Consider the following 82,453-nt stretch of genomic DNA (forward strand, 5'->3'; position numbering starts at 1 on the left):
AGCCTGCACGTTCTTTCCTGACCTGCTCGACCCAGCGGCGCAACGCAGTAGGGCCGATATCGAAGTTGGCGCAGACCTCAAGAATGGGCTGGTCTTCATCAAGCACCATGCTTGCAGCATTGAGCTTGAACTCGCTGGAATAGGACTTTCGCATCATCATGCACACCTTAGATTTGGGCGCCATCATAGCGCCCTATTGATGTGTCCAATTTCATTAGGCCAGATCAAGCTTGCTCGCGATAGCGGTATAGCATTCAACCTATGTGTTGGCTCACAGTCCGCCATCGCGAGCAAGCTCCGCTCCTACAGGGGAATGGGGGGTGTAGTTACATCTCGGATATAACGATAGTCCGCATCGATATAAGTGGTTATAAGAAAAATCGCTATGCTGCGGGCCAGATTTCTCCTGCGGTCTTTGTGGACGTATCAATGGAATTAGTGAACATCGGGTTGGTCATTGCCGGGTTGGTCGTTGGCTTTATTGTCGGCATGACTGGCGTTGGTGGCGGGTCGTTGATGACCCCGATTCTGCTGTGGTTCGGCATCAACCCCGCGACGGCGGTCGGTACCGATCTGCTGTACGCGGCGATCACCAAATCCAGTGGCGTGCTGGTTCACAGGAAAAACAACAACATCGATTGGGCGATTACGGGCTGGCTGACTCTTGGCAGCGTGCCGGCCGTGGCGTTGACGCTGTGGTTCCTGAGCAGTTTGCACACCGCGCCAGAAACAATGAATGCCATCATCAAACAAGCGCTGGGCTTCGTCCTGTTCGCCACGGCGTTGGCGATTCTCTTCAAGAAGCGCCTGCTTGAGTTTGCGCACAATCGTGCCGGTGGTAACTACAACCCCAGTGGTAAACGCCTCAACGTGATGACGGTCATCACCGGCCTGGTGCTGGGCACCATGGTTGCGCTGACGTCCATCGGTGCTGGCGCCCTTGGCACCGTGGCATTGTTCATCCTGTATCCGCTGCTGCCAACCCGTCGCCTTGTCGGCACGGAAATCGCCCACGCCGTACCGCTGACCCTGGTCGCCGGGCTTGGCCATGCGAGCATGGGCAACATGGACTGGCACGTGTTGGGTTACTTGCTGATCGGTTCGCTACCCGGTATCTGGTTGGGCAGTCATTTGACCGGCAAGATTTCCGATGAAGTACTGCGTCCTTGCCTGGCGACGATGTTGGTGATGATCGGTTACAAACTGGCGTTCTGATTCCCACTGATTCGCCAGTGTCACTCGCGGGTGAAAATCTCCAGCAGATGACCGTCCGGGTCATCGAAATACACCCGCCGTCCCCCGGCGTATTCATTGATTTCCTTCGGCTTCTGCTTGCCCGGGTCCGCCCACCACGGCTGGCCGCGTGCTTGCAGGCGCGCGAAGGCCCTGTCGAAGTCGTCTTCACCAATCAAGAACGCATAGTGCTGGGACGCAATCGGCGGCTCGTTGTTGTAGAAATCCAGCGACACGCCGTTGTCGAATTTGACGATCAACATGGGGCCGAAAGGCTCGGGGGCGGGCAGGCCGAGGAGTTCGGCGAGGAAATTCGCCGATATCTGCTTGTTGCGACACCAGACGATGGTGTGGTTCAGCTGAGCGCTCATGGAGAAGTCCTCACGGCGATTCAGGTGGATCGACAGGAGCTTTGAGATTAGCCCAGCCTGTTGCGCAATGACCGCCCTGACCTAAGCTTGGGTCAAGGCGAAACACATTCGCGGTGCGTCACCCGGAACGAACGTCGCGATGCGCAATCATTAGAGCGTGGTTATCAAAAGGAGATGCGCATGCTCATCAGGTTTTTGACCCTGACAACCTTGCTGGCTTTCGCCGGTCCCTTGCTCGCAGCCGAAAGTGATTCACCGTTGGACATGGATAAAGGCAGGTTCCGGCCACTGATTGTCATTGCGCCCAGCACCGCCGACCCGGTCTGGACGGGCCTGAAAAAGTCGCTGAACGATCCGGCTAACAAGGAGGGTATCGCCCAGCGCAATATCAGGGTGTACAGCGTGCTGAACATGTTCGGGCAACTCGACGGCAAGGATCTCGGTCAGCAGGACACCATGGCACTGATACGCGCCCTGAAACTCGGTGCGGGGGCGTTGCCCAAAGTGATCCTGATCGGCAAGGACGGCGAGAAGAAGCTTGAGAGCTCGGGGGATGAATCAAAGTCGGTCGATTTGAAGAAGATTTTCGACACCATTGACGCCCTGCCAGCGGCAGAGAAAGAAGCCCCCGCGCCCACGGTAGCGCTCCCCGTTGTAGCCGATCCGGTCAAAGATGCCCAAGGCACCAAGGCTGCCAAGCATGGAAAATCGGGCAAACCCGCCAAGGTTCCGGAAATGCCGGATGACTGACACTCCACCGAACCCCTGTGGTTATCAGTTATAGCGATACCCGACTGTCACGATCACCCATTTTTTTTTGCCGGTGAAGTATCCGCCTTCATTGGCTTCGGAAATTTCCTTCAAGTCGTGTAGCACTTGATGAACTGGTGCCCTACAGCGCGCACCGCTAGCCTTTATGGAAGTCCGCGATATTGAGGGACCCAAGGACGAAAACACCCGTGGAAAAAAGGAGCCTCGCCTGTGAAAAAGTTAAGCAAGCCTCAACAACCGCAAACCCCAACCGATGCCGATCATCCCGCTCCCGCGAAGGTGTGCGAAACCGCAAAAGTGGCGGTCACGCAGCGCCCCAGGCGTGTTTCTTCGCCCCAGCAGATATTCGCCATTGCCCCCGGCGTCGACACACTGACCCTGCTAAAACAAGCCTGCGAAACCCTCGCGTCACTGAATGCCCTGCTCGAGAATTTTGCCGCAAAACTGGAAGGGCCGAACCGCGGTGAAGTGTTTTCGATTCAGCAGTTGGCGATGGTCGCCGAGTTGTTGGTGACTCAGGTGCGGGACAATCTTGCTTCGCGTGACGATGCGTCTGCCGGCCAGCCAGTGACTCGGCATTAAGCAGGCATCCAACGAAAATGGACGACCTCAAAGGGTCACCCATTTTTAGCCGCCTGCAGCTGCTACAGGGGCCGGGGTTGCTTGAGGAGTTTTTGAAACTCTTCCACCGGCAACGGCCGGCTGTGTAAATACCCCTGATAAAAATCGCAACCCAGCCCCTGCAAAAACTCCAGTTGCTCCGGCGTTTCCACCCCTTCGGCAATCACTTTCAGCTCCAGGCTGCGAGCCATGGCGACAATGGCGCGGATGATCTCGGCGTCGTTCGGATCGGTAGTAGCGTCGCGAATGAACGACTGATCGATTTTCAGGGTGTCGACCGGCAAGCGCTTGAGGTAGGTCAGTGAGGAGTAGCCGGTGCCGAAGTCGTCCATCGCGAAACTCACGCCGAGTTTTTTCAGGCGGCGCATTTTGTTGATGGTGTCTTCCAGGTTCTGGATGACGATGCCTTCAGTGATTTCAAGTTTCAGCAGCGAGCAGGGCAGGCCGTGGCTGGTGAGGCAGTGTTCGATACGCTCGACGAAATCGGTTTGACGAAATTGCCTCGGGCTGATGTTCACGCACAGGCTGAAGCTGAGCGGGTTGACCAGGCCTTTGGCGACCAGCTGTTTGAAGGCCCCGCAGGCTTCGTCGATTATCCAGGTGCCAACTTCAAGAATCAGGCCGCTGTCTTCCAGCACCTTGATGAACTCGGTCGGGGATTGCGCGCCAAGTTCCGGGTGATCCCAGCGCACCAGCGCTTCGGCGCCGACAATGCGATTGCCCCGGGCGTCGACCTGAGGTTGGTAATGCACATGAAATTCTCCCCGGGAAAGGGCCAGGCGCAGGTCGGTTTCCATGCGCAGGCGTTCGCTGGCGGCCTTCTGCATGGCGTTGTGATACATCTGCGAGGTGTTGCGACCCGAGTCCTTGGCGCGGTAAAGCGCGATGTCGGCGCGTTTGAGCAGGTCGGTCGGGGTCGAGCCATGGTCCGGAATCAGTGCGATGCCTATGCTTGGTGTCACTTGCAGGCGCTGGCCATCGAGGAACATCGGCTCCGACAACAGTTCTCGTAACGTGTCGGCCTGTTCTTGAACCTCAGCGCTGACTTCATTGCGCGAACCTTCCAGACCGCTGAGCAACACCACAAATTCGTCACCGCCCAGCCGCGCCACGGTGTCTTCCATGCGCACGCTGGCTTCCAGTCGCGCGGTGATGATTTTCAGCACCGTATCGCCGACCGGGTGACCGAGGGAGTCGTTGATGTGCTTGAAGTGATCGAGGTCCAGGAACAGCAACGCACCCCGCAGATTATGGCGCTTGAGTAAGGCGATTTGCTGGCTCAGGCGGTCCATCAGCAAGGCGCGGTTGGGCAGGTTGGTCAGGGGGTCGTGGTAGGCCAGGTGACGGATTTGCGCTTCGGCGTTTTTCAGCAGGCTGACGTCGCGAGCCGTCAGCAACAGGCAGGCGGTTTCGTTGAGGGTGATCGGCTCGACCGAGACTTCGACGGTCAGCAACTCCCCACCTTTATTGCGCCCGAGCATTTCCCGGTGATGCACACGGCCCTTGATCTGCAGCTCGGCCAGCAACGCCGAACGTTGTTTCTCTTCGGCCCAAATGCCCACTTCATACACCGTATGACCGATCACTTCTTGCGCGCGGTAGCCGGTCAGGCGGCAGAAACCGTCGTTGACCTCCAGATAACGCCCGGTATCGCGCTCGGTAATGGTGATGGCATCGGGGCTTGAGTGGAACGCCTTGGCGAACTTCTCTTCACTGGCTTTGAGCGCAGCTTCGGAGCGTTGCTGGTGGGAGATATCGCGCAAGGTGGTGACGATGCAGGGTTGGTTGCCAACACTGATCTGGTGGCTGGAAATCACGCAGGTCAGGGATTGCCCGTCCTTGTGCTGGGCGACGATGGCGACATTGTCCAGCCCTTGTTCACGGATGATCTGTTCGATCCGTTGAGGGCTATTCGCCGCCGCGTCCCACAGGCCAATCTCGTCGGCGCTGTGGCCAATCACTTCGGCGGCGCTCCAGCCAAAGGTCTGGGTGAAACTGGAGTTGATCTCGATGAATTGGCCGGTGTCCTGGTCTGTCACGCAAATCGGGTCCGGACTGACCTGGAACAGCGTGGCGAATTTCTCTTCGGAGGCCACCAGTCGCTGTTCGCGCTCTACCTGATCGGTGATGTCCAGCAGGGTGCCGGCCATGCGCAGCGGCAAGCCGTTTTCATCGCGGTAGAGGCGGGCGCGGCTTTCCAGGTAGCGCGAACTGCCGTCCGGCAGTTGTACACGGTAGGTCAGTTGATAATTGCCGGCCGGGCCTTCGCGCAGGCTGCGATAGGCGTTGCGCATGGTGTCGCGATCTTCGCCAGGCACGCCTTCGAAAAAATCGTCGAAGGATTCATGGAAGGGTTTGGCCTCCAGCCCGTGCAACTGCGCGGCCCGCGCCGAGCCGTAGAGCATGCCGCTGGGAATGTGCCAGTCCCAAGTGCCGAGTTGCGCCGAATCCAGGGCGAGGTCGAGACGCTCCTGGCTGTCCTTGAGGGCTTGTTCGGCGATTTTTCGTTCGGTGGTGTCGAGGAAGGTGCTCAGCAGATACGGCTGGCCCTCGAGTTCGACTTTTTGCGCACTGAGGATGCCGTTGTGGATCTGCCCGTTGCTGGCACGAAGCTGTACTTCCATGCTGATCAGCTCGCCTTTGGCCATGCTGGCCGAAGCCAGTTCGGCGCGTTGCTCCGGGTGAACCCAAAGGCCCAGTTCCAGCGTGGTGCGGCCGATCGCGTTTTGCACCGGCCAGCCGAACAGACTTTCAAAGTACTGGTTGGCTTCGGTGATCAGGCCGTCTTCCTGGCGGGTCAGCAACACCATGTTCGGGCACAGGTGAAACAGCGTGGCGAAGCGTTTTTCCGAGCTGCTCAGGGCTTGTTCGCGCAGACGCTGATGAGTGATTTCGCGGATGACACCTATCATGCGTGGCCGACCGTTTATGTCCGGCAGCAGGCTGCCGCTGATTTCCAGCCAGTGCAGGCTGCCATCGGGCCAGCGAATGCGGTGGCGCATTGCTTGTGCAAGGGGGGCGCCGGCAATCACGGCATCGAACGCCCGGACGGTTTTCGCGCGATCTTCCGGCGGCACCAAATCGAGGTATTGCAGGTCTGCGGGCAATGGCACATGCGGATCGAAACCAAACAGCGCCTGAGTCCCCCGTGACCAGCTGATCTGCCCGCGCTCGATGTCCCAACACCAGGCACCCAGCCGCGCGCCGTTCAAGGCGGCGAGCAATTGTGGCGCGCTTTGCCAGCTCAGCTCGGACCGTTTAGGGTCAAGCGCCTGAATGCGCGGCATCGAGGGGATACGGTCAACAGATTTCGGCATTGGCAACAGGCCTTCGGCGGAAATGGGCGTTAAGCGTAGAGTTTTTCGGCTCTATAGGCGTAGCACACATTAGCCATGAGTCCCTGGCAGATCGATTTGTGCATCCAGCAAAGCCATAAACGCCTTTGCCGCATTCGATAGCGTCCTTTCGGTGTGTAGGATATAGCCTAGCTTGCGAGTCAGTTGTATGCCGGGTAAGGGTATTCGCGCAACCTGTTCATCCAGCATCGTGCGCGGCAATACGCTCCAGGCCAAGCCGATTGAGACCATCATCTTGATCGTTTCCAGATAATTGGTGCTCATGGCGATGTTCGGTGTCAGGCCTTGCGCCTCAAACAGCCGCTGAACGATGTGATGAGTAAAGGTGTTGCCGCCGGGGAAGACCGCCGGGTGCAGGGCGATATCTGCCAGACTCACCGGGCCGTTGCTGATCAGCGAATGCTCCGGGGCGACCACGAAATCCAGCGGGTCGTCCCACACCGGCGTCGCCTTGACCAGCGTGTGCGGCTCCGGCGCCAACGTAATCACTGCCAGTTCCGCGCGGCCATGGAGGATTTCTTCGTAGGCCACTTCCGAATCGAGGAACTGAATATCCAGCGCCACTTGAGGGTAACGCCGGGTGAACTCCCTTAATAAGGGTGGCAAACGGTGCAGGCCGATATGGTGACTGGTGGCCAGGGTCAGACGGCCGGACACTTCGCCGGTCAGATTGGTCAGGGCGCGCCGGGTGTCGTCCAGCACATTCAGTATCTGATAAGCCCTTGGCAGCAGGGCGCGGCCGGCCTCGGTCAGGCCGACTTCACGGCCCAGGCGATCAAACAGCCGAACCTTCAATTGCTGCTCCAGACCGGCGATACGCTTGCTGATCGCCGGTTGGGTCAGGTGCAGCCGTTCACCTGCACCGGAGAAGCTCCCGGTCTCGGCAATCGCGATAAAGGCATTGAGGTTGGCCAGATCCATTGTTGTATTCCAGTTGGTTATCCAAAGCATAAAAAATATGAATTTGAGTTATTTAATCTAACCCCCTAGGATCGACCTCACAAGCCAAGGGGTTATTGAATTGCTCATAACCCAGGGCATAGAAACAAGCTGATGAGGAAACCGTCTGATGGCCGGCAAAACGCTCTACGACAAGCTCTGGGATTCGCATTTGGTCAAACAGCGCGACGATGGCTCGGCGCTGATTTATATCGATCGTCACATCATCCATGAAGTGACCTCGCCGCAAGCCTTTGAAGGCCTGCGTCTGGCCGGGCGCAAGCCTTGGCGCATCGATGCCAACATCGCGACCCCGGACCACAACGTACCGACCACACCAGAGCGCAAGGGCGGCATCGAAGCCATTGTCGACGAGGTCTCGCGTTTGCAGGTTCAGACCCTCGACGACAACTGTGATGAATACGGCATCGTCGAATTCAAGATGAACGACATTCGCCAAGGCATCGTCCACGTTATCGGCCCGGAGCAGGGCGCGACTTTGCCGGGCATGACCGTAGTTTGCGGCGACTCCCATACCTCGACCCACGGTGCGTTCGGTGCCCTGGCTCACGGTATCGGCACCTCCGAGGTCGAGCACGTGCTCGCCACTCAGTGCCTGGTCGCCAAGAAAATGAAGAATATGCTGGTGTCGGTCGAAGGCCAATTGCCGTTCGGCGTGACGGCCAAGGACATCGTCCTCGCTGTGATCGGCAAAATCGGCACCGCTGGCGGTAACGGCCATGCCATCGAATTCGCCGGTAGCGCGATTCGTGACTTGTCCGTTGAAGGCCGCATGACTATTTGCAACATGTCCATCGAGGCCGGCGCACGCGTTGGTCTGGTAGCAGCGGACGAAAAAACCGTGGCCTACGTGAAGGGCCGTCCATTCGCCCCGAAAGGCGCGGAATGGGACTTGGCCGTCGAAGCGTGGAAAGACCTGGTGTCGGATAAAGACGCCACCTTCGACACCATCGTTGAACTCGACGCCACCCGGATCAAGCCGCAAGTCAGCTGGGGCACCTCGCCTGAGATGGTGTTGGCTGTCGATCAGAACGTACCGGATCCTGCGAAGGAAATGGACCTGGTCAAACGCGATTCGATCGTTCGCGCTTTGAAGTACATGGGTTTGACCGCCAATCAGGCGATCACTGACATTCAGCTGGATCGCGTGTTCATCGGCTCCTGCACCAACTCGCGGATCGAAGACTTGCGCGCAGCCGCCGTGATCGCCAAGGGCCGCAAAGTCGCGTCGACCATCAAGCAGGCCATCGTCGTGCCGGGCTCGGGCCTGGTAAAGGCGCAGGCCGAAGCGGAAGGTCTGGACAAGATTTTCCTCGAAGCCGGTTTTGAATGGCGTGAGCCGGGGTGCTCGATGTGCCTGGCGATGAACCCGGACCGTTTGGAGTCGGGCGAGCATTGCGCTTCGACCTCCAACCGCAACTTCGAAGGCCGTCAGGGCGCTGGTGGTCGTACTCACCTCGTCAGCCCGGCGATGGCCGCCGCCGCTGCTGTAAACGGTCGTTTCATCGACGTCCGTGAATTGATCTAAAGGAGCGCAGCATGAAAGCTTTTACCCAGCACACTGGTCTTGTCGCGCCTTTGGATCGTGCCAACGTCGATACCGATCAGATCATTCCGAAGCAGTTCTTGAAGTCGATCAAGCGCACGGGTTTTGGCCCGAACCTGTTCGATGAATGGCGTTACCTGGATGTGGGGCAACCGTATCAGGACAACTCCAAGCGTCCGCTGAACAAGGACTTCGTCCTCAACGCCGAACGTTATCAAGGCGCCAGCGTTTTGCTGGCACGTGAAAACTTCGGTTGCGGCTCCAGTCGTGAACACGCGCCGTGGGCGCTGGAAGAATACGGTTTCCGCAGCATCATCGCGCCGAGCTACGCCGACATCTTCTTCAACAACAGCTTCAAGAACGGCTTGCTGCCGATCATTTTGAGCGACGCTGAGGTTGATGAGTTGTTCCAGCAGGTCGAAGCGAATCCTGGCTACCAGTTGCAGGTTGATCTGCAAGCCCAGACCGTGACACGCCCGGACGGCAAGGTGCTGAACTTTGAGATTGATGCGTTCCGCAAGCATTGCCTGTTGAACGGTCTGGACGATATCGGCCTGACGTTGCAGGACCATGAGGCGATTGCGACGTTTGAGGCCAAGCATCGTGCGAGCCAGCCGTGGTTGTTTCGCGACGCTTGATTTTGCGTAAGGCGTGATGCCGCTTTCGCTGGCAAGCCAGCTCCTACCAGGACAGCGCAATTCCTGTAGGAGCTGGCTTGCCAGCGAAGAGGCCCGCCCAAACAACACAAGACTAAACCCTGAAAAAGGAAGTCCCCATGACCAGCACCGCCCCGCACAGCCAGGTAGTCCAAAAGCAATTCGGTGAACAGGCCTCGGCCTATCTGAGCAGCGCCGTTCACGCTCAAGGCACCGAATTTGCACTGCTACAGGCCGAACTGGCCGGGCAGGGCGATGCTCGGGTATTGGACCTGGGCTGCGGCGCCGGCCATGTGAGTTTTCATGTGGCCTCGCTGGTCAAGGACGTGGTGGCCTACGACCTGTCCCAGCAAATGCTCGATGTGGTTGCCGGTGCTGCCGTTGATCGTGGCTTGAGCAACGTATCGACGGTCCTCGGTGCCGCCGAGCGCCTGCCGTTCGCCGATGGCGAGTTCGACTTCGTGTTCAGCCGATATTCGGCGCACCATTGGAGCGATCTCGGCCTGGCTCTGCGGGAAGTTCGTCGGGTGCTGAAACCGGGTGGCGTGGCGGCGTTCATCGACGTGTTGTCACCGGGTAGTCCGTTGTTCGACACTTACCTGCAAAGCGTCGAAGTGCTGCGCGACACTAGTCACGTGCGCGATTATTCCGCCGGCGAGTGGTTGCGTCAGGTCAGTGAAGCGGGGTTGCATACCCGCAGCACCACGCGTCAACGGCTGCGTCTGGAGTACACCTCGTGGGTTGAGCGCATGCGCACACCTGAAGTGATGCGCGCTGCCATCCGCGAGTTGCAGCAGTCGATGGGTAATGAAGTACGCGAATATTTCGAGATTGAGGCCGATGGTTCGTTCAGTACAGATGTGCTGGTACTGATTGCAGAACGATAAGCTCCGGACGATAGAATTTTTCCGGGTGCGCCCCTGGGCGCACCGACTGATGACATGAGGAAAGCATGAGCAAGCAGATTCTGATTCTCCCAGGTGACGGTATTGGCCCGGAAATCATGGCCGAAGCGGTCAAGGTGCTGGAATTGGCCAGCGACAAGTACAGCTTGGGCTTCGAGCTGAGCCACGACGTGATCGGCGGCGCGGCCATCGACAAGCACGGCGTGCCATTGGCCGACGAAACCCTGGAGCGTGCGCGCGCAGCCGACGCTGTGTTGCTGGGTGCCGTGGGCGGCCCGAAATGGGACACCATTGAGCGTGACATCCGCCCTGAGCGCGGTCTGCTGAAAATTCGTGCGCAACTGGGCCTGTTCGGCAACCTGCGTCCGGCGATCCTGTACCCGCAACTGGCCGAGGCTTCGAGCCTGAAGCCGGAAATCGTGGCCGGCCTGGACATCCTGATCGTTCGCGAACTGACCGGCGGTATCTACTTCGGCGCGCCACGCGGCACCCGTACCCTGGAAAACGGCGAGCGTCAGTCCTACGACACCCTGCCGTACAGCGAAAGCGAAATCCGCCGCATCGCCCGCGTCGGTTTCGACATGGCCATGGTCCGCGGCAAGAAACTGTGCTCGGTGGACAAGGCCAACGTGCTGGCGTCCAGCCAGCTGTGGCGTGAAATCGTCGAGGAAGTGGCCAAGGATTACCCGCAAGTCGAACTGAGCCACATGTATGTCGACAACGCCGCCATGCAACTGGTGCGTGCGCCGAAGCAGTTCGACGTGATCGTCACTGACAACATGTTCGGCGACATCCTGTCCGACCAGGCCTCGATGCTCACCGGTTCCATCGGCATGCTGCCGTCGGCGTCCCTCGACACCAACAACAAGGGCATGTACGAGCCGTGCCACGGTTCGGCGCCGGACATCGCCGGCAAGGGCATCGCCAACCCGTTGGCGACCATTTTGTCGGTGTCGATGATGCTGCGTTACAGCTTCAACCAGCAGGCTGCGGCCGATGCCATCGAGAAAGCCGTGAGCCTGGTGCTGGACCAAGGCCTGCGCACGGGCGACATTTGGTCGGCAGGTTGCACTAAAGTCGGTACGCAAGAAATGGGCGACGCAGTAGTCGCCGCGCTGCGGAATCTGTAATCTCTCGGGCCCGCTGCCACTTTCAACTTCGAAAGCAGCGGCCCACTTTTTAAGAAGGTGTAGTTGCGATGAAACGTGTAGGTCTGATCGGTTGGCGCGGTATGGTCGGTTCCGTGCTCATGCAGCGGATGCTGGAAGAGCAGGATTTCGATCTTATTGAGCCGGTGTTTTTCACCACTTCCAATGTCGGTGGCCAAGGCCCGTCCGTGGGCAAGGACATTGCTCCGCTCAAGGACGCTTACAGCATTGAAGAGCTGAAAACCCTCGACGTGATTCTGACCTGCCAGGGTGGCGACTACACCAGCGAAGTATTCCCCAAGCTGCGCGAAGCCGGCTGGCAGGGTTACTGGATCGACGCCGCTTCCAGCCTGCGCATGCAGGATGACGCGGTCATCGTCCTGGACCCGGTCAACCGCAAGGTCATCGACCAGCAACTGGATGCGGGCACCAAGAACTACATCGGTGGCAACTGCACCGTCAGCCTGATGCTGATGGGCCTGGGCGGTCTGTTTGAAGCCGGTCTGGTCGAGTGGATGAGCGCCATGACTTATCAGGCGGCCTCCGGTGCCGGCGCGCAGAACATGCGTGAACTGATCAAGCAAATGGGCGCGACCCACGCTGCTGTCGCGGATCAACTGGCTGACCCGGCCAGCGCCATCCTCGACATCGACCGTCGTGTGGCCGAAGCCATGCGCAGCGAAGCGTACCCGACCGAAAACTTCGGCGTACCGCTGGCCGGCAGCCTGATCCCGTGGATCGACAAGGAACTGCCGAACGGTCAAAGCCGCGAAGAGTGGAAGGCCCAGGCCGAGACCAACAAGATCCTCGGTCGCTTCAAGAGCCCGATCCCGGTTGACGGCATCTGCGTGCGCATCGGCGCCATGCGCTGCCACAGCCAGGCGCTGACCATCAAACTGAACAAAGACGTGCCGATCGCCGACATCGAAGGGCTGATCAGCCAGCACAACCCTTGGGTCAAGCTGGTGCCGAACAACCGCGACATCAGCATGCAGGAGCTGAGCCCGACCAAGGTCACCGGCACCCTGAACGTGCCAGTTGGCCGTCTGCGCAAGCTGAACATGGGTTCGCAATTCGTCGGTGCCTTCACCGTCGGCGACCAACTGCTGTGGGGCGCGGCCGAGCCGCTGCGTCGCATGCTGCGGATCCTGCTTGAGCGTTGATCGATTGAAGCAATAAAAGAACCCGTGCCTTGAAAGAGGTGCGGGTTTTTTGGTTGTTGGGGGTCTGTTAAGCCGCCATCGCGAGCAAGCTCGGCTCCTACAAGTGCGACACCGATCCTGTACGAGTCGAGCTTGTTCGCGATGAGGCCGGCACAGACACCACAAATCCCCGTCAGAAATTGCCTGTACGCCACCCACCCGGTAAAGTGCCGCTCCCCCCGTTTCGCCAGAGGTAGAACCATGAGCCAGTCCTTTGATATCGCCGTGATCGGCGCCACCGGTACTGTCGGCGAAACGCTGGTGCAGATTCTTGAAGAGCGCGACTTTCCGGTAGGCAACCTGCATTTGTTGGCGAGCAGCGAATCGGCCGGGCATTCGGTGCCGTTTCGCGGCAAGAATGTGCGGGTGCGGGAAGTTGATGAATTCGATTTCAGCAAAGTCCAGTTGGTGTTTTTCGCGGCTGGCCCTGCGGTGACTCTCAGTTTCGCGTCGCGCGCTAGTGCCGCCGGTTGCTCGTTGATCGACCTGTCTGGCGCTTTGCCGGCCGATCAGGCGCCTCAAGTGGTGCCGGAAGCCAATGCCGAGGTGTTGACTGGATTGAAAAAACCATTCCAGGTCAGCAGTCCCAGCCCGTCGGCCACCACCCTGGCCGTGGTGCTGGCGCCGTTGCTTGGGGTGATCGATCTGCAGCGGGTCAACGTGACCGCCAGCCTGGCGGTCTCCGCCCAAGGGCGCGAAGCGGTGACGGAGCTGGCCCGGCAAACCGCCGAGCTGCTGAATGTGCGTCCGCTGGAGCCGACGTTCTTTGATCGGCAAATGGCGTTCAACCTGCTGGCTCAGGTCGGCAAGCCGGATGAACAAGGCCATACGCTGCTGGAAAAACGCCTGGTGCGTGAGTTGCGGCAGGTGTTGGCGCTGCCGTCATTAAAGATTTCCGTCACTTGCATTCAAGCCCCGGTGTTTTTTGGCGATAGCTTTAGTGTGACCTTGCAGTCAGCGAGTGCTGTCGACCTGGCGAAAGTCAACGCGGCGCTGGAAGATGCGCCCGGTATCGAGCTGGTCGAGGCCGGCGATTACCCGACCGCAGTGGGCGATGCGGTGGGGCAAGACGTGGTGTACGTCGGTCGGGTTCGCAGCGGTATCGACGACCTGTCGGAACTTAATGTGTGGCTGACGTCAGATAACGTACGCAAAGGCGCCGCGCTGAATGCTGTGCAGGTGGCTGAATTGTTGATAAAAGACCTGCTGTAAAAGATACTTGGCAACAATTTGCAGAATGATTCTAACCGGGCGCTATGCTTGGCCGCGGTGCTAAAGGAAAGCCACCTTGCGGGGCTTTGCGGAGCATGCAAGAAATGATCGCGCGCGATGACACGTCGACGCCGCGCGCAATGCCTGACGGCAGCGACTATCAAGACCTTCTCGCTGGCCGAGGAATGTTTAAACAAAGGATGAGGCTATGGTTCAAGTTCGCAAACTGGTGTTAGCAATTGCGGCCGCCTCGGCGCTGTCCTCCGGCATGGCACATGCCCTCGGGCTCGGGGAATTGACCCTGAAGTCGACGCTGAACCAACCCTTGGTGGCGGAAATCGAGCTGCTTGACGTCAAGGACCTTACGGTTGCCGAAGTGGTGCCGAGCCTGGCCTCGCCCGAAGACTTCGCCAAGGCCGGTGTTGACCGCCAGGCATTTCTCAATGACCTGACCTTCACACCGGTGCTCAACGCCAGTGGTAGAAGCATCCTGCGTGTGACTTCCAGCAAACCCCTGTCCGAACCGATGGTGAAATTCCTCGTTCAAGTGATGTGGCCAAACGGTCGCCTGCTGCGCGATTACAGTGTGCTGCTCGATCCGTCCAAATTCTCGCCGCAGACTGTTGATGCGGCTACGCAGCCAGCGCCGACTCAAACCGTCACCGCCCCGGTGACCGGTGCGACTAAACCGACTCAACACACCACCTCGCCGCGCGACACCCTGTGGGAAATCGCCGCGAAGGCGCGCAACGGTGGCTCGATTCAGCAAACCATGCTGGCCATCCAGGCGTTGAACCCGGATGCCTTTATCGACGGCAACATCAACCGCCTGAAAACCGGTCAGGTGCTGCGCCTGCCGGATCAGGCGCAAGCCACCAGCCTGCCACACGCCAAGGCAATCGCTGAAGTGGCCGCGCAGAACACCGCGTGGCGCCAGGGCCGTCGTTATGTGGCGAAACCCGGCACCGGCCAGCAACAACTCGATGCCACCAAGCGTGGTAGCGCTGACGCCGGTACTGCACAAGACTCCAAGGACAAGCTGAGCCTGGTCTCGGCCGAATCCGGCAAGGCGGGTGGCAAAGGCGCTGCGGGCGATGCCAAGAATCTGAGCAACAAGCTGGCCGTGACCCAGGAAAGCCTCGACACGACGCGTCGTGACAACGCTGAACTGAAAAGCCGCATGACTGATCTGCAAAGTCAGGTGGACAAGCTGCAACGCCTGCTCGAGCTGAAGAACAATCAATTGGCCAAGTTGCAGGCCGAGGGTGCGGCGGGTGCACCTGCTGCAACGGCTGCTCCGGCCATATCGGCTGAGTTGGCGGCCGACCCTGCGACGGCTCCGGCTGACGTAGCACCGACTCCGGCAGCACCTGCGCCAGAAGCAGCTGCCGCTCCTGCCGAACCAACAACCGAGCCGGCACCTGCTCTCTCCGACAACCAAAAATTCAACGAGCTGCTGTCCAACCCGGTGCTGTTGGGACTGATCGGTGGCGGTGCGGTGGTTCTCGCGCTCTTGCTGCTGTTGCTGGCACGTCGCCGCAAAGCTCAGCAAGAAGCCGATAAACACCTGCGCATGGCCCGTGCCTTGTCAGAAGGGCAGGATTTGTCCTTTGACAGCGACCTGTCGGATAGCAGTTTCGACGGTCTGGAAGTTCCGCCACCGAGCGCAAAATTCGCCACTGCGCCGACCCCGGCACCTGCGCCAGCACCAGTGATTGCGCCGGTTGTAGTAACTGCGCCAATAGCTGCACCGCTGGTGTCGCCTGCAGCCGAGCCTGATGACGATGTGCTGAGCAAGGCGCAGTCGCACATCACTGCCGGTCGCCTGAACCAGGCTGCCGCGTTGCTGGAAGACGGCATCAAGCAAGAACCGCAACGCAGTGAGCTGCGTTTGAAACTGATGGAGGTTTACGGTCAGCAGGGCGATCGTGATGCGTTCGTTGGTCAGGAGCGCCAGCTGGTCGCCAACGGCGACAACTTTGCCCAGGTCGAAAAACTTAAATCGCGCTTCCCGGCTATGGCCGTGGTCGCCGCAAGTGGTCTGGCCGCAGCGGCTATCGCCGCAGAGCTGGACGCTCAGTACGTCAAAGACTTGCTGCTGGACGAGCCGCAAGCCCCGGCACCCGTCGATGACGACTTCGACAGCGCTTTCGACTTGAGCCTGGACGACCTGGAAGTCGCTTCACCGGCTGTGGTTGCGCCAGAAGCAGACGCATCGACTGAGCTGGACGAGTTTCCGCTGGATGACGATTTGAGCTTTGAATCGGTATTGCAGCAGCAAACCGACATCAAGGAAAACCTCGACGACCTGTCGGACTTCGATCTGGACATGGATCTGGGCGCAGATCCGTCGCCGGCCATTCTCGCCGAAGACGACTTCCTGCTGGATCTGGACGAAGGCGTGAAGGATTTGCCTGTCGTGCCTGAAGTGCCGCAGGACGATCTGGAGCTGCCTGCCGATTTTGACCTGTCGCTGGCTGATGAAATGGACGTGACCCCGGCCGAGCCTCGCGCCGCTGAGATTCCGGACGCTTTTGAAGCTGAACTGGATGACGTCAACGACGAGCTGGATCGTCTGTCCCAGAGCATTGGCGAGCCGAGCTTTACCGCAGAAGACGCCATGGCCTCGGCGGCTGACGAGCCGGACTTCGACTTCCTCTCTGGTACGGATGAAGTCGCTACCAAGCTCGATCTGGCCCAGGCCTACATCGACATGGGCGACAACGACGGCGCACGGGACATCCTCAATGAGGTGGTGACCGAGGGTGATGCCGGGCAGAAGAGCGAAGCCAGGGAAATGCTTTCGCGTCTGGCTTGAGTGATCAGGCAGCAGTAAAGAAAACGGCAGCCCATTGAGGCTGCCGTTTTTGTTTTCGCGATGAGCCAGCGGTGTTGGGTCTATTGCTTTCGCGAGCAGGCTCGCTCCCACAGGGTATGCATTTCAATGTGGGAGCGAGCCTGCTCGCGAAGAGTCCATCACATTCAACATGGATGTTGAGGCCAATTAACAAAAGACATACGCCTCTGGCGTCCCGCTTCAGCGGCCTTATAATGCCCGCCTTTGCGCACATCAGCAGGCTGTCACCCCTTGGCAAATATAGATAATCCGGCTGCCGAAATGGCGGCCGACGGCTTTTTCCGGATCGCATTGGGCGTTGAATACAAAGGCTCGCGCTATCGTGGCTGGCAACGCCAGGCCAGCGGCGTGCTCACGGTGCAGGAAACCCTTGAGAAAGCCTTGTCCAAAGTCGCCGACTCACCGGTGTCGCTGCTGTGCGCCGGACGAACGGACGCTGGTGTGCATGCGTGCGGTCAGGTGGTGCATTTCGATACTCAGGTCGAGCGTTCGATGAAGGCCTGGGTCATGGGTGCCAATATCAATTTGCCGCACGACGTCAGTGTCAGCTGGGCCAAGGTCATGCCGGCGCATTTTCATGCGCGTTTCAAGGCTATTGCCCGGCGCTACCGCTACGTGATCTACAACGATCAGATCCGGCCGGCGCACCTCAACGAAGAAATCACCTGGAATCACCGCCCGCTGGACGTTGAACGCATGGCTGAAGCGGCGCAGTACCTGGTGGGTACGCATGATTTCAGTGCGTTCCGCGCCGGGCAGTGTCAGGCCAAGTCGCCGATCAAGGAATTGCATCACCTGCGAGTCACGCGTCACGGCAAGATGATCGTGCTGGACATCCGCGCCAGTGCGTTCCTGCACCACATGGTGCGCAACATTGCGGGCGTGCTGATGACCATCGGTACCGGCGAGCGCCCGGTGGAGTGGATGAAGGAGGTGTTGGAAAGCCGCATTCGCCGTTCCGGCGGGGTGACGGCGCATCCGTTCGGCCTGTATCTGGTGCAGGTCGAGTACCGTGATGAGTTCCAATTGCCCGAACGTTACATTGGCCCACACTTCCTGACCGGTTTCACGGAACTTGACGGCTGACGCCCTCGAATGCATTTGTTACCATCCGGGACTTTCCCGGATTTACCCTGAGGATTTATCGACATGTCTGCCGTTCGCAGCAAGATTTGCGGGATCACCCGCATAGAAGATGCGTTGGCGGCGGTCGAGGCCGGGGCCGATGCCATCGGGTTTGTGTTTTACGCCAAAAGCCCCCGGGCTGTGACGTTTCAGCAGGCGCGCGACATCATCAAGGCGCTGCCGCCTTTCGTCACCACCGTGGGTTTGTTCGTCAATGCCAGTCGTTGCGAGCTGGGCGAGCTGCTCGATGCCGTGCCGCTGGACCTGTTGCAGTTCCATGGCGACGAAACGGCCGCCGAGTGTGAAGGCTGGCACCGGCCGTACATCAAGGCGCTACGGGTCAAGGCGGGTGACGACATCGCGGCAGCCTGCGATGCGTTCCCCAGCGCCAGCGGTATCCTGCTCGACGCCTACGTTGAAGGTGTACCGGGTGGAACTGGTGAGGCATTCGACTGGTCCCTGATACCGCAAGGCTTGAGCAAGCCGATCATTCTGGCGGGCGGTTTGACCCCCGAAAACGTCGCTGGGGCGATTACCCGGGTCCGGCCTTACGCCGTGGACGTCAGCGGTGGGGTAGAAGCAAGCAAGGGCATCAAGGATCATGCAAAGATTCAGGCATTCATCAAAGCGGTACGTACCTTGATGTGACGGCTGGCAGACTGCCGCCGTCCACAGGCATGGCTGAGGATTTATGGGTTGTACGCAGGTCGCTTTCGCTGACCCGGCCACCCGATCAATCATCGCCACACATATGAATTTAGCTCAAGGGCATACGCGGGGCTGCGAACCAGAGCGTTCGGGCCGCCGGTACTGGAGAAAGAAAGCATGAGCAACTGGTTAGTAGACAAACTGATCCCTTCGATCATGCGTTCCGAGGTCAAGAAGAGCTCGGTGCCTGAAGGTCTGTGGCACAAATGCCCATCTTGCGAGGCTGTGCTGTACCGTCCGGAGCTGGAAAAGACCCTGGATGTTTGCCCGAAGTGCAACCACCACATGCGCATCGGCGCCCGCGCCCGCATTGACATCTTCCTCGACGCTGAAGGCCGTGCCGAACTGGGCGCGGACCTGGAGCCGGTTGACCGTCTGAAATTCCGTGACGGCAAAAAGTACAAGGATCGCCTGACCGCTGCCCAGAAGCAGACCGGCGAAAAAGATGCACTGATTTCCATGAGCGGCACCTTGCTGGGTATGCCGGTGGTGGTGTCTGCGTTCGAATTCTCCTTCATGGGTGGTTCGATGGGCGCCATCGTTGGTGAGCGTTTTGTTCGCGCCGCCAACTACGCGCTGGAAAACAAATGCCCGATGATCTGCTTTGCCGCTTCCGGTGGCGCGCGGATGCAGGAAGCCCTGATCTCCCTGATGCAAATGGCCAAGACCTCGGCGGTACTGGCGCGTCTGCGTGAAGAAGGTATTCCGTTTATTTCGGTGCTGACCGACCCGGTCTACGGCGGCGTTTCCGCCAGCCTGGCGATGCTCGGTGATGTCATCGTCGGTGAGCCAAAAGCCCTGATCGGCTTCGCTGGCCCACGTGTGATCGAGCAAACCGTGCGTGAAAAACTGCCGGAAGGCTTCCAGCGCAGTGAATTCCTGCTGGAGCACGGTGCCATCGACATGATCATTCACCGTCAGGAACTGCGTCCGCGTCTGGGCAACCTGCTGGCGCAAATGATGGGTCTGCCGACGCCGAAATTCGTCGCTGCGCCAATCGAACCAATCGTGGTTCCGCCGGTACCTGCGAACGTATGACTGAGCGCACCCTTGGCGAGTGGCTCGCCTACCTTGAGCAGTTGCACCCTTCGGCCATCGACATGGGCCTGGAGCGTTCGCAGCAGGTAGCGTCTCGCATGGGGCTGGGTAAGCCGGCGCCTAGGGTGATTACGGTCACAGGCACCAACGGCAAGGGTTCGACCTGCGCATTCGTGGCCTCGTTGCTGCGGGCGCAGGGCCTGAGCGTTGGTGTCTACAACTCTCCGCACCTGCTGCGTTACAACGAACGGGTGCAGGTCAACGGCGTCGAAGCCGCGGATGCCGAGCTGTGCAAAGCGTTCGCCGCAGTCGAGGCCGGTCGTGGCGACACGTCCCTGACGTATTTCGAAATGGGCACCCTGGCGGCGTTCTGGCTGTTTCAACAGGCCGGTCTCGATGCCGTGGTGCTGGAAGTCGGCCTTGGCGGGCGTCTGGATACGGTCAATGTGGTGGATGCCGACATGGCGCTGGTCACCAGCATCGGCGTCGACCATGCGGATTATCTGGGTGATACCCGTGAGTCTGTAGCCTTCGAGAAGGCCGGCATCTTCCGTCAGGGAGCGCCTGCGCTCTGTGGTGATTTGAATCCTCCACAACCTCTGCTGGACAAGGCGCGAGAGCTGGCTTGCCCGTTTTTCCTGCGTGGTCGCGATTTCGACCTCGGCGTGACTGATCACAACTGGCAATGGCGCGGGCTCGACGCTCAAGGGCGAGCGGTCGAGTTGTACGATTTGCCGTTGCTCGATCTGCCTATGGAAAACGCCGCATTGGCCCTGCAGGCCTATCTGCTGCTCGGTTTGCCTTGGGTGGACGCACAGATTATTGAAGCGCTGAAATCGACGCGGGTGGTGGGTCGTCTCGACCGCCGTCAGTTCGACTGGCAGGGCAAGCGCCTGAACCTGTTACTGGATGTGGGGCATAACCCTCATGCCGCCGAGTACCTGGCTCGCCGCTTGGCCAGTCGACCGCCGACCGGCAAGCGTCTGGCAGTGTTCGGTTTGCTGGCTGACAAGGATCTGGATGGTGTTGTCGGTGAATTGAGTGCTAGTGTCCAGCATTGGGCTGTCGCGCCGCTGGACTCGCCGCGTGCGCGCCCGGTTGCCGATTTGCAGGCTGCGTTGCAGAACCTTGGCGCGTCGGTAACGTCCTATGACAGCGTGGCGGCAGCCCTGGAAGGGCAGAGCGTGCTGGCGACGAGCGACGACGAGATACTGTTGTTCGGATCATTTTATTGTGTCGCCGAGGCCCTTGAATGGTTGGCCCGGCGCTCCACGGAGGAAGCGGCAAATGGCATTGCTGGATAAGGCCTACAAACAACGCATGGTCGGCGCGCTGGTGCTGGTGGCGCTGGCGGTGATTTTCCTGCCGATGCTGTTTTCCCGTCAGGATGAGCAGCGTCAGGTGACAGTCGATGCGCCGGCGATGCCGCATGCACCGGAGCTGCCGCAAGTGCAGGTCGAGCCAGTAGCGGTGCCTGAGCCGCAGGCACTGCCTCAAGAGCCTGTGCCTAGCGATGATGAAATCGCTCAGCAGGAAGCGCCGTCGACGCCCGCTGCAACGACGGCCCCTGTGGCTCCGGTACCTGTCGCCAAACCGACCGTCCCGGCACCTGTGCCAGCCGCCAAGGCTTCGACGCCGCCCGCTCAGCCTATCGCAGCTGCACCGACCAGGCCGGATACCACTCAAAGTCGCATCGATGCCAATGGCCTGTCGGTCAGCTGGTCGATTCAAGTGGCCAGCCTGTCGAATCGCGAAAGCGCGGAAAAATTGCAAAAAACCCTGCGCATCCAAGGCTATAACGCCTATATCCGCTCGGCCGATGGCAAGAATCGGGTGTTCGTCGGGCCGCTGATCGAGCGTGCCGAAGCCGATCGTCTGCGCGATTTGTTGAGCCGCCAACATAACCTCAAGGGTTTTGTCGTGCGCTTCCAGCCCGAACGCGGTTAAAAACTATCGCTCCGATTTGAAATGCACTGACAATCGCCGCTTACCGATCAGCATGGGCTCTGCTAAAATGCGCCGCCTTATCCGTCTGTAGGCTGCACTGTGCCATTTACCTGGGTTGACTGGGCGATCGTTGCAATCGTCGCCATCTCCGCATTGATCAGTCTGAGCCGCGGCTTCGTCAAAGAAGCGCTGTCGCTGGTGACCTGGATCATTGCAGGAGCCGTTGCCTGGATGTTCGGTGGTTCATTGTCCGAGTACCTCGCCGGATATATCCAAACGCCGTCGGCTCGTGTGATCACGGGCTGTGCCATCATGTTTGTCGCCACGTTAATCGTAGGCGCAATGATCAATTATCTTATCGGCGAATTGGTTCGCGTCACCGGGCTTTCCGGGACCGATCGATTCCTCGGCATGGCCTTCGGCGCCGCGCGTGGCGTGCTGCTGGTGGTCGTGGCGGTCGGGCTGTTGAGCCTGGGGCCGGTACAGCAGGACGGGTGGTGGAAAGAGTCACAGCTCGTGCCAAAATTTCTATTGGTCGCAGACTGGTCCAAAAACCTGATTCTCGGGTGGAGCAGTCAGTGGCTTGCCAGCGGTATCAGCGTACCCGCTGAGATACCGTTCAAGGAGCAACTCTTGCCAATGGCCAAAACGCCTCAGTGAGTGTTGTTCAGTTCAGATCCATTAAGTAGGGGTTGCGTCGCATGTGTGGCATCGTCGGTATCGTCGGTAAGTCGAACGTCAATCAGGCGCTGTATGACGCGCTAACCGTCCTCCAGCACCGCGGCCAGGACGCTGCCGGTATCGTGACCAGCCATGATGGCCGGTTATTCCTGCGCAAGGATAATGGCCTGGTGCGTGACGTGTTCCATCAGCGTCACATGCAGCGCCTGGTCGGCCACATGGGCATTGGCCATGTGCGTTACCCGACCGCGGGCAGCTCGACCTCGGCCGAAGCTCAACCGTTTTACGTCAACTCGCCTTACGGCATCACGTTGGCGCACAACGGTAACCTGACCAACGTTGAACAGCTGGCCAAGGAGATTTACGAATCTGACCTGCGCCACGTCAACACCAACTCCGATTCGGAAGTCCTGCTGAACGTGTTCGCTCACGAACTGGCCCAGCGCGGCAAGTTGCAGCCAACCGAAGAAGACGTTTTCGCCGCTGTTACTGACGTGCACAACCGTTGCGTCGGTGGCTACGCAGTCGTAGCGATGGTGACCGGTTACGGCATCGTCGGTTTCCGTGACCCGCACGGCATCCGCCCGATTGTCTTCGGTCAGCGTCACACCGACGAAGGCGTCGAGTACATGATCGCCTCCGAAAGTGTCTCCCTGGACGTACTCGGTTTCACCCTGATTCGCGACCTGGCGCCGGGCGAAGCGGTCTACATCACTGAAGACGGCAAGCTGCACACCCGTCAGTGCGCGACCAACCCGTCCCTGACCCCGTGCATCTTCGAACACGTCTACCTGGCGCGTCCAGACTCGATCATCGACGGTGTTTCGGTCTACAAGGCCCGTCTGCGCATGGGTGAGAAGCTCGCCGAGAAGATCCTGCGCGAGCGTCCGGATCACGACATCGACGTGGTCATCCCGATCCCGGATACCAGCCGCACCGCGGCCCTGGAGCTGGCGAACCACTTGGGCGTCAAGTTCCGCGAAGGCTTCGTGAAGAACCGCTACATTGGCCGGACCTTCATCATGCCGGGCCAGGCCGCACGGAAAAAATCCGTTCGCCAGAAGCTCAACGCGATCGAGCTGGAATTCCGTGGCAAGAACGTCATGCTGGTGGACGACTCGATCGTTCGCGGCACGACCTGCAAACAGATCATCCAGATGGCTCGCGAAGCCGGCGCCAAAAACGTCTACTTCTGCTCCGCCGCACCGGCCGTTCGCTACCCGAACGTCTACGGCATCGACATGCCGAGCGCCCACGAACTGATCGCCCACAACCGTTCGACCCAGGACGTTGCTGACCTGATCGGCGCTGACTGGTTGATCTATCAGGACTTGCCTGACTTGATCGAAGCGGTCGGTGGCGGCAAGATCAAGATCGACAAGTTCGATTGCGCGGTGTTCGATGGCCAATACGTCACCGGCGACGTCGACGAGGCTTACCTGAACAAGATCGAGCAGGCACGTAATGATGCCTCCAAGGTCAAGACGCAGGCAGTCAGTGCGATCATCGATCTGTACAACAACTAAATCTCTACCGGCCTGTAGGAGTTGGCTTGCCAGCGAAGGCAGTATCACAGGCAACGAAGATGTTGAATGTGATGCCCACTTCGCTGGCAAGCCAGCTCCTACATAGGTGTCTCTCCTCAAGGCCGGTTTCGTATCTACTACCGAATAAGGCAAGGAGTGAGAACATGAGTCAGGATTGGGATGCCGGTCGGCTGGACAGCGACCTCGAAGGCGTAGCGTTCGATACCCTGGCCGTACGCGCCGGTCAGCACCGCACGCCGGAAGGCGAACACGGTGATCCGATGTTCTTCACCTCCAGCTACGTATTCCGTACCGCTGCCGACGCGGCGGCACGCTTTGCCGGTGAAGTGCCGGGCAACGTCTACTCGCGCTACACCAACCCGACCGTGCGTGCATTCGAAGAGCGCATTGCCGCCCTGGAAAGTGCCGAGCAAGCCGTGGCCACTGCCACCGGCATGGCCGCGATCATGGCGGTGGTGATGAGCTTGTGCAGCGCCGGGGACCATGTGTTGGTTTCTCGCAGCGTGTTCGGTTCGACCATCAGCCTGTTCGAAAAGTACTTCAAGCGCTTCGGCATCGAAGTCGATTACGTACCCCTGGCGGACTTGTCCGGTTGGGATGCGGCGATCAAATCCAACACCAAATTGCTTTTTGTCGAGTCGCCATCGAACCCGCTGGCGGAGCTGGTGGACATCGCCGCGCTGGCGGAAATTGCTCACGTCAAAGGCGCGATGCTGGTGGTCGACAACTGCTTCTGCACCCCGGCATTGCAGCAGCCGCTGACAATGGGGGCGGACATTGTCGTGCACTCGGCAACCAAGTTCATCGATGGCCAGGGCCGTTGCATGGGTGGTGTCGTGGCCGGTCGTAGCGAGCAAATGAAAGAAGTGGTCGGTTTCCTGCGCACCGCCGGACCAACCCTCAGCCCGTTCAACGCCTGGATTTTCCTCAAGGGCCTTGAAACCCTGAACCTGCGGATGAAGGCGCATTGCGCCAACGCCCAGCAACTGGCTGAGTGGCTGGAGCAGCAGGACGGCATCGAGAAAGTCCATTACGCCGGCCTGAAAAGCCATCCACAGCACGAACTGGCTCAGCGCCAGCAGAAAGGTTTCGGCGCGGTGGTCAGTTTCGAGGTCAAGGGTGGCAAAGAGGGCGCCTGGCGCTTTATCGATGCGACCCGCCTGATTTCGATCACGGCCAACCTCGGTGATACCAAGACCACCATCACCCACCCGAGCACCACCTCCCACGGCCGTTTGGCGCCGCAAGAGCGTGAAGCGGCGGGCATTCGTGACAGCCTGATCCGCATTGCGGTCGGCCTGGAAGACGTGGCTGACCTGCAAGCCGACCTGGCGCGCGGGTTGGCGGCCTTGTGATCGAGTTGCCTTCGCCGAAAATCGGGTCCAATGGCCGTGTTGCACTGGTCACCGGTGCGGCGCGCGGCATTGGGTTGGGAATTTCGGCCTGGTTGATCAGCGAAGGCTGGCAGGTGGTGCTGAGCGATCTGGATCGGGTGCGCGGTTCGAAAGTGGCGAAGGTGCTGGGCGACAATGCCTGGTTTATCGCCATGGATGTCTCGAATGAAGGGCAGGTGGCGTTGGGCGTCGCCGAGGTGCTGGGCCAGTTCGGGCGCCTGGATGCGCTGGTGTGCAACGCGGCGGTGGCAGATCCGCACAACATTACGCTGGAAAGCCTCGATCTGGCCTACTGGAACCGCGTCTTGGCGGTGAACCTCAGTGGGCCAATGCTGTTGGCCAAACACTGTGCGCCGTACCTGCGCGCGCACAGCGGCGCGATCGTCAACCTGGCCTCGACCCGCGCCGGGCAGTCGGAGCCCGACACAGAGGCTTACGCGGCGAGCAAGGGCGGCTTGTTAGCGCTGACTCACGCATTGGCGATCAGCCTTGGGCCGGAAATACGTGTGAATGCGGTCAGCCCTGGCTGGATCGACACGCGAGACCCTTCTGTGCGGCGTGCCGAGCCGCTGACGGATGCCGATCATGCCCAGCATCCGGCGGGCAGGGTAGGGACGGTCGAAGATGTCGCGGCGATGGTAGCGTGGTTGCTGTCGAAGAATGCCGGTTTTGTCACGGGCCAGGAATTCGTGGTCGATGGTGGCATGACCAAGAAGATGATTTACAGCGAATAGCCCTAAAGCAGTGGCTACTACAGGTTGATGTTGGATGTGCCGGCCTCTTCGCGAGCAGGCTCGCTCCCACAGTAGTTCGCGTATCTTCAGGGAGGATGCTTTTCTAATGTGGGAGCGAGCCTGCTCGCGAAAGCTGTCTGGCAGTTGTCTGGATTGACACGATTTTGTCTTTTTCAGAAAAACTTCAATCCTGCTATTGACTTAGGTTCGGTACCTGCGTAAATTTCGCGGCCTCGGAGATGCAAACGGGTGATTAGCTCAGCTGGGAGAGCGTCTGCCTTACAAGCAGAATGTCGGCGGTTCGATCCCGTCATCACCCACCACTTCCGAGAGTCTTGCGAAAGCAAGATGGAAGCTGTAAAAAGCCTCCACCGACGCGCAGCGGTAGTTCAGTCGGTTAGAATACCGGCCTGTCACGCCGGGGGTCGCGGGTTCGAGTCCCGTCCGCTGCGCCATATTTTCCGGATCAGATTTATCTGCTTCGAGATTGAAAAGCTTCTGAGTTTTCAATCAGACGAGTTACTTGGACGAAAGTCCAAAGCGATACGCAGCGGTAGTTCAGTCGGTTAGAATACCGGCCTGTCACGCCGGGGGTCGCGGGTTCGAGTCCCGTCCGCTGCGCCATATCTGCTACAAGGCCCACTGAACGCCTTGGAGCTACGAAGAAAGCCGCTGGTTATGCCAGTGTTTACTTCGAGTCGATAGCAATGACCCTGGTCGAAAGACCGGGGTTTTTTGTGTCTGAAATTTGGCTTTTCCTCCTCTTGTATTCTCCCTTGTCGGGGCTTTCTGCATACCTTTCTCTTTGATCGTCTGTAGGTGTTTCGCGACGACGACGTCTGGCAGGGTTGGCCTTGGCCTCACAACTGCTGACCTCATCAATTCTTGTAATAAAAAAATCACAATATTTTGATTCTCCGGTCAGTTTTTTGTATTGGGCTGTTTGCCGCAAGCGCACAAGCCTATAAACTTAACCTTTCGGTCAGCTTTGCAATGTCATTTCAGCCCTTTGTTTCGTCAATAAGGGTTTCTGCACGACTCGAGATTTCCAGTACATAATCAAAAGGGCGGGTCCCTAACCGCCCAGAGGATGATCCATGTCCAACCGTGATATATCCCGGCGCTCGTTCCTTCAGGGCGGGCTGGTAGCGGGTGTGAGCGTGACGCTCACGCCATTGAGCAGCCAGGCGCTGGCAGCCTTGATGGAAAACAGCGTGACCGTGCCGTCCGAGCAGTGGCTCGGCAACAATGGCAAGGCACGCTCGCGTAACGATGCCTTGTCGAAAGTCTGCGGCAGCAAAGTCTTTGCCCGCGACATCCGCGCCAAGGACATGCCGGGCTGGCCGCAGCAGCAAGGCCACGCCATGCTGCTGAAAACCATCAAGGCCGACCGCATCTACGCGGGCATGGACCTGTCGTGGCTCGGCACCGAGTTGCAGCCTGACCGCATCGTCACCGCTGCCGACCTGGAGAAAGACGGCATCGTCTTCCCGGAAGAGCACGCGCCAGATCCGCTGCTGCCGGAAGGCAAAGTGCCAATGTTCATCGGTCACCCGGTGGCGATCCTGATCTGGAACGACTTCGAGCGTTTCCGCCAGGCCAAGGCCAAGCTCAAATTCAATGACAAAGCAATCCGCTACGGTGATATAGCGCCGTTCTACGAACGCGATCCCTACGGCAGCTTCCGCTATGTGCGCGTGGGCGGGGCGACCTCGGCGGACGAGGACGAATTTGCCAGCCTCAAGGACTCGATCCTGTTCCCGATGCTGCGCAACCGTCGCCCGGTGTGGAATTCCCAGCCGAACCTGCACGGCAATCTGACCGAGCGCGGTTTGTTCTACGCTGATCGCATGAAGCAGCAGATCGACACGCCGCCTGACAACTGGCTGGTATTCGACGAGCGCTACAAGACGCCATCGATTGAGCCGGCCGCGTTGGAGCCGGACAACGGCAACGGCTGGTACGACCCTGCAACCAAGACCCTGCATTTCGTCGTGGCCACTCAGTGCCCACTGGAAGCCGCGACTGAAACCGCGAAAATGATCGCCCCGTCGCGTTTCGGTCTGGCGCACCTGAACATGCACCCGGGTTACACCGTCGGCTACGGCTCCAAAGACCACAATATTTTCGTCTACTACGCAGCCCTCGCGGCGTTGTACGGCGCGGGCGTTCCGGTGCGTCTGGCCAACGACCGGTACGAGCAGTTTCAGAGCGGCATCAAGCGTCACCCGTTTGACATCCACTACCAGTTGGCGGTGGACAAGAACGATCACAGCTTCAAGATTTTCCGCGCCGACATGAGCGTCGACGGCGGCGGGCGAGTGAACTACAGCGCGTCGGTGGCGGCGGTTGGCGCCACGGCGGCGCAGTCGATCTACTACATGCCGCAGAACGATTTGCAGGTCACGGCCTATCATTCCCGCGCCGTTGAAGCCGGCTCGATGCGGGGTTACGGCACACTGCAAAGCATGGCGTCCACCGAAATGATGGTCGACGAAATTGCCGATCGCCTCGGCATCGACGCCATCGATCTGCGCAAGAAAAACGCTATGGTCTCGGGTATGAAAAATACCCAGGGCGCGGTGCCGGCGGGTGCTTTGCGCTTGCACGAGATTCTCGACAAGGCTGCCGTTCACGACGTCTGGAAAAACCGCGACGCGATCAAAAAGCAACGCGAAGCGCAGGATCCGGACAACTGGTACGGCGTCGGTTTCGCCATCTGTCAGAAAGACTTCGGCACGGGTTCTGAAGCGCCGATGGCCAGCATCGAGTTCACCGCGCAAGGGCACGTCACCCTACGCCACATCGGTATCGAAATCGGCACCGGCATGTCCACTTCTCAAGCTCTGGTCGTGGCCGATTTCCTCGGTGTTGCGGCGACCGAAGTGAAAACCGGCGAGACCGAATGGAAGGAGTTGCAGCTGATCAGCGGCGGCAACCCTTACATCATGAGTCAGGCCGAGCAAGACAGTTTGCTGCGTAACCCGCGCTGGGTCGGCAAGATCGCCTCGGCCTCGTCGGCCACCAACTCGGCTTATTACTTCAGTCACGCCACCCGTGAAGCGGCGCGCGTGCTGTTCAACCACGGCTTGTGGCCGGCAGCGATGCAGATCTGGAGTCAGGGTCCTTATGGTGGTGCGGCCAACCCTTATGTGGTGCGTCGCGAAGATGCGCATTGGGTCGACGGCAAACTCACCGCCAACGGCATGCAGCCACTGAGCTTTGAGCAACTGGCCAAGCACGCCCACGAGCGTGGCCTGGTCACTGGCGCAACCGTGCACGGTTTCAACCGTTGGAGCTGGGCCGATGCCGAGTTCAGCATCGATGGCGTGCGCGAACGTCTGCCGCTCGATGGCCTGGCGGTCAAGTACGGCGACGGCGCTCCGAGCGTGAAAAAGGCGCAGATGAACAGCGCAGGTTTCCATCTGCTGGATCGCCAGAACGTGCATTACCCCGACACTCAGCTGAACAACGCGGCAGTGACTTACTACAGCCCGGTCGCGACGCTGGTGGAACTGAAAGTCAACAAAGGCTCGGCCGAAGTGCAAGTGCTCAACCATCATTCATGGGTTGAGTGCGGTCGGGTGCTGGTGGAAGAGCTGGTCAAGGGCCAGGTCGAAGGCGGAATCGCCATGGGCATTGGTCATGCGTTGATGGAAGAGATGCCGCTGTACGAAGGCGGGCCGGGGGAGGGTGACTGGAACTTCAACCGTTACCGCCTGCCGATGGCGCGTCATGTGGCGGTCTGGAAGCAGACGTCTGAAATCCTGCCGCCGCTGTCGCCAAGCGATCCATCGAAGGGCATTGCCGAAGTGGTGATGATCCCGGTGGTCGGTGCCATCGGTAACGCTGTGGCACACGCCATCGGCAAACGGGTCCGCGACCTGCCTATCACTTCTGCACGCATCAAGGAGGCCCTCAATGGCTAACCGTCCGCTCCAACTGACCCTCAACGGTCAAACCGTCGGCCCGGTGGACATCCCTGATGACCTGCCGATGATCGATTACCTGCACGAATACAAAAACCTCACTGGCTCGCGTTTGGGTTGCGGACAGGGTATTTGCCATGCGTGCGTGGTGATCGTCGATAACCCGGACGGCACCAGCGAAGAAGTGCGCACCTGCATCACCGGCGCGCATTACTTTGAAGGCAAAAAAGTACGCACCATCGAAGGCCATGCGAAACGCGACGAGCAGGGCAAAGTCACTGAGCTGAACCCGATCCAGCAGCGCTTCGTCGACGAATTCGCCTTCCAGTGCAGCTACTGCGCGCCGGGTTTCGTAAATGCCGCGACCGTGTTGGTGGAAAAGCTGCAACGTCAGCCCATCGTCAAAAGCCAGCTGGAAAAAGTCATCGAGGACAGCCTCGGACACCACATCTGCCGTTGCACTGGCTACGTGCGCTACTACAGCGCGACGCGCAATGTGCTGACCGATCTCGGCCTGGTCAAGGAGGGTTAAGCATGAAGCAGCTACTTTCCCGCCTGGCATTGGCGGTTGGTTTGAGTGCGCCGGTATTGCTGGCTCACGCCGACGATCAGGTCAAGCGCGGCAAATACCTCGCCCGTGCCGCAGACTGCATGGCTTGCCACACCGCGCCGGGTGGCGCGCCGTACGCAGGTGGTCTGCCGATTGTCTCGCCGTTTGGCACAATCTACGGCACCAACATCACGCCGAGCAAAGAGCACGGCATCGGCCTCTACAACGATGACGAATTTTTCGCCGCGCTGACCGAAGGCAAGCGCCGTGATGGCGCCAACCTGTACCCGGCCATGCCGTACACCTCGTACCACCTGATACCGCGCGGCGACTCCGATGCGATTCACGCGTACCTGAAAACGTTCGAGCCCATTGAGCGTGCGGCACCGGTCACCAGCCTGAGCTTCCCCTTCAATGTGCGTTTGGGCCTGATGGGCTGGAACATGCTTTATGGCAAGGATGTGAAGCTGACGCCGACCGAGGGTAAAAGCGAAGCCTTCAAGCGTGGCCAGTACATGGTCGACGTGCTGGGTCACTGCGGCGAATGTCACACCCCGCGCGGCTTGCCGGGTGCGATGCAGCAGGACAAGCGCATGACCGGCGGCGTGCTCAACGGCTATCTGGCACCTGGCCTGTTGGCCGATGATCTGGCGGCTCGCGGCTGGAGCCATCAGGACCTGAGCTCGTTCCTCAAGCATGGCATGAGCGCTCAGGGCACGATGTTCAACGAAATGTTCCCGGTGTTCCACAACAGCACCCAGGGCCTGACTGACCCGGACCTGGCGGCGATGGCGACCTACCTGCTGGGCGATCAACCGCCAGCGGCGAAGGTGCTGACTGACGTGCCGTTCGACAAGCTCACTGCAAGTGCCCAGCGTGGTCGTCAGGAATACCTGAACGTCTGCGCCGGTTGCCACGAGGTCGGTGGCGACGGCAAGCCGCACATCGCTGTGGCCATGCGCGGCAACACTACGCTGCGCCTGGAAGATCCGCGCAACCTGGTGCGAGTGATTGATGACGGTATCGGTGAGCAGAAATTTGCCGGGTTCGAACACATGCAGCCGATGCCAGGTTTCGCTGAGAAGCTCAGTCACGAGCAACTCACTGATCTGCTGAACTACCTGCGTCAGAGCTGGGGTGGTCAGCCGGGTGATCTGGCGGTCAACGCTGTGCAAACGTTGCGTGCCGATGCGCCGCCGCTTGAGCACAAGGCGCACTGACATGCAGCATCTCGATCTGCAAGTGGTGCGCCGGGCGCTGGAGTGGTCGATGGCCGGCCAGCGCCTCTGGTTCTGCACGGTGCTCGCCACCTACGGCTCGGCGCCTCGTGCGCCGGGATCGCTGTTGGCGGTGAACGCCGGGGGGCAATGGATCGGATCGCTCTCGGGCGGCTGTGTCGAGGAGGATTTTCTCGAACGAGTCGCCGAGGGGGCGTTTCTCGAAGCGGTCAGCGTTGTTCGTTATGGCGAGGGCGACGATCCGCGCTCCCGGGTGAGTCTGCCCTGTGGTGGTGTTCTTGATGTGCTGGTGGAGAAGCTTGAACCGGTTTGTGAGGTTCAGGCGCATTTGCGGGAACTGGAGTCGGCGCTGTTGGGCCAGCGTCGGCTGATCCGCGAGGTCGATCTATCCAGCGGTGCGCGTAGCCTGTTCGATGATCGCGAACAGGGTGTGCGAATCGAGCGAGAGATCGATCGGGTGCGCGTGCGGATCGGCGCGGCCCAGCGCTTGTTGCTGGCGGGGTATTCCTCGGTTGCTCAGGCGTGTGCAGAGTTTGCCGTCGGGCTGGGTTTCGAAGTGATTCTGTGTGACCCGCGTGACGAGGTGCTGGAAGGCGTGGTGCTGGAAAACGTCGAGATTCGTCGTCAGCTGCCCTCAGTGTTCATTGCTGACGGTGGCTGCCACAGCGATACAGCGGTGGTGGCGTTGACTCACGATCCGCGCATTGATGACCTGGCGATGATGGAAGCAGTGCGCACTGAGGCGTTTTATATCGGCGTGATGGGCTCCCTGCAGACGTCGCAAAAGCGCTTCGAGCGGTTGCGCAGGATTGGTGGTTTGGGGGAGGCGGAGCTGGCGCGGATTCATGCGCCCATCGGTTTGAACCTGGGCAGCAAGACGCCTTCTGAAATCGCCCTCGCCGTACTCGCCGACATTCTGCGAATACGTAGCGGCATCGCGCGGGATCGACTTTGAAACCATGCGCTGAACCCTGTAGGAGCCGGGCTTGCCCGCGATGAGGTCATCCAATTGATACCTGCGTTGGCTGACCTGCCGCTATCGTCGGAGCGCCGCTCGGAGCAGGCTCGCTCCCACTGGGGGGGGCTGACTTCCCAAGCTGATACAAAAAAGGGGCCGCATTCAGCGGCCCCTTTTTTATCAGTATCCGAACTTGTCCCGTAGCCCGTAATACCAGGCACCCAACGCCGCGAACGGTGTGCGTAACAATTGTCCGCCGGGGAACGGGTAGTGGGGCAGGTCGGCAAACGCGTCGAAACGCTCGGCCTGACCTCGCAGCGCCTCGGCCAATACTTTGCCCGCCAAATGCGTGTACGTCACGCCATGACCACTGCAACCCTGGGAATAGTAAATGTTGTCACCCAGTCGCCCGACTTGCGGAAGGCGCGACAGGGTCAGCAGGAAATTACCGGTCCAGGCGTAGTCAATTTTCACGTCCTTAAGCTGTGGGAACGCCTTGAGCATCTTCGGCCGAATGATCGCCTCAATGTTCGCCGGATCCCGCGCGCCATACACCACACCGCCGCCAAAGATCAGGCGCTTGTCGCTCGTCAGGCGGTAGTAGTCGAGTAAGTAATTGCAGTCCTCGACGCAGTAATCCTGCGGCAGCAGGTTGTTCGCCAATTCGTCGCCCAACGATGCGGTGGTGATGACTTGAGTCCCGCAGGGCATCGACTTGGCCGCCAGTTCCGGCACCAGGTTGCCCAAGTAGGCGTTGCCGGCGATGATGATGAATTTGGCCCTGACCTTGCCCTGTGGCGTATGCACCACCGGATTTGCGCCACGCTCGATGCGCACTGCTGGCGACTGTTCATAAATGGTGCCGCCCAGCGACTCCACGGCCGCCGCTTCGCCCAGCGCCAGGTTGAGGGGATGAATGTGCCCGCCACTCATGTCGAGCATGCCACCGACGTACTGATCACAATTCACGACTTCACGGATTCGGCGTTGATCCATCAGCTCAAGCTGCGTATGACCGAAGCGTTCCCACAGGCGTTTCTGGGATTCGAGATGGCCCATCTGCTTGGCAGTGATGGCCGCGAACACACCACCGTCCTTCAAGTCGCACTGGATATTATATTTGGCGACCCGCTCACGAATAATCCGCCCACCCTCGAACGCCATTTGCCCCAACAACTGAGCCTGCTTGGGACCGACGCTACGCTCGATCACATCGATATCGCGGCTATAGCTGTTGACGATCTGGCCACCGTTACGGCCCGACGCGCCAAAACCTACCTTGGCTGCTTCCAGAACCGTTACCTTAAAACCGTTCTCCAGCAGAAACAGGGCAGAGGACAGACCGGTATAACCGGCGCCGATCACGCAGACATCAGTCTCTACATCACCCTGCAAGGCCGGCCGCGGCGGAACCGCATTGGCCGATGCGGCGTAATAGGACTCTGGGTAGGGAGTGTTCTCCATCCTGCAGCCTCTGTTTAATATATTTTACGAGTGCATTGATCCTACTCGAGTTAAAAATCGACCGCCAGCCACCGGAAAATCTTCTTCGTAACCGCAAAATTAAATATTTTGCATATTCATAGGGTTAGCTCGAAAAAAGGTGTTGACACCCCTCCGGAATTCCGTAGAATGCCGCCTCACAGCAGGCACGTAGCTCAGTTGGTTAGAGCACCACCTTGACATGGTGGGGGTCGTTGGTTCGAGTCCAATCGCGCCTACCAAACAAAATCCGCTCTGCTGGGCGGTCTAGAAGGGCTCACCGAAAGGTGAGCCCTTTTTTGTGCTTTGGATTTCTAGCAGAACGTTTACAAAATATAGGGTTCGTTCACACTGGGCAATGTGAATGCCTATAAGACCTGTCCTGAGCTGGGATTCTTCTTGTTGCAGGGGAAGTTGTGTTGTCGAGAGGTTTTGGTGAGCGTGGGAAGTAAGGGTTCGAATCCCTATCCCTTCGTCATTATTCTAAAAATCCTGTAATTCAATGGGTTACGGGGCTTTTTATTTTCAGATTTGTACTGCTCAATTGTACTGCTCATCGCATCCCGCCTTTTGTCACTCCAATCTAATCCCTTCGCCGTCCCGTTTTCTTCGTTTCGCTCGCAAATCCCTCGATAGCTATCACTAGTCAGTTCGCACCCGTAGACATCACGCACATGGGTCCACTTGATCTTGTGAAAAGGTGAATCATGTCGCCCACAGGGTGAATTAAGTTACTCTTGCCTCTAGGCCGCGTCTCGTGTGTCTTTACTACGTTAGCTCAAATCGCTCTAATGCATAATCCTTGCCTGCCAAGGTAAGTGAAAAAGTGGTGGAGCCAAACGTACCTCGTGTCGCACTTCGCTTCACAAGGCGTTTAGCTTCGAGTTGCTTTAGGCCGGCTTCAACTTCCTGCGTGCTGAGTGAGACAAGTTTGCAAACCGAGTCTAAATTTGCAATTTTTCTGAAGTTTGCATGATAGGCTAAAGCTTCCATCAGTAGCGTTTGGTTATCTGTCAGTTGTGGAAACTGAGGGTTGTTTTTTTTGTAAACTTTTCGCTCTATCTCATGTAACTCGCCGTAAGCTCCGTCAGTGGTGCGGGTGTAGTAAATCGCTACAGACAGAGTGCTGATTAAAGCCGCGATAATCATCAGTAGCGACCAATTCGGCATCGGCGTTTCCAGCAAAAGCCAATCCCAAACACGTAGCAGCCAGCTCTTGGTATCTGCCAGCAATGTCAGGTCGAAGTAAGTGTCGAGCAGCTTTGTGACAGCCCAAACGACAAGGAAGCCTCCGGCCGAGTAGGCCATAGCCTTGAAAGTGATCGGGGATCGCTTGCCTTCTGCTGCCATGCTGCTCGTCTCTAGTGTAGGAAACAGGTGTTATCAGCATAGCAGTGGAAAAGTGGCACCCTGGCATTGGCACGGATGGGGGAGGGATTGTTACAGGTAGGAGGGTGTAGTGGATCAGGTACAGCGACACCAGCGGTGAACGCAGACACTCACCGACAACCTGCTCAGCCGGAGCTTTTGGAGCCGCTGCAGTATGCCTGCCTGTCGGCCGCCTGGTTCTGGGCCGCCAAGGGGCTGAACACCTCGGCCGATGCCGACAAATTCATCGCTCGGCGAATCAACGGTGGGGTCAATGGCCATCCGGATCGGCTGAAGTTGTCGGCGAAGGACTCGGCGGCGCCGGCGTGATCTCGCTGTCGCGGCCCGGCTGCTGGTGGCATGCCAGTCGTACGTGCAGGAGTTAAATTGACAGGATTTTCGGGCGAATATGTGTAGTCTTCGTCATCTCGCAGGTGGCTATACCAGCCATACAGCGCTACCCCAAGGGTGACAACGATCATGGCTATGAGGATAAAGATTAGATAACGCATCGTACTCGGCTGCCTTTAGTGGTGCGAGTGTGGGGTTGAGATGCGTCCTTGCTGGTGAGTGATTTAAGCCAGCTAGGCAAACTGCTGTCTGTAGGGGCGCGCCCTATATGACGGGTTTTTTCCCTTAGAAGAGGCTAGGGCCTCCCGCTAATGGTGGCCGTTAAAACTGATTCACTCAGGCGCCATGAGCACCGCGAGCGTCATCTTGAAGAGCGCGAGTTCGTTTTCGATCATCTGGAGCAGCAAGGAGGGGGGCAGGTATGAATTTGGCACGCACTAATTCTCCGTGGACGAAGAAAGCGTATTAGTCGAAAAAATGATTTGGATGGAGTGGTGTTCGGTCGGCAGGACGCCGGACGAGGGGACTTGAACTGTCTGTTTTTCAGGTGATTTCCAAGCGTTAAAAGGCGATACCTAATTTTACGCCATACTCATCCCTGGTTTGTTTGTCGAAGGCGGTCGCTGCAAATTGCCCATCCAGGTCATAATTGAACCGGTTGAAGTATAGTGATGCTACAACCGGAATCGATTCGTGCGGATTAAACAGGAAACTCAGCTCAATAAAAGGATTGGTGCTGTTTTTTAGATCCAGAGTCTCGCTACTGACCCCATGGAGTTTTAGTTGCGCATCACCATTTATTCCCTTTCGAATTCCCGCTTCAATACGCACGATTGTAGTGCTGAATTGATGATTGTAGCCTGCAGTTGCTTTAGCGAAAGAAGTGCGGTTGGTGAGATCAATGTTGTATTTGTTAGAGTCAGGTTCAAATCGATTCCATTTGTATCCACCGCCCAGCAAAAAATCTATAAAATTGCGTGAATTCAAAGCAATCCTCCAGCCAAGATCCAAGTCAGCTTGGCCGTCCTTTACTTTTTGATCTTGTTTTTCAGAGTATTGCCCACTGATTTCTGCATGACAAACAAAGCCGGCCTGGGCCGTCATTTTGTTACCGTAGTTGAGAAATAGTCCTCCTTCCGGCATGTGCTCGGTGTTGGAGCTTCTGTGTCCGGAGAATTCGAGTACGCTGTAGCTTCCCAGTAAGCCAAATGCAAAAATCGGATCTGTAAGAGTAGCAGCGCTAGAAGTTGTTGGTGCGATTCCCGCAAGAAGGGTGGTGACCGCTGCAGTAAAATTCCTTCTGTTCATAGAAACTCTCCATCAGAACACTATTGGTCCAGAGTGGGCCGATACATACAACGATAGCCGTTTTCTAGTGTTGAACCAGTTATTGGGAGGGGGTGGTGTATTTTTCGCTTCGGGACTTCTATTTTCGCCTCCATCTCTTAATGTCTGGCGAACCTGGTGGCGAGATTTCCAGCGATGCTTTAGTGGTTCACTACTGCGTAAGGTGAATTGTGTTTGGTCGGCAGAGAGCCGGAGGTGGGATTTTCTGCGGGAAATGCTTCCCCAAAATGCAACCGTTTCGACCAATGTTTATTGGTTTCTAAAGGGTCGCAAAGGCGATGGCTCTTGTGGCTGCTTTGCTGAATCTCACCAGTGAATCATTGAACAGACTCACGGTCATATCGGCGACCTTTGTCTTTAGGACGTTCAAATGAAGCGTGCAGTAATAATGTTCATGGCTATTTCAGGCTCTCTCCTGTTGGGCGGCTGCGGGCCTCACTGGGACGATGGAGAAAGGTACGGGCGTGATCGGGGTTATGATCATGGTCGAGGGTATGACCGAGGTTATGACGATGATCGAGGGCATTACCGCAGATATGATCGTCGCAACAATGATCAGGGGTATGAGCGAAATCGCGATCGTGATCGTGACGATAGGGACGACTAACCCGCTCTGATCTCCCTGATGTGTTTCCCTTTGGTCGATCTCGCTACACCCTGCCGCTCTTACTTTTCAAAATGGCTTCAGTAGCACGGGTAGTTCACAATTCGGGCGTAAGATAGCGGTGTTACCTCACCAAAAGGAGCCGCATATGATCGCCGATCAAATGAACAAGCAGGCATCTGAAAGCAGGGCTGTTTGGGATCAATATTTCTGTGCTGCGTTGATTGCGGAAAGCAATCTGACGGCACCGGTCGTAGGAGGGGCTACTCACGAAGACAGGCAGAACCTGTTGATTGAAAGAGCCAAGGCCCTCGCCGACAAGATGATGGAAAACAGAAAATAACCGGAGCCCAGCCGTCGCGCTGGGCTCGTCACATCTGGCGACCTCAATGACGGGCAATGTGGGTGTTCTGAATCAGGCAATCAGGTCTGCTGATTTGGCGTGCGATGGCTTGGCGCAGCTATAAATTTCCAAAGAACCATAAAAATAGTGTGGATATTTAAAGAGTTACGATTTTTATTAACCAAATAGTGAGAGAAAATATATTGTTACAAGTGATCTGTTGGGATATTATCGCCCCGCGTTCACCACCACGGTTTATGCATTTTTAAGTCCCAAGCTTCCATCAGCTGCTTGGGATTTTTTTTGCCTGAAATTTGTCCTGAGTCCTTCGAGCGCCAGTGCCGTCCATCGCCGGTAGTCATACATGCGCGAGCGCTTGTTGCCGATCCATTTACTCGACTCCTATCAAGGCGCCGCCCGCTCAAATCGGGTAGATCCCGCGTTTTTGGGCTATTACTGACTGGCCATACTCAAACTCGGTCTGATGGGAGTCTATCGATGCTGGTTCATTGGTGTCTTGCGGCAATTCACTTGCTGGCTTTTGCGTTGGGCTTCTGGGCGGTTTTGACCCGAGGCACGGCATTCAGCCGACTGGCGGCCGGGACGGGGGAGGCTCGTCGCGTGCTGGTGGCCGATAATCTGTGGGGGATCAGCGCAGCCATCCTCTTGGTCACCGGTGGGCTGCGGGCCTTTGGTGGGTACGAAAAAGGTACCGATTACTACCTTCACCGGCCACTGTTCCATATCAAGATGACGCTCTTCATACTGATTCTGCTGCTTGAGGTCGCTCCAATGGTAGCGCTGATCAAGTGGCGAATTGCGCTTGGCCGTGGCTCGGCAATTGATACCAGGCACGTAAAACTGTTTGCCCGCTTCAGTCATGTCGAGGCATTGCTGGTGTTGCTGATGGTCATAGCGGCGACCGGCATGGCACGTGGGGTGACCTTTGGTTAGCCGGTTGCGGTATATCCTTCCTCGGGGTAAATCAGAAATGTCTGACAGCTATGGCCTGGGGCATGCCGGTACTATCAGCTGCATGTTTTGGCGAGAGAGGGTAATGAGTAAACGGCGGGCAATACGGCGCTCGAATCTTTAGCCAGCCGATGTTCTGGGCGAACGGGCTGGCTACTGACTGCAACGGGATTCAGGGAGTTTGCGGCTTGTCCGGCGCGGTGAGGCCAGCCTGAATGCGCTGATAGATTTCTTCACGATGCACTGCAACGTCTTTCGGGGCGTTGATGCCAATCCTGACTTGCTGGCCGCTCACGCCCAGGATAGTGATCGTAATATCGTCACCGATGTTTATGCTTTCACCGACTTTGCGGGTGAGTATCAGCATGGTCTTCTCCTTGATTGCTTTGTAGGGCACCTGATTTGAACAGTGCAGAGGTCGGTGGTACGTATAGATTAGTGCGAAGTCTCACGGTTTGGGTGCCTCTTTCTGACGCGCAGATGCTGCATTAATTCCCAAGGTGTAACTATACAGAGGCCGCCACCATCATTCTCGTTGTTTTGTGCCCATTTTGCGGCACTCGGGAAGTATTCATGAATGTTAAAATCACCGCTTTCAGCATTCAGAGGGAACCGTTGTGCGCAAAATGGTCTTGGTAATCGTTCTATTGGCGTTAGCAGGGTGCGGTGAGGGCAAGGATGTTGACGCTCAAAAGTCTAAACCTGCAGTCGTTTCCGCACCTGCGTCTGAACCGGCTGCGGCTAGCGGGCCGCAATGGGATCTCGAAGTGCGAGGCGAAACAACCCAGGCTGTCAGCGATCTGAGTGGCTGGTTGATCGAGCATAGCTTCGTTTCCAACGTCGTCATGGAAAACGGCAAGGCGCGCATTTTGATGGGGCCATTCAATTCGAAAGCCGAGACCGAGGCCAAGCAGGCAGAGGTGGCCGCGGCGCTTGCACGGGCCAAGAAGCAGAATGTCGAATTGCTGGTGCTTGAGCGTCCTGCGGCCCAGTAACGCAGTCGGCTAGAAACGCAAAAGGCCTCGGGTACTACACCGAGGCCTTTTTACTTTTCAGCGGGCGATCAGCCGCAGGCTTTCATATTCACCGGCCCGACAAAATCGTTACCGCGACCCATGACGCACGCCACGCTTTGGTTGCGCTGACGCTCCCAGGGTTCAACCGGATAGGTTTTGTTCCAGGCCTCGTATAGTTGGCGATCCTGTTTCGACAAGCTCAAACCGTACTGCTTGCTCATGTAAAAATAAGTCCGGGCGATCATGCCGCGAATGGAGGGGCGGGGCATGACCTTCTTCGCCTTGAAGTCGACCTGAGTCAGGCACGAGCCATATTGACCGGTCTGCACCGGCAACCAACCAAAACTGAAGTTATTGCGATCGCCATTTACCTCGCCAATGCTCGGCACCAGGTTGTGCAAATCGGCTTCAGCCTTCTGGTAAACCGGATCGTAACGGGTGCAGTTCTTGCGTCCACCTGCCTGCCAGCACTGGCGCTGATGGCCGATCTGCCACGCCGGGACAATGTGTTCCCATTCGATGCGAGACGCGCGTTTGGCGTTTTTGCGCGGCACATAACCACAGGCCGCCAGGTTCACCTTGTTGCCGGTGTATTTGCAGCCACAATAGAACTCGGTGGATTGCGGCGCGTATAGCTTCCAGGCGACTTTTTTGGCTTCGCTGAAGGTGCGTGGGGCGCCAGCCTGGGCCCCGAGAGTGACGAGCAGAAACAGCAAAGCAAACCAGCGGACACTCATTGACTCAATCTTCCTTCGGCACAACCCAGAAAATCTGCACACCGCCATCGTCGCGATAGGCGAGGGTGACGTTGTCGTTCTCGTCGATTTCTTCGAGCAATTGTTCCCACTCATCCACCGGTTCGTCCGGAAGTCGGAAGATCAGTGCGGCTTTGGCTTTTTGAGCGGTGGGGGAATTGATGATTTTCTGAACGCGCAGACCCATGCGTGCATAGGTGTCAGGGGAGGCGGAAGTGGTGTCCACAGGATTATCCTTATTAAGCTGTACGTGCATACAGTATTTAACTGTAAGCATTTTCGCAACTGCTTAAAATTCAAGAAAATCCTCTGACAGCAGTTTTTCCCGTTTGGTGTAGGAAGAGGGGAAAACTTTTATCGGAGTTTTGCGAGGGGCGTGAACCACTCGTCAACGCTGACGAGTGGTTAAGAAAGTGCCCGACCAGAACCGGTCGGACGAGGGTGAATCAGTACTCCCAGAACATCCGTTGCAGCTCTTTGCTGTCGTTGGTCTTGGTCAGTGCAACCATGGCCAGGATGCGGGCTTTTTGCGGGTTCAAGTCGTGCGCGACAACCCAGTCGTATTTATCGTCAGGCTGTTCGGCATTACGCAGTACGAAGCCGCCGGCGTTGACGTGGGAGGAGCGAATGATTTGCACGCCGTCCTTGCGCAAGGCTTGCAAGGAGGGAACGACGCGCGAGGAAACCGAACCATTGCCGGTGCCGGCGTGGATGATCGCCTTGGCACCGGACTGGGCCAGCGCCTTGTACGCCGTGTCGCTGACGTTGCCATAGGAATACGCGATTTCTACGTCAGGCAGGCTCTTGATGGTTTTGATGTCGAATTCCGAGTCCATGGTGTGGCGCTTGGCCGGCAGACGGAACCAGTAGGATTTACCTTCGACCACCATGCCCAATGGACCCCAGGCACTTTTAAACGCCTCAGTCTTGATGTTGATCATCTTGCTGACGTCGCGACCGGACTGTATCTCATCGTTCATGGTCACCAGGACGCCTTTGCCGCGCGCTTCTTTGCTGCTGGCGACGGCAACGGCGTTGTACAGGTTGAGCATGCCGTCCGCCGACATCGCGGTGCCTGGGCGCATGGAGCCGACGACGATAATCGGCTTATCGGTCTTTTCCACCAGGTTCAGGAAGTAGGCGGTTTCTTCCAGGGTGTCGGTGCCGTGGGTGATCACGATGCCATCGACATCTTTGCTGTCGGCCAGTTCGGCCACGCGACGGCCCAGTTGCAGCAGGTTGTCATTGGTGATGCTTTCCGAGGCGATCTGCATGACCTGTTCGCCACGAACGTTAGCCAGTTGGCTGAGTTCCGGAACGCCGGCAATCAATTGCTCGATACCCACTTTTGCCGCTTGATACGTCGCGCTGTTCGCAGCGCTCGCGCCGGCGCCGGCGATGGTGCCGCCAGTGGCCAGAATGACCACGTTCGCCAGTTTCTGTTGGGTTTCGACTTCTTTAGCCTGAAGGGCAGTAGGCAGCAGTAGCAGGAGGGCCAAAGCGCCCGGAATAAAAGTGTTGAAAGCAGATTTCATTATTTTCTCTCTAGTAGTCAGACGGTGCTGATGCAAGTTCATCTAGATACGCCCGCGGCAGCTCTGAACACCGTGGGTGTATGTGAAGAGCAGGATCTGTACCAGTAATGCGTTGAATGAGAAAAACTTTTAACTATCTGATTTATAAGGTTAATTTTATAAAATTCGTCAGCGTTGAAAATGGCGATGTCCGGGTTTCCGAATAAGTTGATCGTTTACGTTCGGCTCTCCGAAAACTCCTACGACTAATGTCGAGAAGGTCGCCTTGCGAAATCAAGATTCAGTGCTAAAGAATCCCGGGCATAGGTCGATGCCCCTCAAAGGTTATTTTTCTTACAGGAGTTCCCATGTCCTTCTCTATCGGTTTTCCCAATGCGGGTGCGATCACCATCGGTGGCCAGGCCCCGTCGACGATCAATGCCCTGAACGAAGCGACGGCAGATGCCGCCACACAGGTTTTGGGTAAGGGCGAGGGGGGTGAAAACCAGGTTCGAACCGGTGGCGGCGCTCAGGAGGAGGCCAAATCCGAGAGCGGCAGCACCCAAAGTATTGCGGTGCAAACGCTGCTCAAGCGAATGCAGGAACTGCAACAACAACTGCGCGAGCAACAGCAACAACTGGCGGCTGCTCAGGCAACGACTTATCCGACCCCGGAAGCCAAGGCTTCAGCGGTGATGTCTATTCAGGGGCAAATCGCCGACACCAGCGGTGCGCTGTCACAAGTGATGGGCAATCTGGTGAAAGAATTGGCCAAGGACTCCAGCACGGGAGGCCTGGTCAGCACGGCCGCTTGAGGAACAAGGCTGGTTTTTTACCTGCCGAGACACAAAACCGGTCGTTGACAATTCCCGGCCGGATTCGCATAGTTCGATCTACGCAAACGTTTGCGCGACCTGTTGGTGGCTCGTAACACCGACGATCGGAGTCCAGGCGTTACTCCAGTGCAAGCGTTGCTCAAAATAATCATAAGATCGGGGTGAATCCATGAAGCTGCCATTCGCTGGACGTCTTCTTGCTGTCGCTATGCTGGCTGTCGCATCCGCCACGCTGCCTGTTACATCGGCCTTCGCCGAATCTCCTGAAAAACCCAAAGTCGCGCTGGTCATGAAATCCCTGGCCAATGAGTTCTTCCTGACCATGGAAGATGGCGCCAAGGCGTATCAGAAAGACCATTCCGGCGAATTCGAGCTGATCTCCAACGGCATCAAAGACGAAACGGATACTGCTGGCCAGACACGCATCGTCGAGCAAATGATTCTGGCCAAGGTCAATGCGCTGGTCATCGCGCCAGCGGACTCCAAGGCCATGGTTCCTGTGATCAAGAAAGCCATCGATGCCGGTATCACCGTGATCAACATCGACAACCAGCTGGATCCGGCCGTCGTCAAAAGCAAGAACATGACGGTGCCGTTCGTAGGCCCGGATAATCGCAAAGGCGCGCGTCTGGTCGGTGAGTACCTGGCCAAGCAGCTGAAGGCCGGTGACGAAGTCGGCATCATTGAAGGCGTCTCCACCACTACCAACGCTCAGGCCCGTACCGCAGGCTTCAAGGATGCGATGGAAGCGGCGCAGATCAAGGTCGTTTCGGTGCAGTCCGGTGACTGGGAGATCGACAAAGGCAACAAAGTTGCCGCTTCGATCCTTAGCGAATACCCGGATGTCAAAGCCCTGCTGGCCGGTAACGACAGCATGGCCGTCGGTGCCGTTTCCGCCGTGCGTGCAGCGGGTAAGGCCGGCAAAGTGCAAGTCGTCGGGTACGACAACATCAATGCCATCAAGCCAATGCTCAAAGATGGCCGCGTACTGGCAACTGCTGACCAGTTTGCCGCCAGGCAAGCGGTGTTCGGTATCGAGACTGCGCTGAAAATCATCAAGGGCGAGAAGGTCGACAGCGGCACCAACGGCGTGATCGAAACGCCGGTTGAACTGGTCACCAAGTAAGCCTTCTGGCGACACAATAGTGCTCGCCCGCTCGGGAGAGCACATGGAGAGTTTTATGTCCGTTTGCGCACCGAACGTTGTCCTCTCGGTCAGCGGTATCGGTAAGACCTACGCCCAGCCGGTGCTGACCGGCATCGACCTGGCGCTGATCCGCGGCGAGGTGCTGGCGCTGACCGGCGAGAATGGTGCGGGAAAAAGCACGCTGTCGAAGATCATCGGTGGGTTGGTGACGCCAACCACCGGCCAGATGCAGTTCCAGGGCCAGGACTACCGCCCCGGCAGCCGGACCCAGGCCGAAGACCTGGGCATCCGCATGGTCATGCAAGAGCTCAATCTGTTGCCGACCCTGTCGGTGGCGGAGAACCTGTTCCTCGACAATTTGCCCAGCCATGGCGGCTGGATCAGTCGCAAGCAATTGCGCAAAGCGGCGATCGAGGCCATGGCCCAGGTTGGCCTCGATGCGATCGACCCGGACACCCTGGTTGGCGACCTCGGCATTGGCCACCAGCAAATGGTTGAGATTGCCCGCAATCTGATCGGCGACTGCCATGTGCTGATCCTCGATGAGCCGACGGCGATGCTCACCGCGCGCGAAGTCGAGATGCTGTTCGAACAGATCACTCGCTTGCGGGCTCGCGGCGTGGCGATCATCTACATTTCCCACCGCCTCGAAGAATTGGCGCGGGTCGCCCAGCGCATTGCAGTTTTGCGCGATGGCAACCTGGTCTGCGTCGAGCCGATGGCCAATTACAACAGCGAGCAACTGGTGACCTTGATGGTCGGTCGTGAGCTCGGTGAACACATGGACATGGGGCCGCGCAAGATCGGCGCTCCCGCGTTGACGGTCAAAGGCCTGACCCGCTCCGACAAGGTTCGCGATGTGTCCTTCGAAGTGCGCGCCGGTGAAATCTACGGGATCTCTGGATTGATCGGGGCAGGGCGCACCGAGTTGCTGCGTCTGATCTTCGGTGCCGACACCGCCGACAGCGGCACGGTGGCGCTGGGGTCACCGACTCAGGTGGTGAGTATCCGTTCGCCAGCCGACGCGGTGAGTCACGGCATTGCCCTGATCACAGAGGATCGCAAGGGCGAAGGTTTGTTACTGACCCAATCGATCAGCGCCAACATTGCCTTGGGCAACATGCCGGTGATTTCCAGTGGCGGTTTCGTCAATAACAGCGACGAGATGTCTTTGGCACAGCGTCAGATCGACGCCATGCGCATCCGCAGTTCAAGTCCGACACAGTTGGTTTCCGAGCTCTCGGGTGGCAATCAGCAGAAGGTCGTGATCGGCCGCTGGCTTGAACGCGATTGCTCGGTGATGTTGTTTGACGAGCCGACCCGTGGCATCGATGTCGGCGCCAAATTCGACATTTATGCGTTGCTCGGAGAACTGACCCGCCAGGGCAAAGCACTGGTGGTGGTGTCCAGTGACTTGCGCGAGCTGATGCTGATCTGCGACCGGATCGGGGTGCTATCGGCTGGGCGCCTGATAGAAACCTTCGAGCGCGACAGCTGGAACCAGGACGACTTGCTTGCCGCCGCTTTTGCCGGCTACCAAAAACGTGATGCGTTGCTCAATGAAGCAGCGCCTAGGGATCTTCCATGAAAACTGCAACTTTTGCCGGCAAACGTAGTGGCAATTTCTACGGTCTGGGCACCTATCTGGGTCTGGCGGGTGCGTTGCTGGCGATGATTGCGCTGTTCTCGGTATTGAGCAGCCACTTTCTGTCTTATGACACGTTCAGCACCCTGGCCAACCAGATTCCCGATTTGATGGTACTGGCGGTCGGCATGACCTTCGTGTTGATCATCGGCGGCATCGACCTGTCGGTCGGTTCGGTGTTGGCACTGGCGGCATCAACGGTCAGCGTGGCCATTCTCGGCTGGGGCTGGAACGTGCTGCCGGCAGCGCTGCTCGGCATGGCGGCGGCAGCTCTGGCTGGGACCATCACCGGTTCGATCACCGTGGCCTGGCGGATTCCTTCGTTCATCGTGTCCCTGGGTGTGCTGGAAATGGCACGGGGCGTGGCGTATCAGATGACCGGATCACGTACGGCCTACATCGGTGACGCTTTCGCCTGGCTGTCCAATCCGATTGCCTTCGGCATCTCGCCGTCGTTCATCATCGCCTTGCTGATTATTTTCATCGCCCAGGCCGTGCTGACCCGAACGGTGTTCGGTCGCTACCTGATCGGCATCGGCACCAATGAAGAAGCGGTGCGTCTGGCGGGTATCAATCCAAAACCTTACAAGATTCTGGTGTTCAGCCTGATGGGGCTGCTGGCCGGCATTGCCGCGCTGTTTCAGATTTCGCGACTGGAGGCGGCAGACCCGAATGCCGGCTCCGGGCTGGAGTTACAGGTGATCGCAGCCGTGGTCATCGGCGGCACCAGTTTGATGGGGGGCCGTGGTTCGGTGATCAGCACGTTCTTCGGGGTCCTGATCATTTCCGTTTTGGCGGCCGGTCTGGCGCAGATCGGCGCGACCGAGCCCACCAAACGCATCATCACTGGCGCGGTGATCGTGGTGGCGGTGGTGCTTGATACTTATCGCAGTCAGCGCGCAAGCCGGCGGACCTGAATCATGGCAACGATCAAGGATGTAGCTGCACTGGCTGGAATTTCCTACACCACGGTGTCCCATGTGGTGAACAGGACCCGACCGGTCAGTGAAGAGGTGCGGATCAAAGTCGAGGCGGCGATCAAAACCCTGGACTACGTGCCGAGCGCCGTAGCCCGTTCGTTGAAGGCCAAAACCACCGCGACCATCGGTTTATTGGTGCCAAACAGCCTCAACCCGTACTTCGCCGAGTTGGCGCGAGGCATTGAGGATTACTGCGAGCGTAAGGGTTATTGCGTCATCCTCTGTAACTCCGACGACAACCCGGACAAGCAACGCAGCTACCTTCGCGTGTTGCTCGAAAAACGTATCGACGGTTTGATTGTCGCTTCGGCCGGCGGCGATGCGGGGCTGGCGGAAGGTCTTGCCGGTGTGCGCACGCCGATGGTCATCGTCGACCGCGGGCTGGAGGGCGTTGATGTCGATCTGGTGCGCATCGATCACGAATACGGTGCGTATCTGGCCACTCGACATCTGCTGGAGCTGGGGCATCGGGACATCGCCACCATCGGTGGTCCGGCGGGTACGAGCGTGGCGCAAATGCGTCTGGCCGGTTATTGCCGTGCCTTGCAAGAGGCGAGCGTCGAAGTGAATCGCGAACGCATGCTGGAAAGCGACTTCACCAGCACCGGCGGATACAACGCGGCAGCGATTTTGCTGGAGAAGAATCCGCCCAGCGCGATCTTCGCGGGTAACGACATGATCGGCATCGGTGTGCTGCGAGCGGCTGCAGAACGCAATGTTCGCGTACCGTCCGAGCTGTCGGTGATCGGCTTCGACGATATCCAGATGAGCCGTTATGTCTACCCGGCGCTGACCACGGTGGGGCAATCGATCCTGCAGCTCGGAGAGATGGCGGCTGAAGTGCTTTTGCGCAGGATCGCCACACCGGACATGGTCACCGAGCAGCGAATCGTGACGCCCAGTATTGTCCTTCGGGAGTCGACCGCGCCGCTCGCCGGCGTATTCGCCCAGTTCCGTTGAAACAGAAAGCCGCAATACCCAAAGCGCCGCAGAAACAGAATTGATGAGTAGCGATGTATGCCAGCAAAAGTAGTGGTGATAGGCAGTCTGAACATGGACCTGGTAACCCGGGCTCCAAGGTTGCCGCGAGGCGGTGAAACGCTGATCGGTCAGTCGTTTGCCACGGTTTCCGGTGGTAAGGGGGCCAATCAGGCTGTCGCGGCGGCCCGATTGGGTGCCGATGTGTCGATGGTCGGTTGTGTGGGCAGCGATGCTTATGGCGCGCAATTGCGCGGGGCGCTGTTGGCCGAACAGATCGATTGTCAGGCAGTCAGCGCCGTTGATGACTCCAGTGGCGTGGCGTTGATCGTGGTCGATGACAACAGTCAGAACGCCATCGTCATCGTCGCGGGTGCCAACGGTGCGCTGACGCCGCAAGTCATCGACCGTTTCGATGCCGTATTGCAGGCGGCAGATGTGATCATCTGTCAGCTGGAGGTGCCGGACGCTACGGTTGGCCATGCCCTCAAACGAGGTCGTGAACTGGGCAAGACCGTCATTCTCAACCCGGCACCCGCCAGTCGCCCATTACCGGCGGACTGGTTTGCCGCCATCGATTACCTGATCCCCAACGAGAGTGAAGCCTCTGCCCTGACAGGTTTGCCGGTGGATTCCCTGGAATCGGCAGAAACCGCCGCGACCCGACTGATCGCGATGGGCGCGGGCAAAGTGATTATCACCTTGGGTGCCGAAGGTTCGCTGTTTGCCGATGGCACACGCCTGGAGCATTTCCCGGCACCGAGGGTCAAAGCCGTCGATACCACGGCCGCCGGGGATACCTTCGTGGGTGGTTTTGCTGCCGCATTGGCCTCCGGGAGCAGCGAAGCCGAAGCGATTCGATTCGGCCAGGTAGCCGCGGCACTGTCGGTTACCCGGGCTGGCGCGCAACCCTCGATTCCCACCTTGTCCGACGTACAGGCGTTTAAAGCACCATGAAAAAAACACCGCTGCTCAATGTCGCGTTGTCGCGGCTGATTGCCTCGCTGGGTCACGGCGACATGGTCGTCATCGGCGATGCCGGTCTGCCGGTGCCGCCAGGCGTCGAGTTGATCGATCTGGCGCTGACCCAAGGTATTCCGGACTTCATCAGTACCTTGAAGGTTGTGCTCAGCGAAATGCAGGTCGAAAGCCATGTTTTGGCCCAAGAGATTCTGGACAAGCAGCCGCCGGCAATGAGCGTTCTGGACGAACTGAACGTCGATGGCGTTCTAGGTTCGCGCGAATGGCTTAGCCATGACCAGTTCAAGGTACTCAGCCGACAGGCGCGGGCGATTGTTCGTACCGGCGAATGCGCGCCGTACTGCAACATCGTGCTGGTGTCGGGGGTGACGTTCTAGCGCACTGAACACATTCGGTTCCCCCACGCACAAGGAGTGCGATATGTACCGCTATGCTCAGAAACTGCATCACCTGCTTTGGAGTCTGCTGCTTGTGTCCCTGATTACTGCAACGAGCGCCCAGGCGGCGGAACAGATCGACTTGATCATCGACACCGATCCGGGTGCCGACGATGTGGTCGCCTTGCTGTTCGCGCTGGCTTCGCCGCAAGAGCTGAATATTCGTGCGCTGACCACCGTGGCGGGCAATGTGCGTCTGGACAAGACGTCGCGTAACGCACGGCTGGCCCGTGAGTGGGCGGGGCGCGAAGACGTGCCGGTTTACGCCGGTGCACCGAAACCGCTGATGCGCACGCCGATCTATGCGGAGGACATTCATGGCAAGGAAGGTCTGTCGGGCGTCACCGTGCACGAGCCAAAGAAGGGGCTGGCTGAAGGCAATGCGGTCAATTACCTGATCGATACCTTAAAAACCGCCAAACCCCACAGCATCACTATCGCCATACTCGGTCCACAGACCAATCTGGCCCTGGCGCTGATCCAGGAGCCGGAGATTGTTCAGGGCATCAAGGAAGTGGTGGTCATGGGCGGCGCGCATTTCAACGGTGGCAACATTACGCCGGTGGCGGAGTTCAATCTGTTCGCCGATCCACAGGCCGCTGAAGTTGTGTTGAAAAGTGGTGTGAAGCTGACCTATCTGCCGCTGGACGTGACCCACAAGATCCTCACCAGCGAAGCTCGTCTGAAACAGATCGCCGCGCTGAACAACAATGCCAGCAAGCTGGTGGGCGGTATTCTCAACGAATACGTCAAAGGCGATATGGAGCACTACGGTCTTTCGGGTGGCCCGGTGCATGACGCAACCGTCATTGCCTACCTGCTCAAGCCTGAGCTCTTTACCGGTCGCTCGGTCAACGTGGTCGTTGATAGCCGCGAAGGCCCGACCTTTGGTCAAACCATTGTCGACTGGCATGACGGCCTGAAAGCACCGAAGAATGCTTTCTGGGTTGAAAGTGGCGATGCTCAGGGCTTCTTCGACTTGCTGACTCAGCGACTGGCTCGGCTGAAGTAAGCCGCCCGCAGCAGGTGCCAACCTGCGGGTTTTACGCCTGTCGTGCCTCCGCTACGGTCTTTTGGTCCGCCAGGTGTTTTTCAAAAATCTGCTCGATGAAGTCCTGGGCGGCCTCGGCTCCAATGTCCCTGACCAATAGATCGATACTGATAATGGCAAGCTCTTCCGTGCTGCCTGGGCTGTAAGAACTGTGCCCGTCTTGCCACTTGGCTTTGATGTCGGCGTCGATACTTACAGTGGTCATGATGGCGCTCGTGAAGTAGGGGAGGTCTGGGTGTCGAGTTAACCATTTTGCGCGGCGTTTAGCACTCCGACTTAGGCATGGGGGGAGGGCTATGCGACACTTGGTCTTTGACGAATTTTCAAGGACCGCGCTGTGCAGATCGATTTGAACACTCCTGACGGTTTGACCCTTGAGGCTGTGCGCCAGCTGTTGGCGTCCGCCAGTGACGATGAACACACTCAACTGCGGGTCACCCAAAACGGTATCGCCTACATTTCTTCAGGAGTCGTCGGCGGTACTGACATCGGCGGGCTGCGATTTCGGCTAGAGACGTGGGCCAAAGGCTCGGGCTATGTAGGATTGGTCGCAGCCAGTGACGAAGTCTGGGTCATGCAGATTTTCAATGCGCTGAAAGAGAACTGGCCGAACCCACCATACGACTACATCGACGTTTATTGAGCGCTGTTCATATTCAGTCACGATTGAGTGATGAAGGGCGGGGCGATGCTCAGGCAAACTTGGCACTTGTCCGGATCAAGGTAAGGATGGCATTTGCCTTGAAACCTGTCGCCGTCATCGCGGTCGCACGATCTCAGCTCAATTATTTACAAAGGAGGCTTCATGCCTTGGAAGCTCGCGTCATTGGGTACTTTGTTCGCCGTCACTCTGCTGGCAGGTTGCAGCAGTACGTCATCCGAGTCGACAACAGACCCTGTAGCGACGACTGACACGGGACATAGCCGCTGTGAGGCAAAGGCTGCCGAATTCACCCTCGGCAAAGCGGCTTCGCCCGAACTGCTGGAGCAGGCGCGCACTCGCGCAGGCGCACAGAATGCACGGTTCCTGTCGCCCAATGACATGGTGACGCTGGAATACCGCTCTGATCGCTTGAACCTGCACACCGATGCCAATCGGGTGGTCACTCGCGTCAACTGCGGCTGAACGCGCAAGGCTTTTGTTTCACCCATAAAAAACCCCGTCACATGGACGGGGTTTTCTTAGTGCGCCAGAAACTTACTCTGGGCGAACTTGTGCAGCTTGCATACCCTTTTGGCCTTTCTCAGCCACGAAGGAAACGGTCTGGCCTTCTTTCAGGCTTTTGAAACCGTCGCTTTCGATAGCTTTGAAGTGTACGAACAGGTCGTCACCGCCACCTTGAGGAGTGATGAAGCCGAAGCCTTTTTCATCGTTGAACCATTTAACGGTGCCGGTTTGGCGATTAGACATGGTGTATCTCCAAGAAACATATATTTTCAGTAGTGCTGTGCTGCTCAGGCCAACTGGGCACACCGGAGTATCATAGTCGAAATGTTCGCTTTGGGAGCCCCCCGGACGTGCTGTTTGCCTCGCTGTCGAGCGTTCTTTGGTGCTTAAAGTGGCTGAAAGCCCCGATTTTAAAGGCTTTCAGCCGAAAGTAAAGACGATAAAAAAAGCTGTAAAACCTTCAAAAAATGTCTGACAAAGCGACATTCGGGCAGTTTTTTCGGTCATTGCAGGTGAAAAAATGAATGCGTGAAGCTTATTTTTTCGCGCCGGTATCGACCCTGCAAGTGGCGATTTTCTGCATCGCCTGATTTCCCAACTCTTGACTGGCTTTGCCGTCCATCAATGCCTGGAGGTCTTTGGCTGGATACGATTTGAGCTGGTCGGCGCCGCAACCACAGACGGCTTTTGCCTTCGCATCACCGATCTTGTGTGCCGCCGCAGGGACGCACTGCGCCATGTATTTCTCGCGCTCGCCCTTTGGCCAGTCGGCATGGGCGGCCAATGGCAGCAGCAGAACGATGGGGGCGACTACGGCGAATAAACGGTTCAGACGCATGCTGGGATGCTCCTTTTGGGTCAATGACGTGTTATCTGAGGTGCAAAGCGGTGTTCAAGTTCAGCACTCTGGCATAAAAATGCCCGATTTGCCCCCGCACAAAGCCTGCTTGCGTCGACGACCGTTCATCTGTGCTAGCATGCCTCGCTCGGGCGTTTGCAAGCTCCGGATGACCTTCAGTCCCGGTGGCGGCAACTGCGCGAATAACCCTGATTTGAATCCCAGTCACTCTGGTTCGGTTTTCCGGTTGGCCGCAAGGCTCCTGCCGCTGTAAGGCAGGCGTTCGTCATTGAATGGCCTGGATCGGATCTTGTACTGGCTCATCCCAACCCACGTGACCTTTGGTAGGGGTCACCACTAGGAGAGGAGGCGCCATGCCAACTATTACTCTTCCCGACGGCAGTCAACGTTCATTCGATCACCCGGTTTCCGTAGCCGAGGTCGCCGCATCCATTGGTGCGGGTCTGGCCAAAGCCACCGTGGCCGGCAAGGTCAATGGCAAGCTGGTAGACGCCAGCGACAGCATCGACAGCGATTCCACGCTGCAAATCATTACGCCAAAGGATGAAGAGGGGCTGGAGATCATTCGCCACTCTTGCGCCCACTTGGTTGGCCACGCGGTCAAACAGTTGTACCCGACCGCCAAAATGGTGATAGGGCCGGTCATTGACGAAGGCTTCTATTACGACATCGCCTTCGAACGTCCTTTCACTCCGGACGACCTGGCCGCCATCGAACAGCGCATGCAGCAGCTGATCGAAAAAGATTACGACGTGATCAAGAAAGTCACTCCGCGCGCCGAAGTGATCGAAGTGTTCAAGGCCCGTGGCGAAGACTACAAGCTGCGCCTGGTCGAGGACATGCCGAACGAACAGGCCATGGGCCTGTACTATCACGAAGAATACGTCGACATGTGCCGCGGCCCGCACGTGCCGAACACGCGTTTCCTGAAATCCTTCAAACTGACCAAGTTGTCCGGTGCCTACTGGCGTGGCGACGCCAAAAACGAGCAATTGCAGCGCGTTTACGGCACCGCTTGGGCAGACAAGAAGCAGCTGGCGGCTTACATCCAGCGCATCGAAGAAGCTGAAAAGCGCGATCATCGCAAGATCGGCAAGCGCCTGGGCCTGTTCCACACCCAGGAAGAGTCGCCGGGCATGGTGTTCTGGCACCCGAACGGCTGGACTCTGTACCAGGTGCTCGAGCAGTACATGCGCAAGGTACAGCGCGACAACGGCTACCTGGAGATCAAGACTCCACAAGTCGTTGACCGCAGCCTGTGGGAGAAATCCGGGCACTGGGCCAACTACGCCGACAACATGTTTACCACTCAGTCGGAAAACCGCGACTACGCCATCAAGCCGATGAACTGCCCTTGCCACGTGCAAGTGTTCAATCAAGGCCTGAAAAGCTACCGCGAGTTGCCGATGCGTCTGGCTGAATTCGGTGCTTGCCACCGTAACGAGCCATCGGGTGCGTTGCACGGCATCATGCGCGTGCGTGCGTTCACTCAGGACGACGCCCACATCTTCTGTACTGAAGAGCAGATGCAGGCCGAATCCGCTGCATTCATCAAGCTGACCATGGACGTTTATGCCGACTTCGGCTTTAAAGACGTCGAGATGAAGCTGTCCACTCGTCCGGAAAAACGCGTTGGTTCCGACGAGCTGTGGGATCGCGCCGAAGCGGCATTGGCTGCAGCCCTTGATAGCGCTGGCCTGCCGTATGATCTGCAGCCGGGCGAAGGTGCTTTCTACGGTCCGAAGATCGAGTTCTCGCTGAAAGATTGCCTTGGCCGTGTCTGGCAGTGTGGTACCCTTCAGCTCGATTTTAACCTGCCTGTCCGTCTGGGAGCTGAATACGTCTCCGAAGACAACAGTCGCAAGCACCCGGTAATGTTGCATCGGGCGATCCTGGGCTCCTTCGAACGTTTCGTCGGAATTCTGATCGAGCACTACGAGGGTGCATTCCCTGCGTGGTTGGCTCCGACTCAGGCAGTGATCATGAATATCACTGATAAACAGGCTGATTTTGCCGCCGAGGTTGAAAAAACTCTCAACGAAAGCGGATTTCGTGCCAAGTCTGACTTGAGAAATGAAAAGATCGGCTTTAAAATCCGCGAGCATACTTTGCTCAAGGTTCCCTATCTCTTGGTTATTGGAGATCGGGAAGTCGAGATGCAGACTGTCGCTGTGCGTACTCGTGAAGGTGCTGACCTGGGCTCGATGCCCGTCGCCCAGTTCGCTGAGTTTCTCGCGCAAGCGGTTTCCCGGCGTGGTCGCCCAGATTCGGAGTAATTATTATTAAGCGTGAAATGAGACAAGATAAACGAGCTGCACCGAAAGCCCCGATCAACGAGAATATCTCGGCACGCGAGGTTCGGTTAATTGGGGCTGAGGGTGAGCAGCTTGGGATTGTGTCAATTGAAGACGCGCTTCTTAAGGCTGAAGAGGCCAAACTGGATCTGGTGGAAATTTCCGCCGATGCAGTACCCCCTGTTTGCAAGCTGATGGACTACGGCAAGTCGATCTTCGAGAAGAAGAAGCAGATTGCTGCGGCCAAGAAAAACCAGAAGCAAATTCAGGTTAAAGAAATCAAGTTTCGTCCAGGGACGGAGGAAGGGGATTACCAGGTAAAACTGCGCAACCTGGTACGTTTCCTGAGTGATGGGGACAGGGCCAAGGTATCCTTGCGATTCCGCGGCCGTGAGATGGCCCACCAGGAGCTGGGGATGGAACTCCTCAAGCGAGTTGAAGGTGACTTGCTCGAGTACGGTTCGGTCGAACAGCATCCTAAGATGGAAGGACGCCAGCTGATCATGGTCATCGCCCCGAAAAAGAAGAAGTAATCAACAGGGCACGGCAGGCCTTCTGATTATGTTTATCAACTGAATGCGGAGTATCCGAACATGCCAAAAATGAAAACGAAAAGTGGTGCTGCTAAGCGGTTTCTGAAAACTGCTAACGGTATCAAGCACAAGCACGCTTTCAAGAGCCACATCCTGACTAAAATGTCGACCAAGCGTAAGCGTCAACTGCGCGGTAGCAGCTTGCTGCATCCGTCTGACGTGGCAAAAGTCGAGCGCATGCTGCGCCTTCGTTAATTTTAGTCAAGAATAGAGGAAGTAACTCATGGCTCGTGTAAAGCGTGGCGTCATTGCCCGTAAACGTCACAAAAAAATTCTGAAACTTGCTAAAGGCTACTACGGCGCTCGCTCGCGCGTATTCCGTGTTGCCAAGCAAGCGGTAATCAAGGCAGGCCAATACGCCTACCGTGACCGTCGTCAGAAAAAACGTCAGTTCCGCGCTCTGTGGATCGCTCGTATCAACGCTGGTGCACGTATCAACGGTCTGTCCTACAGCCGTTTCATCGCCGGCCTGAAAAAAGCGTCCATCGAGATCGACCGTAAGGTTCTGGCTGATCTGGCAGTGAACGAAAAAGCGGCGTTTGCTGCGATTGTCGAGAAAGCTAAAGCCACCTTGGCTTAAGTACCCCCGACAGTCACCCGGCCTCACCTCTGTGGGGTCAGGTGTTAAACGTCATAAATAGGGGAAGAGCCTTCAAGCTCTTCCCCTATTTTGTATCTGGAGTCTGTACATGGAAAACCTGGATGCGCTCGTCTCTCAAGCACTAGAGGCTGTGCAAAGCGCTGAAGATATCAATGCCCTGGAGCAAATCCGGGTTCACTACCTTGGCAAAAAAGGTGAATTGACTCAGGTGATGAAGACCCTGGGGAATTTGCCGGCAGAAGAGCGTCCGCAAGTCGGCGCCCTGATCAACGTTGCCAAGGAGCGTGTCACAGAGGTTCTCAACGCTCGCAAGGCACTGTTTGAAGAGGCCGACCTGGCCGCCAAACTGTCTGCCGAGTCGATTGACGTGACCCTGCCTGGCCGCGGTCAGACCTCGGGTGGTCTGCATCCGGTTACCCGCACTCTGGAACGTATCGAACAGTTCTTCACCCACATCGGCTACGGCATCGCCGAAGGCCCTGAGGTCGAAGACGACTATCACAACTTCGAAGCGCTCAACATCCCAGGCCACCACCCGGCCCGGTCGATGCATGACACCTTCTATTTCAATGCCAACATGTTGCTGCGCACCCATACCTCGCCGGTACAGGTCCGCACCATGGAATCGAAACAACCGCCGATCCGCATCGTCTGCCCAGGCCGTGTGTACCGTAGCGACTCCGATATCACTCACTCGCCGATGTTCCACCAGGTTGAAGGCCTGCTGGTCGATCGCGATATCAACTTCGCCGACCTGAAAGGGACCATCGAAGAGTTCCTGCGCGTGTTCTTCGAAAAAGAACTGGCCGTGCGTTTCCGTCCTTCGTACTTCCCGTTCACCGAGCCATCCGCCGAAGTCGACATGGAATGCGTGATGTGCAGCGGTAAAGGCTGCCGCGTCTGCAAACAGACTGGCTGGCTGGAAGTGATGGGCTGCGGCATGGTTCACCCGAACGTGTTGCGCATGTCCGGGATCGACCCGGAAGAGTTTTCGGGCTTTGCCTTTGGCATGGGTGTTGAGCGTCTGGCCATGCTGCGTTACGGCGTGAACGACTTGCGTCTGTTCTTCGACAACGACTTGCGGTTCCTCGCGCAATTTCGCTAGCCGTAACGAATTCTTAGGAGAGCAGGATGAAATTCAGTGAACAATGGCTGCGTGGTTGGGTAAGCCCGCAGGTAAGTCGCGACGAGCTGGTTGCTCGTCTGTCGATGGCCGGTCTTGAGGTCGATAGCGTAACGCCGGCCGCCGGTGTTTTCAGTGGCGTGGTCGTGGGCGAGGTGCTGAGCACCGAGCAGCACCCGGACGCTGACAAGCTGCGTGTTTGCCAGGTCAGCAATGGCTCGGAGACCTTCCAGGTAGTCTGTGGCGCGCCAAACGTGCGCCCGGGCTTGAAGATCCCGTTCGCTATGATCGATGCCGAACTGCCGGGCGATTTCAAAATCAAGAAAGCCAAGCTGCGTGGCGTTGAGTCCAACGGCATGCTGTGCTCACAAGCCGAACTGCAAGTGGGCGAAGGCAACGATGGCCTGATGGAATTGCCGGTCGATGCGCCGGTCGGTCAGGACATTCGTGAGTACCTGAACCTGGACGACGCCAGCATCGAGGTCGACCTGACCCCGAACCGCGGTGACTGCCTGTCCCTGGCCGGTCTGGCTCGAGAAGTCGGCGCGCTGTACGCCGCCGCCGTCACCCGCCCGGTCGTTGCGACCGTTCCAGCCGTGCACGATGAAGTGCGTTCGGTTGAAGTGCTGGCACCGGCCGCCTGCCCGCGTTATCTGGGGCGTGTGATCCGTAACGTTGACCTGTCCAAGCCAACACCACTGTGGATGGTTGAGCGTCTGCGTCGTTCCGAGGTGCGCAGCATCGATGCGGCAGTCGACATCACCAACTACGTGATGCTGGAGCTGGGTCAACCGCTACACGCGTTCGATCTCGCCGAAATCAATGGCGGCATCCGCGTACGCATGGCTGAAGAAGGCGAGAAGCTGGTACTGCTCGACGGTCAGGAAGTGACCCTGCGTAGCGATACCCTGGTGATCGCCGACCACACCCGCGCTCTGGCTATCGCCGGCGTCATGGGCGGCGAGCACAGTGGCGTGAACACCGCGACCACTCGCGATATTTTCCTTGAAAGTGCGTTCTTCGATCAGATCGCAGTCGCTGGCAAGGCTCGTTCCTATGGCCTGCACACCGATGCCTCGCACCGCTATGAGCGCGGCGTGGACTGGCAGTTGGCCCGTGAAGCCATGGAGCGCGCCACTGGCCTGCTGCTGGACATCACTGGCGGCGAAGCCGGCCCGATCATCGAAACCGTCAGCGAGCAACACCTGCCGAAAATCGCGCCGGTCACTCTGCGTGCGCAACGCATCACCCAGATGCTGGGCATGGAAATGGATTCGGCCGAAGTTGAGCGTCTGCTCAATGCTTTGGGCCTGACCGTTTCCGCCGAGGGGGCAGGGCAGTGGCGTGTAGAAGTGCCAAGCCATCGCTTCGACATCAGTCTGGAAGTCGATTTGATCGAAGAGCTGGCCCGTCTGTACGGCTACAACCGTCTTCCGGTTCGTTATCCGCAAGCTCGTCTGGCGCCGCAAGCCAAGGCTGAAGCGCGTAGCGATCTGCCTGAGCTGCGTCGTTTGCTGGTCGCCCGTGGTTATCAGGAAGCGATCACCTACAGCTTCATCGATCCGAAACAATTCGAACTGTTTAATCCGGGTGTGGAACCGCTGCTGCTGGCCAACCCGATTTCCAACGACATGGCTGCCATGCGTTCGTCCTTGTGGCCAGGTCTGGTCAAGGCGCTCCAGCACAACCTGAACCGTCAACAGGATCGTGTCCGACTGTTCGAAAGCGGTCTACGCTTCGTTGGCCAACTCGAAGGTCTGAAGCAAGAGCCGATGTTGGCTGGTGTTGTGTGCGGCAGCCGTCTGCCGGAAGGTTGGGCGCAGGGGCGCGATGTCGTGGATTTCTTCGACGTCAAGGCTGACGTGGAAGCGGTGCTGGGCTTCGCTGGTGCGCTGGACTCGTTCACTTTCGTGCCGGGCAAACACCCAGCGCTGCACCCGGGTCAGACCGCGCGCATCGAACGTGAAGGCCGTCTGGTAGGTTTCGTCGGCGCCATCCACCCTGAATTGTCGAAAACCCTCGGTCTCGACCGTCCGGTCTTCGTTTTCGAGCTGGTTCTGGCAGAAGTGGCGTTGGGCAAAATGCCTAAATTCCAGGAGTTATCGCGCTTTCCTGAAGTGCGTCGTGACCTTGCACTGATCGCTGAAAAAGACGTCGCCGCCAGTGCCGTACTGGACGTAATCCGTGAAAATGCAGGGGAATGGCTGACGGACCTCAGGCTATTTGACGTGTATCAGGGTAAAGGCATTGATCCTGATAGAAAAAGCCTTGCCGTCGGCTTGACCTGGCAGCATCCATCGCGCACTCTTAATGACGATGAGGTGAATACCACGACGCAAAACATCCTCACCTCGCTCGAACAAAGGTTGAACGCCACGTTAAGGAAGTGACGTATGGGGGCTCTGACGAAAGCTGAGATGGCGGAACGTCTGTATGAAGAGCTGGGCCTGAATAAACGGGAGGCCAAGGAATTGGTCGAACTGTTTTTTGAAGAAATCAGGCACGCTCTTGAAGACAACGAACAAGTCAAATTGTCCGGTTTCGGCAATTTCGACCTTCGGGACAAACGCCAGCGGCCTGGCCGCAATCCGAAAACGGGGGAAGAAATCCCGATCACGGCTCGCCGTGTGGTCACCTTTCGTCCAGGGCAGAAGTTGAAGGCCCGAGTTGAGGCTTATGCTGGAACCAAGTCATAACGACGAGCTCCCCGTCATCCCAGGCAAACGCTATTTCACCATCGGTGAAGTCAGCGAGCTGTGTGCGGTAAAACCGCACGTGCTGCGCTATTGGGAACAGGAGTTTCCTCAACTCAACCCCGTCAAACGCCGCGGAAACCGCCGGTATTATCAGCGACAAGACGTACTGATGATCCGGCAGATTCGCGCGTTGCTTTACGATCAAGGATTCACCATCGGCGGCGCGCGCTTGCGCTTGTCCGGCGATGAAGCCAAAGACGACACCACCCAATACAAACAGATGATTCGGCAGATGATTGCTGAGCTGGAAGATGTGTTGGTGGTTCTCAAGAAATAATTTACTGCGTTTGAATACTTCCAGTTTTCAAAAGCTTGGGATATATTCTTGAGCGTTCCTCGAGGTGAGGGACGAGTTTCACGCCTAGTCGGGGCGTAGCGCAGTCCGGTAGCGCACTAGCATGGGGTGCTAGGGGTCGAGTGTTCGAATCACTCCGTCCCGACCATTATTCCTGAATAAAATCAGGCACTTAAGCCGATCAGCTAGATCGGCTTTTTTGTGTCTGCGCAAAACCCGCGCAAAACTGGCGCAAAACTACCCGGTGATTTCGCTGATATTCAGGTCCGGAATGGCCTCGGACCAGATGATTTCCTCGTGGTCGCGTTGGTAGTTTTTGGTCATGCCCTCGCTCGCATGACCGGCGATTTTCTGCCCGTCCTTTCCGGCTTTCTTATACAGGTGCAGCGACAGGGCTCGCACTTCGTGGAAGCCCGGCATCTCTTCTTCCTTCCATCCCGCGTAGCAGTTCGCCGCCTCCCTGGCTTCCTTGAATGCACGCGTCAAATACCGTTCCTCAACTTTTGTCCAGTGGTCCTTTGTCTGCGCCTGTTTCTGTTTCCGGCGCTCTGGTTTTCGATGCACCAGGTACGGCGACGCGGTGTCGTCACGGCAGCGACTGATGACCGCTTGCAACTCGGGTGTCACTCGAAAGCGAATCCACGCCGCATCACTGGCCTTCGCCGTCTTCTTTTGCACCAGATAGAGGAATCCCTCCCGAACACCGTCAAAGCGCATATCTAGGATGTCGGTGCGGCGCTGGGCAGTAATCAGGGCGAGGTCGATCGCGTTCTGCAGCCAGGCCGGCGCTTTTTTCCTGATGGCCTTCAGGCCATCCACGGTGTGACGCTTGCGCTGCTTCTTCTCGATGCGATTGATTGTGCTCGCCGCAGGATTGTCCGGGCACAGCCCCTTGGCCGCGGCATGGTTGAAAATATCGATCAGGAGTGCCCTGCACTGGTTTGCAGTGCGTGGGGTTAGCACGTCCAGCATTCCTGCAATCATGCGGATCGTTATCTGGTCCACGGACTTGCCCTCGAACTGCTTGCGAAAGCGTCGGAAGTGCACGGCGTACAACCCCAAAGTGCCCTTGGCCAATTCACGTGGTGGCAAGACGTCGCGCTCGTAGGTGTCGAGGAAGCCGGCGAACGTTTCTGAGGCGTTCAACACGGCGCCGACCAAGTCAGCGCCGCGCATAAACTCCAGGTTCAACTGCTTCGCAGCATCGATCGCTTTAATGCGGTCGGTCCCAAACTGGAACCACTTCCCGTCGGTAGGCCGACGGTAGCGATAGGTCGAGCGCCGCGCATCGAAGTAGAGGTTCTGCGGGAGGTTCTTGTTCGCAGTATTGCGCGGCCGAGGGACCATCATGCTGCTCCTTTCAATACCATCGCCACCAGGTCGTTGCCGTTCGACCTGCTGAATGCGGTCCAGTCAACGTACCAGAGTTTGCCAATCTGCTCTCCCGGCACCATTCCATTCCGGATGTGGTTGCGGATAGCTTGCGGGCATTGCGGGGTGCCGCCTTCGCCCCAGCGCCGTCGCTGAAACTCGCTGATCTTGATCAATTCTTTTTTCATTGGGCAATACCTGTCCTTGCCGCTATAGCGGCTGACTTTGAAGGGGGAGGGGTTTTCTTTTTCAGGGATTCTGCCAAGATCTGAATCGTTTGCAGCAGTCAGATGGCTTGTTCAAATAATAAGAAAATTTACTTAAGTATGGCGTTGCACTCTCAATAAAAAGGAGGTCTTTGTGCTTAAAAGTGTATTCAAGGTTCTGGCGGCTGGTGCTTTGTGTTTTAGTGTGACTGCTTGTTCTACAGTTGATGGGCTTCAGCCTTCCGATAGTGGTGTAACTATCGTGATAAAAAATAAATCTTATAATGAGGTTTGGAAGTCCTCAGTAAATGCTATGAGTGCAAGTTTGGCGATCGTTGAAGTAAATAAGGACGCAGGTATTATTAAGTCTGAAGCGCCAGCGGGTATGGCCACTTGGGGAGAGGTTATAGGGTTATTTGTAACGCCTGCCTCAAAGCCATCAGATAGTTATTCAATTCGGATTGTCAGTAAAAAGCGTTCGACTTATCAAGTCACCGGTCAGGACTGGGCACCATCAATTGCTGCCCGAATTCAGGCAGATTTAGATTCGGAGTGATTCTCCATAATGCTGTGTATGAAGGTCCTTCATGGAGGCCAAATGGAATTTTATTGGGTAAATGTTGGCGGTACCCACAAGGAAGTCTTGGAAGGAAATTTCCTTTGGGCTCCGGTTAGCTCCCCACAGAGCAATGGCAAGAAGAGGACCTTGGTTCATTGGGACAATGTCGGAGCTGTGAAAAGGGGCGACGTCATCTTTTGCTGTAAAGACAAACAGATATACGCGATCGCGGTGGCAACCGCGGATGCCTTCGACGCCGAGAGACCGACTAACCGCTCCTTCAATGTTTGGAGCGGGAGCGCCAATGGGCGCCGCGTCGATATTGATCTTACACAACTGGAACGGCCGATTCTGCGCGATGAGATAGCCGAAGCGTTCATGAATCAATTTGACAGCCAGACCAGGCCGTCTCTGTTCACCAAGGGTGGCACCTTAAATCAGATCTACATGGCGCACCTCCCTGTCCGTGCTGGCGTCTTCTTGCTAGAAGCAAGCGGTCAGCTGGCCGATTTTGACAACCTGCTGATTACTAAGGGTGCGTCTGGTAAGAAGGTAGACAAGACCACGCGCGAATCGATCGTCCAGGCGAGGGTTGGCCAGGGGCAATTTCGAGTGTCGCTTCTAAGCATCTGGCAAGGGAAGTGTGCTCTCACGGGTATTGAGAACCCGGACTTAATTGTCGCGTCACATATCGAAGCGTGGTGCCTAGCGGACAATGTGGCAAGACTTGACCCTGACAATGGCCTCCTTCTGGCTGCCCATGTCGATCGACTGTTTGATCGAGGTTTCATCTCGTTCGCAGACGACGGGTCCCTGTTGGTGAGCAGCAGGCTGAGTCAGCACGACCGAGCGGTATTCGGTCTTGATCAGTTTGCCGGGATTGCTAGGTTATCTCTTGGTAACCGAAAATATTTAGTGAAACACCGCTCTGAGTTTGGATTTTAGAGCTCTCGACAGCTCTTAATCCTGCGTTTGCTCAGCTGCGTGCGGGCTATTCAGCTGGCAATCAGCCCGTATCCGAATACAGGCAGATGACGTCTTGGAGCTTTTTTTTCATGAGTCCGCTGAATCAGCGGATTTGAGTCGTTTCCGTTGTTGCAGAACAGAACATGCATGGTTTTATCCAGCCATGCACCGAGCTCGCCGGCTGGCGTGATTCGTTGAAGTGGGGTATTTGTGTTCGGCCCGGCATGGGGCCGGAATTAGGAGCAGTAATGAGCGAAGAACATAGCAAGCTGATTGGAATACCTGATGGACATGAACTGAAGCACACCAGCTCAAAGCGAGAGCAGCGTAAAGGCCRTGACACCGATATTGACTACTACGATGAGTTAAATGAGTCGGGAGAAGTAATTGCTAGCTATGAAGTACGAGACAGCATGTCAATCTATCCCCCGCAAAGCACGACGCTGACATTCAAGAAGCTTTGATTTCGTTCTGGGTTATGCGAAATAGTTGAAGGTCAGTCCCCGCAGAAACAGTCGATGTCTTCAGCGAGGTAATCGAAATCGAAGTCGGTTTGCCGGGAGCGCTGCTCGGCAGACCAGCCAAGCGTCTTGTAGTCGGCTCGATCTTGGCGGAATACCTGGCCGAAGCGCTCCTCAGTGCCTGACCACCATATAACCCGCGATGGGTCTTCCATGATGGTCCTGATCAGCTTGCCTTCGTTCTTCTTCCAGCACAGGTCGCAGTTGCCGAAGTCTGAATCCATACCGAGATCAAATGGCTGAGCGGCCCAGAACTCGGCTACATCCTCTTTAGTGATGCCAGCCGTGTAGGAAGGGCAGAGGTTGTCCCAGCGGGTGCCGCCGCGATCATTGGCAGCCATCATCCGGTGATAACGCTTCGGCTCGTCGTAGCGGATACCGACAACGCAATCCCATTCCGTGTAGCCCAATGAGCGCATGTGCTTCTCACCGATCTTCACCTTCAGATACGCGGTGCACATGTTGTTCGAGAAGTTCGGCAACACCGGCGGCAGGCTCTTGTCGGCCTTACGGTACGCGGCGTAATACTCAAGCATCATCGTGAACGGCTCGCCGTTGCGGCTGGCGGTTTCGAAGTCGACCAGTTTGTACCAGGGCGCATCATCAGGCTGGCCGTACACGCGGCACCATTCCATCCAGACGATGTTGACGCTCCAGCGCTTGGCGATTTGATCAATGAAGACCAGTGTTTCTTTGCGCTCCTTGCCGGTGTTCTGGAAGAACAAGTGCACGTCCGACGGAAGCGCGCCGCCATGAGCTTCGAGGATTTTGTAGACCATGTGCCCGCTGGTGCGACCACCACTTATGCCGATCTGGGCCGGCCCAGTGATCAGATAGGGATTCATATTTGCTCCAGTCAGGCGCCGCCCTCCGTTTCCGGTGGTGGCATAGTGGCAATTTAGTCTTTTTAAGTGTTTAATCGCGCGCTGATGAGCCGCATTGGATGTGCTCAATACGGGAGGGAAGTCATGGATAAATTATTGTTGACAGCGTTTCTTACTGCGCTCGCCGGTTTTATTACTGCTGCTTTAAGTATTGTAAAGTTGGTAAACGACAAGGAAAGTAAGACCACCGAATTCAGACAAGCATGGACTGAATCGGCTCGGTCGGCTTTGGCTAATTTGATTGCTAAAATAAACTCTCATGCGAGTGCACTTGTTAATTTCAAGAATGCACAAAAGAATTTGCACTCCACTGCCGGGAAAGCCTCAAGTGCTAGCGGCGAATACGAAAAAGAAATGCTTAAAAGTGTACTGGATTTTCAGTATGAGATTTTACATAAGTCCTTTGATACAACCAGTACTCTGCGGCGAGAAGTCGATCAGGCGTACGCCAATGTGCGCTTGCATTTCAAGCCTGATGATTCAGACCTCGTAAGGGTCGAAAATAAAGTCGACTTTTGCATGGGCAAAATTTCAGAGATAAATCGGGAGGAAGACTCTCAGAAGTGGTCTGTATATAAAGAACAAATACACAGTGCTACTAATGAGATAACGGCGTCGTCTAGGATCCTTCTGAAGGCTGAGTGGGAAAAGGTAAAGCTCGGGGAGCCAGCTTATAAAAGAACCAAAAAGTGGTCTGTTTGGGTTTGCGCAATTATGCTTTTTGTACTCGTCACGATAGGTGCTCACGCGTTAATTTCTTTTACCAAGGGCGGGAGTGGGTCGGAGCCTCGGCCACCGATTTCTACAAAGCCTCTGGTGCAATGACATCATCACCTGGATCGCGCGCAAGTTCTGCCATGCTCTGCTCATGAAATGATCGCGACACCTTTTCGCCAGGCTCGTAAGGTGTCGTGACACATCGAAGCATTCGAGTAGCAGTTTCGAAGTCGGCGGCGAGTACGTTTCGCAAAAGGTTCTGATATACCTCCTGCTGATTGTTGAAGCCGTGCTCCCTCATCAAACGTTTGAGGTCCGTCATGAATACGCCGGCGACTTCAATCTGGAAGCGCCCGATACCCTTCTTGGCATCGTCCGCCGCTTTCTTCTCGCGCTTCTTGCGTTGCTTTATGGCTTCCGCCGTCAGCTCCTGCTGTTCCTCGGCCATGGCCTGCCTCTTCAATTCCGTGGGCCGGTAGATCCAGCCATGTCTGTCGTCGGCGTTGGCGCACCTGGTTGTTGATGCGTCTCATGCTGCCCTCTGCTGATTCCAGACACCCACGGCATCGAACACTCGGGCGGCTTGTTCTTCAGTCAGCGATATCTCGGTGGGAATGGCGATCCAGCCCGACGCGATCCGATGATTCGGATTGCTTTCGGCGACCAGGCCTTTGTAGGTTTCCTCAATCACGTCGTCGAGGTGGGCGGCCAGATAATTGCCTTGGGGCGCGACCTCTACCGATTTGGTGTAGCGGTGCCCGCGCTGATCGCGACACTGGACGCTGATATAGATCGTCCAGCGGTGGGCAATGTCGCAGATCGCCTCCGCCATACGCTGTCCGGGTGGGATGCTTTTGCAGGTCTTCCTGTTAAGCATCCCTTGGCATCCGCTCGGGTCGATGTGGACCACCGCAACGTGGTTGGTGTTGAGCATTGCCCGGCTCGTTCGTTCTCTGCGGATACACATGTTGTTGCGCTTTCGCTTCTTCACAGCGTCACCGAAATCTGGCGATCGGCCTTTGCTTCAAACTGCATCGCGAGTTCGTGAGCGGCTTTATAGTCGCCGCGGAAGGCGTGAGTTTTGTTGGTGGTGCGGTCTTTAATCTGGTACATGCCGACGCTTCGTCCAGCAATTTGGTAGCGCACCGGTTTGGCTGGCACTGTGCGATCAATACGATCGTAGAATCCCGCCCGGGCCGCCTTTGTTCGTTGCAACAGTTCACCGAGCTCATCGATGCGATCTTGAAATGCTGGATGCATAACTGATTCCTAGGTCTGAGTAGTGGGGCTACATCCCGATGCACCCTGTCGCCAAGGTGCAGCAGTGATGCTGTCCGTCCTATTGCCGCCGGAGGGGCGGGGCGCATTGCTTGCCGGGTCATTCACACGGTTCTGGCGTTTCACCATCGAGCAGCCGTCCAGGTTGTTCCTGTCGTTGGCAGGCTTTCGGGCCTGTCTGCTCACCGGTCGCCGGTAGAGGCAATGCGGTCTGTTGGTTTGTTGCGCTGATTGTTAAAGAGCTGCAGGCCTCTCGACCCTGGCGCAGTGGCTGTGTATTGCTGCGGTGGGTGTAAATTAGCAATCGCTAAAATTAGCGTCAATAGCAAATGCTAAATTAATTTGTTTGGCGCTTGTTTTGGCGCCATTTACTGCTCCACTACCGAGCGCTTTTGGGATAGTCCATAGAGCGCGGCTTCGCTATAGTCCCTGCTGCTGGACGTATATACAGTATCTGAGGGGGTGGTGTGGGTAAGGCAAAGAAGCAGCAAAAACCAGTAGTGCGACAGGAAATCAGCGGGATGGAGCGGCTTGGTCTGCGGGTTTCCTMGATGATTAATCACCCGGTCGCGCAGGTTCAGCGCTGGGTGACGATTCATCGCTTGGACACGGACGGAGATCGGGAGTGGGAGGAGGTGATGGCACTGCTATCCGAGACGGACGGGATCGACATGACGTTCAACGACGACGAGTCGGTGACGCTGAGGTGGGAAGCAAGTGCGGAAGAGGACCACGTGATGGAGGTTGACGATCTGGAGACGGTGGAGGAGTCAGCGCCATTCTGAAGAAACTCAAAGAAAAGCCCGCTCAGTGGTGGGCTTTCTGTACAGGGTCAAATCCTTTTGTTTGTTCAATCAGCGCTCCATTCTGTGAGCCTTTCGTGAAAAGCATGTCGCAGGTACGAAAAAGCCCGGCATATTGGCCGGGCTTCTGTAGATGGGCCAAATCCCTTTGGCGGACTGCATTGTGCTGGGTGGATGTGACGAGGGTGTGAAAGGGCTGGTACGAAAAGCCCGGCGCTGGGCCGGGCTTTTCTAGTTTCAGTTGGCGTTCGCTAGCTTGGCTACTTCGTGGAGAATTTCGTACCCGTCTAGGTGATCTGGAACGCGCGACTCTAAATACTTGTACTGAGGCGCAATGAACACCTTCAAAGCCAATGGCTGGCCAGGCCGAAAATATGTGGAGATAGAAATCGCACTATCCGAAGGTGGGCGGATGGTCTCTATGAGATGCTCTGCTGTAACAGCAGGATCGGTTCTGTAGCTAGACATTGTGCCCTCCGATCAATGTTGCGTTGAGAGCCTCCAGAATCGGCCGCAATGGCAAAATTGACGATTTTGCTCCGCCTGGCGCCATAGAGTCAGGTCCGCCAGCGAAGATCAAGCCTACAGCTGCGGTTGGTCTACCATGGTCATCGACAGCGACGACAAGTGAACCGGAATCACCCGCAGTGGAGAATTCAGATTGTAGCCCATGCACTGTGAATACGTTCGCGAATCGTATAACCCCGTTGAAGCCGTAGCTTTGAGCTTGATATGTAACACCTATCGGCCGCAATTCCTTACCTACGATCTGACCTTTAGTATGCCGAGTGGTTCTGCCTACTTTCTCCACTCGCATGCCTTCAACCGGATCTTCGACCCTCAGAGGCGTATCGAATGCTTCACCTTGCATGGAGCTAACTTGCCCAATGTTGGCGAGACGAAAGATGGCCGCGTCCAAATTACTCGCAATGTCAATATTCCCCAACGACCCGACCTTCATTTCCAATGCTCGCGAGTGAAAGCCTAGGGTAAAAGGCGGCAAGGAATTCGGCCCTACGTCAATTACTCCAGGGGCCAGAATTGGTGTGTTAGGCGCGACATGGCTACACAGAGCGCTCACATGATTATTCGTCAAGCCATATATTTGGCCATCAGGCAAGCGGACAAGCGCGCCCAAGGTTCCTGCAGAGGCATCATTACCTGGTGAGATGGACGAACCGCACGCGTAGAATTGAACTCCAGCAGCTGTCTGGTGAAGCGAATACACCGCGCCCTGAGCTGCGTACTGGCTCTTGCCAATAGTGTCAAGATGCCCTTGCGGGTACGCAATCCCATTCCTCTGGATATTGGTAGGAAGTGTCTGCTGGTCCTTCTGGGTGACCTTTTTTCGCGTATAGATGTAAATCGTACTGGTCGCCCGATTAAACGATATCGACTGAATTTCTTTGTGACGAAGAATTTGCTCGGCGTCATGCGACAAGGGGATGGGCGCAACGTTAGCCAGATATAGGTTATCCACGTCCGGCGGGAGGCTTTCCATCAACCCGCGAGCAATGGCCCATTTAGCTATCCCGCTCGCTACCTGGTGAGTTGTAAGCGGTACAGGTGGCGGTGGAGGTGCTATTGGTTGTTGCATTCCTAATCCCCAGTCAACTCAAATCACAAGGCGTTTATTTTGAAAGTCGCCAGCCTTGTGTATCGGCGCTTCCGCGTGCGTTTTTAACTGTGAAAACGTTACCTAATCTCTAAATATCCCCACAGCACCATCTACCCAGCCTTTCCCCGAACAATCCTTCCCGCCTTCACTTCATCAACGTAGGCAGTCAGCCGCCGGCTGATTTGTACCCTCAATGGAGAATCCTGCGACTCTCTCCAATCCTGATCCGATCAAGCGCCCGGTTTAATGCGTCCAGGGCATCGAGGAGAGCTTTCGCCTCAGCTTCCCGGCCATCCCCCCAAAGGCGTTCAGCCATTTTATTCAGGGCTTGGATAGAGCTCTCAATTTCAGCGGCAGTCGCTGCTGCTTTACTTTCCGTCTGCTTCTTCGTCATTGAGTAACCCGTTTGCAGGGCGTTGATTGTCTTTCAGTTTCTAGCGCAAATAGACAGCTCACCAGAACACATGCCCTAAGATCGAATGCTAATCAGCGTTCGCTCGCACAATCCTTCCCGCCTTCATCCGGCCATAGCAATTCTAAGCGCAACGGCCACCTCAATAAGCTTGTGCGCTTGGATTGATACAGATGTAGCCAAGTCAACATCCCCGGCTTCTTTGAGCGTTGTAGCCAAATCGAGCAGCTTCCCCACCTCTGTCTCGATGGTGCGGATGGATTCACCTATATGGTAGTGAAGCGAGTGCGCCATGCCGTCAAACCTCGATCCAGATCTAGTACAAATCCACGCCGCGTCAAATTACTCCGGCTTCGCTCGCACAATCCTTCCAGCCTTCACGTCATCAGCGTAAGCAGTAAGTCGATCAGCTTGCGCATGCAGTTTTTCGATAGTCTCCATTGCCTCTAGGAGTTCTGAATCCCCTCGTTGCTTTGCCGTCCTGAACATCTCCAGGGCAGCCTCTTCGAGGAAGAACGCCGCAGCTTTCAAGTCGCGGCGCAGCTCTTGGTTGGGCTTGTTAAGTGACATGCCGAACTCCTACATTTCCCCGCCGCGATCATTGACTAGCAATTTCGGTGGGACTCAGACCAAGTGAGCATTCCACACCAAGAGCACCCGCGCCTGGATGTATGTGTCGTCCACCCTAATGTCCTCGGCCGGGTGATTGGTGTTGTCCGAGATCATCTTGAAATGGTCGCGACCTTTCTTTTGTAGGCGTTTGATGTAGAGCATGTCGCCGTGTGAGAACAGATAGATTCCATCCCCTGCGAACTCCCGAATCGTCACATCCACTAGCAGCGGGTCACGATGCTTGATAGTCGGAGCCATCGACTGACCCCAGCCTGTCACCAGCTTCAGGTGAAAGTGCTCTTTGAATTCGACACCCATCTCTCTCAGATGCTTAGGGCTCACTCTCACGTCCTGAAGCATCTCTGGGAAGTCATGAGGCACCTGCCCGCCACCCATAGCGCCACGGATGTCGTAATGGGCTACCCATACCTCGTCGCCAACCTGGCCTGGGCGAGAGAAGTCGACGGTCAATACCTTGCTCTCATTAGGCTCATCCGCAACAGCAAGTAAGCGGCTCCGCGCCTCGTCGGACAGTCCCTTGACCCTTGCTAGAGCCAACTTCAGCTGTTCGGTCGCAGATGCCCCCGACGTTATCGGAGCTTGTTCTTCGGGCGCGGCCGGACTGACCAAGCTTCCTTTCGGCAGGCCGATCTTATCTTCCAGGTTCGCCGCCGCTTTCTCGCCGAGGTTCCTGTGTCCATTCAAAATTTGGGACAGGTACGACGCATCCAAGCCGTGTTTATTGGCGAAGTCTTTTTGGGATGCCCCGGCCATTACGGCTTTGAGAGCTTTCACTCGGGTTTGGTTGATATCCATTTGCCAATAATCGCTTCCTGTTAGCAATCAGTAAATTACAGTCTGCTATTGCTCGCTTGATTAGCAGTTGCTAATCTTTGAGGCGATACGGAGGTGCACCCATGAATCTGCACGACTACATCAAGCCATTCGACAAACAGACCCTTGAAGACTTCGCAACTAGCTGCGGCACGACCGTCGGCCAACTCAAGCAGGTTGCATATGGCTATCGGCGCCCGGGTGCAGCTCTCGCTATCAGCATCGAGCGCGAGTCCTCGCGTTCGGTGACCTGTGAAGTGATGCGTCCCGATATCGACTGGGCCTACCTGCGTAGTTCCGAGCCAACCAAGTCAGCCGCTTAACCCGCTGAACAGATGATCGCCCAGGCACCTCTGGGCATCCACGGAAACAAAATTGAGGTTTTACGAATGGAAGACTTCTTGAGGGCTTGCCATACCACCGTCAAGGAAAATGGCGCCGAGGACTTGGCCGGGAAAATGTGTCTGGCACATGTGAGCCTGCTCCAGCGCTCGAACCCTGACAACGCGGCGCATCACCTGACTATCGAGCATCTGTTTGGGATCTTGCTACACACCGAAGACATGCGCCCGCTGATTGCTCTTGCTGATCAGTTTGGTTTCGACCTAGTTGCGCGGGAAAAACCTGCGGTAAAGCCGTTGATGGTTGCGCTTGGGCATCTTTCTGCTGAGTGCGGAGATGTTGGTCGGCTGATTTTTGATGCTGCCGAGGACAACCATATCAGTCAGCACGAAAAGGCCCAAGGCGAGAAAGCGATCCTTGAAGCAATTGACGCGCTGCAGGTTCTCCGTGAGTCGCTTAAGGCTGCCTGAATCGCAGGCACAAAAAAGCCGGGCTGCAACCCGGCTTCTTCAACAACGTGTAAAACAATGTGGCGTCATTATGAACACGATCGCTAACCCCGGCAATACCCACCATGTCGCGACACTTTTCGAGCAATCGAAAAACGTGTCACGGCTCTGCATCACGGTTGACTCTGAGATTGGAGATCGGCTGTGAGCACCATAATCATGAGTTTGTGCTGGCCGCTTCAGGGCATGAGCGGACCACAAAAGGCTGTATTGATCTCGTTGGCGGACAATGCAAACGATGAGGGTGTTTGCTGGCCCTCAGTGGCACGCATTTCGGAACGGACCTGCCTTGCTGAAAGAACGGTTCAGACGGCGATCAAGTGGCTGGGGCAAGTCGGATTACTGTCTGTTCGTGAGCGCATGGGCCGCTCGACAATGTACACCTTAACCCCGGCAGCATATGCACCCCCGCAACAGGTGCGCCCCGCAACAGCCGCACCATCACCCCCGCAGCTCACGACACAGACCCCCGCAGCAGCCGCACCCAGAACCGTAATAGAACCATCAAGTGAACCGTCACCTCTTGTCGACGATGAGCAACCACCGAAGATTTCGAAGCCGAAGTGCCCAACCCAGGCAATCGTCGATTTGTTCAACGCGACGATCCCGGAGTTTCCTCGAGTCGTGATGCTGACCAAGGATCGGATCGCCAAGATCGGTGCCCGCTGGAGCGAAAGTGACGTGCATCAGGATCTCAGCTTTTGGGCCGAATACTTCGCTTTGGTACGTTCGAGCAAGTTCTTGATGGGAGAGGTGTCCGCTTCCGGTGGTAGCTCTTTCCGTTGCAACTTCGACTGGCTGATCGCCCCGAGCAACTTCGTCAAGGTTGTGGAGGGCAATTACAATGCGTGACCCCTACAACATCGAGGCCGAACACGGCCTTCTGGGCGCGATGATGCAGCGCCCTGAACTGATCGACTCCCTGAGCGACGACCTGTCCGCCGAATCCTTCTACTTTCCGGAAAACGCCGAGGTATACCGGGGGATCATGGCGGTTCGGGCGGCCGGAAAATCTGTCGATTTCCTCACCGTTGGTGACCACGTTGGCACCTTGCCGGATGGCTCCCCGGCGTTTGCCTACTGCGCCGAAATCGTAAACGGCACTCCCAGCGTTGCCAACGCCAAAACCTACGCGGCAATCGTGCGAGAAAGGGCAATCGAGCGGTCGTTGTTTGACCTTGGCAGCCAGGCTATGGATATCGCGCACAGCGATCAGGATGTGCAGGCGAAAATCGCCGCCGTCCAGGCCGCTGCCATGGCCATCGATTGCGGTTCTGGTGATGACGACATCGTCAAAGTGGGTGATGTGCTGGTCGACCAGTTGGAGGTGTGGCAGGAGCGCCATGATCGTCATGCTCGTGGCGAAACACTGATCGGTCTGTCGACCGGCCTGCGAGACCTGGACGAGAAGATAGGGGGACTGCAACCAGACCATCTGTACATCGTTGCTGGGCGTCCCGCCATGGGCAAGACCACACTGGCGATGGGCTTTGTTATCGACGCGGCCGTACGCCAAAGCAAGTCATCACTCGTCATCAGTCTGGAAATGAACAAGGGGCAGCTGCTGGATCGAGCTGTGGCTTCGGAGGGCCGTATTCCGCTCACGATGGTGAAGAACGGAACGGCATGCCAGACCCACGGGACGGAACTCGCCGCTGCGGCCGGTGTGCTGCGTCGCGCTCCTCTCTATATCGCCGACCGGGCCGGTTCGTCGATTGGCCGCATCCGCTCACTGGCTCGCCGCCACAAGATGCGTTACGGCCTGGACCTGCTGATGATCGACTACCTGCAATTGCTGGAAGGCGAGGGCGGCAACCGAACTGAAGAGGTCAGCAGTATCAGTCGCGGCTGCAAGTTGCTCGCCAAGGAACTGGGCATTCCCGTCGTGCTGCTGAGTCAGCTCTCCCGCAAATGCGAAGAGCGTCCGAACAAACGGCCAATCCCCTCCGACTTGAGGGAATCCGGTGCCATCGAACAGGACGCCGACGTGATCCTCTTCGTGTACCGCGACGAGGTCTATCACGAAAACACCGATGCCAAAGGTATTGCCGAAATCATCATTGGCAAAGGCCGCGACATTGAAATGGGCACTGTCCGCGCCGCCTTCCTTGGCCAATACAACTGCTTTGAAAACCTGGCTGCCGGGTGGATGCCAGCACCCGCCGCGCGGCCGGAAAAGGTAACCCCGCTGTCTCGCCGCTATGCCAGCAAGGATAAATTCTGATGAGCGACCCGATGCTGCTTGCGCCCGATGTATCTGAGTACCGGTTTGCCCTGTACTGCCGCGGTCATCTGCTGGATTTGACCTCCAAGGCATATCCGCCTGTTGCGCTGTATCCCGATGCCGAGTCTGCCCGTTTGCATGGGGTGCGCATGTGGCCATCGACATTCACTGTTATTGATCTGGCTGGAGATGAACGCCCATGAGGCAATCGAAGTTGACCCGGGCCGCACGCGATCGCAAGTGCCAGGTACGCATTCCAGGGGGGTGCAATGGCAATCCCGAGACCACCGTGCTCGCGCACTGGCTCGACAGTTCCGAGGTGGAAGCCTGATGAGCAGCGCCGCTGTGAAGATCACCGACGCCGAAATCAAGCGCCAAGCCGTCCGCGACGTCCGGGATCTGCGCGACATCGAGAATCGTGGCCTGTACTTGCGTTTCACCAAGGCCCGCGAACGTGCCTCTTGGTACCTGGTGGTGAAGGGCGAGTGGAAGCGCATCGGCAGTTTCCCTGACCTCAATGCCAAGCAGGTCGTCGCGGCACTGCCGGCGATTCGTCTGCGCCTCGATGCCGGTGCCGGTTCAAACCTTTCGAAGTGGGTACTAGTCGGTGAGCTGCTGGATTGGTACGCCGACCGGATGGCCCGCGACCGTAGCCTGTCGAGCAAGCGCAAAAAGACTGGCGCATCTCTGATTAAGTGCCACCTAAAGCCGCTCTTGGGGGCCGTGCCACTGGCCTCAATCAATAAAGCCACCTTGGACGATCAATTCATGTGGCCTGCGCAAGAAACCATCGGCATCGACTACGTGCGCTCAGCGTTCCAGCTGCTTGCCTTGGCATTCCGTCAAGCGTTCAAGCTTCGGCTTATCTCGGCCAACCCGATGAAGGATGTCAAGTTCAGCGACTTCTCAAAGGCTAAGGTGGGGGTGAAGCCGTCACGGTTGCGGGTCACCCAGCTTCAGGACCTGATTACCCTGCTGCGGGATGCCATGGCCAGCGCGCCTGCTGACGCCATGCTCGCCCTGATGATGCTGTGCCACGGCACCCGTATTGGTGAGACCCGGCAGGCTCAGTGGTCGCATATCAGCCTTGCTGAGCGGGAGTGGTTCATTCCGGCCGAGAACACCAAGACCGGCGTCGAGCACCATTTGCCACTGACCGACCAGGTACGGCAGATGCTGATCGGTTATCGCGAAATCCAGCGGGCGAACGGCTACGACGGTCAATACCTGTTCCCATCTCGCAACGGCAAGGCGTTGAGTGAGGGGCAGGCGTGCGCTGTATTCACTCGACTGGGGCAGGGCGAGTGGACCAGTCATGACCTGCGCAAGGTGGCCCGTACCGGCTGGGCAGACATCGGAATCGACCACCTGATTGGTGAACTCCTGATCAACCACGCGATGGGGCACAACGTGAAAGTGTACATCCAGTCCGATGTGATGAGCCGCAAGCGTGAGGCACTGGATCGCTGGTGCGCGTATCTAGATGCAAAGGGTTTCAAGCGCATCCACACCTTGACCGGCTTTAGATCGGGAGATTCTGGTAATCAGCTACAGCCCACGGATGACGTGGCTTTGAGTGCTATTCCAAAAACAACCATAGGCGAGGTTTGAAAACATGAAAAAAGCCCAGGCCCATGGCTTTCGGAAGGCGCGGATTGAGCTGGAGCACTGCTTGACCTGCAAGGGCAAAGCCGTGGTGCAGGGTGTTTTTTATGAGCTGGTTTGCAGCGATTGCAACGGCTCAGGCTGGGTCATGGCGGGAAGTCGGTTGATGCTTTCTACAGACGAATTGGTGACACAACTCAGCCTCAGATTGCAGCAGGCTCAGCGCGAAATTGAGGTGCTGAAGCGGGGTCCATCGTTATCCGGCCCGGCTGCGTACTACCAACAGAACAACCGTCGCGGTGCCGGCGGATCAAATTACACAGGGGATTGAAAGCATGATGATTCGTAAGCCGGCTGGCCGACCGTTGGGGGATACCGAGTACTTGTTGGAACAGTGGGGATGGTGGCGGATGGACGGGGCAGGGATACCCCATTACACCTCACCGACATTTGCGCTGATGCGCCAGGCGATGCCGCAAGTGTCGTCGAGCAAGAACTATTGCATCACGGACGAATGGGCCGGGGCTATTGACAGTGCAGTGGCACGGCTCTCACACCGTGATCAGCAGATGGGCGATATTATTTGGCTTTATTACGGTGCTAAATGGCCCATGGTCCGGGTTGGCAAGCACTACGGCATAAGCGAAGGGAAAACGCGGGAACTGGCGAGAGCAGGGGCGGCATGGATCGATTGCGCTGTCGATGCAATACGGCAAGCTGCTTAGTCGATCCGACTAGCTGTTTGCATCGAATTTGACCGAGAAGCTTCGAGGCGTTGACCGGCACAGAACGACCCATTTCAGCCGTTCGCCAGCGGCTGCAAATGGCCGATTGCCCCTGTCGCGAAAGGCTGCAATCGACGCAAGATGTTAGTCCGGCAATATCGAACAGACTCACTCCGCCAGATCTAATTTGATGATTTGAATGGATAGGGTTCGAATCTGCCGTAAATTTTTTACGCTTTCTTTACGACAGCTATTTCCGCCCTCGAAGATACTGGCCGCGATTTTCTATATCGTCCATGCGCCTTGCGGCTCCAGTGGCCCAGGCCAATTGTTTTGCCCAAGGACGGCATGCACCTCCTCCCCCGCAATTCGAGAGAAGCGACCCTTGAGCGAAACAGCGACCGGTGCACATGAAGACTCGCAATCTAAAACGTCAGGAGTGGGCTTGCTCGTTGCCGCTGTCGGAGTGGTTTACGGGGATATTGGCACCAGCCCCCTCTATACGCTCAAAGAAGTATTTTCCGGTCACTACGGAGTTCAGGTAAACCACGACGGCGTGCTGGGCATCCTGTCGTTGATTTTCTGGTCGCTGATCTGGGTAGTCTCGATCAAATACGTGCTGTTCATCCTGCGTGCCAACAACCAGGGTGAAGGCGGCATCATGGCGTTGACGGCTCTGGCCCGTCGCGCGGCCGCTCCTTATCCGTACATGAGTAAAATACTTGTTCTGCTTGGCCTCTTCGGTGCGGCACTTTTTTACGGGGACAGCATGATCACCCCGGCTATTTCGGTGCTCTCTGCGGTAGAAGGGCTACAGCTGGCGTTTGACGGAATTGAACACTGGGTTGTGCCCTTGTCAGTGATCGTGCTGGTGGCGCTGTTCTTGATACAGAAGCACGGCACAGCTCGCATCGGTATCCTATTCGGCCCAGTGATGGTGCTGTGGTTTGTAGTGCTGGGTACGCTGGGGATCTATGGCATTTTGCAGCGGCCGGAAGTACTGCAAGCGCTCAATCCTTACTGGGGAGCACATTTTTTTATCGCTCATCCGGGTATCGGAGTGGCGATTTTGGGCGCTGTTGTATTGGCATTGACGGGTGCTGAGGCGCTGTATGCCGACATGGGGCACTTCGGTCGCAAGCCCATTGCCCGCGCGTGGTTCATTTTGGTGCTGCCAGGACTGGTACTCAATTATTTTGGCCAAGGTGCCTTGATCCTGGAGAACCCAGAGGCGGTGCGCAATCCGTTTTATCTGCTCGCGCCGAGCTGGGCCCTGCTGCCGATGGTCGCGCTCTCCACACTGGCTACCATCATCGCTTCTCAAGCCGTGATCTCCGGCGCTTTCTCCCTGACTCGCCAGGCCATCCAGCTTGGGTATGTCCCTCGCATGTTTATCCAGCACACCTCTAGCCAGGAACAAGGACAGATTTACATTGGTACGGTTAACTGGGCGTTGATGGTCGGTGTTGTGCTGCTGGTGCTTGGTTTTGAGTCATCCAGCGCATTGGCCGCTGCTTATGGGGTCGCCGTGACGGGCACCATGTTGATCACCACCATCCTATCCTCGGCCGTTGTCCTGCTGCTATGGAAAACCCCGCGCTGGTTGGCCATTCCGATGCTGATCGGTTTTCTGCTGGTAGACAGCCTGTACTTCGCGGCCAATGCACCGAAGATCTTCCAGGGCGGTGCGTTCCCGGTGATTGCCGGTATCGGCCTGTTCATTTTGATGACCACCTGGAAGCGGGGGCGCAAGATCATTGTTGAACGGCTGGACGAAACCTCGCTGCCTCTGCCGTTGTTCATCGGTAGCATCCGCACGCAGCCTCCTCATCGCGTACAAGGCACGGCGGTATTTCTGACGGCCAGGGCCGATGCCGTTCCGCATGCGCTGTTGCACAACCTGCTGCATAACCAGGTTTTGCATGCACAAGTGGTGTTGCTCACTGTGGTGTCTGAAGACAGCCCTCGGGTGAGTGCTGACCGACGGTTTGAGGTTGAAGCGTATGGGGAAGGGTTCTTCCGGGTCAGTCTGCACTTTGGCTTTATCGAGGAGCCCGATGTCCCCTTGGCGTTGAGTCATTGTCACTTGGCCGAGCTGGACTTCAGTCCGATGCGCACGACCTATTTCCTGAGCCGAGAAACGGTGATCCCGACCAAGCGCATCGGTATGGCCCGTTGGCGAGAAAGCCTGTTCGCCTTTTTGCTCAAGAACGCCAACAGCAACTTGAAATACTTCAAGCTGCCGTTGAATCGGGTGATAGAGCTGGGCACACAGGTTGAGATGTAAGGAGTAAGCAGGGCCGCATTGGCGGTCTTGTTTGTTTGCAGAGTACGTCCGAGGTTTTTTCCTTGGGCAGGAAGACCACATTGATCAGCGTCTGTTTTAGCAATTGATCCCGACCATCATGGATGTCTGCTCTTGGCCGATAGCAGTCTGTCGAATCAGATTGAGCTTAGCTTGAATGAACACGCAGCCACATTAAACAAGCTCTCCAAAGCACCCCCAAGGAGCAGCCATCGGCAGCTCCTTGGGGATCTCCTTCGTCATTCAGATTGCGCCAGGCATAAAAACTACCCTCAGGCCTGCGGAACTCATAGAAATGAGCCTCGTAGGTGCTTATCGATGACAATCACTCCTCTGAAACCCCTGGGTGCTAAGCAGGACGCGGTGCTTCAACAGGCGGGGTTCCGTCGTGAAACATCGTCTTCAGTTGAGCACGCAGTTCTGGTGAGTCGGTGTGTTTGTGAACACTGACCGCATGCTGCGCGGCGGCCTCGAGCAGTTCGTTTTCAGAGTCTGCGGACAGTGCGATTGAGCAGTGGGAATCGCTCGGAAACTCGCGGCAGTCGATGTATTTACGCGCCATGAATGTTTTCCTCCCTACGACGAAGGCAGGCCGTGGCCTGCGTGAACGATCGCTCGACGCGTCCCCCATACATAAAACACGACGGCATGCCACATCGAGTGTGCCGATCGTTAAAGTATAGGCCCACCGATGTCAGGGTAGTTGTGCCAGACATAGAAAACGGCCGCGCGGAAACAGGGAACAGATCACGACGGCTCGGCATTTACCTGAAATCGTGGTCTGTCCCTTTTTATGCTGGTTACGTGGCAACTACTAATGACTTCACATGGCCGATTGCCGTCTGTCGCGAAGGCCTGTAGTGCATAGTTTTCTTCCCATCGTGATTGAAGAGTCGTGGGCTAATTCCATGCATCAGATGGCCGACGCGAATGCGAACGTGTGGTCAAGTTGGGTGCAATTTCGCATTTTACTGCGGAAAGCCTTTTCCGCGCGGAATAGACCTGCTTTTATAGCAGCGTGTGTTGCTGTGAACGCAGCGAGACGCCTTTCAAGAACCCGACCATTGAATCGGGTTTTTTCTGCCCAATTACAAGCCCTGCCATCGAGCAGGGCTTTTTCGTTTTCGGTTCCGCCACGCCCTTCGCTTCGAGCTGGGAAGTGCTGCTGGAGCCGGATCTATTGCGCTCTCCGAAAGGGAGGGATTTGGATGACAAACATGCCCGATAAACCAGACACATGGCTGCTCGTTCTCGCGTGGCTGGGGCAGCATGCGCCGACGATCTACGCCGGAGCATTGTCATTCGTGGTCGGTGCTTTGCGCATCATTTACGGCGGCGGCACCAGGCGACAGGCGCTGCTTGAAGCTTCGCTTTGCACGCTGATCACCATTGGCTTAATTCCGCTACTGGAATACTTCGGCTTACCGCAGAACTTCGCGACGGCTGCTGGTGTGTTCATTGGTTTCCTTGGAGTGAAGAAAATCGCCGATCTGGCTGATCGGTTTGCAGACTTCAAGTTTCCTAAGTCGGATTCGGCACCATGAAGCGCCGCCCTTGGGTGCTGCCTCTTGTGCTCCTGACGGCCTATGCCATCACGGGCCACATCCACTGCGGCGAGTCGCCTGCATGTCAGCCGCTCGCCGCTCAATCATTCAATCGCAAGGTTTAGAAAATGGCCTACACCCAATACGAAACTGTCGTCGCCAACACTCCCGAGGAGCTGACGGCAAAGCTGGCACAGGCCATTGCTGATGGCTGGCAGCCGTATGGTAGTCCGGTCTCCATCACTGAAGGTTTTCAAGTACTTCAGGCTGTGGTGAAGGGATCGAACAATGCCGGTGGTGCGCCAGGCGATATCACCTCGGACAGCATCACGGACGCTTCCGATGTCGGTAAGGCTGTGCTGGTGAGTGTCGACGCAGCCGCTGCTCGTACAGCTATCGGCAGTGGGACTTCGGATTTCTCGGGTAGCTACAACGACCTGAGTGACCAACCGGCCATTCCCGCTGAGGGTGATGCCGCACTGCTTCAAGCTGGCACCGACCTCGTGGCGCATACCTGGTCAGCCAAGACGATTTATGACGAGATTGCCCGCCAGCTTGCAGCAATACCTTGATAGCCAGTTGGAGTCGTTTTGTGAAAGCTATAGAAAGGGGGACTTATGCAAGTACGGGTGTTGAACGAAGAATTGGACGTGCTCTGGGTTAAGGCAGAGACCGGCGGTGTGACAAACCTGTCCTTCCGCCGGGATGGAACGATTGAAAAGATCATCGACGCATTGCAACGTGCGCTTGATCATGCCCGTGAAGAGCTTAGCTGCCAAGTTGATAGCACCGATGCAGCGCTACAGAACTCGCAGGCCCTGGAAAGAATGCTAGGGCGTGGCAGTGTTTCGGTGTGCAGAACAGGACCGACGGGGACCCTGGCAACTTCCAAGGAACACGGGGCATAAGACTCGCGCAAACGCGTTAGCGGCACCCCGTCAAAGTTAGTTAACTGGTTAACTCGGTTGGTTAACCAGGCTGAAAGCCTTATGGGCTGCGGCTTACAGGGTGGTTAACTTAGGAGTTAACCAGGTTAACTCGGTTAACCCCCGATTTGTCTGTAAGCCACGCGGGCCTTGGCTTTCAGCCCGGTTAACTAAGGCAGTTAACCAGGAGTTAACTAAGCGAATGAAAAAACGGCCATGAATTTGGCTGAAAGCCAGGCAGGCCGTGGCGTTGAGGTGGTTAACCTAGGAGTTAACCGACTAATTTACTCGGTTAACTCTCGGCCCTGCCGGGTTAACCGTAAGGTATCGACATGGCAGCACTCACCAAAGCGGAGTTCGCCACTCGCCAAGGGTGGTCGAAACCCTATGTATCGAAGTTGGCCAAGATGGGGCGCCTGGTTCTGAGGGCGGACGGCATGGTAGATGTCGAGGCCACGGACCGACTCCTGTTCAGCACCGCGGATCCGAGCAAAGCCAATGTGGCGGCGCGACATGAGCGCGAACGGATTCAGCGCAGACCGGAAGGCAATACCTCGGCACCCCCGATTGAATACGAGCCTTCAACTGTTCTTTCGCACCAGGCGCAATTACTCGGCGAGGGCATCCCAGACTTTCAGGAGTCTCGCGCCTATCGCGAGTTTTATGAATCACGTCTGACCGAGAGCGAGTTTCACAAAAATCGCGGCGCTCATGTCGAGTTGGAGGCCGTGAAAACGGCGGCATACACGACCGGGCGGATGTTGCGCGATCTGTTGCTCGGGATGCCGCCACAGTTAGCGCCCGAACTGGCCGCCATGAGTGATCACTGGCAAATCGAGAAGCACCTCACTGCCGCATTACGCCGGGTGTTGGACGATGCCGAGCGGATGTCCTCGACGGACCTCATCCATTCTTTGACTGCAGCGAGTTGATCCATGTCAGCGGAAATGCCCGACGGTGCAGCGGTGTATCGGGAGGCGTATTTTCGCGGGTTGCGGCCAGAGCCGGATGTCTGGATCGATCAGTGGGCTGACGAGTACATGCGTATCCCGCGTGATGCCGGCGCCGCCGAACCCGGGCAATACCGCACAGCACGCACACCGTATGCCCGCGAACCCATGCGTTGCCTGTCGCCGGCGCACCCGTGCAAGCGCGTGGTGACCATGGTCGCCTCGCAGTTGATGAAAACCCAGATTGCCTTGAACTGGATTGGCGGTCTGATCCACATGGCGCCGTCGAACATTCTCACGCTGTTGCCCAGCCTGGGGTTGGCCAAACGGGTCTCGTCGCGCATCGGCAAGACCATCAA

91 protein-coding genes, 5 tRNA genes and 1 pseudogene are annotated in these 82,453 nt (G+C 57.1%); 71 read left to right on the forward strand and 26 right to left on the reverse strand.

Translation table 11 applies throughout. The annotated features are described in order from the left end of the window. A partial coding sequence (locus AC1DWM_RS19515; RefSeq protein WP_477795898.1) for a transposase occupies positions 1–187 on the reverse strand: 187 nt, incomplete at its 3' end. Positions 188–429: 242 nt separating this feature from the next. Between AC1DWM_RS19515 and AC1DWM_RS19520 the strand changes: the two genes are divergently transcribed. Continuing rightward, positions 430–1,215 carry a sulfite exporter TauE/SafE family protein gene (locus tag AC1DWM_RS19520; RefSeq protein ID WP_477795899.1) on the forward strand — a complete coding sequence of 262 codons (786 nt, stop codon included), beginning with the start codon at positions 430–432 and terminating at the stop codon, positions 1,213–1,215. 20 nt (positions 1,216–1,235) lie between these two features. Here AC1DWM_RS19520 and AC1DWM_RS19525 read toward each other — a convergent pair whose 3' ends face one another. Next, entirely contained in the window at positions 1,236–1,604 is a 369-nt protein-coding gene (locus tag AC1DWM_RS19525; RefSeq protein WP_477795900.1) for a VOC family protein, read from the reverse strand. Positions 1,605–1,784: 180 nt separating this feature from the next. Between AC1DWM_RS19525 and AC1DWM_RS19530 the strand changes: the two genes are divergently transcribed. Together AC1DWM_RS19530 and AC1DWM_RS19535 are read left to right on the forward strand one after the other, a co-directional pair. After that, complete coding sequence (locus AC1DWM_RS19530) at positions 1,785–2,354, forward strand: DUF4174 domain-containing protein (protein WP_477795901.1); 570 nt, start codon at positions 1,785–1,787, stop codon at positions 2,352–2,354. Positions 2,355–2,585: 231 nt separating this feature from the next. After that, complete coding sequence (locus AC1DWM_RS19535; RefSeq protein WP_223511447.1) at positions 2,586–2,957, forward strand: DUF6124 family protein; 372 nt, start codon at positions 2,586–2,588, stop codon at positions 2,955–2,957. A gap of 62 nt (positions 2,958–3,019) precedes the next feature. Here the strand turns inward: AC1DWM_RS19535 and AC1DWM_RS19540 are convergent, their stop codons facing one another. Next, a complete protein-coding gene (locus AC1DWM_RS19540; protein ID WP_477795902.1) occupies positions 3,020–6,313 on the reverse strand; it encodes a sensor domain-containing protein in 3,294 nt (1,097 codons plus the stop codon). 69 nt (positions 6,314–6,382) lie between these two features. Then, complete coding sequence (locus AC1DWM_RS19545; protein WP_477795903.1) at positions 6,383–7,273, reverse strand: LysR family transcriptional regulator; 891 nt, start codon at positions 7,271–7,273, stop codon at positions 6,383–6,385. A gap of 148 nt (positions 7,274–7,421) precedes the next feature. Between AC1DWM_RS19545 and leuC the strand changes: the two genes are divergently transcribed. The 23 genes from leuC (at position 7,422) to AC1DWM_RS19660 (ending at position 32,684) form a co-directional block, all read left to right on the forward strand. Continuing rightward, positions 7,422–8,840, forward strand: a complete 1,419-nt coding sequence (gene leuC, locus AC1DWM_RS19550; RefSeq protein ID WP_477795904.1) for a 3-isopropylmalate dehydratase large subunit — start codon at positions 7,422–7,424, stop codon at positions 8,838–8,840. An 11-nt stretch (positions 8,841–8,851) separates the two neighbouring features. Beyond that, entirely contained in the window at positions 8,852–9,496 is a 645-nt protein-coding gene (gene leuD, locus AC1DWM_RS19555) for a 3-isopropylmalate dehydratase small subunit (RefSeq protein WP_007944116.1), read from the forward strand. Positions 9,497–9,633: 137 nt separating this feature from the next. Then, positions 9,634–10,401: a class I SAM-dependent methyltransferase gene (locus tag AC1DWM_RS19560; protein ID WP_223511452.1), complete on the forward strand. Its 768-nt coding sequence runs from the start codon at positions 9,634–9,636 to the stop codon at positions 10,399–10,401. A gap of 65 nt (positions 10,402–10,466) precedes the next feature. After that, positions 10,467–11,549 carry a 3-isopropylmalate dehydrogenase gene (gene leuB / locus AC1DWM_RS19565; protein WP_123434394.1) on the forward strand — a complete coding sequence of 361 codons (1,083 nt, stop codon included), beginning with the start codon at positions 10,467–10,469 and terminating at the stop codon, positions 11,547–11,549. Positions 11,550–11,617: 68 nt separating this feature from the next. Continuing rightward, entirely contained in the window at positions 11,618–12,730 is a 1,113-nt protein-coding gene (gene asd / locus AC1DWM_RS19570; protein WP_007944112.1) for an aspartate-semialdehyde dehydrogenase, read from the forward strand. A 240-nt stretch (positions 12,731–12,970) separates the two neighbouring features. Next, on the forward strand, positions 12,971–13,981 hold the full coding sequence (locus tag AC1DWM_RS19575; RefSeq protein WP_477795905.1) for an aspartate-semialdehyde dehydrogenase: 1,011 nt from the start codon (positions 12,971–12,973) through the stop codon (positions 13,979–13,981). 208 nt (positions 13,982–14,189) lie between these two features. Continuing rightward, on the forward strand, positions 14,190–16,799 hold the full coding sequence (locus tag AC1DWM_RS19580; RefSeq protein WP_477795906.1) for a motility hub landmark protein FimV: 2,610 nt from the start codon (positions 14,190–14,192) through the stop codon (positions 16,797–16,799). Positions 16,800–17,099: 300 nt separating this feature from the next. After that, complete coding sequence (truA, locus tag AC1DWM_RS19585) at positions 17,100–17,924, forward strand: tRNA pseudouridine(38-40) synthase TruA (protein ID WP_223511637.1); 825 nt, start codon at positions 17,100–17,102, stop codon at positions 17,922–17,924. A gap of 63 nt (positions 17,925–17,987) precedes the next feature. Further along, positions 17,988–18,611 (forward strand): phosphoribosylanthranilate isomerase, encoded by a 624-nt coding sequence (locus AC1DWM_RS19590; RefSeq protein ID WP_223511455.1) that lies wholly within the window; start codon positions 17,988–17,990, stop codon positions 18,609–18,611. Positions 18,612–18,788: 177 nt separating this feature from the next. Continuing rightward, positions 18,789–19,709 carry an acetyl-CoA carboxylase, carboxyltransferase subunit beta gene (gene accD / locus AC1DWM_RS19595; RefSeq protein WP_223511456.1) on the forward strand — a complete coding sequence of 307 codons (921 nt, stop codon included), beginning with the start codon at positions 18,789–18,791 and terminating at the stop codon, positions 19,707–19,709. Continuing rightward, a complete protein-coding gene (gene folC / locus AC1DWM_RS19600; protein ID WP_477795907.1) occupies positions 19,706–21,013 on the forward strand; it encodes a bifunctional tetrahydrofolate synthase/dihydrofolate synthase in 1,308 nt (435 codons plus the stop codon). Before accD ends, folC begins: the two co-directional genes overlap by 4 nt. Then, positions 20,997–21,656, forward strand: coding sequence for an SPOR domain-containing protein (locus tag AC1DWM_RS19605; protein WP_477795908.1), 660 nt, complete (start codon positions 20,997–20,999; stop codon positions 21,654–21,656). The genes folC and AC1DWM_RS19605 overlap by 17 nt, the downstream gene beginning before the upstream one ends. A gap of 99 nt (positions 21,657–21,755) precedes the next feature. Beyond that, positions 21,756–22,316 carry a CvpA family protein gene (locus AC1DWM_RS19610; protein WP_046026887.1) on the forward strand — a complete coding sequence of 187 codons (561 nt, stop codon included), beginning with the start codon at positions 21,756–21,758 and terminating at the stop codon, positions 22,314–22,316. Positions 22,317–22,357: 41 nt separating this feature from the next. Then, entirely contained in the window at positions 22,358–23,863 is a 1,506-nt protein-coding gene (gene purF / locus AC1DWM_RS19615) for an amidophosphoribosyltransferase (RefSeq protein ID WP_007935163.1), read from the forward strand. 164 nt (positions 23,864–24,027) lie between these two features. Further along, entirely contained in the window at positions 24,028–25,239 is a 1,212-nt protein-coding gene (locus AC1DWM_RS19620) for an O-succinylhomoserine sulfhydrylase (protein ID WP_223511460.1), read from the forward strand. Beyond that, on the forward strand, positions 25,236–26,012 hold the full coding sequence (locus AC1DWM_RS19625) for an SDR family oxidoreductase (protein WP_223511462.1): 777 nt from the start codon (positions 25,236–25,238) through the stop codon (positions 26,010–26,012). The genes AC1DWM_RS19620 and AC1DWM_RS19625 overlap by 4 nt, the downstream gene beginning before the upstream one ends. A gap of 247 nt (positions 26,013–26,259) precedes the next feature. Beyond that, a tRNA-Val gene (locus AC1DWM_RS19630) sits at positions 26,260–26,335 on the forward strand. Between the two features lie 55 nt (positions 26,336–26,390). Continuing rightward, positions 26,391–26,467 (forward strand) — tRNA-Asp (locus AC1DWM_RS19635). Positions 26,468–26,559: 92 nt separating this feature from the next. After that, positions 26,560–26,636, forward strand: a tRNA-Asp gene (locus AC1DWM_RS19640). Positions 26,637–27,109: 473 nt separating this feature from the next. Continuing rightward, positions 27,110–29,941, forward strand: coding sequence for a xanthine dehydrogenase family protein molybdopterin-binding subunit (locus AC1DWM_RS19645; RefSeq protein ID WP_223511464.1), 2,832 nt, complete (start codon positions 27,110–27,112; stop codon positions 29,939–29,941). Then, positions 29,934–30,473 (forward strand): (2Fe-2S)-binding protein, encoded by a 540-nt coding sequence (locus AC1DWM_RS19650; protein WP_223511466.1) that lies wholly within the window; start codon positions 29,934–29,936, stop codon positions 30,471–30,473. Before AC1DWM_RS19645 ends, AC1DWM_RS19650 begins: the two co-directional genes overlap by 8 nt. Positions 30,474–30,475: 2 nt before the next feature. Further along, positions 30,476–31,711, forward strand: a complete 1,236-nt coding sequence (locus AC1DWM_RS19655) for a c-type cytochrome (protein WP_477795909.1) — start codon at positions 30,476–30,478, stop codon at positions 31,709–31,711. 1 nt (position 31,712) lies between these two features. Next, complete coding sequence (locus AC1DWM_RS19660; RefSeq protein ID WP_477795910.1) at positions 31,713–32,684, forward strand: XdhC family protein; 972 nt, start codon at positions 31,713–31,715, stop codon at positions 32,682–32,684. Positions 32,685–32,867: 183 nt separating this feature from the next. Here the strand turns inward: AC1DWM_RS19660 and AC1DWM_RS19665 are convergent, their stop codons facing one another. Next, positions 32,868–34,151, reverse strand: coding sequence for an NAD(P)/FAD-dependent oxidoreductase (locus tag AC1DWM_RS19665; protein WP_223511469.1), 1,284 nt, complete (start codon positions 34,149–34,151; stop codon positions 32,868–32,870). Between the two features lie 183 nt (positions 34,152–34,334). Between AC1DWM_RS19665 and AC1DWM_RS19670 the strand changes: the two genes are divergently transcribed. Further along, a tRNA-Val gene (locus AC1DWM_RS19670) sits at positions 34,335–34,411 on the forward strand. Positions 34,412–34,937: 526 nt separating this feature from the next. Here the strand turns inward: AC1DWM_RS19670 and AC1DWM_RS19675 are convergent. After that, the gene (locus AC1DWM_RS19675; protein ID WP_223511507.1) at positions 34,938–35,519 is read right to left on the reverse strand and encodes a hypothetical protein; all 582 of its coding nucleotides are present in this window, start codon (positions 35,517–35,519) and stop codon (positions 34,938–34,940) included. A 177-nt stretch (positions 35,520–35,696) separates the two neighbouring features. Between AC1DWM_RS19675 and AC1DWM_RS19680 the strand changes: the two genes are divergently transcribed. Continuing rightward, positions 35,697–35,867, forward strand: coding sequence for a hypothetical protein (locus AC1DWM_RS19680; protein ID WP_223511508.1), 171 nt, complete (start codon positions 35,697–35,699; stop codon positions 35,865–35,867). Between the two features lie 582 nt (positions 35,868–36,449). Here AC1DWM_RS19680 and AC1DWM_RS19685 read toward each other — a convergent pair. After that, positions 36,450–37,196, reverse strand: a complete 747-nt coding sequence (locus tag AC1DWM_RS19685) for a hypothetical protein (RefSeq protein WP_223511510.1) — start codon at positions 37,194–37,196, stop codon at positions 36,450–36,452. Positions 37,197–37,681: 485 nt separating this feature from the next. On the opposite strand from AC1DWM_RS19685, the gene AC1DWM_RS19690 reads away from it, so the two are divergent. The 3 genes from AC1DWM_RS19690 to AC1DWM_RS19700 all read left to right on the forward strand — a co-directional run bounded on the left by AC1DWM_RS19690 (position 37,682) and on the right by AC1DWM_RS19700 (position 39,136). Then, positions 37,682–37,852, forward strand: a complete 171-nt coding sequence (locus AC1DWM_RS19690; RefSeq protein WP_477795911.1) for a hypothetical protein — start codon at positions 37,682–37,684, stop codon at positions 37,850–37,852. A gap of 135 nt (positions 37,853–37,987) precedes the next feature. Next, positions 37,988–38,182, forward strand: a complete 195-nt coding sequence (locus tag AC1DWM_RS19695) for a hypothetical protein (protein ID WP_223511514.1) — start codon at positions 37,988–37,990, stop codon at positions 38,180–38,182. A 498-nt stretch (positions 38,183–38,680) separates the two neighbouring features. Continuing rightward, positions 38,681–39,136 (forward strand): DUF2214 family protein, encoded by a 456-nt coding sequence (locus AC1DWM_RS19700; RefSeq protein ID WP_477795912.1) that lies wholly within the window; start codon positions 38,681–38,683, stop codon positions 39,134–39,136. A gap of 190 nt (positions 39,137–39,326) precedes the next feature. On the opposite strand, the gene csrA is transcribed toward AC1DWM_RS19700, so the two are convergent. Then, a complete protein-coding gene (gene csrA / locus AC1DWM_RS19705; RefSeq protein WP_007938114.1) occupies positions 39,327–39,521 on the reverse strand; it encodes a carbon storage regulator CsrA in 195 nt (64 codons plus the stop codon). Between the two features lie 250 nt (positions 39,522–39,771). On the opposite strand from csrA, the gene AC1DWM_RS19710 reads away from it, so the two are divergent. Beyond that, complete coding sequence (locus tag AC1DWM_RS19710; protein ID WP_223511517.1) at positions 39,772–40,149, forward strand: SPOR domain-containing protein; 378 nt, start codon at positions 39,772–39,774, stop codon at positions 40,147–40,149. Positions 40,150–40,217: 68 nt separating this feature from the next. On the opposite strand, the gene AC1DWM_RS19715 is transcribed toward AC1DWM_RS19710, so the two are convergent. The 3 genes from AC1DWM_RS19715 to AC1DWM_RS19725 form a co-directional block, all read right to left on the reverse strand. Next, positions 40,218–40,907 (reverse strand): endonuclease, encoded by a 690-nt coding sequence (locus AC1DWM_RS19715; protein ID WP_223511519.1) that lies wholly within the window; start codon positions 40,905–40,907, stop codon positions 40,218–40,220. Positions 40,908–40,911: 4 nt separating this feature from the next. Next, complete coding sequence (locus AC1DWM_RS19720) at positions 40,912–41,202, reverse strand: DUF1654 domain-containing protein (protein WP_223511521.1); 291 nt, start codon at positions 41,200–41,202, stop codon at positions 40,912–40,914. Positions 41,203–41,371: 169 nt separating this feature from the next. After that, positions 41,372–42,460: an asparaginase gene (locus AC1DWM_RS19725; RefSeq protein ID WP_223511522.1), complete on the reverse strand. Its 1,089-nt coding sequence runs from the start codon at positions 42,458–42,460 to the stop codon at positions 41,372–41,374. A 347-nt stretch (positions 42,461–42,807) separates the two neighbouring features. Here AC1DWM_RS19725 and AC1DWM_RS19730 point away from each other — a divergent pair, with 347 nt between their 5' ends. The 8 genes from AC1DWM_RS19730 to AC1DWM_RS19765 all read left to right on the forward strand — a co-directional run bounded on the left by AC1DWM_RS19730 (position 42,808) and on the right by AC1DWM_RS19765 (position 50,455). Continuing rightward, positions 42,808–43,254 carry a hypothetical protein gene (locus tag AC1DWM_RS19730; protein ID WP_223511523.1) on the forward strand — a complete coding sequence of 149 codons (447 nt, stop codon included), beginning with the start codon at positions 42,808–42,810 and terminating at the stop codon, positions 43,252–43,254. A 190-nt stretch (positions 43,255–43,444) separates the two neighbouring features. Next, positions 43,445–44,401: a sugar ABC transporter substrate-binding protein gene (locus AC1DWM_RS19735; RefSeq protein ID WP_223511524.1), complete on the forward strand. Its 957-nt coding sequence runs from the start codon at positions 43,445–43,447 to the stop codon at positions 44,399–44,401. A 55-nt stretch (positions 44,402–44,456) separates the two neighbouring features. Then, entirely contained in the window at positions 44,457–46,010 is a 1,554-nt protein-coding gene (locus AC1DWM_RS19740) for a sugar ABC transporter ATP-binding protein (protein ID WP_477795913.1), read from the forward strand. Then, positions 46,007–46,984, forward strand: a complete 978-nt coding sequence (locus tag AC1DWM_RS19745) for an ABC transporter permease (protein WP_223511526.1) — start codon at positions 46,007–46,009, stop codon at positions 46,982–46,984. Before AC1DWM_RS19740 ends, AC1DWM_RS19745 begins: the two co-directional genes overlap by 4 nt. A 3-nt stretch (positions 46,985–46,987) precedes the next feature. Next, entirely contained in the window at positions 46,988–48,007 is a 1,020-nt protein-coding gene (locus tag AC1DWM_RS19750; protein WP_223511527.1) for a LacI family DNA-binding transcriptional regulator, read from the forward strand. A gap of 57 nt (positions 48,008–48,064) precedes the next feature. Next, a complete protein-coding gene (gene rbsK / locus AC1DWM_RS19755) occupies positions 48,065–48,982 on the forward strand; it encodes a ribokinase (RefSeq protein WP_477795914.1) in 918 nt (305 codons plus the stop codon). After that, positions 48,979–49,383, forward strand: coding sequence for a D-ribose pyranase (rbsD, locus tag AC1DWM_RS19760; RefSeq protein ID WP_223511530.1), 405 nt, complete (start codon positions 48,979–48,981; stop codon positions 49,381–49,383). The genes rbsK and rbsD overlap by 4 nt, the downstream gene beginning before the upstream one ends. Before the next feature lie 43 nt (positions 49,384–49,426). Further along, on the forward strand, positions 49,427–50,455 hold the full coding sequence (locus AC1DWM_RS19765; RefSeq protein WP_477795915.1) for a nucleoside hydrolase: 1,029 nt from the start codon (positions 49,427–49,429) through the stop codon (positions 50,453–50,455). Between the two features lie 31 nt (positions 50,456–50,486). Here the strand turns inward: AC1DWM_RS19765 and AC1DWM_RS19770 are convergent, their stop codons facing one another. After that, on the reverse strand, positions 50,487–50,699 hold the full coding sequence (locus AC1DWM_RS19770) for a hypothetical protein (protein WP_477795916.1): 213 nt from the start codon (positions 50,697–50,699) through the stop codon (positions 50,487–50,489). 132 nt (positions 50,700–50,831) lie between these two features. On the opposite strand from AC1DWM_RS19770, the gene AC1DWM_RS19775 reads away from it, so the two are divergent. Together AC1DWM_RS19775 and AC1DWM_RS19780 are read left to right on the forward strand one after the other, a co-directional pair. Further along, the gene (locus AC1DWM_RS19775) at positions 50,832–51,137 is read left to right on the forward strand and encodes a hypothetical protein (protein WP_477795917.1); all 306 of its coding nucleotides are present in this window, start codon (positions 50,832–50,834) and stop codon (positions 51,135–51,137) included. Positions 51,138–51,299: 162 nt separating this feature from the next. Further along, positions 51,300–51,620, forward strand: a complete 321-nt coding sequence (locus AC1DWM_RS19780) for an I78 family peptidase inhibitor (protein WP_223511535.1) — start codon at positions 51,300–51,302, stop codon at positions 51,618–51,620. Between the two features lie 72 nt (positions 51,621–51,692). Here the strand turns inward: AC1DWM_RS19780 and AC1DWM_RS19785 are convergent, their stop codons facing one another. Then, a complete protein-coding gene (locus AC1DWM_RS19785; protein WP_003179963.1) occupies positions 51,693–51,905 on the reverse strand; it encodes a cold-shock protein in 213 nt (70 codons plus the stop codon). 292 nt (positions 51,906–52,197) lie between these two features. After that, positions 52,198–52,500: a hypothetical protein gene (locus AC1DWM_RS19790; protein WP_477795918.1), complete on the reverse strand. Its 303-nt coding sequence runs from the start codon at positions 52,498–52,500 to the stop codon at positions 52,198–52,200. Between the two features lie 374 nt (positions 52,501–52,874). On the opposite strand from AC1DWM_RS19790, the gene thrS reads away from it, so the two are divergent. The 9 genes from thrS (at position 52,875) to AC1DWM_RS19835 (ending at position 60,331) form a co-directional block, all read left to right on the forward strand. After that, positions 52,875–54,797, forward strand: coding sequence for a threonine--tRNA ligase (gene thrS, locus AC1DWM_RS19795; protein WP_223511537.1), 1,923 nt, complete (start codon positions 52,875–52,877; stop codon positions 54,795–54,797). Next, positions 54,797–55,348, forward strand: a complete 552-nt coding sequence (gene infC, locus AC1DWM_RS19800; RefSeq protein WP_172435341.1) for a translation initiation factor IF-3 — start codon at positions 54,797–54,799, stop codon at positions 55,346–55,348. The genes thrS and infC overlap by 1 nt, the downstream gene beginning before the upstream one ends. A gap of 60 nt (positions 55,349–55,408) precedes the next feature. Next, positions 55,409–55,603, forward strand: coding sequence for a 50S ribosomal protein L35 (gene rpmI / locus AC1DWM_RS19805; RefSeq protein WP_002553160.1), 195 nt, complete (start codon positions 55,409–55,411; stop codon positions 55,601–55,603). Positions 55,604–55,631: 28 nt separating this feature from the next. After that, positions 55,632–55,988, forward strand: coding sequence for a 50S ribosomal protein L20 (gene rplT / locus AC1DWM_RS19810; protein WP_007905879.1), 357 nt, complete (start codon positions 55,632–55,634; stop codon positions 55,986–55,988). A 109-nt stretch (positions 55,989–56,097) separates the two neighbouring features. Then, entirely contained in the window at positions 56,098–57,114 is a 1,017-nt protein-coding gene (gene pheS / locus AC1DWM_RS19815) for a phenylalanine--tRNA ligase subunit alpha (RefSeq protein WP_007905876.1), read from the forward strand. 26 nt (positions 57,115–57,140) lie between these two features. Continuing rightward, entirely contained in the window at positions 57,141–59,522 is a 2,382-nt protein-coding gene (gene pheT, locus AC1DWM_RS19820) for a phenylalanine--tRNA ligase subunit beta (protein ID WP_223511538.1), read from the forward strand. 3 nt (positions 59,523–59,525) lie between these two features. Beyond that, positions 59,526–59,828, forward strand: a complete 303-nt coding sequence (ihfA, locus tag AC1DWM_RS19825) for an integration host factor subunit alpha (protein ID WP_002553164.1) — start codon at positions 59,526–59,528, stop codon at positions 59,826–59,828. Continuing rightward, positions 59,809–60,165 carry a MerR family transcriptional regulator gene (locus AC1DWM_RS19830; RefSeq protein WP_003179985.1) on the forward strand — a complete coding sequence of 119 codons (357 nt, stop codon included), beginning with the start codon at positions 59,809–59,811 and terminating at the stop codon, positions 60,163–60,165. Before ihfA ends, AC1DWM_RS19830 begins: the two co-directional genes overlap by 20 nt. An 89-nt stretch (positions 60,166–60,254) precedes the next feature. Continuing rightward, a tRNA-Pro gene (locus AC1DWM_RS19835) sits at positions 60,255–60,331 on the forward strand. Positions 60,332–60,420: 89 nt separating this feature from the next. On the opposite strand, the gene AC1DWM_RS19840 is transcribed toward AC1DWM_RS19835, so the two are convergent. Together AC1DWM_RS19840 and AC1DWM_RS19845 are read right to left on the reverse strand one after the other, a co-directional pair. Then, positions 60,421–61,530, reverse strand: a complete 1,110-nt coding sequence (locus AC1DWM_RS19840) for a phage integrase Arm DNA-binding domain-containing protein (RefSeq protein WP_477795944.1) — start codon at positions 61,528–61,530, stop codon at positions 60,421–60,423. After that, on the reverse strand, positions 61,530–61,742 hold the full coding sequence (locus AC1DWM_RS19845; protein WP_477795919.1) for a hypothetical protein: 213 nt from the start codon (positions 61,740–61,742) through the stop codon (positions 61,530–61,532). Before AC1DWM_RS19845 ends, AC1DWM_RS19840 begins: the two co-directional genes overlap by 1 nt. Before the next feature lie 172 nt (positions 61,743–61,914). Here AC1DWM_RS19845 and AC1DWM_RS19850 point away from each other — a divergent pair, with 172 nt between their 5' ends. The 3 genes from AC1DWM_RS19850 to AC1DWM_RS19860 all read left to right on the forward strand — a co-directional run bounded on the left by AC1DWM_RS19850 (position 61,915) and on the right by AC1DWM_RS19860 (position 63,749). Then, positions 61,915–62,316, forward strand: coding sequence for a hypothetical protein (locus AC1DWM_RS19850; RefSeq protein WP_477795920.1), 402 nt, complete (start codon positions 61,915–61,917; stop codon positions 62,314–62,316). 42 nt (positions 62,317–62,358) lie between these two features. Further along, positions 62,359–63,264, forward strand: a complete 906-nt coding sequence (locus tag AC1DWM_RS19855; RefSeq protein ID WP_477795921.1) for an HNH endonuclease — start codon at positions 62,359–62,361, stop codon at positions 63,262–63,264. A 269-nt stretch (positions 63,265–63,533) separates the two neighbouring features. After that, the gene (locus AC1DWM_RS19860) at positions 63,534–63,749 is read left to right on the forward strand and encodes a hypothetical protein (RefSeq protein ID WP_477795922.1); all 216 of its coding nucleotides are present in this window, start codon (positions 63,534–63,536) and stop codon (positions 63,747–63,749) included. 32 nt (positions 63,750–63,781) lie between these two features. Here AC1DWM_RS19860 and AC1DWM_RS19865 read toward each other — a convergent pair whose 3' ends face one another. Then, on the reverse strand, positions 63,782–64,651 hold the full coding sequence (locus AC1DWM_RS19865) for an adenine nucleotide alpha hydrolase family protein (RefSeq protein ID WP_477795923.1): 870 nt from the start codon (positions 64,649–64,651) through the stop codon (positions 63,782–63,784). 123 nt (positions 64,652–64,774) lie between these two features. Here AC1DWM_RS19865 and AC1DWM_RS19870 point away from each other — a divergent pair, with 123 nt between their 5' ends. Beyond that, entirely contained in the window at positions 64,775–65,515 is a 741-nt protein-coding gene (locus tag AC1DWM_RS19870) for a hypothetical protein (protein ID WP_477795924.1), read from the forward strand. Here the strand turns inward: AC1DWM_RS19870 and AC1DWM_RS19875 are convergent. The 3 genes from AC1DWM_RS19875 to AC1DWM_RS19885 all read right to left on the reverse strand — a co-directional run bounded on the left by AC1DWM_RS19875 (position 65,493) and on the right by AC1DWM_RS19885 (position 66,667). Beyond that, positions 65,493–65,855, reverse strand: a complete 363-nt coding sequence (locus AC1DWM_RS19875; protein ID WP_477795925.1) for a hypothetical protein — start codon at positions 65,853–65,855, stop codon at positions 65,493–65,495. The genes AC1DWM_RS19870 and AC1DWM_RS19875 overlap by 23 nt on opposite strands. Positions 65,856–65,936: 81 nt before the next feature. Further along, positions 65,937–66,398, reverse strand: coding sequence for a hypothetical protein (locus AC1DWM_RS19880; RefSeq protein WP_477795926.1), 462 nt, complete (start codon positions 66,396–66,398; stop codon positions 65,937–65,939). Further along, complete coding sequence (locus AC1DWM_RS19885; protein WP_477795927.1) at positions 66,395–66,667, reverse strand: hypothetical protein; 273 nt, start codon at positions 66,665–66,667, stop codon at positions 66,395–66,397. The genes AC1DWM_RS19880 and AC1DWM_RS19885 overlap by 4 nt, the downstream gene beginning before the upstream one ends. A gap of 539 nt (positions 66,668–67,206) precedes the next feature. On the opposite strand from AC1DWM_RS19885, the gene AC1DWM_RS19890 reads away from it, so the two are divergent. Further along, complete coding sequence (locus tag AC1DWM_RS19890) at positions 67,207–67,470, forward strand: DUF1654 domain-containing protein (protein ID WP_477795945.1); 264 nt, start codon at positions 67,207–67,209, stop codon at positions 67,468–67,470. A gap of 478 nt (positions 67,471–67,948) precedes the next feature. Here AC1DWM_RS19890 and AC1DWM_RS19895 read toward each other — a convergent pair whose 3' ends face one another. From AC1DWM_RS19895 to AC1DWM_RS19915, 5 genes are all read right to left on the reverse strand, one after another. Beyond that, complete coding sequence (locus tag AC1DWM_RS19895) at positions 67,949–68,989, reverse strand: chymotrypsin family serine protease (RefSeq protein ID WP_477795928.1); 1,041 nt, start codon at positions 68,987–68,989, stop codon at positions 67,949–67,951. A 307-nt stretch (positions 68,990–69,296) separates the two neighbouring features. Then, on the reverse strand, positions 69,297–69,500 hold the full coding sequence (locus tag AC1DWM_RS19900; protein WP_477795929.1) for a hypothetical protein: 204 nt from the start codon (positions 69,498–69,500) through the stop codon (positions 69,297–69,299). A 123-nt stretch (positions 69,501–69,623) separates the two neighbouring features. Beyond that, entirely contained in the window at positions 69,624–69,812 is a 189-nt protein-coding gene (locus tag AC1DWM_RS19905) for a hypothetical protein (RefSeq protein WP_477795930.1), read from the reverse strand. 48 nt (positions 69,813–69,860) lie between these two features. Further along, entirely contained in the window at positions 69,861–70,088 is a 228-nt protein-coding gene (locus AC1DWM_RS19910) for a hypothetical protein (protein ID WP_477795931.1), read from the reverse strand. A 54-nt stretch (positions 70,089–70,142) separates the two neighbouring features. Then, complete coding sequence (locus AC1DWM_RS19915) at positions 70,143–70,946, reverse strand: S24 family peptidase (protein ID WP_477795932.1); 804 nt, start codon at positions 70,944–70,946, stop codon at positions 70,143–70,145. A 101-nt stretch (positions 70,947–71,047) separates the two neighbouring features. Between AC1DWM_RS19915 and AC1DWM_RS19920 the strand changes: the two genes are divergently transcribed. The 10 genes and pseudogenes from AC1DWM_RS19920 (at position 71,048) to AC1DWM_RS19965 (ending at position 78,656) form a co-directional block, all read left to right on the forward strand. Beyond that, positions 71,048–71,287 carry a hypothetical protein gene (locus tag AC1DWM_RS19920; protein WP_477795933.1) on the forward strand — a complete coding sequence of 80 codons (240 nt, stop codon included), beginning with the start codon at positions 71,048–71,050 and terminating at the stop codon, positions 71,285–71,287. A 66-nt stretch (positions 71,288–71,353) separates the two neighbouring features. After that, a complete protein-coding gene (locus tag AC1DWM_RS19925) occupies positions 71,354–71,776 on the forward strand; it encodes a phage regulatory CII family protein (protein WP_477795934.1) in 423 nt (140 codons plus the stop codon). A 183-nt stretch (positions 71,777–71,959) separates the two neighbouring features. Continuing rightward, complete coding sequence (locus tag AC1DWM_RS19930; protein ID WP_223511115.1) at positions 71,960–72,667, forward strand: helix-turn-helix domain-containing protein; 708 nt, start codon at positions 71,960–71,962, stop codon at positions 72,665–72,667. Continuing rightward, positions 72,660–74,039, forward strand: coding sequence for a replicative DNA helicase (gene dnaB, locus AC1DWM_RS19935; protein ID WP_477795935.1), 1,380 nt, complete (start codon positions 72,660–72,662; stop codon positions 74,037–74,039). Before AC1DWM_RS19930 ends, dnaB begins: the two co-directional genes overlap by 8 nt. Further along, positions 74,039–74,242, forward strand: coding sequence for a hypothetical protein (locus AC1DWM_RS19940; protein WP_223511113.1), 204 nt, complete (start codon positions 74,039–74,041; stop codon positions 74,240–74,242). Before dnaB ends, AC1DWM_RS19940 begins: the two co-directional genes overlap by 1 nt. Further along, positions 74,239–74,343: pseudogene (locus AC1DWM_RS19945) on the forward strand (nuclease domain-containing protein); the annotation flags it as partial. The gene AC1DWM_RS19940 and the pseudogene AC1DWM_RS19945, both read left to right, overlap by 4 nt. Before the next feature lie 26 nt (positions 74,344–74,369). Continuing rightward, positions 74,370–75,650, forward strand: a complete 1,281-nt coding sequence (locus AC1DWM_RS19950) for a tyrosine-type recombinase/integrase (protein WP_477795936.1) — start codon at positions 74,370–74,372, stop codon at positions 75,648–75,650. Positions 75,651–75,654: 4 nt separating this feature from the next. Continuing rightward, entirely contained in the window at positions 75,655–75,975 is a 321-nt protein-coding gene (locus tag AC1DWM_RS19955) for a hypothetical protein (RefSeq protein WP_477795937.1), read from the forward strand. A gap of 4 nt (positions 75,976–75,979) precedes the next feature. Continuing rightward, positions 75,980–76,369, forward strand: a complete 390-nt coding sequence (locus AC1DWM_RS19960) for an antiterminator Q family protein (protein ID WP_477795938.1) — start codon at positions 75,980–75,982, stop codon at positions 76,367–76,369. A gap of 385 nt (positions 76,370–76,754) precedes the next feature. Beyond that, positions 76,755–78,656: a potassium transporter Kup gene (locus AC1DWM_RS19965; protein WP_477795939.1), complete on the forward strand. Its 1,902-nt coding sequence runs from the start codon at positions 76,755–76,757 to the stop codon at positions 78,654–78,656. A 367-nt stretch (positions 78,657–79,023) separates the two neighbouring features. Here AC1DWM_RS19965 and AC1DWM_RS19970 read toward each other — a convergent pair whose 3' ends face one another. Beyond that, positions 79,024–79,236, reverse strand: coding sequence for a DUF1059 domain-containing protein (locus AC1DWM_RS19970; protein WP_008001113.1), 213 nt, complete (start codon positions 79,234–79,236; stop codon positions 79,024–79,026). A 646-nt stretch (positions 79,237–79,882) separates the two neighbouring features. On the opposite strand from AC1DWM_RS19970, the gene AC1DWM_RS19975 reads away from it, so the two are divergent. The 5 genes from AC1DWM_RS19975 to AC1DWM_RS19995 form a co-directional block, all read left to right on the forward strand. Continuing rightward, a complete protein-coding gene (locus AC1DWM_RS19975) occupies positions 79,883–80,218 on the forward strand; it encodes a phage holin, lambda family (protein ID WP_104449534.1) in 336 nt (111 codons plus the stop codon). A gap of 128 nt (positions 80,219–80,346) precedes the next feature. Continuing rightward, the gene (locus AC1DWM_RS19980) at positions 80,347–80,790 is read left to right on the forward strand and encodes a DUF1737 domain-containing protein (protein ID WP_477795940.1); all 444 of its coding nucleotides are present in this window, start codon (positions 80,347–80,349) and stop codon (positions 80,788–80,790) included. A 60-nt stretch (positions 80,791–80,850) separates the two neighbouring features. Further along, positions 80,851–81,126 (forward strand): hypothetical protein, encoded by a 276-nt coding sequence (locus AC1DWM_RS19985; protein WP_477795941.1) that lies wholly within the window; start codon positions 80,851–80,853, stop codon positions 81,124–81,126. A gap of 350 nt (positions 81,127–81,476) precedes the next feature. Continuing rightward, entirely contained in the window at positions 81,477–82,076 is a 600-nt protein-coding gene (locus tag AC1DWM_RS19990; RefSeq protein ID WP_477795942.1) for a terminase small subunit, read from the forward strand. 3 nt (positions 82,077–82,079) lie between these two features. Continuing rightward, the coding region (locus AC1DWM_RS19995) for a phage terminase large subunit family protein (RefSeq protein WP_477795943.1) at positions 82,080–82,453 on the forward strand (374 nt) is incomplete at its 3' end.

The sequence above is a fragment of the Pseudomonas sp. P4_C8 genome (assembly GCF_056401975.1).

Excerpts from the sequence above, each read along its gene's own strand:
- AC1DWM_RS19520 (WP_477795899.1), top strand. The coding sequence starts at position 430 with ATGGAATTAGTGAACATCGGGTTGGTCATTGCCGGGTTGGTCGTTGGC.
- AC1DWM_RS19525 (WP_477795900.1), bottom strand. The coding sequence starts at position 1,604 with ATGAGCGCTCAGCTGAACCACACCATCGTCTGGTGTCGCAACAAGCAG.
- AC1DWM_RS19530 (WP_477795901.1), top strand. The coding sequence starts at position 1,785 with ATGCTCATCAGGTTTTTGACCCTGACAACCTTGCTGGCTTTCGCCGGT.
- AC1DWM_RS19540 (WP_477795902.1), bottom strand. The coding sequence starts at position 6,313 with ATGCCGAAATCTGTTGACCGTATCCCCTCGATGCCGCGCATTCAGGCG.
- AC1DWM_RS19545 (WP_477795903.1), bottom strand. The coding sequence starts at position 7,273 with ATGGATCTGGCCAACCTCAATGCCTTTATCGCGATTGCCGAGACCGGG.
- leuC (WP_477795904.1), top strand. The coding sequence starts at position 7,422 with ATGGCCGGCAAAACGCTCTACGACAAGCTCTGGGATTCGCATTTGGTC.
- leuD (WP_007944116.1), top strand. The coding sequence starts at position 8,852 with ATGAAAGCTTTTACCCAGCACACTGGTCTTGTCGCGCCTTTGGATCGT.
- AC1DWM_RS19560 (WP_223511452.1), top strand. The coding sequence starts at position 9,634 with ATGACCAGCACCGCCCCGCACAGCCAGGTAGTCCAAAAGCAATTCGGT.
- leuB (WP_123434394.1), top strand. The coding sequence starts at position 10,467 with ATGAGCAAGCAGATTCTGATTCTCCCAGGTGACGGTATTGGCCCGGAA.
- asd (WP_007944112.1), top strand. The coding sequence starts at position 11,618 with ATGAAACGTGTAGGTCTGATCGGTTGGCGCGGTATGGTCGGTTCCGTG.
- AC1DWM_RS19575 (WP_477795905.1), top strand. The coding sequence starts at position 12,971 with ATGAGCCAGTCCTTTGATATCGCCGTGATCGGCGCCACCGGTACTGTC.
- AC1DWM_RS19580 (WP_477795906.1), top strand. The coding sequence starts at position 14,190 with ATGGTTCAAGTTCGCAAACTGGTGTTAGCAATTGCGGCCGCCTCGGCG.
- truA (WP_223511637.1), top strand. The coding sequence starts at position 17,100 with ATGGCGGCCGACGGCTTTTTCCGGATCGCATTGGGCGTTGAATACAAA.
- AC1DWM_RS19590 (WP_223511455.1), top strand. The coding sequence starts at position 17,988 with ATGTCTGCCGTTCGCAGCAAGATTTGCGGGATCACCCGCATAGAAGAT.
- accD (WP_223511456.1), top strand. The coding sequence starts at position 18,789 with ATGAGCAACTGGTTAGTAGACAAACTGATCCCTTCGATCATGCGTTCC.
- folC (WP_477795907.1), top strand. The coding sequence starts at position 19,706 with ATGACTGAGCGCACCCTTGGCGAGTGGCTCGCCTACCTTGAGCAGTTG.
- AC1DWM_RS19605 (WP_477795908.1), top strand. The coding sequence starts at position 20,997 with ATGGCATTGCTGGATAAGGCCTACAAACAACGCATGGTCGGCGCGCTG.
- purF (WP_007935163.1), top strand. The coding sequence starts at position 22,358 with ATGTGTGGCATCGTCGGTATCGTCGGTAAGTCGAACGTCAATCAGGCG.
- AC1DWM_RS19620 (WP_223511460.1), top strand. The coding sequence starts at position 24,028 with ATGAGTCAGGATTGGGATGCCGGTCGGCTGGACAGCGACCTCGAAGGC.
- AC1DWM_RS19645 (WP_223511464.1), top strand. The coding sequence starts at position 27,110 with ATGTCCAACCGTGATATATCCCGGCGCTCGTTCCTTCAGGGCGGGCTG.
- AC1DWM_RS19650 (WP_223511466.1), top strand. The coding sequence starts at position 29,934 with ATGGCTAACCGTCCGCTCCAACTGACCCTCAACGGTCAAACCGTCGGC.
- AC1DWM_RS19655 (WP_477795909.1), top strand. The coding sequence starts at position 30,476 with ATGAAGCAGCTACTTTCCCGCCTGGCATTGGCGGTTGGTTTGAGTGCG.
- AC1DWM_RS19660 (WP_477795910.1), top strand. The coding sequence starts at position 31,713 with ATGCAGCATCTCGATCTGCAAGTGGTGCGCCGGGCGCTGGAGTGGTCG.
- AC1DWM_RS19665 (WP_223511469.1), bottom strand. The coding sequence starts at position 34,151 with ATGGAGAACACTCCCTACCCAGAGTCCTATTACGCCGCATCGGCCAAT.
- AC1DWM_RS19675 (WP_223511507.1), bottom strand. The coding sequence starts at position 35,519 with ATGGCAGCAGAAGGCAAGCGATCCCCGATCACTTTCAAGGCTATGGCC.
- AC1DWM_RS19685 (WP_223511510.1), bottom strand. The coding sequence starts at position 37,196 with ATGAACAGAAGGAATTTTACTGCAGCGGTCACCACCCTTCTTGCGGGA.
- AC1DWM_RS19690 (WP_477795911.1), top strand. The coding sequence starts at position 37,682 with ATGGAGAAAGGTACGGGCGTGATCGGGGTTATGATCATGGTCGAGGGT.
- AC1DWM_RS19695 (WP_223511514.1), top strand. The coding sequence starts at position 37,988 with ATGATCGCCGATCAAATGAACAAGCAGGCATCTGAAAGCAGGGCTGTT.
- AC1DWM_RS19700 (WP_477795912.1), top strand. The coding sequence starts at position 38,681 with ATGCTGGTTCATTGGTGTCTTGCGGCAATTCACTTGCTGGCTTTTGCG.
- csrA (WP_007938114.1), bottom strand. The coding sequence starts at position 39,521 with ATGCTGATACTCACCCGCAAAGTCGGTGAAAGCATAAACATCGGTGAC.
- AC1DWM_RS19715 (WP_223511519.1), bottom strand. The coding sequence starts at position 40,907 with ATGAGTGTCCGCTGGTTTGCTTTGCTGTTTCTGCTCGTCACTCTCGGG.
- AC1DWM_RS19720 (WP_223511521.1), bottom strand. The coding sequence starts at position 41,202 with ATGCTTACAGTTAAATACTGTATGCACGTACAGCTTAATAAGGATAAT.
- AC1DWM_RS19725 (WP_223511522.1), bottom strand. The coding sequence starts at position 42,460 with ATGAAATCTGCTTTCAACACTTTTATTCCGGGCGCTTTGGCCCTCCTG.
- AC1DWM_RS19730 (WP_223511523.1), top strand. The coding sequence starts at position 42,808 with ATGTCCTTCTCTATCGGTTTTCCCAATGCGGGTGCGATCACCATCGGT.
- AC1DWM_RS19735 (WP_223511524.1), top strand. The coding sequence starts at position 43,445 with ATGAAGCTGCCATTCGCTGGACGTCTTCTTGCTGTCGCTATGCTGGCT.
- AC1DWM_RS19740 (WP_477795913.1), top strand. The coding sequence starts at position 44,457 with ATGTCCGTTTGCGCACCGAACGTTGTCCTCTCGGTCAGCGGTATCGGT.
- AC1DWM_RS19745 (WP_223511526.1), top strand. The coding sequence starts at position 46,007 with ATGAAAACTGCAACTTTTGCCGGCAAACGTAGTGGCAATTTCTACGGT.
- AC1DWM_RS19750 (WP_223511527.1), top strand. The coding sequence starts at position 46,988 with ATGGCAACGATCAAGGATGTAGCTGCACTGGCTGGAATTTCCTACACC.
- rbsK (WP_477795914.1), top strand. The coding sequence starts at position 48,065 with ATGCCAGCAAAAGTAGTGGTGATAGGCAGTCTGAACATGGACCTGGTA.
- rbsD (WP_223511530.1), top strand. The coding sequence starts at position 48,979 with ATGAAAAAAACACCGCTGCTCAATGTCGCGTTGTCGCGGCTGATTGCC.
- AC1DWM_RS19765 (WP_477795915.1), top strand. The coding sequence starts at position 49,427 with ATGTACCGCTATGCTCAGAAACTGCATCACCTGCTTTGGAGTCTGCTG.
- AC1DWM_RS19770 (WP_477795916.1), bottom strand. The coding sequence starts at position 50,699 with ATGACCACTGTAAGTATCGACGCCGACATCAAAGCCAAGTGGCAAGAC.
- AC1DWM_RS19780 (WP_223511535.1), top strand. The coding sequence starts at position 51,300 with ATGCCTTGGAAGCTCGCGTCATTGGGTACTTTGTTCGCCGTCACTCTG.
- AC1DWM_RS19785 (WP_003179963.1), bottom strand. The coding sequence starts at position 51,905 with ATGTCTAATCGCCAAACCGGCACCGTTAAATGGTTCAACGATGAAAAA.
- AC1DWM_RS19790 (WP_477795918.1), bottom strand. The coding sequence starts at position 52,500 with ATGCGTCTGAACCGTTTATTCGCCGTAGTCGCCCCCATCGTTCTGCTG.
- thrS (WP_223511537.1), top strand. The coding sequence starts at position 52,875 with ATGCCAACTATTACTCTTCCCGACGGCAGTCAACGTTCATTCGATCAC.
- rpmI (WP_002553160.1), top strand. The coding sequence starts at position 55,409 with ATGCCAAAAATGAAAACGAAAAGTGGTGCTGCTAAGCGGTTTCTGAAA.
- rplT (WP_007905879.1), top strand. The coding sequence starts at position 55,632 with ATGGCTCGTGTAAAGCGTGGCGTCATTGCCCGTAAACGTCACAAAAAA.
- pheS (WP_007905876.1), top strand. The coding sequence starts at position 56,098 with ATGGAAAACCTGGATGCGCTCGTCTCTCAAGCACTAGAGGCTGTGCAA.
- pheT (WP_223511538.1), top strand. The coding sequence starts at position 57,141 with ATGAAATTCAGTGAACAATGGCTGCGTGGTTGGGTAAGCCCGCAGGTA.
- ihfA (WP_002553164.1), top strand. The coding sequence starts at position 59,526 with ATGGGGGCTCTGACGAAAGCTGAGATGGCGGAACGTCTGTATGAAGAG.
- AC1DWM_RS19830 (WP_003179985.1), top strand. The coding sequence starts at position 59,809 with ATGCTGGAACCAAGTCATAACGACGAGCTCCCCGTCATCCCAGGCAAA.
- AC1DWM_RS19840 (WP_477795944.1), bottom strand. The coding sequence starts at position 61,530 with ATGGTCCCTCGGCCGCGCAATACTGCGAACAAGAACCTCCCGCAGAAC.
- AC1DWM_RS19845 (WP_477795919.1), bottom strand. The coding sequence starts at position 61,742 with ATGAAAAAAGAATTGATCAAGATCAGCGAGTTTCAGCGACGGCGCTGG.
- AC1DWM_RS19855 (WP_477795921.1), top strand. The coding sequence starts at position 62,359 with ATGGAATTTTATTGGGTAAATGTTGGCGGTACCCACAAGGAAGTCTTG.
- AC1DWM_RS19865 (WP_477795923.1), bottom strand. The coding sequence starts at position 64,651 with ATGAATCCCTATCTGATCACTGGGCCGGCCCAGATCGGCATAAGTGGT.
- AC1DWM_RS19870 (WP_477795924.1), top strand. The coding sequence starts at position 64,775 with ATGGATAAATTATTGTTGACAGCGTTTCTTACTGCGCTCGCCGGTTTT.
- AC1DWM_RS19875 (WP_477795925.1), bottom strand. The coding sequence starts at position 65,855 with ATGGCCGAGGAACAGCAGGAGCTGACGGCGGAAGCCATAAAGCAACGC.
- AC1DWM_RS19885 (WP_477795927.1), bottom strand. The coding sequence starts at position 66,667 with ATGCATCCAGCATTTCAAGATCGCATCGATGAGCTCGGTGAACTGTTG.
- AC1DWM_RS19895 (WP_477795928.1), bottom strand. The coding sequence starts at position 68,989 with ATGGAAAGCCTCCCGCCGGACGTGGATAACCTATATCTGGCTAACGTT.
- AC1DWM_RS19900 (WP_477795929.1), bottom strand. The coding sequence starts at position 69,500 with ATGACGAAGAAGCAGACGGAAAGTAAAGCAGCAGCGACTGCCGCTGAA.
- AC1DWM_RS19905 (WP_477795930.1), bottom strand. The coding sequence starts at position 69,812 with ATGGCGCACTCGCTTCACTACCATATAGGTGAATCCATCCGCACCATC.
- AC1DWM_RS19910 (WP_477795931.1), bottom strand. The coding sequence starts at position 70,088 with ATGTCACTTAACAAGCCCAACCAAGAGCTGCGCCGCGACTTGAAAGCT.
- AC1DWM_RS19915 (WP_477795932.1), bottom strand. The coding sequence starts at position 70,946 with ATGGATATCAACCAAACCCGAGTGAAAGCTCTCAAAGCCGTAATGGCC.
- AC1DWM_RS19920 (WP_477795933.1), top strand. The coding sequence starts at position 71,048 with ATGAATCTGCACGACTACATCAAGCCATTCGACAAACAGACCCTTGAA.
- AC1DWM_RS19925 (WP_477795934.1), top strand. The coding sequence starts at position 71,354 with ATGGAAGACTTCTTGAGGGCTTGCCATACCACCGTCAAGGAAAATGGC.
- dnaB (WP_477795935.1), top strand. The coding sequence starts at position 72,660 with ATGCGTGACCCCTACAACATCGAGGCCGAACACGGCCTTCTGGGCGCG.
- AC1DWM_RS19940 (WP_223511113.1), top strand. The coding sequence starts at position 74,039 with ATGAGCGACCCGATGCTGCTTGCGCCCGATGTATCTGAGTACCGGTTT.
- AC1DWM_RS19950 (WP_477795936.1), top strand. The coding sequence starts at position 74,370 with ATGAGCAGCGCCGCTGTGAAGATCACCGACGCCGAAATCAAGCGCCAA.
- AC1DWM_RS19955 (WP_477795937.1), top strand. The coding sequence starts at position 75,655 with ATGAAAAAAGCCCAGGCCCATGGCTTTCGGAAGGCGCGGATTGAGCTG.
- AC1DWM_RS19960 (WP_477795938.1), top strand. The coding sequence starts at position 75,980 with ATGATGATTCGTAAGCCGGCTGGCCGACCGTTGGGGGATACCGAGTAC.
- AC1DWM_RS19970 (WP_008001113.1), bottom strand. The coding sequence starts at position 79,236 with ATGGCGCGTAAATACATCGACTGCCGCGAGTTTCCGAGCGATTCCCAC.
- AC1DWM_RS19975 (WP_104449534.1), top strand. The coding sequence starts at position 79,883 with ATGACAAACATGCCCGATAAACCAGACACATGGCTGCTCGTTCTCGCG.
- AC1DWM_RS19980 (WP_477795940.1), top strand. The coding sequence starts at position 80,347 with ATGGCCTACACCCAATACGAAACTGTCGTCGCCAACACTCCCGAGGAG.
- AC1DWM_RS19990 (WP_477795942.1), top strand. The coding sequence starts at position 81,477 with ATGGCAGCACTCACCAAAGCGGAGTTCGCCACTCGCCAAGGGTGGTCG.